Source organism: Marinimicrobium sp. (assembly GCF_002695945.1).
Classification (GTDB): domain Bacteria; phylum Pseudomonadota; class Gammaproteobacteria; order Pseudomonadales; family Cellvibrionaceae; genus Marinimicrobium; species Marinimicrobium koreense.
In genome coordinates this window covers 1-97,648 of record NZ_NZQP01000017.1, presented here as the reverse complement: position 1 = coordinate 97,648, position 97,648 = coordinate 1, and the positions used below count along the sequence as shown (strand labels likewise).

At 59.0% G+C, this 97,648-nt stretch carries 82 protein-coding genes, 1 tRNA gene, 4 pseudogenes and 1 riboswitch; of the genes and pseudogenes, 70 read left to right on the top strand and 17 right to left on the bottom strand.

Going from position 1 to position 97,648, the window contains the following annotated elements:
- Positions 1–83: 83 nt before the first annotated feature.
- Both CMG77_RS03070 and CMG77_RS03065 read left to right on the top strand, forming a co-directional pair.
- A complete protein-coding gene (locus CMG77_RS03070) occupies positions 84–437 on the top strand; it encodes an FHA domain-containing protein (protein WP_286903592.1) in 354 nt (117 codons plus the stop codon).
- Positions 438–717: 280 nt separating this feature from the next.
- Positions 718–2,124, top strand: coding sequence for a family 43 glycosylhydrolase (locus CMG77_RS03065; RefSeq protein ID WP_286903591.1), 1,407 nt, complete (start codon positions 718–720; stop codon positions 2,122–2,124).
- A gap of 323 nt (positions 2,125–2,447) precedes the next feature.
- On the opposite strand, the gene CMG77_RS03060 is transcribed toward CMG77_RS03065, so the two are convergent.
- Positions 2,448–2,909 (bottom strand): EVE domain-containing protein, encoded by a 462-nt coding sequence (locus CMG77_RS03060; protein WP_286903590.1) that lies wholly within the window; start codon positions 2,907–2,909, stop codon positions 2,448–2,450.
- A 112-nt stretch (positions 2,910–3,021) separates the two neighbouring features.
- Here CMG77_RS03060 and thrS point away from each other — a divergent pair, with 112 nt between their 5' ends.
- The 11 genes from thrS to CMG77_RS03005 all read left to right on the top strand — a co-directional run bounded on the left by thrS (position 3,022) and on the right by CMG77_RS03005 (position 11,932).
- Positions 3,022–4,950, top strand: a complete 1,929-nt coding sequence (gene thrS, locus CMG77_RS03055; protein WP_286903589.1) for a threonine--tRNA ligase — start codon at positions 3,022–3,024, stop codon at positions 4,948–4,950.
- A gap of 22 nt (positions 4,951–4,972) precedes the next feature.
- Complete coding sequence (gene infC / locus CMG77_RS03050; RefSeq protein ID WP_425462016.1) at positions 4,973–5,563, top strand: translation initiation factor IF-3; 591 nt, start codon at positions 4,973–4,975, stop codon at positions 5,561–5,563.
- Between the two features lie 61 nt (positions 5,564–5,624).
- Complete coding sequence (rpmI, locus tag CMG77_RS03045; protein WP_024459883.1) at positions 5,625–5,822, top strand: 50S ribosomal protein L35; 198 nt, start codon at positions 5,625–5,627, stop codon at positions 5,820–5,822.
- A 35-nt stretch (positions 5,823–5,857) separates the two neighbouring features.
- Positions 5,858–6,217, top strand: coding sequence for a 50S ribosomal protein L20 (rplT, locus tag CMG77_RS03040; RefSeq protein WP_024459884.1), 360 nt, complete (start codon positions 5,858–5,860; stop codon positions 6,215–6,217).
- Between the two features lie 111 nt (positions 6,218–6,328).
- Complete coding sequence (gene pheS, locus CMG77_RS03035) at positions 6,329–7,342, top strand: phenylalanine--tRNA ligase subunit alpha (protein WP_024459885.1); 1,014 nt, start codon at positions 6,329–6,331, stop codon at positions 7,340–7,342.
- 10 nt (positions 7,343–7,352) lie between these two features.
- Positions 7,353–9,734: a phenylalanine--tRNA ligase subunit beta gene (gene pheT / locus CMG77_RS03030; protein WP_286903588.1), complete on the top strand. Its 2,382-nt coding sequence runs from the start codon at positions 7,353–7,355 to the stop codon at positions 9,732–9,734.
- An 11-nt stretch (positions 9,735–9,745) separates the two neighbouring features.
- The gene (gene ihfA / locus CMG77_RS03025) at positions 9,746–10,054 is read left to right on the top strand and encodes an integration host factor subunit alpha (RefSeq protein WP_024459887.1); all 309 of its coding nucleotides are present in this window, start codon (positions 9,746–9,748) and stop codon (positions 10,052–10,054) included.
- Positions 10,035–10,394, top strand: coding sequence for a MerR family transcriptional regulator (locus CMG77_RS03020; RefSeq protein ID WP_024459888.1), 360 nt, complete (start codon positions 10,035–10,037; stop codon positions 10,392–10,394). Before ihfA ends, CMG77_RS03020 begins: the two co-directional genes overlap by 20 nt.
- A 90-nt stretch (positions 10,395–10,484) precedes the next feature.
- Positions 10,485–10,561, top strand: a tRNA-Pro gene (locus tag CMG77_RS03015).
- A 290-nt stretch (positions 10,562–10,851) separates the two neighbouring features.
- Positions 10,852–11,136 carry a peptidoglycan-binding domain-containing protein gene (locus tag CMG77_RS03010; RefSeq protein ID WP_286807210.1) on the top strand — a complete coding sequence of 95 codons (285 nt, stop codon included), beginning with the start codon at positions 10,852–10,854 and terminating at the stop codon, positions 11,134–11,136.
- A 166-nt stretch (positions 11,137–11,302) separates the two neighbouring features.
- Positions 11,303–11,932 carry a hypothetical protein gene (locus CMG77_RS03005; RefSeq protein WP_286807212.1) on the top strand — a complete coding sequence of 210 codons (630 nt, stop codon included), beginning with the start codon at positions 11,303–11,305 and terminating at the stop codon, positions 11,930–11,932.
- A 51-nt stretch (positions 11,933–11,983) separates the two neighbouring features.
- On the opposite strand, the gene CMG77_RS03000 is transcribed toward CMG77_RS03005, so the two are convergent.
- The gene (locus CMG77_RS03000; RefSeq protein WP_286807213.1) at positions 11,984–12,355 is read right to left on the bottom strand and encodes a thiol-disulfide oxidoreductase DCC family protein; all 372 of its coding nucleotides are present in this window, start codon (positions 12,353–12,355) and stop codon (positions 11,984–11,986) included.
- A gap of 120 nt (positions 12,356–12,475) precedes the next feature.
- On the opposite strand from CMG77_RS03000, the gene CMG77_RS02995 reads away from it, so the two are divergent.
- Positions 12,476–13,777: a serine hydrolase domain-containing protein gene (locus CMG77_RS02995; RefSeq protein ID WP_286807214.1), complete on the top strand. Its 1,302-nt coding sequence runs from the start codon at positions 12,476–12,478 to the stop codon at positions 13,775–13,777.
- Between the two features lie 122 nt (positions 13,778–13,899).
- Here the strand turns inward: CMG77_RS02995 and CMG77_RS15740 are convergent.
- Both CMG77_RS15740 and CMG77_RS15735 read right to left on the bottom strand, forming a co-directional pair.
- Positions 13,900–17,886, bottom strand: a pseudogene (locus CMG77_RS15740) (alpha-2-macroglobulin family protein).
- A gap of 1,237 nt (positions 17,887–19,123) precedes the next feature.
- A pseudogene (locus CMG77_RS15735) lies at positions 19,124–19,705 on the bottom strand (Ig-like domain-containing domain); the annotation flags it as partial.
- A gap of 324 nt (positions 19,706–20,029) precedes the next feature.
- Here CMG77_RS15735 and CMG77_RS02985 point away from each other — a divergent pair.
- The 6 genes from CMG77_RS02985 (at position 20,030) to CMG77_RS02960 (ending at position 27,525) form a co-directional block, all read left to right on the top strand.
- The gene (locus CMG77_RS02985; protein ID WP_286903587.1) at positions 20,030–21,961 is read left to right on the top strand and encodes an MltF family protein; all 1,932 of its coding nucleotides are present in this window, start codon (positions 20,030–20,032) and stop codon (positions 21,959–21,961) included.
- 65 nt (positions 21,962–22,026) lie between these two features.
- Positions 22,027–22,184, top strand: a riboswitch (cobalamin riboswitch).
- Between the two features lie 112 nt (positions 22,185–22,296).
- On the top strand, positions 22,297–24,144 hold the full coding sequence (locus CMG77_RS02980) for a TonB-dependent receptor plug domain-containing protein (protein ID WP_286903586.1): 1,848 nt from the start codon (positions 22,297–22,299) through the stop codon (positions 24,142–24,144).
- Between the two features lie 21 nt (positions 24,145–24,165).
- A complete protein-coding gene (gene cobO, locus CMG77_RS02975; protein ID WP_286807220.1) occupies positions 24,166–24,783 on the top strand; it encodes a cob(I)yrinic acid a,c-diamide adenosyltransferase in 618 nt (205 codons plus the stop codon).
- Positions 24,784–24,791: 8 nt separating this feature from the next.
- Positions 24,792–25,829 carry a FecCD family ABC transporter permease gene (locus tag CMG77_RS02970; protein WP_286807224.1) on the top strand — a complete coding sequence of 346 codons (1,038 nt, stop codon included), beginning with the start codon at positions 24,792–24,794 and terminating at the stop codon, positions 25,827–25,829.
- 3 nt (positions 25,830–25,832) lie between these two features.
- Positions 25,833–26,615: a heme ABC transporter ATP-binding protein gene (locus CMG77_RS02965; RefSeq protein ID WP_286807221.1), complete on the top strand. Its 783-nt coding sequence runs from the start codon at positions 25,833–25,835 to the stop codon at positions 26,613–26,615.
- Complete coding sequence (locus tag CMG77_RS02960) at positions 26,608–27,525, top strand: cobalamin-binding protein (protein ID WP_286807222.1); 918 nt, start codon at positions 26,608–26,610, stop codon at positions 27,523–27,525. Before CMG77_RS02965 ends, CMG77_RS02960 begins: the two co-directional genes overlap by 8 nt.
- 1 nt (position 27,526) lies before the next feature.
- On the opposite strand, the gene CMG77_RS02955 is transcribed toward CMG77_RS02960, so the two are convergent.
- Positions 27,527–30,739 carry a DUF3857 domain-containing protein gene (locus tag CMG77_RS02955; RefSeq protein WP_286903585.1) on the bottom strand — a complete coding sequence of 1,071 codons (3,213 nt, stop codon included), beginning with the start codon at positions 30,737–30,739 and terminating at the stop codon, positions 27,527–27,529.
- A gap of 260 nt (positions 30,740–30,999) precedes the next feature.
- On the opposite strand from CMG77_RS02955, the gene CMG77_RS02950 reads away from it, so the two are divergent.
- Positions 31,000–31,752, top strand: coding sequence for a SapC family protein (locus tag CMG77_RS02950; protein WP_024459901.1), 753 nt, complete (start codon positions 31,000–31,002; stop codon positions 31,750–31,752).
- Positions 31,753–31,837: 85 nt separating this feature from the next.
- On the opposite strand, the gene CMG77_RS02945 is transcribed toward CMG77_RS02950, so the two are convergent.
- The gene (locus CMG77_RS02945; protein WP_286804766.1) at positions 31,838–32,284 is read right to left on the bottom strand and encodes a universal stress protein; all 447 of its coding nucleotides are present in this window, start codon (positions 32,282–32,284) and stop codon (positions 31,838–31,840) included.
- A 179-nt stretch (positions 32,285–32,463) separates the two neighbouring features.
- Between CMG77_RS02945 and CMG77_RS02940 the strand changes: the two genes are divergently transcribed.
- Both CMG77_RS02940 and CMG77_RS02935 read left to right on the top strand, forming a co-directional pair.
- On the top strand, positions 32,464–33,396 hold the full coding sequence (locus CMG77_RS02940) for a TIGR01777 family oxidoreductase (protein ID WP_286875523.1): 933 nt from the start codon (positions 32,464–32,466) through the stop codon (positions 33,394–33,396).
- A 217-nt stretch (positions 33,397–33,613) separates the two neighbouring features.
- Positions 33,614–34,126 (top strand): Hsp20 family protein, encoded by a 513-nt coding sequence (locus CMG77_RS02935; protein ID WP_123637163.1) that lies wholly within the window; start codon positions 33,614–33,616, stop codon positions 34,124–34,126.
- 84 nt (positions 34,127–34,210) lie between these two features.
- Here the strand turns inward: CMG77_RS02935 and CMG77_RS02930 are convergent, their stop codons facing one another.
- On the bottom strand, positions 34,211–35,221 hold the full coding sequence (locus CMG77_RS02930; RefSeq protein WP_036159802.1) for a GlxA family transcriptional regulator: 1,011 nt from the start codon (positions 35,219–35,221) through the stop codon (positions 34,211–34,213).
- Between the two features lie 161 nt (positions 35,222–35,382).
- On the opposite strand from CMG77_RS02930, the gene CMG77_RS02925 reads away from it, so the two are divergent.
- The 11 genes from CMG77_RS02925 to recJ all read left to right on the top strand — a co-directional run bounded on the left by CMG77_RS02925 (position 35,383) and on the right by recJ (position 46,125).
- Entirely contained in the window at positions 35,383–37,287 is a 1,905-nt protein-coding gene (locus tag CMG77_RS02925; RefSeq protein WP_286805888.1) for a beta-ketoacyl synthase, read from the top strand.
- Positions 37,288–37,482: 195 nt separating this feature from the next.
- Positions 37,483–37,734, top strand: a complete 252-nt coding sequence (gene rpsP / locus CMG77_RS02920) for a 30S ribosomal protein S16 (protein ID WP_024459907.1) — start codon at positions 37,483–37,485, stop codon at positions 37,732–37,734.
- Positions 37,735–37,751: 17 nt separating this feature from the next.
- Complete coding sequence (gene rimM, locus CMG77_RS02915) at positions 37,752–38,306, top strand: ribosome maturation factor RimM (protein ID WP_286805890.1); 555 nt, start codon at positions 37,752–37,754, stop codon at positions 38,304–38,306.
- On the top strand, positions 38,303–39,118 hold the full coding sequence (trmD, locus tag CMG77_RS02910) for a tRNA (guanosine(37)-N1)-methyltransferase TrmD (RefSeq protein WP_286805891.1): 816 nt from the start codon (positions 38,303–38,305) through the stop codon (positions 39,116–39,118). Before rimM ends, trmD begins: the two co-directional genes overlap by 4 nt.
- The gene (gene rplS, locus CMG77_RS02905; protein ID WP_024459910.1) at positions 39,111–39,461 is read left to right on the top strand and encodes a 50S ribosomal protein L19; all 351 of its coding nucleotides are present in this window, start codon (positions 39,111–39,113) and stop codon (positions 39,459–39,461) included. Before trmD ends, rplS begins: the two co-directional genes overlap by 8 nt.
- Before the next feature lie 151 nt (positions 39,462–39,612).
- A complete protein-coding gene (gene xerD / locus CMG77_RS02900; protein WP_439510013.1) occupies positions 39,613–40,458 on the top strand; it encodes a site-specific tyrosine recombinase XerD in 846 nt (281 codons plus the stop codon).
- Between the two features lie 47 nt (positions 40,459–40,505).
- Complete coding sequence (locus CMG77_RS02895) at positions 40,506–41,177, top strand: DsbC family protein (RefSeq protein ID WP_286903584.1); 672 nt, start codon at positions 40,506–40,508, stop codon at positions 41,175–41,177.
- Positions 41,174–41,266: a hypothetical protein gene (locus tag CMG77_RS15730; RefSeq protein ID WP_353743443.1), complete on the top strand. Its 93-nt coding sequence runs from the start codon at positions 41,174–41,176 to the stop codon at positions 41,264–41,266. Before CMG77_RS02895 ends, CMG77_RS15730 begins: the two co-directional genes overlap by 4 nt.
- A 173-nt stretch (positions 41,267–41,439) precedes the next feature.
- Positions 41,440–42,747 (top strand): homoserine dehydrogenase, encoded by a 1,308-nt coding sequence (locus CMG77_RS02890; protein WP_286903583.1) that lies wholly within the window; start codon positions 41,440–41,442, stop codon positions 42,745–42,747.
- Positions 42,744–44,141: a threonine synthase gene (gene thrC, locus CMG77_RS02885; RefSeq protein ID WP_286903582.1), complete on the top strand. Its 1,398-nt coding sequence runs from the start codon at positions 42,744–42,746 to the stop codon at positions 44,139–44,141. The genes CMG77_RS02890 and thrC overlap by 4 nt, the downstream gene beginning before the upstream one ends.
- A 244-nt stretch (positions 44,142–44,385) precedes the next feature.
- A complete protein-coding gene (gene recJ, locus CMG77_RS02880) occupies positions 44,386–46,125 on the top strand; it encodes a single-stranded-DNA-specific exonuclease RecJ (protein WP_286804728.1) in 1,740 nt (579 codons plus the stop codon).
- Positions 46,126–46,248: 123 nt separating this feature from the next.
- Here the strand turns inward: recJ and CMG77_RS02875 are convergent, their stop codons facing one another.
- Entirely contained in the window at positions 46,249–46,878 is a 630-nt protein-coding gene (locus CMG77_RS02875; protein WP_286903581.1) for an arylesterase, read from the bottom strand.
- A 180-nt stretch (positions 46,879–47,058) separates the two neighbouring features.
- Here CMG77_RS02875 and CMG77_RS02870 point away from each other — a divergent pair, with 180 nt between their 5' ends.
- The 4 genes from CMG77_RS02870 (at position 47,059) to CMG77_RS02855 (ending at position 52,697) form a co-directional block, all read left to right on the top strand.
- Positions 47,059–47,760: an ABC transporter ATP-binding protein gene (locus tag CMG77_RS02870; RefSeq protein WP_286903580.1), complete on the top strand. Its 702-nt coding sequence runs from the start codon at positions 47,059–47,061 to the stop codon at positions 47,758–47,760.
- A gap of 4 nt (positions 47,761–47,764) precedes the next feature.
- Positions 47,765–50,230 carry an ABC transporter permease gene (locus CMG77_RS02865; protein WP_286903579.1) on the top strand — a complete coding sequence of 822 codons (2,466 nt, stop codon included), beginning with the start codon at positions 47,765–47,767 and terminating at the stop codon, positions 50,228–50,230.
- 525 nt (positions 50,231–50,755) lie between these two features.
- Positions 50,756–52,147 (top strand): MATE family efflux transporter, encoded by a 1,392-nt coding sequence (locus tag CMG77_RS02860; protein ID WP_286804733.1) that lies wholly within the window; start codon positions 50,756–50,758, stop codon positions 52,145–52,147.
- Positions 52,148–52,439: 292 nt separating this feature from the next.
- A complete protein-coding gene (locus tag CMG77_RS02855) occupies positions 52,440–52,697 on the top strand; it encodes a DUF4404 family protein (RefSeq protein WP_024459926.1) in 258 nt (85 codons plus the stop codon).
- A 63-nt stretch (positions 52,698–52,760) separates the two neighbouring features.
- Here CMG77_RS02855 and CMG77_RS02850 read toward each other — a convergent pair whose 3' ends face one another.
- Positions 52,761–52,991 carry a hypothetical protein gene (locus CMG77_RS02850; RefSeq protein ID WP_024459927.1) on the bottom strand — a complete coding sequence of 77 codons (231 nt, stop codon included), beginning with the start codon at positions 52,989–52,991 and terminating at the stop codon, positions 52,761–52,763.
- Between the two features lie 243 nt (positions 52,992–53,234).
- Here CMG77_RS02850 and cueR point away from each other — a divergent pair, with 243 nt between their 5' ends.
- Positions 53,235–53,639, top strand: a complete 405-nt coding sequence (gene cueR / locus CMG77_RS02845; protein ID WP_286804734.1) for a Cu(I)-responsive transcriptional regulator — start codon at positions 53,235–53,237, stop codon at positions 53,637–53,639.
- A 113-nt stretch (positions 53,640–53,752) separates the two neighbouring features.
- Here cueR and CMG77_RS02840 read toward each other — a convergent pair whose 3' ends face one another.
- Complete coding sequence (locus CMG77_RS02840) at positions 53,753–54,157, bottom strand: GtrA family protein (protein ID WP_286804735.1); 405 nt, start codon at positions 54,155–54,157, stop codon at positions 53,753–53,755.
- Positions 54,138–55,091, bottom strand: coding sequence for a glycosyltransferase family 2 protein (locus CMG77_RS02835; RefSeq protein ID WP_024459930.1), 954 nt, complete (start codon positions 55,089–55,091; stop codon positions 54,138–54,140). The genes CMG77_RS02840 and CMG77_RS02835 overlap by 20 nt, the downstream gene beginning before the upstream one ends.
- A 206-nt stretch (positions 55,092–55,297) precedes the next feature.
- Here CMG77_RS02835 and CMG77_RS02830 point away from each other — a divergent pair, with 206 nt between their 5' ends.
- The 5 genes from CMG77_RS02830 (at position 55,298) to CMG77_RS02810 (ending at position 60,343) form a co-directional block, all read left to right on the top strand.
- Entirely contained in the window at positions 55,298–55,471 is a 174-nt protein-coding gene (locus CMG77_RS02830) for a hypothetical protein (RefSeq protein ID WP_286903595.1), read from the top strand.
- Positions 55,397–56,492 (top strand): peptide chain release factor 2 gene (gene prfB / locus CMG77_RS02825; RefSeq protein WP_286903578.1). Its coding sequence is split into 2 segments (ribosomal slippage): positions 55,397–55,468 and positions 55,470–56,492, totalling 1,095 coding nucleotides; the frame shifts between segments, so codons are not numbered across the junction. Before CMG77_RS02830 ends, prfB begins: the two co-directional genes overlap by 75 nt.
- A gap of 39 nt (positions 56,493–56,531) precedes the next feature.
- Positions 56,532–58,016: a lysine--tRNA ligase gene (gene lysS / locus CMG77_RS02820; RefSeq protein ID WP_286903577.1), complete on the top strand. Its 1,485-nt coding sequence runs from the start codon at positions 56,532–56,534 to the stop codon at positions 58,014–58,016.
- Positions 58,017–58,122: 106 nt separating this feature from the next.
- Complete coding sequence (gene trxA / locus CMG77_RS02815) at positions 58,123–58,971, top strand: thioredoxin (protein WP_286903576.1); 849 nt, start codon at positions 58,123–58,125, stop codon at positions 58,969–58,971.
- 346 nt (positions 58,972–59,317) lie between these two features.
- Entirely contained in the window at positions 59,318–60,343 is a 1,026-nt protein-coding gene (locus CMG77_RS02810) for a LacI family DNA-binding transcriptional regulator (protein WP_286903575.1), read from the top strand.
- Positions 60,344–60,373: 30 nt separating this feature from the next.
- On the opposite strand, the gene glk is transcribed toward CMG77_RS02810, so the two are convergent.
- Positions 60,374–61,417, bottom strand: a complete 1,044-nt coding sequence (gene glk, locus CMG77_RS02805) for a glucokinase (protein WP_286903594.1) — start codon at positions 61,415–61,417, stop codon at positions 60,374–60,376.
- Positions 61,418–62,261: 844 nt separating this feature from the next.
- On the opposite strand from glk, the gene CMG77_RS02800 reads away from it, so the two are divergent.
- From CMG77_RS02800 to CMG77_RS02720, 17 genes and pseudogenes are all read left to right on the top strand, one after another.
- Complete coding sequence (locus tag CMG77_RS02800; protein ID WP_286903574.1) at positions 62,262–63,374, top strand: phosphoserine transaminase; 1,113 nt, start codon at positions 62,262–62,264, stop codon at positions 63,372–63,374.
- 54 nt (positions 63,375–63,428) lie between these two features.
- Entirely contained in the window at positions 63,429–64,604 is a 1,176-nt protein-coding gene (locus CMG77_RS02795; RefSeq protein WP_286903573.1) for a 3-phosphoglycerate dehydrogenase family protein, read from the top strand.
- A 259-nt stretch (positions 64,605–64,863) separates the two neighbouring features.
- Positions 64,864–65,262: a flagellar basal body rod protein FlgB gene (gene flgB, locus CMG77_RS02790; protein WP_286903572.1), complete on the top strand. Its 399-nt coding sequence runs from the start codon at positions 64,864–64,866 to the stop codon at positions 65,260–65,262.
- 20 nt (positions 65,263–65,282) lie between these two features.
- Positions 65,283–65,726 carry a flagellar basal body rod protein FlgC gene (flgC, locus tag CMG77_RS02785; RefSeq protein WP_286903571.1) on the top strand — a complete coding sequence of 148 codons (444 nt, stop codon included), beginning with the start codon at positions 65,283–65,285 and terminating at the stop codon, positions 65,724–65,726.
- A gap of 32 nt (positions 65,727–65,758) precedes the next feature.
- On the top strand, positions 65,759–66,475 hold the full coding sequence (locus tag CMG77_RS02780) for a flagellar hook assembly protein FlgD (protein WP_286903570.1): 717 nt from the start codon (positions 65,759–65,761) through the stop codon (positions 66,473–66,475).
- A gap of 32 nt (positions 66,476–66,507) precedes the next feature.
- Positions 66,508–68,532 (top strand): annotated as a pseudogene (locus CMG77_RS02775) (flagellar hook-basal body complex protein).
- Entirely contained in the window at positions 68,429–68,857 is a 429-nt protein-coding gene (locus CMG77_RS02770) for a flagellar hook-basal body complex protein (protein ID WP_286903593.1), read from the top strand. Before CMG77_RS02775 ends, CMG77_RS02770 begins: the two are co-directional and overlap by 104 nt.
- A 151-nt stretch (positions 68,858–69,008) precedes the next feature.
- The gene (locus CMG77_RS02765) at positions 69,009–69,887 is read left to right on the top strand and encodes a flagellar basal body rod protein FlgF (protein WP_502691735.1); all 879 of its coding nucleotides are present in this window, start codon (positions 69,009–69,011) and stop codon (positions 69,885–69,887) included.
- A 98-nt stretch (positions 69,888–69,985) separates the two neighbouring features.
- Complete coding sequence (gene flgG / locus CMG77_RS02760; protein WP_286903568.1) at positions 69,986–70,771, top strand: flagellar basal-body rod protein FlgG; 786 nt, start codon at positions 69,986–69,988, stop codon at positions 70,769–70,771.
- Positions 70,772–70,985: 214 nt separating this feature from the next.
- A pseudogene (locus CMG77_RS02755) lies at positions 70,986–71,324 on the top strand (flagellar basal body L-ring protein FlgH).
- The gene (locus tag CMG77_RS02750; protein WP_286903567.1) at positions 71,281–71,499 is read left to right on the top strand and encodes a flagellar basal body L-ring protein FlgH; all 219 of its coding nucleotides are present in this window, start codon (positions 71,281–71,283) and stop codon (positions 71,497–71,499) included. Before CMG77_RS02755 ends, CMG77_RS02750 begins: the two are co-directional and overlap by 44 nt.
- A gap of 29 nt (positions 71,500–71,528) precedes the next feature.
- Positions 71,529–72,629: a flagellar basal body P-ring protein FlgI gene (locus tag CMG77_RS02745; protein ID WP_286903566.1), complete on the top strand. Its 1,101-nt coding sequence runs from the start codon at positions 71,529–71,531 to the stop codon at positions 72,627–72,629.
- Positions 72,629–73,570, top strand: coding sequence for a flagellar assembly peptidoglycan hydrolase FlgJ (flgJ, locus tag CMG77_RS02740; RefSeq protein ID WP_286807110.1), 942 nt, complete (start codon positions 72,629–72,631; stop codon positions 73,568–73,570). The genes CMG77_RS02745 and flgJ overlap by 1 nt, the downstream gene beginning before the upstream one ends.
- A 13-nt stretch (positions 73,571–73,583) precedes the next feature.
- Positions 73,584–76,334, top strand: a complete 2,751-nt coding sequence (gene flgK / locus CMG77_RS02735) for a flagellar hook-associated protein FlgK (protein ID WP_286807112.1) — start codon at positions 73,584–73,586, stop codon at positions 76,332–76,334.
- A 14-nt stretch (positions 76,335–76,348) separates the two neighbouring features.
- Complete coding sequence (gene flgL / locus CMG77_RS02730; protein WP_286807113.1) at positions 76,349–77,959, top strand: flagellar hook-associated protein FlgL; 1,611 nt, start codon at positions 76,349–76,351, stop codon at positions 77,957–77,959.
- Between the two features lie 10 nt (positions 77,960–77,969).
- Positions 77,970–78,299 (top strand): flagellar protein FliT, encoded by a 330-nt coding sequence (locus CMG77_RS02725; protein WP_286807114.1) that lies wholly within the window; start codon positions 77,970–77,972, stop codon positions 78,297–78,299.
- Positions 78,300–78,588: 289 nt separating this feature from the next.
- On the top strand, positions 78,589–80,547 hold the full coding sequence (locus CMG77_RS02720) for a putative bifunctional diguanylate cyclase/phosphodiesterase (RefSeq protein WP_286807116.1): 1,959 nt from the start codon (positions 78,589–78,591) through the stop codon (positions 80,545–80,547).
- 24 nt (positions 80,548–80,571) lie between these two features.
- Here CMG77_RS02720 and CMG77_RS02715 read toward each other — a convergent pair whose 3' ends face one another.
- On the bottom strand, positions 80,572–81,492 hold the full coding sequence (locus CMG77_RS02715; protein WP_286807117.1) for a LysR family transcriptional regulator: 921 nt from the start codon (positions 81,490–81,492) through the stop codon (positions 80,572–80,574).
- A 147-nt stretch (positions 81,493–81,639) separates the two neighbouring features.
- Here CMG77_RS02715 and CMG77_RS02710 point away from each other — a divergent pair, with 147 nt between their 5' ends.
- From CMG77_RS02710 to CMG77_RS02700, 3 genes are read left to right on the top strand one after another with little or no spacing between them, the layout of a single operon-like run.
- Complete coding sequence (locus CMG77_RS02710; protein WP_286807118.1) at positions 81,640–83,625, top strand: ligand-gated channel protein; 1,986 nt, start codon at positions 81,640–81,642, stop codon at positions 83,623–83,625.
- Complete coding sequence (locus CMG77_RS02705) at positions 83,625–84,689, top strand: PepSY-associated TM helix domain-containing protein (protein WP_286807119.1); 1,065 nt, start codon at positions 83,625–83,627, stop codon at positions 84,687–84,689. The genes CMG77_RS02710 and CMG77_RS02705 overlap by 1 nt, the downstream gene beginning before the upstream one ends.
- Positions 84,686–85,513, top strand: coding sequence for a DUF4198 domain-containing protein (locus CMG77_RS02700; RefSeq protein WP_286807121.1), 828 nt, complete (start codon positions 84,686–84,688; stop codon positions 85,511–85,513). The genes CMG77_RS02705 and CMG77_RS02700 overlap by 4 nt, the downstream gene beginning before the upstream one ends.
- 326 nt (positions 85,514–85,839) lie before the next feature.
- On the opposite strand, the gene CMG77_RS02695 is transcribed toward CMG77_RS02700, so the two are convergent.
- The 3 genes from CMG77_RS02695 to CMG77_RS02685 all read right to left on the bottom strand — a co-directional run bounded on the left by CMG77_RS02695 (position 85,840) and on the right by CMG77_RS02685 (position 88,829).
- On the bottom strand, positions 85,840–87,009 hold the full coding sequence (locus CMG77_RS02695) for a lipase family protein (RefSeq protein ID WP_286807122.1): 1,170 nt from the start codon (positions 87,007–87,009) through the stop codon (positions 85,840–85,842).
- Between the two features lie 33 nt (positions 87,010–87,042).
- Positions 87,043–87,564 (bottom strand): DUF6795 domain-containing protein, encoded by a 522-nt coding sequence (locus tag CMG77_RS02690; protein WP_286807124.1) that lies wholly within the window; start codon positions 87,562–87,564, stop codon positions 87,043–87,045.
- A gap of 299 nt (positions 87,565–87,863) precedes the next feature.
- Positions 87,864–88,829 carry an Rpn family recombination-promoting nuclease/putative transposase gene (locus CMG77_RS02685; RefSeq protein WP_286875086.1) on the bottom strand — a complete coding sequence of 322 codons (966 nt, stop codon included), beginning with the start codon at positions 88,827–88,829 and terminating at the stop codon, positions 87,864–87,866.
- 464 nt (positions 88,830–89,293) lie between these two features.
- On the opposite strand from CMG77_RS02685, the gene CMG77_RS02680 reads away from it, so the two are divergent.
- The 6 genes from CMG77_RS02680 (at position 89,294) to CMG77_RS02655 (ending at position 96,613) form a co-directional block, all read left to right on the top strand.
- Positions 89,294–91,060: a flagellin N-terminal helical domain-containing protein gene (locus tag CMG77_RS02680; RefSeq protein ID WP_286903565.1), complete on the top strand. Its 1,767-nt coding sequence runs from the start codon at positions 89,294–89,296 to the stop codon at positions 91,058–91,060.
- A gap of 83 nt (positions 91,061–91,143) precedes the next feature.
- Entirely contained in the window at positions 91,144–91,548 is a 405-nt protein-coding gene (locus CMG77_RS02675; RefSeq protein ID WP_286807139.1) for a flagellar protein FlaG, read from the top strand.
- Between the two features lie 264 nt (positions 91,549–91,812).
- The gene (gene fliD, locus CMG77_RS02670; protein ID WP_286876304.1) at positions 91,813–93,825 is read left to right on the top strand and encodes a flagellar filament capping protein FliD; all 2,013 of its coding nucleotides are present in this window, start codon (positions 91,813–91,815) and stop codon (positions 93,823–93,825) included.
- A 289-nt stretch (positions 93,826–94,114) separates the two neighbouring features.
- Entirely contained in the window at positions 94,115–94,507 is a 393-nt protein-coding gene (fliS, locus tag CMG77_RS02665) for a flagellar export chaperone FliS (protein WP_286903564.1), read from the top strand.
- Between the two features lie 2 nt (positions 94,508–94,509).
- Positions 94,510–94,785, top strand: a complete 276-nt coding sequence (locus tag CMG77_RS02660) for a hypothetical protein (RefSeq protein WP_286807133.1) — start codon at positions 94,510–94,512, stop codon at positions 94,783–94,785.
- Positions 94,786–95,164: 379 nt separating this feature from the next.
- The gene (locus CMG77_RS02655; protein ID WP_286807134.1) at positions 95,165–96,613 is read left to right on the top strand and encodes a sigma-54 dependent transcriptional regulator; all 1,449 of its coding nucleotides are present in this window, start codon (positions 95,165–95,167) and stop codon (positions 96,611–96,613) included.
- A 24-nt stretch (positions 96,614–96,637) separates the two neighbouring features.
- On the opposite strand, the gene CMG77_RS02650 is transcribed toward CMG77_RS02655, so the two are convergent.
- A complete protein-coding gene (locus CMG77_RS02650) occupies positions 96,638–97,546 on the bottom strand; it encodes a helix-turn-helix domain-containing protein (protein WP_286807135.1) in 909 nt (302 codons plus the stop codon).
- Between the last annotated feature and the right edge of the window lie 102 nt (positions 97,547–97,648).

Here is a 97,648-nt window from a genome sequence, read left to right as displayed (position 1 = left end):
CGGCCCTCGGTACCAAAGGTCATTAACTAAGCGGTAAAACGCACCAACCTCTTCCAAAGTACTCATTAAAAAGGTACCCAATAATGGCTTGGTTGATTCAACTCGTAGACGATGTCGCGGTTCACAAGTTTGAACTTGTGGGTGGTGAATTGACGCTGGGGCGTCACCCCGAGTGTGACGTGCTGATTGACGATAACGCGGTCAGCGGTCGTCACGCCCGCATGAGCGTGAAGCCCAATCCGGATTTCCCGCAGTTTCGGGAGTATTACCTGGAGGATCTGGGGAGTACTAATGGCACTTTCGTGAATGACCAACGAGTGGCGCAGCGATTGCGGCTCCACCATAACGACAAGATCCGACTGGCCTGGAATCAGTTCAAGTTCGTAGACAACGACGAGCAGGACCTGGAGCGCACCCGACATATGGTATCGAGCTAAACGAGATTGTGGCACGGAGGGCTGGGGTGGGGTAGACCTTTAAAGACCGTAGAGCGGGGGACCCGCGATCCGAGCCCCCAGGGGCCGCTCTCTGGCATCCATGCCATCGCGGCATTCGTGTATCCATGCACATCATGGGTTCACGGCGTGTCTTTAAAGGTCTACCCCACCCCAGCCCGGCCTTATGAGTAGCGTCTTGCATCTAGATTCTTTTGCTTAAATTGTATTATGATATTTAGAATACCAATGATTTCATAACAATGGCAAGCAGGAGAACACCATGTCGACATCTTTCAAGCGCACTCTGGGCGCCACCCTGATGGGGCTCGCCGGTGCGGCGGGCGTTCAGGCGGACAACCCCATCATCACCGAACGCTTCAGCGCGGATCCGGCCGCCCTGGTCCACGACGGCAAGGTCTACCTGTATGTGGGTCACGACGAGGCCACAGTGGACGGGGATTTCTTTGTCCTCAAGGAGTGGAACATTTACTCCTCAACCGACCTGGAAAACTGGACCCTCGAGGGCGAGGTGCCGCGCACCATTTTCGAGTGGGCCGATGGCGATTCCGCCTGGGCTGCGCAGGCGGTTGAGCGCGACGGTAAGTTCTATTGGTACACCACGGTGCGTATGCCAGTGCCCGAAGAAGGCGATTGGCAGGGCGGCTATACCCTGGGGGTAGCGGTGTCCGACGATCCGGTCACCGGCTGGAAAGATGCCCTGGGCAAACCGCTGATTGACCCCAACGACACCGAGCCGGCTCCTCACATGATCGAACACAGCCACAGCTGGGACGACATCGACCCGAGCGTGTTCATTGATCACGACGGCCAGGCCTATCTGTACTGGGGTAACTCCCACCTCTACTACGCCAAACTCAAAGACAACATGATCGAGTTCGACGGCGAGGTCCACAAAGTCGAGTTCGACATGCCCGGCACCTTCACCGAAGCGCCTTGGGTGCACGAGAAAGATGGCAAATACTACCTGACCTACGCCATGAACTACCCCGAAGAGCTGGCCTACGCCATGAGCGACAGCCCGGAAGGCCCCTGGGAATACAAAGGCCTGCTGATGGACGTGCTCGAAGACAGCGGCACCAGCCACCAGGCGATTCTGGAATACGAGGGTGAAGACTACTTCATCTACCACACCTCCGCACTGCCCACCGGCGGCAACTTCCGCCGCTCCGTCTCCATGGAATTCCTGGAGTACAACGCCGATGGCACCATCAAGAAACTGACCCCCACCGCCTCCGGCATTACCCACGCCGCTCAGGCGCTGCAGAGTCATGCAAATACCGATGAATACGTGCGCTACGGCGACGGCGATGAAGCCACCCTGGCCGAACTCAATGCCGACGACCATTGGCAGTACAAATGGCATGTCGAACCCCTGGTAGGGCAGGGCGGCAACACCGTCTCCTTTCAGCCGGAAACCCGTATGGGCTACTACCTGGTGGCGCAAGACGGCGATGTCGCCATTGTTGAGCACGACGGTACCGACGGATTCGCTCGCGCGGCGACCTTTGAGCGGGTGAGCGGTCTGGCGGGAGAGGGCGCTTCCTTCCGGTCGCTGGAGAATCAGGCGCATTACCTGATGGTGAGCGGCGGTGAATTGGCCTTGGGTCAGCCGGGCTCGGCCGCCGAGCGTAAAGCGGCGTCGTTTGAGGTTGTGCCCACGGAATAAATTTGTCGTGATGAAGGTGGCGTAGGGCGGATCGGTCCGACGCATCGGAGGCGAAAGCCGCATCCGCGGTAAATACCCGTGATGCTTCCACAATAACTTCCTGGAGTCACCTCAACGCTTTGGTAACGGCGGATGCGCGCTTCGCGCTTATCCGCCCTACGCGACCTGAGGTGAATCTGGCACGGAGGTCCGTTATGAGGTCTGGCCTTAGGAGACTCTCNGAGGCANGGATGCCGANGAGAAGCCNNCANGGATGNNTTNACGGCGGGNCTCNGANNGNNNNACCNCNNGACGNNCCGGACTCNCACAGTAACCACCANNNATCANGAAGCCATNNTCAGAATGTANTNCCANTCNTNCGNNGTNACNGGCTGAATCGACANGCGGCCCTGCTTTAACAGCACCATNTCACCCAACGGCTCCTGCTGCTTGATCNCCTTCAANGGCACCACCTCATCAAACGCCGANTCAAACTGAATATCCACACAAAACCAGCGCGGAGTCTCCCTCGTCGCCTTNGGATCAAAATAATCACTCGCCGAATCAAACTGCGCCGGNTCCGGATANGCCGCCTTCACCACCNTGGCCGTGCCCGCCACACCCGGCACCTTGCACTGACTGTGNTANATCAANACNCCNTCACCGACNGCCACCTCATCNCGCAGAAAATTGCGCGCCTGATAATTGCGAATCCCGTTCCAGCGGCCCACACCGTCCCGCTCCTTGCGCAAATCCTCAATACCGTACTCATCCGGTTCCGANTTAAACAACCAGTAATTTGCCATGCCGCTTACTACCTCTCTATAATGGCGGGTTTACGCCGTTCCGGCCTGCCGCGCCGGAGTCAAAACGCACGTGGCCTTTGGTAGGGGTCACCACTGACATCAAGGATACACCATGCCTGTCATTACACTGCCCGACGGTTCNAAACGCGAATTTTCCCAGCCGGTCACTTTGATGCAAGTGGCTGAAGATATCGGCCCCGGCCTGGCCAAGGCCACCGTGTGCGGCCGTATCAACGGCAAGCTGGTTGACGCCTGCGAGCTGATCGAGGACGACGCCGAGATTACCCTGATCACCGGCCGCGACCCGGAAGGGCTCGAAGTCATTCGNCACTCCTTCGCCCACCTGGTGGGTCACGCCGTCAAACAACTGATCCCGGAGGCCAAAATGGCCATCGGTCCGGTGATTGAAGACGGCTTCTATTACGACATCGACGCGCCGCACCCCATTACCACCNAGGAGATGGAGGCCATCGAGAAGCGCGTTCAGGANCTGATCAAGAAAGATTACGACGTCATCAAAGAGATGACACCGATCGAGCGGGCCCGTGAAGTGTTCGCCGACCGGGGAGAAGATTTCAAAGTCGAGCTGGTCGATGACCTGATCGCCGCCGGTGAAAAGGCGGTCGGTCTGTATCACCACGAAGAATACGTCGACATGTGCCGCGGCCCTCACGTGCCTAACACCCGCGTGATGCGCTACTTCAAGCTGATGCGGGTGTCCGGTGCCTACTGGCGGGGCGACTCCAGCAACAAGCAGCTGCAGCGCATCTACGGTACCGCCTGGAACGACAAAAAGGCGCTCAAGGCCTATATCCAGCGCCTGGAAGAGGCGGAAAAGCGCGACCACCGCAAGCTGGCCAAAAAGCACAACCTGTTCCACACCCAGGAAGAGGCGCCGGGCATGGTGTTCTGGCACCCCAAGGGCTGGACCATCTACAAGACCCTGGAAAACTACATGCGCGACATGCAGCATCGCCATGACTACCAGGAAATCCGCACCCCGCAGGTGGTGGACATGACCCTGTGGCAGAAATCCGGCCACGCGGACAAGTTTGGGGATGGCATGTTCACCCTCAAGTCCGAAGATCGGGATTTCGCCGTCAAGCCCATGAACTGCCCCTGCCATGTGCAGGTGTTCAATCAGGGCCTGAAAAGCTACCGTGATCTGCCCTTGCGCCTGGCGGAATTCGGCTCCTGTCACCGCAATGAGCCCTCCGGCTCCCTGCACGGCATCATGCGGGTGCGCGGTTTTACCCAGGACGATGCCCACATTTTCTGCACCGAGAATCAGATTCAGCCGGAAGTGTCGGATTTTATCGACTTCCTGCACGAGGTTTATCGGGATTTCGGCTTTGACGAGATCATCTACCGCCTGTCCACCCGCCCGGAAGAGCGGGTTGGCAGTGACGAGAGCTGGGACAAGGCCGAGCAGGCTCTGGCCGAGGCCCTGAACGCGAAGGGGCTGGATTGGGAAGAGTTGCCGGGGGAGGGCGCCTTCTACGGACCCAAGATCGAATTCTCCCTGAAAGACTGCATTGGCCGGGTCTGGCAGCTGGGTACCATTCAGGTGGATTTCTCCATGCCGGGCCGTCTGGACGCCCAATATGTGGCCGAAGATGGCTCCCGTCAGGTGCCGGTCATGCTCCACCGGGCCATTTTGGGGTCTTTTGAGCGTTTTATCGGGATTCTGATCGAACATTACGAGGGAATTTTCCCCGCCTGGCTGGCGCCAGAGCAGGCGGTGGTGATGAATATTACCGACAATCAGGCCGAATATGCCCAAAAAGTGGAAAAAACCTTGCGAGATAAAGGGTTTAGGGTCATTTCGGACTTGAGAAACGAGAAGATCGGCTTTAAAATCCGCGAGCACACCCTTCAGCGGATTCCCTATTTGCTCGTGATCGGCGACAAGGAGATGGAATCCGGGGCTCTCGCCGTGCGCACGCGCGGGGGCGAAGACCTGGGGGTAATGAGCGTGGAAGACTTCGCCGAACGCCTGGCGGCCGATGTGGCCCAGCGCGGACGGAGTCAGTCCCAGTAACGGCAGGGCTCAGGCCCGCTCGTTGCAGACGGACGGGCCAGCTCAGATTTTCAACAAACAGGAGATAACAGCTATCAAACGACCAGCGCCTAAAGGCAAGTCCAAAAAAGCTCGGATTAACGATCAAATTGAAGCCAGTGAGGTGCGCCTGATCGGCCCCAATGGCGACCAAATCGGTGTTGTACCCTTGGCCGACGCGCTCGAGGCGGCACAATCCGCGGACCTGGATCTGGTGGAAATATCGCCCGATAGCGACCCCATCGTCTGTAAGGTGATGGATTACGGGAAGCACCTGTTTGAAATCAAGAAGACCAAGGCGGCTGCCAAGAAGAAGCAGAAGCAGCAGCAGATCAAAGAAATGAAATTCCGTCCAGGGACGGAGGAAGGGGACTACGAGGTCAAACTACGCAACCTCGTGCGTTTCCTGGAGAACGGGGACAAGGCCAAGGTAACCTTACGGTTCCGCGGCCGGGAAATGGCTCACCAGGAACTGGGGATGGATGTCATGCATCGCATCGAACAGGACCTGATTGAGCTGGGCACCGTCGAGCAGAAGCCGAAGATGGAAGGCCGGCAGCTCACCATGGTGATCGCCCCGAAAAAGAAGAAGTAGCTGGGCTTTTTAGCTGCCTGAGTTACTGTTTATTTACCTATGAATGCGGAGTTTTTATCCCATGGCAACAAAAGCTAAAGTACACAGTGGCGCCGCCAAGCGCTTCAAGAAGACCGCGGCTGGTTTTAAGCACAAGCACGCTTTCAAAAGCCACATCCTCACCAAAATGACCACCAAGCGCAAGCGTCAGCTGCGTGGCACCAGCATGCTGAATGCAGCTGATGTCCCGGCCGTCAAGCGCATGTTGCGTTCCAACTGATCGGTTGCAACCGGAAATTTTTTGAGGAGTAAATAATGGCTCGAGTAAAACGTGGTGTGGAAGCACGCCGTCGTCACAAGAAAGTTCTTAAGGCTGCAAAAGGTTATTATGGAGCCCGTTCACGGGTATTCCGCGTAGCCAAACAAGCGGTTATCAAGGCCGGTCAGTACGCTTATCGCGACCGTCGCAACAAGAAGCGTAACTTCCGTCAGCTGTGGATCGCGCGTATCAACGCCCAGTCCCGCGCTGAAGGTCTGACTTACAGCAAATTGATCGCCGGCTTGAAGAAAGCCAACATCGTTCTCGACCGTCGCGTACTGGCCGATCTGGCCGTTCACGACAAAGCGGCGTTTGCCGTCGTTGTTGCACAGGCTAAATCAGCTCTGGCTGCTTAATCGTCAACAACGTCTGACACGGTAACGTGTCTGAATGAGCGCGATAAGAGGGGGGACTGGTTTCAGTTCCCCTTTTTTATTGAATAAACCAAAGAATTTGGGTTTTGACTGATGGAAAATCTCAATGCGCTGACCGAAGCGGCGCTCAAGCAGGTACAAGACGCCGATGACCTGGCCAGCCTGGACAAGGTCCGGGTCGAGTATCTGGGCAAGAAAGGCAGTATCAGTGCCCAGATGAAAAGCCTGGGTAAGCTGTCCGCTGAAGAGCGGCCTGCGGCCGGGGCGAAAATCAACGAAGCCAAGAATCAGGTTCAGGACGCGCTGAACGAGCGCAAGGCGGCGTTGGAAAAAGCGGCCATCGATGCTCAGCTCGCCGCCGAGACCCTGGATGTGACCCTGCCGGGCCGCGCCAACCAGACCGGTGGCCTGCACCCGGTCACTCGCACGCTTGAGCGCATCGAAGCCATTTTTGCCGCGGTGGGTTACACCGTGGAAGAGGGCCCGGAAATCGAAGATGACTATCACAACTTCGAAGCCCTGAATATTCCGTCCCATCACCCCGCGCGGGCGATGCACGACACCTTTTACGTGGACGATACCCACGTGCTGCGCACCCATACTTCACCCGTGCAGGTGCGCACCATGGAAAACCAGAAGCCGCCCATTCGCATCATCTGCCCGGGACGGGTATACCGCTGTGACTCGGATCTGACCCATACCCCCATGTTCCATCAGATTGAAGGCCTGGTGGTGGACAAGGGCATCAGCTTTGCCGACCTGAAAGGCACAGTGGACGAATTCCTGAAGTCGTTTTTCGAGGCCGATGTGCCCGTGCGCTTTCGTCCGTCTTATTTCCCGTTTACCGAGCCCTCGGCAGAAGTGGACATCGGTTGTACCCATTGCGGCGGCAAGGGGTGTCGGGTGTGCAAGCAGTCCGGCTGGATTGAAATCATGGGCTGCGGCATGGTGCACCCCAACGTTCTCAGCGCCTCTGGCGTCGATCCCGAAGTCTACAGTGGCTTCGCCTTTGGGCTCGGGGTGGAGCGCATGGCGATGCTCCGCTACGGCGTGAACGATCTGCGCCTGTTCTTCGAAAACGACCTGCGTTTCCTGAAACAGTTTTAAGAGTCCGATTATGAAAGTAAGTGAATCCTGGTTGCGGGAGTGGGTAAACCCGGCCATCACCACCGATGAACTGGCCGCTCAGATCACCATGGCGGGCCTGGAAGTGGATGCTGTTGACCCGGTTGCGGGCGAATTCACCGGCGTGGTGGTTGGCGAAATCGTCTCGGTCGAACAGCACCCGGACGCGGACAAGTTGCGCGTGTGTAAAGTGGCGGGCGAGGGCGATGAACTCCGNCANGTGGTGTGCGGTGCGCCCAACGCCCGTGAAGGCATCAAGGTGCCGTTCGCGACCGTCGGCGCCAAGCTCCCCGGCGACTTCAAAATCAAGAAAGCCAAGCTGCGCGGTGTAGAGTCCTTTGGCATGCTCTGCGCCCAGACCGAGCTGGAAGCCGGCGATGATGACGACGGCCTGTGGGAGCTGCCCGTCGATGCGCCCACCGGCACCGACCTGCGCGAGTATCTGGGCCTGAACGACCAGATCATCGAAGTCGATCTGACTCCGAACCGCAGCGACTGCCTGAGCATCAAGGGCATTGCCCGGGAAGTGGGCGTTCTCAATCGCCTGTCGGTCAATGAGCCCGAGATCGTTCCGGTCAAACCGGTCAACGACGAGACCCGGCCGGTGACCCTCAGCGCGCCGGAAGGCTGCAGCCGCTATGTCGGTCGCGTGGTCCGGAACATTGATATCAGTCGCCCCAGCCCCCTGTGGCTGCAGGAGAAGCTGCGCCGNGCCGGTCTGCGCAGCGTCGATGCGGTGGTGGATGTCACCAACTACGTGCTGCTGGAGCTGGGCCAGCCCATGCATGCGTTCGACCTCGCCAAGCTCAGCGGCGGTATCGACGTACGCCTGGCCGAGGCGGGTGAAAAACTTGTCCTGCTGGACGATCAGGAAGTGACCCTGACCGAGGGCACTCTGGTGATCGCCGACCAGGACAAACCCCTGGCCATGGCGGGCATCATGGGCGGTCGCGATAGCGCGGTCGGCCCCGAAACCCGGGACATTTTCCTGGAAAGCGCCTTTTTCAATCCTGTCGCCATCGCCGGTAAAGCCCGCAGCTATGGTCTGCATACCGATTCTTCCCACCGCTTTGAGCGCGGTGTGGACTACCAGCTGCAAGAACAGGCCATGGAACGTGCCACCGAGCTGCTGCTGAGTGTGGTGGGTGGTGAGCCCGGCCCGCTGGTCAAGGCCTGGGATGAGTACCACCTGCCGGGCGATCGCACCGTCAGTCTGCGTCGCGAGCGCGTGACCAGTGGTCTGGGTTTGGAATTGCCGGATGAAGACGTGGAAGCTATCCTGACCGGTCTGGGGCTGACCCTGACCGAACAGACCGATGCCGGCTGGACCTTTGCGGTGCCCAGCTACCGATTCGATCTGGCCATCGAGGCGGACTTGCTCGAAGAGCTGGCCCGAATTTACGGCTACAACCGCCTGCCGACCCGCAGTCTGGCNGCGGCCATGAGCGTTCCGGCCCGTCCGGAAGGGCGCCTGTCCCTGGAGCGTATTCGCCGGGAACTGGTGGCGCGGGATTATCAGGAGACGATCACCTACAGCTTCATTGAGCCCAAACTGTCCCGGCAGTTTGCGCCGGATATCGAGCCCGTCGCCCTACGCAATCCCATCAGCGCTGATATGGCGGTCATGCGCCCGACCCTGTTGCCCGGGTTGGTGTCCACTCTTCAGCACAACCTGAACCGCCAGCAGGAGCGTGTGCGACTGTTTGAGAGCGGGCAGCGGTTTGTCCCCGGTGCAGACGGTAAGCTGCGTCAGGAGCCCATGCTGGCCGGCCTGATCTATGGCAGTCGTCAGCCCGAGGGCTGGGCCAACGCCNAAGAGCCCGTGGACTTCTACGACCTCAAAGGTGACCTGGAAGCAGTGCTGGCACTCACTGGTGCCGGTGACGAGTTCCGCATGGCGCCCGGTGCCCACCCGGCCCTGCACCCGGGCCAGTCCGCCGCCATTTACCGGGGCGAGACCCAGGTGGGCGTGATCGGTACCCTGCATCCGCAGCTCCAGCGTGGTCTGGACATCCCTGGAGCGGTATTTGTGTTCGAGCTGGCCCTGTCGGCGCTCAAGTCCGCCCGCAAGCCGGCCTTTGAGCCGCTGTCCCGCTTCCCCAGTGTCCGTCGGGACCTGGCGCTGCTGGTCGACCGGGGCGTGGCGGCCCAAAGCCTGTTCGATTGCGTCAAAAGCCACGCCGGTGAGCAACTGCGAGACTTAAAGGTCTTTGACGTGTATGTGGGCAAAGGTATTGATCCGCATAGAAAAAGTGTCGCTCTGGGCTTGACCTTTCAGGACGCTTCGCGCACTCTTAACGAGGAAGAGATCAACGCCTCGGTCGAGCGGGTAGTGGAACGCTTGAAAGAGGAGTTTGGTGCCACCCTCAGATAGGGATAAGAACTATGTCGGGCGGGGCTCTCACAAAAGCCGATCTAGCCGAAAAACTCTACGACGAGCTTGGCCTCAACAAGCGTGAGGCCAAAGAGCTCGTGGAGCTGTTTTTTGAGGAAATCCGGCGGTCACTGGAAAGCAACGAACAGGTAAAACTGTCCGGATTTGGTAACTTTGACCTGCGAGATAAAAGCCAGCGCCCGGGGCGCAACCCGAAAACCGGGGAAGAAATCCCCATCAGCGCCCGCCGGGTGGTCACCTTCAGACCAGGACAAAAACTCAAGGCCAAAGTAGAAGCCTATGCTGGAACCAAGCCATAACGACGAATTGCCGGTCATTCCGGGCAAGCGCTACTTCACCATTGGTGAGGTCAGCGAGCTTTGCGCCGTGAAACCCCATGTACTGCGCTACTGGGAGCAGGAATTCCCCCAGCTCAAGCCGGTCAAGCGTCGGGGTAACCGCCGGTACTATCAGCGCCAGGATGTGCTCACCATCCGCCAGATTCGGGCCCTGCTGTACGATCAGGGCTTCACCATCGGCGGCGCCCGCCAGCAGATGGAAGGGGAGACGGCCCAGCAGGACGCCAGCCAGTTCAGCCAACTCGTCGGCCAGATGATCGCCGAGCTGGAAGAAGTCCTGGAAGTGCTGAAAACCCGCTAAATCAGGCACTTGCAAAATCACGATTTTGCGGTATCATGCCCATCCCTGTGACGGACAGCCCCAACGGCACCGCTCACAGCCAGCCAAAATCGGAGCGTAGCGCAGTTTGGTAGCGCACCACACTGGGGGTGTGGGGGTCGCAGGTTCAAATCCTGCCGTTCCGACCAAATACCATCGTTTAAGCCCTTGATTCCCAAAAGGAATCAGGGGCTTTTTCGTTTCTGGTCTTCTTTGTGCTGTCGCGCTTTTCCCGTAGGGCGGATAAGCGCACAGCGCGCATCCGCCGCAACCAATCGATGTTCCTAAACAGCACTATCTGATTTTGTGACAAAAGTCCGGCTACTCGGCTAAAAACCGGTATTAAACTCGTTATAATTGCGTGACGAGGAAACCGATTATGGGATGATCTGGTTTTCTGTAGTGAATTTTAAGAGACCACGGAAACAGGAGGTGTAAGGTGTCTTACGCGAGTCAGTTTAACAGGGTAAATCTCTCCTCTTTACAGCGTAGCGTCGGAAATGGCGGCGCTAACCTTCCTCTTGATGTGCTTCTTATCCAGCGTTTGCTGAATGGCACAAAGCACTTGTATCAGGGTAAAGAACCATTGCTGCCGGATGGGATCTATGGTCCCGCCACAGGGCGTCAAATATCCCTTTATCAAAAATCTGTGGTGGGTATGGTAAATCCCGATACGCTCATAAATATCAATCGAGCTACCCATCGAAGCCTGGGACGTCGTTGAAATCGGACTACTTACTCAATCAACTGATTCATTCGCAGTTGAATCATCAATGGCAATGATCATGCTGAAGAAATCGCGCGGGATGCCAGGGATTTTGAGGACCTGCTCTTTGCTTCCTCTGCACAGAAACTGTTCCGATTGATGCCCAACAACAGGTTTGCACACTATGCGTAGTCTTGGACTCCTCGGTCTTTTTTGGTTGGCTCTGTCTGTTCCGGCTTGCGCCGACACCAGCGAGGCTTCGGCCGAAGCCGAAAGTGATCCCGATACTGTCGATGCGAAGAAACAGCAGGAGGGTAACAGGAAGGACCTCGTGCAGCCGCTGCCAGAGGGGTGGGAATCTTACACCCATAGCGATTGGCTGAAATCTTTAGACATTACCGATTGCAAGACCGAGAATCAGGGCAGTGAGCCCCGTCGAAAGCATTGGATTACTCTTGAGGAGCGCTTGAGGTTACTAAGCCTGACCTGTGAGTTCGGCGCCTATCAGGATGCGTTTCACCTGTTCGTCGTTGATGTTCAAGCCGCAACGTTTAAGAAACTGATCCTGCAGCCACCTGAAGGTTCGGAGGCCACAGAATCCGGCGATCTTGCCAGAGGCGTCGTGTATATGAGTGAGCAAGGTGACAAAGTCGAGTTTGTCCATTTGTCCGCCGCCACAGGTGCTTGTGGATGGCGAGCCATTTATTCAATAAAGAACATAAAGCGGGGTGGCTTGGTCACTCCCGATACTGCGTTTGGTGACGACGATTGCTACAACGGTGTAACCGTTGAAGGTTGGTCGGAAATTCACTGATAACAAGGGTCGAGGTTGGTCGGTGAGAAATGGGTTGCTTCCAACCGCAAGCTAGCCTCGACCACTTTTCCTCAAGCGACGGTCCACCCAGGCGTGATAGCTGCGGGATAATAACCCGCGAATGCCGGGAAGGCCGATCAGCCACGCTACGGGTCGCAACAGACGGGTTTTTCGCATCAGCAGGATGTAGGCATCCAGCTCCCGGTGTATCTGCCCCTCGCCATCTTGCACATGCAGTTCGCGCAGGGCCCTGTCGGGGTCTATTCCACGCTGTTTCAGTTCGTCATCGCGGCCGGTTATATCGACCCATTGGACGGCTTCGCCGGCGCTACCCGCCAGGCGCTCATAGCGCTGGCGGTCGGCCACGCAGCGGGGGCAGGCGCCGTCGTAGTAAACAATAAGGTGGTCGTCGTGGTTGCTCATGGTAAGAACCTGTCTGTGGCTGAGCGTGGGTGACGATTTGTATGATGTATACCGTATAATGACGGTACCATAAACGACCTATGTCTAACACAGAGAGTGGAGCGACGGATGAAAAAAATAATGACGATTGGATGGGCGATGCTGGTTCCGGTGTTGCTGGCGGCAGGCTGTACCACCACGGAGACCTCAAAGGGCTTCGAGTACCCTTCGGACATTGCTCGGGTGGGCGCTGATCCGGCCAAGGCGGCAGAGATTGATGCGCTGCTGAAATCCTTTGTGGAGGAGAAGAAAACCAACAGTGTGGCGGCGTTCGTCGCCCGGGACGGGAAGGTACTGTATTCCGAGGCCTTTGGCTGGAGGGACATGGAGGCGGGCGTGCCGGCCAGTGTGGATGACTACTACGCGCTTTTCTCCCAGACCAAGGCGGTGACGACCGTCGCGTTTATGACGCTGGTGGAGAAGGGACTGGTGGATATCCATGATCCTGTCTCTAAGTATTTTCCGGGTATTCCGGATCAGGTCATTACCGAGCTTCACGACGACGGTCGCTATGAGACACGCCCGGTTGAGACGCCGATGACTTTTGTGCATCTGATGGCGCATACGGCGGGTTTCGATGCCCATCTGGCGGGGGAGCTCCGTAAGCAGCACAGTGGGGAGCCCATGGGGTTTCTCGGTTTTGGCGGAAAGGAGCCTGATTTCGTACCCATCGGTCAGCATACCTCCGGTGGGGATTTCAGCGCAGAGTATCTGGAAGAGGAAATGCTCGCATTGGCGGAGTACCCGTTGGGCTTTGATCCCGGCGCGGAGTGGCACTATCACCTGAGCACCAACATGCTGGGTTACCTGATTGAGCGGATTTCCGGGCAGCCGCTGCGTGACTACGTGAAGGAAAACGTGCTGGACCCATTGGGTATGGACGATACCGACTGGTTTCATGCACCGGAAGATTTTGATCGCTTCGTCAAACCTTACCGTGCAATCGACGGTGAGTTGGTGCCGGGTACGGAGTTGTATATCAAGGGTGCTGTCACCGAACAGCAGACCTATGCGGAGGGCGCCATTGGCCTGAATGGCCCGATCGAGGATTACGCCAAGTTCTGCCAGATGCTGTTGAACAAGGGCGAGTTTAACGGCCAGCGGATTCTTGAGCCGGAAACCGTGGAGCTGATGACCACGGTAAATCGCCTGCCGCTGGCGAGCCGACCGTTTGAGTTTGGCTTGGGTTTTGAGCTGTATAACGATGAAAAGGAGCCGGTACCGGCGGTATCCGACTCCGCTTACGCCTGGGGCGGACTTTTGGGTACGGCCTATATTATCGACCCGGAAAAGAACATGATCGCGCTCTTTTACCGAAATATGTATGAGCGCGAGGAGCTGTACCCGCAGTTCCTGGAAAAGGCCTATGAGCTAATCGAGTAGGTCGGATTAGCGAAGCGTAATCCGACATCCCGGTAGAACAGGTTCCGTGTGTGTCGGAGGCGGGGCAGCGATTGTCGGATTACGCGCTGGGCGCTAATCCGACCTACGGGCTCTGCGGGCCATCANGGNGTTTCGACNACCCGGACGNTTTCNGTNGCNGAGCGGCCGAAAGTTTCCGGTTGGTACATCTCTTCGGCTTTGGCCGGTGGTACCACGAACTCACCGGGCGTGGTGGCCAGCGCGGTGTATTCGTAGTGATACACGCCGGGTTCCAGTTGGGTGCTGAAGGCTTCGGCGCGGTCGTCGCGCAGTTGCTGGTGGTTGTACCAGTGCCCGGGTNGGATTCGGCTGCCCATGATTCCTCGTTCGTTCTCCCGGATCGGCGCACTGGTTTCCAGGGCGGGATTGAGTGCTTCGAAGCCCGCCGGCAGGCGGTCGGTAAGGGCGACGTGGTGGCGCCGGGCGGGAACTGTGAGGGTGAGCGTCACACGCACGGCGGCGCCGGCTTTGATGTGCCAGGTGCCGTCGTCGGCCTGTGTGACATCGTCAGGATCATTGACGGCTTCATAATGGCGCGCCACCTGAAACCCGTGTCGGGCGGCATCCAGTTGTAAATCCGCCGGGGNGTATTCCATTCCGANTCGGTAGTAGAGACGACCTTGTCCCTCGTGTTGTAGTGCCAGAGTGGTTGTGGGTTCNCCGCTTTGCAGTTCACTCATTGAAACCCCGGTGCGGGTGGGCTTGCCGCCCCGGCCCTGAAAGGATTGCTCACCGAGGTAGCGGTCACCCAGCCAGGCCNGAGCGGTCAGGTCGGGCACTTCGGCTTCCCGGGCCNGGAAGTAGTGTTTCAGGGCGAGCAGGACGAAGACGTTTTCCTGAGTGTTGCCCCAGTGGCCATTGCGGCGGTGGTTGACCAACCCGCGCGCGAGTTTTTCGATCAGGTCACTGTCNGGGCGGGCGCTTAGCAGTGCGTCCAGAACCACCGCGTCGGTGCGTCGACTGCCGTGCAGCACCCAGTGCCCGCCACCGGCATAGTCTTCCACAAAAGAGGCGGTGGCCGCAGTTTCTCGCAATTGATTGGTCAGGCGGCGCAGGATGTTTTCGTGCAGCGGCTCCGCACTCGGCTCGTTGGCCGTGGCGCTCAATAACCAGCCCATGGCTTCAAGGCTCAGCTCGCTCTCCGTCTGCCGGAAATGATCGATGGCAGCGGAGGCNACTGNGTCACCCGCCAGGGCCTGCACATAGATGCTGTAGGCAAGCACGCTATTNCCGGGTTTTTCCGCCATGNATTTGGGGAGTTGCTGGGCGACGGAGCGGGTATAGCTCAGCGCCGACTCCAGAACCCTGGCNGGAACCTCGTAGCCCGCCTCACGGGCTCGCAACAGGGCGTGNGTGACGTGGACTGAGAGATACGCCTGAGACGTCTCATTGCGCANCCAGAANCCCCAGCCGCCATCGNGATTCTGCAGCTCTTCCAATCGGCCCAGAAGGTCGCCAACACTTTGTTGTATGGCNNCCTCANCCGGTAAGCCTTCCGCATTGAATGTGCCCAGTAATTCATTCAGGCTGGCAATGGCCATCAGGCGNGAGGCCAGTTGTTCGGCACAGCCGTAGGGGTAGTCGTACAGGTACAGGAAGGCGTCCTGCAGGGATTGGAACTGGGTGCTGCTGGTAGTCAGGCTCAGGCCGCCAAAATCCGGATAGACGNTNTCGGGGANGNNGANNTGTAGNAANTTNTTGCCCNCGGTCAGGCTGCCGTATTGNGCAAAGGCTTCGTCGGTNGCNGGGCGTTGAACNGGAACGGCGACNTCGGCCGCNTCCNGTCGCTCGCCGGANCGGACGATCACCTGCACGCGGGCTTCACCCACCTGAATCGGTTCAGCANTGAAGCGGACCTCGCGCCGGTCGTTGGCGGGAATGGTCAGCCGTCGTCCGGGGGCGCCGCTCAGTGTCAGGTTGCTGGCCCGCAGCGCGAGCTCAACGGTCATGGCCTGGTCGGTGGTGTTCTGTACCACGACGGGCAATTCGGCCCGGTCGCCCAGGTTCAGAAAGCGCGGCAGGGAAGGGCGGACCATCAGGGGCAAGCCAACGTCNATCNGGGCANCCCCNGCACCGAACTGCTGCTCGGTGTGGNCCACCGCCATTATGCGATAGCGGGTGAGGTTGTCCGGTAGCGTGAAGGAGACNTTTGCCTCGCCTTTTGAATCCAGGGTAACCGTGGATTCAAAGGTGGCCAGGGCACTGAAGTTNTGGCGCAGTGTGACNGNNGGNTTNGNGCTTTCGNNGGGGCCGCGNNCNANNGCCATCGACATNNNTATNNCGNGNACTNCCGANACCATGACTTCTTCGACNANACCGTCGTTNGCGTCTTNTGGNACNAGNGGNATCTCNGCNCGCGANCGGTATTCNANNACNCCNTNNATGNCNGCGCNATACATTTCAGNNAGNGGNTCGGGCAGGGTGTAGCCCGCCATATCCANTACCGCCTGATCAACNGCATANANCGTNACTTCNGCGTCCGCCGCGGGCGCGCCCTGCGGGCCGGTTACCCGGGTGGACACCTCAANCGGGTCGCCGGGTTTAAAGGCTTCCGCACTCGGGGTGACCTCGACGCTCAGTTGNCGGTGAGTGTTNCTGACCGGCAGNGTCAATTCTCCGACCGCNATCTGGGGCAATGATTGGCCCTCGGCAGGTGTTCCGCCAATCGCTTCGGCGGTGACCACCAACTGGGGCAGGTAGTTGTCNTTGATGGGTACTTCCAGCGTATGGGTACCGTCCTCCAGNTAGTGATAGTCCACNTCGACCAGCCCCTGNCGCTGCACGGTCACCAGNGTGTGCGCCTNGGTNAAGGGNGTCTGTATNTGAACNNNGGCGGTATCNCCCGNGGCGTANTCATCCTGNTCNGGNATCANTTGGACGCGNGGTTGCTCNTCATAGGTGGGCCCNATGTCGTTNATNGGGCCGGCNACCCAAAGGTGAATCTGTGAGCGGCTTTGACGGCCTTCGGTGTCCGTCACCGTGGCGGAAATCCGATACTGCCCGCTGTCGGCGGGGCTGAATTCACAGGTCTGTTTTTTATCTGACGGCGTGCAGTTGANGGTGTCCTGTGTCTGCCAGTTGCCGTCTTCCCAGGCCAGGCGTTCCACCTCGATGTCGGGCGCATCCGTGGTCACGGCGTTGCCGTCGATATCGACCGTCACCCACTGAACGNTGATGGTGTCTTCGNTATGCGCGAAGCGNTNNTCGGTNCGCANCCCNACGTAGNGNTNGCNCGGGTGCANNANNAAAGTGTNGTTGGTGCTCCACTGTTGNCGATTGACGTCGGTAACGGTCGTGGTCACATCCAGTGTATGGGGAAACAACAGATCGGAAAAATCCAATGCCTTGTTGGGGGCAATGCTCAACCGNTGTTCNCCTTNGGTATTGGTTTGCCCCGANGCCTGNTGCTGCCANCGGGCTTCCTCGGGTTGGGGCCAAAAGCCGTGCCCCCACATTGGGGGGACGCGACCAAAATGGTAATCGGACCANCCCNGCGGNGCATAGCGAGCCGTATTCAGGGTCAGTTGCCANTCCACCGGAGCGTTGGGCAGTGGGCCACCGGCATAGTAGCTCGCCCGGGCCGTGGCCTGTAAGGGCGCTTGTGCGATAGGGCGTTCGGCGCTGAAATTCAGGTCGACCTTGTATTCGGGGCGGCGGAAGGTNTCNATGNGNAANCTGTGNCCNCCNNAANANTNNTNNANNNCNTTNTNNCCNCGGAANAGGCGNAGTTCAATNNCNGCCGAACCGGACGCGGCNCTGCTGGGCAGCGGTAGAGAGAGGTCAAAAGCGCCGGACTCGNTCAAGGNTAGCCGCCCCTGGTCGAGTTCATTGCGTTGACCATCGTAGGCCGTCCACTCCAGNTGGGTCAGATCCTNGGGGTAGTGNAGGTCGCCCTCGACGCCGAANCCGCGCTCGCGGATAAGGCCTTTCAGGTGGACGGTTTCGCCGGGTTGATAGAGTTGGCGGTCGGTGAAGGTGAANGTCGGGTAGCGATAATAGTTNTNTTCGNCCCGGNAANGCGAGCNNNAGNCTGTNTNCNNNAAACAGAGCCTGATCGGACTGGCTCTCAACCATCAACGACGAATGNTCTTCTCTGTCCGATAACGGCAANGAAGCCAGTCCATTGTCATCGGTTGATGCGCTGATCGCTCCGACGTGTACCCGCGCATCCGCANTGGGCGTGCCCGTGGTCAGGTCGGTNACCCANGCGGTGACCCGATCGCGTTCCGCGTAGGTGCTTACTNCAAGATTGGTGACTTGCAGCCATTGNCCANATTGGGCCTGGTTATAGCGGTATCGGCNATTGTCTTTGTTGTCCATTTCAGGNGACGACGCAAANACCAACAGGTGGCCAAAGCCCTCCTCGTTCAACCACGNATCCAGCGAAAGGCGTGTGACCGTCATTGTGTTCGCTTCGGCATNNANNGTCAGGGTGTGGTTTTCCAGTAANGTGCCGGGCTTCTCCGGCTTTTCCTTATCAACTGCTCGACGGTAGTTCAGGCGGTAGCGCTGGAANTCGGACCAGTCGTCNGGTGTGACCNGGCGGACTTCAATGTNCAGTGTCTGGATATTCCGGCTGACGATGGGCAGCGTGGCAAAGGCCCCGGGCAGGGTAATCAAATCTTGACCGGGCAGGGTGAACATCGGAGGGTAGGAGGCGATAGTGACCTTCGTGACCAGGTCTTCTTCCAGCGCCCGACCAAACTCGTCTGTCGTGCCAGNGGGTAGTGTCAGTGTGTANTCGGTCTCCGGCTGAAAAGAGCCGCGCAATTGGATATANGTGCCGTAGTGAGAAATCTCCAGCCCGTCCACGTCGGGGGATACCTCAAGCCGGGATTTGTCCCAGTCNTCGGAAAGACGATGGCTGAATTGTAACGAAACCCCTTCATCGGGTGTGCACTNGCGCTCGGCACAGTCNTTACGCTCGATCCGCAATGGGCCGGCGGTGCGAAAGGAAAANGCTTGGTCGGCTTTGGTCAGCCGGTTGCCGGCCNTGGCCGGAGTGCCTTGCGCCAAGGTCAGTGAAAACGTCTGATTCCAGGGGAGTGGTTCGGAGGGTGTCAGGGCCAGCCACTGTTCGGCCGGCANGTCGTCAATCAATGCCTTGTATTCGTCCTGCGCCAGGGTATCCGGGTCGNCCCGTTTCAGTGCGTGNGTGTGTTGCTTATCTTTCAGGCTCACATGCTCAAGCAATTGGTTTTTGTCGATGGCCTGNTTGAAGATCAGGACCAGAACGGGTTGCTTGCNAGTGACGGCGTTGTCGCCGGGGTAAAAGTNGGTGACCGCCAGCGGNGCNGTGGNAAATTGCCACTGNGCGGTGGTGGCCAGGGGGACNCCNGCGGCNGAGGTAAAACCCTCCTCAAGGGTCACGGTGTAGTCCGTGGCCATGGGCAAGGCATCACCGGTGGGCTCGAAGACCAGGCTTTGGGTATCCAGCCAGCGCCACTGCCCCTCAACCTCGGGGGTCAGGGTAANGGGAATGNCTTTTTCCAGCGTCTGCTCCAGGCGGGTGAGCGGCACCATGGGTTCGGAAAACGTGAGGCTGACCAATGCGGCCCGCTCGANNTCACCCTCCGGCGCATAGCGNACCANNNGCGGAGNTGAAGGGTTCTCGTCCGGTGTCAGGTCGTNCGGCCTGGGGAANGCGGGCTCGGCGGTCGGTCCGGTCGGTGGGGNGGGNGTATCGGCCGTGGTATCGGTTTTTGCGGGCCCGGAAGCGGCCGGCAGTGGCGGTAGCGATTGCAGCAGCGCGGCGGTNTCCTGTTCGCTCAGGGTTTGGTCTTCGCNCAGCCCGCCGGGCTGGCAGCCGGTGAGCGCCAACAGGCCAAGGCCANAAATAAGAGGGGAGATGAGTCTGGCCGCCCGCCGGCGTTGCCCTTGAGTATCCATGCTTGATCCTTTCACTCCGATGTTATCCGCTGTGCCCCTGACAGGGCGTTCCCGATGGTGCTGCCCGANGGTGCTGATTGTGCAATCTGAAAGCTCAGACAGTAGACTGTAGCAAATAATCCCNCTACCGGATTGAGAGGATCACTATGCGCGCATTTCTGTGGNGNTTGTCACTGATGTGNCTGTCCATCGCNGGNTGCAGTCAGGACGGNTCCGAGAGTGNCANTTCCCCGGCGGGCGAAAAGGTGCCCGATACCCCAGNTCGGNTATGTCGAGACNGGNGATCTCGACGCGCTGAAATCCCGGGGGCAATTCCGGATTCTGGTGCATCGGGCCGCGGATGAGTATTTGCCGCGGGCCGGCTATCCGCTGGATGTGGAGCGGGAGATGGCCAAGCGGTTCGCCCGGGAACAGGGGCTGGAGCCTGTGGTGATTTCGGTTCCCGAGTACGGAGACCTGTTGGCGCAGCTGTTGGCCGGTCGGGGCGATATGGTGGCGGCCAACCTCACGGTGACCCCCGAGCGGGCCGAGCAGGTGGGTTTTACCCTGGGGGTTGATCAGACTCGGGAAGTTCTGGTGGGACGCAGCGGAGAGCCCGCCCCCGAGGGGGTCGCGGACCTGAGTGGCCGGCGGGTCGGGGTCATGCGCGATACCAGTTTCTGGGAGTTGGCCGATACCTATTTTGCCGAGGTGCCGGATATCGACCCGGACATCGAAATAGTGCCGCTGCCCTCGACCATGACCAGTGACGAGGTGCTCGATGGCCTGGTGGCGGGCGAGTACGATTTTGCGCTGCAGGACAGTAATGTCATGGACGTGGTCCGTACTTACCGGGACGATGTACAGGTGCAGCTCACCCTGGGGGAGCGACGCCCGCTGGCCTGGGCGATTCGCCCCTCCAATACCGCGTTGCTTGAAGAACTCAATCGCTTTCTGACCCGCGAACGCCTGACACGCACCGATATCCGGGCGCATACGGACGATCTGGCGGGCATCAAGGAACGCAAGGTGTTGCGGGTGATTACCCGGAACAACGGCGCTACTTACTATCTGTACCGGGGAGAGTTGGTCGGTTTTGAGTACGAACTGGCCAAGCGCTTTGCTGACAGCCTGGGCGTGCGTCTGCAGATGGTCGTGGCCGACAGTGACGAGGCGATGATCCCGATGCTCAACGAGGGGCGTGGGGATATGATTGCCGCCTTCATGACGCGCACGGACGAGCGCGCGGATCGGGTGGCCTTTTCCCGTCCCTACCACTACGCCACCGAGACGCTCGTCGGACGCGCGGACGAGCCGGCCATTGACTCGCTCAAACAACTGGCGGGCCGTACCCTGCACCTGCGCCGATCCAGCAGCTATTGGTCAACAGCCGAGTCAATCCGGGAGCGGGGGGTGGATGTGACCCTCGCGCCGGTCTCTTCCACCATGGAAACGGAGGATATTCTGGCGCGCGTGGCCGATGGCACCTATGACCTGACCATCGCCGACAGCCATATTCTGCAGTCGGAGCTGACCTGGCGGGATGATATTCAGGGTCTGTTGCCCCTGGGTGACCCCACCAACCAGGGCTGGGCGGTGCGCCCGGAGAATCCGGAGTTGCTGGCGGCGGTGAATGCGTTCTGGAAAAAGGAATACCGTGGGCTGCATTACAACATTCTGTACAAACGTTACTTCGAGGACGACGCCCGCATCCGTGAGCAGCGGGCCGGACGGGTGGATGTGTCGGAAACGGGGGCGCTTTCACCCTGGGATGAACTGGCCCGGTCCTACGCGGAGCAGTATGGCTTTGACTGGCGCCTGATCCTGGCGCAGATGTATCAGGAGAGTCGGTTTGATCCGGCGGCCGTGTCCTGGGTGGGCGCCAAGGGCCTGATGCAGGTCATGCCCCGTACCGGCAATGAGTTGGGGCTGTCTCCCCTGGATGATCCGGAAGTCAGTGTGCATGCCGGCGTCAAATACATGGACTGGCTGCGCTACCGGTTCCCGGAGCGGCTACCGGTGGACGAGCAGATGTGGTTTTCCCTGGCGGCTTACAATGCCGGCGTGGGACATGTGCGCGACGCCCGCCGCTTGGCGGACCAGCAGGGGTGGGATCCGGACCAGTGGTTTGGCCATGTGGAAAAAGCCATGCTGTTGCTCACCCAACCGCGCTATTACCAGAAGGCCCGATTTGGTTTTGTGCGCGGCCATGAGCCGGTGAGTTATGTGCGCCACATTCGGGATCGTTACCGCGCCTATGCCCGACTGACGGAGTAGTGGCAAGCCTGCCTCCTTGGGGGTACCGCCTGTGCGTCGTTGACTTTCCCGCGGCGCTCCCCTACATTGCCGCCTCGACACAGGGTGCCTGCTGCCCCCGACTCCTATCGAGGCTGAGCAGGTTAAACGGGAAGTCTGGACAATCCAGCGCTGCCCCCGCAACGGTGATCAGGGTGAATCATGGCCCTGTAAGCCCGATACCGGCCCTCTGTCGCGTTCTATGATGGAGCGGAGGGCTACCATCCGGCAATCCTTCACGTGCTGCCCCGCGCAGCCGCGTCGCTTTGCGTTTCCTCCCTCCCCATGTTGTCTTTGATCAAACATAGGGGATTACTGTGTTTAAAACATCTGTACTCAGTGCAGCGGTCTTCGCTGCCTCGGTCCCGGCGCTCGCCGTGGCCCAATCATCCCAAGCCTCTTTTGACCCGGCGTCGGCCAACTCACCGTTGGAAACCCTGGTGGTGGTCGCCTCCCGGACCGAAACACCGCTGCGCCAATTGGGTAGCTCGGTCGCCGTGTTGGACAAGCAGGACCTGAAAAACCTGGGCGTACAGTCTCTGGCCGACGCGCTGCGGACCATGCCGTCGGTGTCCATTACCAATGCCGGTGGACCGGGCAAGGCCAGCTCGGTGCGGGTGCGCGGTGAGTCCGGTTTCCGGACGTTGGTGCGCGTGGATGGGGTGGATATCACCGACCCCACGGGGCCTCAGTCGAGCAGCCAGGTCCATCACCTGTTGACGGCCAACGTTGCCCGGGTCGAGCTGCTTCGTGGCCCACAGGGCATGATGTACGGCGCGGATGCGGGCGGTGTACTCAACGTCACCACCGATCATATCAACGACGGAATGCAGTCGGGCCTGAGTGGTGAAGGCGGCCGCTACGATACCCGGAATTATTCCGGTTATGTGGGCGGTGGTAATGAGCAGGGCGACTTTTATCTCTCGGCCGCGCGCGCCGATACCGAGGGTTTCAGCGCTCGATCCGACGATCCCACCGGGGAGGCCGATGGCTACGAAAACACCACGCTGCACGCGCGCGGTGGTTGGAATCTGGATCGGGATTTGCGGGCGCAGATCGTCGTGCGTGATACCGAAGGCACATCGGAATTTGATAACTGCGGCTTCCCGGTAGCGACGCAAGACTGCGTTGATCAGTTTGAGCAAACCAACGCGCGGGCCAGCATTACCCACCGTAATCAGAGCGGCGCCAATACCTTTGCTTACTCTCAGACCGATGTGGACCGGATCAACTACGCCGATGGCGCTGTGTCCTATCAAACCGAAGGGAAAATCGCCAAGTGGGAACTGAACGGTAAAGTGGATCTTGCCGACTCTCACACCCTGGTGTACGGCGCCGAGCATCGCCGCGATGAGGTGATGGACCTGGAGCGCGAGCAACGCGGGGCCTACCTCGAGTATCAGGGTGCTTATCAGCAACAGTGGTTTGTGACCGCCGGTGTGCGTCAGGATGATAATGACGATTTTGGCAATCACACCAGCTATCGTCTGAGCACTGCTTACCGGGTGCCGCTGTCCAGTGGTGAGCTGAAGTTCAAATCGGCTTTGGGTACCGGGTTCCGCGCACCCAGCCTGTCGGAAATCGACTATAACCGATCACAGGAACTTCCACCGCCGTCGTTGGACGCCGAAGAGAGTCGAGGTCTGGATCTGGGTGTCGAATATTTCGGACGCAATGGCCTGCACCTGGAAGCGGTCTGGTTTGATCAGAAAATCGAAGACGAAATCTTTTTCGATATGATCGCCTACAGCGGTTATCTGCAAGATGGCGTCACCAGTGAGTCCCGAGGGGTAGAGCTGAATTCCGAGGTGCCTTTGGCCGACCAGTGGCAACTGGTGGGTAACTACACTTACGTCGACACCGAAGCCGGCGATGGCAACCCTCGCTCACTGCAGCCGCGTCATCTGGCCAATGTCGGTCTGCGCTACTCGCCGGTGGAGGCACTCACGGTGGCGCTGGACTGGCGCACATCCCGGGATCGGCAAGAGGGCACCACCGAGTTGGACGATTATCAGGTGGTCAACGCCAATGTGCGCTATCAGGTCATTGACGGTATGGTGGTGTTTGTGCGCGCGGAAAACCTGCTGGATGAGGACTATGTCGAAACCCTCAACTACAACACCAGCGGCGCGGCCGGCTATGCCGGTGTAGAGTTCACCTTTTAGGCACTAATGACAGGACACTCCATGAGTGACACGAACGAAGAGCGCAAGGCGGCCCGTCACAAGGCCGCCATGGTAAAACAGAAATCCCGGGTGGATGCCCGCATCGCTGAGGCGGATACCGATCGCGGTGTGGCCATTCTGTTGACCGGTAACGGCAAGGGGAAATCCAGCTCGGCCTTCGGCATGGTGCTGCGTGCCCTGGGCTATGGCCAGACGGTGGGCGTGGTCCAGTTCATCAAGGGCGAGCAGCTCTCCGGGGAGGAAATCTACCTCAAAGAGCAGCTCCCCCAGGTGCGCTTTTACCAGATGGGCACCGGATTTACCTGGGATACCCAGGACCGCAGTGGGGACATTGCCGCCGCCGAACGGACCTGGGCCCAGGCGGCGGAGATGCTCAATGACCCCGCGCTGGATCTGGTGGTGCTGGATGAGCTGACCTACATGCTGGCCTTTGACTATCTGGATGAGGCCACCGTGCTCTCGGCCCTGGCGAACCGGCCGGCTCATCAGAGTGTGGTGGTCACCGGGCGGGGTGGCGGTGCTGAACTGCAGGCACTGATGGATACCGTCTCGGAAGTGAAGGATATCAAGCACGCCTTCAACGCCGGGATCAAAGCCCGTCGGGGCGTGGACTACTGACCGTGGTGGTGCTCGCCCGCACCCGCCAGAGCCGGCGCCGTCAGGGTACGATTGTCCTGGGGGGCGCGCTGGTGGTCAGCGCACTGCTCTCGCTGTGGCTGGGCTCGGTGAACCTGGGGGCGGTCAATGTCCTCAAGGCCCTGGTGGGGCTGGAGGCGCCCGGGCACACCGCGCAGATTGTGCAGGCAATCCGACTGCCTCGTGCTTTGCTGGCGGCGTCGGTGGGAGCTCTGCTGGCGCTGTGCGGCGCTATCCTGCAGGGGTTGTTCCGCAACCCACTGGCGGACCCCTCCCTGATCGGTGTGACTGCCGGCGCCTCCGTGGGTGCTAGCCTGATGATTGTGCTCGGCACGGGGATGAGTGGGGTGCTAACCGGTGTGGCCGGTATGTCCTTGGTATCCCTAGGCGCGTTTCTGGGTGGGCTGCTTACCGTGTGGTTGGTCTATCGGGTGGCGACCGGCATCAATGGCACCTCCGTGGCCACCATGCTGCTGATGGGCATCGCGGTGTCCGCTCTATCTGCCAGCGCCACAGGGCTGCTGGAGTACTTTGCGGACAACGAAATGCTCCGGCGGATCAGCCTCTGGCGGATGGGCGGCCTGGAAGGGGCCAACCTGACCCGAGTGCTACTGGCCGGCGGTATTCTGACCGTGGCACTGCTGGCTCTGCCGTCCTTCGGGCGGGCGCTCAATACGCTGCTTCTGGGTGAGTCTCAGGCCCGCCACCTCGGGGTGGATGTCGAGCGGCTGAAAACCCGGTTGATCATTCTGGTGGCGGCGGGGGTCGGGCTCTCAGTGGCGGTGGCCGGCAGCATCGCCTTTGTCGGGCTGGTGGTGCCGCACATGATCCGGCTGTGGGTGGGGCCGGATCATCGCTACCTGTTGCCCCTGTCGGCGCTGGGGGGCGCGGTGTTGCTGTTGCTGGCGGATGTGGCGGCTCGCACCGTGATGGCTCCGGCCGAATTGCCCGTGGGCCTGGTGACGGCCCTGTTGGGGGCGCCATTCTTCATTTCCCTGCTGCGCCAGCGCCGCTTTGAAGGGGCTTAGTCCATGTCATTACTGCACATCGATCAACTGAGTGTCTGTATTGACGAGCGCGAACTGGTCTCCTCGGTGTCACTGGCGGTACAGCCGGGTGAAATTCTGGCTTTGATCGGGCCCAACGGGGCGGGTAAGACCACACTGCTGCGTGCCATCAGTGGCGACCTGAGTCCGGGCGCGGGGGAAATCCGGTTCAACGATCGGGTGCTGGCGCACTGGCCCGCGGGCGAGAAGGCCCTGGCGTTGGCGGTGCTGACCCAGTCCAATCCGCTGGCCTTCCCGTTTACCGTGTCTGAGGTGGTGGCGCTGGGGCGCACGCCCCACAGTACCGGCGTGCTTATCGATGAACAGGTGTGTGCGGAGGCCATGGCGGCGCTGGATGTGACGCACCTGGCCGAGCGGCTCTATCCGTCCTTGTCGGGCGGTGAAAAGCAGCGGGTGCAACTGGCCCGGGTGATGGCCCAGATCTGGCGCCCGGATACCGCCGCCGGTAGGCTTCTGCTGCTTGATGAGCCGGTGGCGGCACTGGATCTGGGCCATCAGCGCCAGTTGATGCAGGCGGTGCGGGCCTTTGCCGATCGGGGGGTCGGGGTGGTGATGGTGGTGCACGATATCAGCCTGGCCGCCGCATACAGCGATCATCTTCTGGCACTCAAAGATGGTGGTCGGGTGGCCTATGGTTCGCCGGATGAGGTTGTGAATACGGCGCTGATTGCGGATCTGTTCGATACGGAGGTGGAGGTGATTCCCCATCCGAAAACGGGAAAACCGGTGGTATTGGCCAATGGGTAAACGTAAGGGTTTGTTTCGTCGGTTTTTGACGGCGTTTATTTTGCTGCTTGGTTTATCCCTCGGACTCCATGCACTGGCCCAGATTCAGGTAACGGATGATCTGGGCCGGGAGATCACTCTGGAGCAGCCGGCCACGCGGTTGATTGCGCTGGCACCGCATATCGTGGAGAACGTCTACAGCGCCGGCGCGGGTGACCGATTATTGGCGGCGGTGGATTACAGTGACTATCCACCGGAAGCCCAAAAGTTGCCGCCCCTGGGGAGCGCCCAGTCGGTCAGTGTTGAGGCCGTTTTGGCACTGGAGCCCGATCTGGTGTTGATGTGGGCCACCGGTAACAGTCGGACCTTGCGTCAGCAGTTGGAGCGGCTTGGAATCAACGTGTATGTGGATGAGCCACGTACCCTTGAGGATGTGGCTCGCTCGGTCCGCTCCATCGGCGCACTCACGGGAACCGGGGATAGCGCTGAACAGGTCGCCCAGAGACACCTGAATCGATTGGCCGAGCTGCGGGCTCGATACAGCGAGCGAACACCGGTCAGCGTGCTGTATCAGGTCTGGCATCAACCCCTGCAGACCCTTAACGGCGAACACCTGGTGAGTGATGTAATTCGCCTGTGCGGTGGACGCAATGTCTACGCCGATGCCAAACCTCTGGCACCGACCATCAATATGGAGTCGGTGTTGGAGCGCGATCCCCAGGTCATTGTGGCCAGCGGTATGGGAGAGGAGCGCCCGGACTGGCTGGATGAGTGGACGTCGTGGTCCGAGTTGACGGCGGTACAGCAGGACAACCTGTTTTTTGTGCCGCCGGATCTGATTCAGCGGCACACGCTGCGCATCCTGGATGGCGCCGAACTGTTCTGCCGGCACATTGACCGGGCCCGCCAGCGCCTGTCAGACGACCCCTGAGTTAGCGGGTCGCCTGATCCGAGTGTCGACTGCGGGTCACCGGGCGGGAGAGGGCGTCGATGGCGTTCAGGGTAAACGCCTGGAAGTCGCGGTAGTCGTTGGCCGAGAAGCGGCCGGCTTCGAGTCGGTAGTCAAACTGATGGGTCAGCGCATCAGCGCCGGCGAGGGACCTTGAGCGAAAGTGACCAAAGCGGGACTGGTCGTGCTGGTCGACCACCGGTTCCGGGGTCCGTTCGTCCTCCACCGGGTAGGTGATGCGGGAGGTCAGCCGCAGGGGGTAGGCGATCTCAAAGTCCGTCTGTCGATCGTGCACGTAATGACTGCTGAGATAGTAGCGCTCCCAGTAGGCCGGATCGATGACCGCCGCCTGACCCCGCTGGCGCGCGCTCCGGCCGACCCGGTAGTCGAGCGTCAGGATCAGTTCCTTCTCGGTGTCGTCCAGGTTGTCCACGGACAGTGATTCCACAATCACCGGCCGGCCATTTTCCCCGAGGAACCGCTGCACCCAATTGAGCCGCTCGCGGGGCTCGATATCTTTGAAATAGCCGCGCAGGCTGGAGGCAAAGTAGGCGCTCATGGTCAGGCTTTCCCGCACCCGGGTTTCGCCGTTGGGCAGGGCGCTCAATGACCGACGGATGTCGACTCGGCTGGGGTCGAGGGCGGGCACCTGAACCAGCGCAGGGCGCTCTCCCAGGGTCAGCGTCCAGGTGCTTCCCAGCCCGTCCGGTGCGACCCCGAGCAGATCGATGTTTTTGTTGGTGGCATCGATAAAGGTGCCGCCATTCCACTCCGGCAGATACACGACCATATGATCAAACTGATCGATGCTGGGCATGTCGGGGTCCACCGGGCCGGACAGATTGGCCAGGGCCAGCTCGGCGGGAATCCCGGCTTCGCGCAGCAGGCGCCAGAGCAGTACCGAGTGGTCCTTGCAGTCGCCAAAGCGGTCCTGAAGAATCTGCTGCGGTGGGTTGGGGGTGTAGCCGCGCACCCCGAACTCGAGCGCTTTGTAGGTCAGGGTGCGTTGCACATAGCCGGCAAGGGCGGCTATGCGTGCCCCGGTATCGTCCGGGGCGAGGCCGTCGGTGAGTGTGGCCACCAATGCATCCAGCTCCGGAGTGTCCGCGAGAATGACCTCGTTCACCCGCGTCCGGTAGTCTGATCCGGCTTCCCGCCACTGATTTTTACTGACCACAACCACACTGGCCATATAGTCTTCATCGTCCACTTGCATCGGCTCCCACAGCGCCGGGGTCGGGTTTTCCACGGTCCAGAGCAGAGAGTTCCGGCGCTTTTTGGGCTGGGGCGCGTTGGTCTGGTTGTACAGCAGGTAATCCAGTTCGCCCTCGATATAGAGCGCCGATAGCCCGATCGGACGCTGGCCGGACAAATATAGGCGCTCGAACGGGAATCGCTCGGCCGGGGAGCGCTGTTCCAGAGTGTATTCAAACTCGATCCGGTAACCCGGCGCCAATCCGGCCACCGGGGCGCGAACAACCTTGCCGAAGGTGGCCTGGTCGTAGTCCTCGGCATCGCCAATGTACAGGCTGCTCCGGTCCAGTGAAGACACCCGCTCGCCGTCTTCGTCAAACACCTCGAGGCGGTTTATATACAGGCGTTCAGAAAGCGGGTTGTAGCGGGCCATCAGCGTGCTGTGACGATTGACGCCGGCGGTGTCGTGCACCTGGATATGACGCACCTCGGTGGTTTTGAGCGGTCTGGCCGGGTCGTAGTGATAGGCCGTGACCGTCAGGGGGTAATGAGAGTCATAGCCGTCTATATCACTCACCTCGTCCGGAGGCGTCAGGGCGGGCCAGGCCACCGGCTCAATGGGGGTGTTGATGGAGGCGGAATCGCCCTTGCCCAACTGGGCGTTGGTGAAGCGCAGGTATTCAGCGGTGGCCCGGTCACCGGGCTGCAGGACCAGTGCCTGCTCGAATGACGCCTTGGCCTCCCGGTAGCGCTCAAGATGGTATTGGGCATCGCCCCGATAGTTGTACACGGTATTGGAACCCAACCCCCGTTCAATCAGCCGATCGCTGTAGGCGATGACCGCTTCGTAATCCCGCATGTCCCCGAGCACATCCATCCGGGTGAGGTGCAGGTTGGGGGAGTGAACCCCCCGGCGATCCGCCTCATCCAGAACCGTCAGGGCCTGCTGGTAGGCGGATCGGGCCCGGGCGACTTCTGCCTGCGCCTGGATGGCGACTGCGCCGGGCTGGCGGGGGCTGTGCTGGTCTAACACGGCCTGGGCCTGGTCGGCCCGATCCTGTTGCAGCAGGCTCTGCACATACGCGTAGAGGTCGTCTTCTGACAGGGAACCCAGTGCAAAGCCGCGCTGATAGTGGTCGATGGCGGCTGGATAGTTCTGCAGGTGGTACTCAAACCAGCCCAGCCAACCCTGGATCATGGCGTCGCTCTGGGCCTGAATGTCCGGGTGCTGCATGAACGCCAGCCCGTCCCGGTAGCGGTTCAGCAAGTTGTAGGTGGAGGCGGTGTTATTGATATAGACCTTGTCCTGTGGATCGAGTCGGGCGGCAAGGGCAAACCCTTTTACCGCGTCCAGATGGTTCTCTGCATTGTGGAAGTAGAGCCCGGCGGCGTTGTAGAACCAGGCTTGCGCCACGGGGTCGGCCGCAGCGTTGGGCTTTGACCAACTCACAGCGTCGATGACCTCTTCGGACAGAGTATCCAGGGCCGCGTCGTCCAGGGTGGTCCAGACGGCAAACAGGTGGGTGCAATCACCCCGGTTGACCAGGTGATAGCGAAAGCGCAGCGGCAGCTCATTCTCCCTGGGCAGAAGCCGCTCCCAGGACGCCGCCTCCTGTTCGCCAATACGTCGGGATTGGGGGTTGCGGACTCCCGGTGTGGGGTATTCGTGCCCGATGGCCCGTAACAGAGCATAGCGCACCGCCTCTTTACCGGGCCGCCAGTCGGTGAAGCAGGCGGGGACCGAGACGAAGGCTCCCTGCCAGCGCTCCCCGCCAATGTCCGGATGGCTGACATGCTCACTGACCTGTGGCCAGTGGGTCCAGTCGCTCCCGGTCAGGTCCAGTTGGTAGCCAAACGGCGATTCATAGGTCCCGAACGGCTGGCCGCTGGTGACGGGTTGAGCCTCGGAGGATCGGTTTTTCGCGGCGATAGCCCCGGGCGTCAGGACGGTCAACGCCAGAACAAGACTGGCAATACGATACAGGGGAATGCGAGGGGGCATGACGGAGGGTCCTTTATCCGGGTCCTTTTTCCGAGCCGTGATGGCTTATTATGGACCACAGCGCTCATGGGGAGTATGGCACGGGGGTCGCGTTTGTTCTGGGAGTCTAGCCGGAAAGTCCAGGGTGGGCAAATGGCGCGCCAAGTGGCCACCGAGGGGGATTTCGGGTGGTGACAGAGCTTCGGATAATGCTAGTATTTGTCCTTTCTTGCATCACGGCGCCCGGTGCGGCGCTTGAGAATAACAACTGAGGTAATATCGTGTCGAAACAATTGCTGATCTACAACAACATCTCCCCCGTCTCCAGCGAAGCGCACCGCGACTGGTCGATCCAGATTGACAACCACGCCTTTGCCGAGGAGCTGAATTCCGTGCCGCTGCTGGCGACCGAGATCACCTCTGTGGCCCGTGAACTGCCGGTGATTTTTGCCAAGACCCAGGACGATGGCGGTTTTGTTCCCCTGGCGGTGATGGGCCTGAAGAAAGGCCAGAACCTGTTTCTGGACGAGAAAAAGCGCCTGACTATGCGCTATATCCCGGGCTTCCTGCGCCGCTACCCCTTCGCCTTCGCCAATGACGGCAAGACGGACAACTTCACCCTGTGCATCGACGACCAGTTCGAAGGCTGGAGCAAAGATGGCAGCGAGGGCAAGCGCCTGTTCACCGAAACGGGCGAGCAGACCGAAGAACTCAAGGGCGTCATGGAGTTCCTGAAGGACTACCAGTATCGCGCCGAGCTGACCAATGTGTTCTGCAAACGCCTGTCCGAGCTCGAGCTGCTGGAGCCGATGGAAGCCAATATCAAGCTGAAAGACGGCCAGGAAGGCGGCGGTTTCAACCTGACCGGTTTCTACGTGGTCAACCGCGAAAAGCTCAAGAAAATCAGCGACGAAGACGTGTTGGACCTGTTCAAGAAAGACGGTCTGGAGCTGATCTTCAGCCACTTGCAGTCCATGCAGAACCTGAATGCACTGGTCAACAAGTACTCAGAGCAGTCCAAAGAAGCCGCCTGATTGTTTCGGTGGTTCAAAAAACCCGCACTGGCTGCGGGTTTTTTTGTGCCCGGCGTTCGGGCATCGGGGGCGCGAGCGGGGCAGATCAGGTGCCCTGGGCGGGTTCGTGGATGCGCACGATTAAAACGTCACAGGCAGCCTGGTGCAGAATATCGGTCGCGGTGGTGCCCAGCAGTCGCTTCAGTCCCTTTTCCCCGTGACTGCCGGTCACGATGACATCGGCGCCGAGCTTGCCGGCAAGATAAGTGATCTCCTGGGGCGCGTCGCCAAACAGTATGTGAAGGTGGTCGGGAGGTAGCGCCATGCCATCTGCATACGCCTGCAGGCGGGGAAACAGCTCCTGACGTACCTGCAGTTCCCCGTGGCGATGGTTGCGCCCGGTGCCGCTACCCAACGCTGTGACCGGGTGTTCGGCCACGTGGACCAGATGGAGGTGCGAGCCTGCTGTCGCGAGCTTTTTCGCGCCGCTCAGGACCTGGGCAGAGTCCTGGGTCAGATCCAGTGCCACCAGGAGGGTGTTATAGCGGGACATGGCAATCTCCCTTAACCGGTTCTAAGCTGTTGTCTCCATAAGTGTAGCCCAAGGCGTGGGTTGATCCGAACGAACCTGATGTAAGTAGTAGACTGTAATAACGGGATCAGGCTGCGTGGCCTCCGCAGGTGGGGCCGAAGACTGATCCGCCACACCTGTTAAAACCCGGAGAGCGGACTATGACCAGCACCGAGACCTCGCGCACCATCCTGTTGACCGGCGGCACCGGCTTTATTGGTGTACCTCTGTGTCATGCATTGCAGCAGCGGGGCTATCACCCGGTGGTGCTCACGCGGGACACCCTGCGGGCCGCGCGGGTTCTGGGTACCGGCGTCAGCCTGGTATCGGAGCTGAACCAGTTGCCGGATCGACCGGTCGACGCGGTGGTCAATCTGGCCGGCGAGCCCCTGGCCAGTGGCCGCTGGAATGACCGGCGCAAAGAGGAATTTCGGCGAAGCCGTATCGGGACCACCGAGGCGCTGCTGGCCCACTTTCAACAGCGGGGCCACTTTCCGGAACGGATGGTCAGCGGCAGCGCCATCGGCTTCTACGGCGATGGGGGTGACCGACCGCTGACCGAAGCGGATGGTAGCGGTACGGGCTTCGCGGCCCAGTTATGCAGGGATTGGGAGGCGGTGGCGGAGCGCTTTGCCGACTCCGGCACCCGGGTCTGTCGGTTGCGGACCGGTATTGTGCTGGGGCCCGGTGGGGGTGCGCTGCAGTCCATGTTGTTGCCCTTCAAACTGGGGTTGGGCGGGCGTCTGGGGTCGGGGCGCCAGTGGATGTCCTGGGTTCACCGGACGGATCTGGTGCGCCTGATTCTGCACTGCCTGGAACAGGACAACCTGTCCGGACCGGTGAACGGAACGGCGCCGAATCCGGTCACCAATCGCTACTTCACCCGCTCGCTGGCGAAGACGCTCCATCGCCCGGCCATATTTCCCGCGCCGGCATTCATGTTGCGGGCCATGATGGCCGATATGGCGGATGAGTTGTTGCTGGTCAGTCAGCGGGTATTACCGGAGGCGGCGCTGGAGTCCGGTTTTCAGTTTCAGTATCCCGAACTGTTGCCGGCGCTGGAGCAGATTCTTCGTAACCCCGGGAACGAGTAGGAATAAATATTTTTCTTCAGAGCCTTGAAAACGGTCTGGTCGGCCTTATTTTTTCAGTGAGCCCGCTCGAATTGAGGGGCCTGGTTGCCGGCACTACCTGATGGCTAGTGTGTCCAGATGAGCAACACGCTGTTGCTCCCGGCCGGTAGCATTTACTGAACCCGACTCGATCATTGTGATGAGTCCCATTGAATATTGCTCTGAAGAGGATATTGTTATGCGTAGCTTCGATTTTTCTCCCCTGTACCGTTCTGCCATCGGCTTTGATCGTATGGCCAGTCTGCTGGATACACTGAGCCGCAGCGAGCAGAACCAACCCAGCTATCCTCCATACAACATCGAGTTGACCGGTGAGGACCAGTACCGAATTACCATGGCCGTCGCCGGGTTTGACCGCTCGGAATTGAACATCGAGGTCAATCAGAACAATCTGACGATTTCGGCCAATAAAGAGCCCGAACAGGAAGAGCGGCAGTACCTGCATCAGGGCATCGCCGCGCGTAATTTTGAGCGCCGGTTCCAACTGGCCGATCACGTGGAAGTCAAAGCCGCGACCTTCGAAAATGGTCTGCTGCACATCGATCTGAAGCGGGAGATTCCCGAGGCGATGAAGCCGCGTACCATTGAGATTGATGATGGGCAAAGCCCGTCATTGAAAGACGGTCGAGACGTCAAGTCTGTGACCCACGAAGCGGAATCGAAAAACCGCGACGATTCCAAAGCCGCCTAAACGGCATTCTGTTCTCAGAAAAAACCGGCGAGTGATCTCGCCGGTTTTTTTATGGGTTTGAACTTGACGATTTTTCGGATGGGTTCACTCCGCGCTGAACAGTTTTGCTCGGACGGTAGCCCGGTATTCACGCGGGGTGATCGCCAACTGTTTTTTGAACAGGGTGGTGAAATAACCCGTATCCTGATAGCCCACCTTATCGGCAATTTCAGCGATGGTCAGGTTGCTGGTTTTCAGTAAGTCCCGGGCATTGTTGATGCGAATTTCCTGTAGGTAATCCAGGGGCGTCTGCCCGGTAGCGGCCTTGAATCGACGGTTCAGGGTTCGCGTGCTGAGCCCAAAGCGCTCTGCCACCTGAGAGAGCACCACTTCCCGTGGGTAATTATCCTGCAGCCAGAGCTGGACCTGAATGATGTCTTCATCCGGGTGGCGACTGTGCGCTTCCTCAAAGTAACCGCTGCTTTCGTAGGAGCGGCGGATTTCGTGAGAGAAATGACGTTCGACGTGGCTGGCAATGCGCTTGTTATACAGGCGCTGAATAAAGTGGACCGTCAGATCCGCCAGCGAGTTCACACTGGCGGCACAGTAGAGATTGCCCGCTTGGGTGATGAAGTACTGCCGCTTGAGGTCGACCTCAGGATAGTCGCGTTGGAATTGGTCGAAGTAGTGCCAGTGAGTCGTGGCGGGTTTGCCGTTGAGCAGCCCCGCCTCGGCCAGAAAACAGCAGCCGGTGCCCACCGCGCTGATCAGGGCGCCGTTCTGATATTGCTCCCGGAGCCAGTCCAGCACCTGCGGTTGGCGCCGGATGATGGGACGCGGGTTGCGCCAGAAGCCGGGTACATAAACCAGATCGGGGGAGGGGGCATTCTCCAGGGCGTGGTCTGGCGTCCAGCGCAGGCCGGATCGGGTCGCGGCCGGCTCACCCTGGGCCGAGACCGTGCTCAATATCAGTCGGGTTCGCTGGCTGCCGCGGTCGCGCTGGTTGGCGCTCTCCGCCGTGAGCAGCATCTCCATGGGCAGGGTGGCGCTGGTAGCCAGCATGTTGTCGCTGAGCAGAAACGCTATCTGAATGGCTTCTCCGGCATTCTGGGGCATAAAACGGGCTCTCTGGTGTGATTTGGCCAAAATACCACAAGTTTTGGCGAAAACAACCATGACAATTGCCAGTCAGGGCAATACACTTTCCAGCTGTCCAGACCTCGTGTGCCCGCCGTCTGTGGACCCGTCGAGGTTGTTGAATTCAATGGGAGTCAACTATGTCATCACTGCCGGTTATTGTGGGATTTGGTGGTTTTAATGCCGCCGGTCGAAGCTCGGGTCATCATGCCTATCGGCGAATGATCATCGAAAGCTTGCCCACACAAGAGCGGCAGGAGACCCTGGCCGGCCTGGCGGTGCTGATGGGGCTGGTGACTTTCGAAGACAATGCTTATCGGGACGCGGATGACCGCCCCTATGAGCTGGCCGAGATTGAGCGCCAGTTCGGCCCGGCGATTCTGGAGGGCACGCTGATTCGCCGCATCGACCCGGCGCTTTTTGATGTGGATGCCGCGCACTGGCAGAAAAGTGCCAGCCTCAGTGGTAGCGAGGCGCCCATGAGTTTTGAATTGTCCGAGCGCGACCTGCCCGAACCGCTGCCTTCCGACTGGCAGGTTCAAACGCTGGATGATCGGCGCGTCAAAGTCACGCTGACTGGAACACTGGATGTAAAATGGGACAGCTTCCGGGCCCTGCCGGTCAAGTCCGCCGGGCAACTGCCCAAGGGGTTCGATCCCGGCACTCTGTATAACTCCCGCTTTCATCCCCGAGCGTTGCAGTTGACCGTCATTGGTGCCTCTGATGCGATCCAGTCGGTGGGTGTGCCCTGGGCTGACATTGCCAATGCGGTGCGTCCGGACCAGGTGAGTGTATATGCCAGCAATGTCATGAGTCAGATGGACGAGGCGGGCTTTGGCGGTTTGCTGCAGGCGCGCCTGAAGGGCGGTCGGGTCAGTACCAAGCAGTGCCCACTGGGTCTGAACAGCATGCCGGCGGATTTCGTCAACGCCTACATTATCGGCAGCGTCGGTCAGACCGGGGCCATTGCCGGCGCTTGTGCCTCATTTTTGTATAACCTGCGCGCGGCGGTGGAAGACATTACCGCCGGGCGCTGCCGGGTCGCGGTGGTGGGTAACGCCGAGGCGCCGATCACCCCGGAAATCATCGATGGTTATGCCACCATGGGTGCTTTGGCCGCCGAAGACAAACTGAAGAAAATCGACGGTGCCGACGAGACCGACCCTCGTCGGACCAGTCGGCCGTTCGGGGAAAACTGCGGTTTCACCATTGCCGAGTCCAGCCAGTATGTGGTGCTCATGGATGATGCGCTGGCGCTTGAGCTTGGAGCCGATATTCACGGTGCGGTCAATGACGTGTTCATCAATGCGGACGGTTTCAAAAAGTCGATTTCCGCACCGGGGCCGGGTAACTACATCACCATGGCCAAAGCGGTCGCCTCCGCGCGCGCCATTCTGGGTGATGAGTCGATCCAGAAGCGCTCCATGATTCAGGCCCACGGCTCCAGCACCCCCCAGAATCGGGTGACCGAATCCGAGATCTTTCATCGGGTGGCCGAGGTGTTCGGTATTACCGACTGGCCGGTCACCGCGGTCAAGGCCTATGTGGGCCACACCCTGTCCGCCGCCAGCGGCGAGCAGTTGATCAACAGCCTCGGTGTGTTCCGTTATGGCTTTGTGCCGGGCATCAAGACCATCGACAAGGTGGCGGATGACGTGTTTTCCGAACGCCTGACCATTCCGCTGGAGGACCTGGATCGCCGGGAAAATCCGCTGGATGTGGCGTTCCTGAACTCCAAAGGGTTTGGTGGCAACAATGCCACCGCCAGCGTGCTGGCCCCCCGGGTGGTGGAGCCGATGCTGCGCCGGCGCTACGGTGACTCGGCGTTTGAGGCTTACGCGGCGCGTCGGGAGTCGGTCCGGGAGCGGGCCGGGGTCTATGATAGCCAGGCGCTCAAGGGGCAGTTCGATACCCTGTACCACTTTGGCCAGAACATGATCGATGAGAGCGAAATCGAGCTGGGCAGCCGGGAGTTGCGCCTGCCGGGCATGGCGCAGAGTATCGATCTGGACCTCCCCAATCGCTACACCGATATGACCGACTGACCGCCCGGGCGTCTGCCGGTCGGCCACAAGCGGCTGGCCGGCACGCAAATTGGCCGATCTTTGTCCATATCGGCCTATACAAAGCCGATTCTTTCCCTTAAAATACCGCGCCTTTCGCACCCTGTGTGTGATTGGGTCTTTTCACCGGGTGTCGGTAAGTGCCGGCCCCAATTGGAAAATATAGGAAAATCCTCAATGGTAACTATTCGTCTGTCACGTGGCGGCTCCAAAAAGCGTCCTTTTTACCACCTGTCCGTAACCGACAGCCGCAGCGCCCGTAACGGCCGTTACATCGAACGCGTTGGTTTCTTCAACCCGATCGCCCGCGGTCAGGAAGAGCGCCTGCGTATCGACAATGAGCGTGTCGAGTACTGGGTAGGCCAAGGCGCACAGCTGAGCGAGCGCGTAGCCAGCCTGCTGAAAGAGCAGAAGAAGCAAGCCGCCTAAGCGAGGCGCGCTTGACTATGGCTGACGCCCGAACCCGCAACAAGGGGTCAAACCTGATTGACGTCGGGCGTATTACCGCCGTATTTGGTATTCAGGGGTGGGTGAAAATTCACTCCTACACCGAGCCGCAGGAGAACCTGTTTGGCTACGGCCCCTGGTGGTTGAAAACCGCCCGGGGAGTAAAACCGGTAGAAATCGATGACAGTCGACCTCACGGCAAAGGGTTTGTTGCGCACATCAAGGGTGTCGACGACCGCGATGAGGCCGCCCTCTACACCGGGGTGACCATTGCCGTGGAAAAACAGCTGCTCCCGGAGCTGGAAGGGGACGACTATTACTGGCATCAGTTGCAGGGCCTTCGGGTCGTCAGCCACTGGGGCGGTCAGGAGTACGATCTGGGTACCGTGACACGCTTGCTGGAGACTGGCGCCAACGATGTGTTGGTGGTGCAGGGTGATGCCCAGAGTATCGACCAGAGCGAGCGATTGATTCCCTATGTGCCCGAACAGTATGTGCGCCGGGTTGACCTGGCGGCAGAGTGTATCGAGGTGGACTGGGACCCGGAGTTTTGAGCGAAGCGCCCGAAACACAGCCGGTACGACTGGCGGTGGTCAGTCTGTTTCCGGACATGATGCAGGCGGTGACCGGCTACGGTGTGACCGGTCGGGCCGTCAAGCAGGGGCTGATCGACGTGCAGTGCTGGAACCCCCGGGAGTTTACTCGGGATAAGCACCGCACGGTAGACGATCGACCCTACGGTGGCGGTCCCGGCATGGTGATGATGGTGGAGCCTCTGCGCGACGCTATCGCGGCCGCCCAGGCCTGGGCCGGGGAGGACGCACCGGTGATTTATCTGTCGCCTCAGGGGCGGCCGCTGGATCAGTCTGGCGTAGAAACCCTGGCCAGTTATGGCCCGATGGTGCTGGTGGCGGGACGCTATGAAGGGATTGATGAGCGTTTGCTGAAGACGGTGGTCGATCAGGAGTGGTCCATCGGGGATTACGTTCTGAGTGGCGGTGAGTTGCCCGCCATGGTGGTAATTGATGCCGTGACCCGGCTGATTCCAGGCGCTTTGGGGCACGCTCAGTCGGCAGAGCAGGATTCCTTCACGGAGGGGTTGCTGGACTGCCCACACTACACCCGCCCGGAAAATTTTGAAGGGCATGAGGTCCCGGAAGTGCTACTGTCCGGTGACCACGAAAGAATTCGGCGCTGGCGCCTGAAACAGGCGCTGGGGCGGACCTGGCAGAAACGGCCAGACTTGCTTGAAGCAATTAACCTAACCGAGGAACAGCATGCGCTGTTGACGGACTTTCGTCGGGACCTTGAAGCACTTAACTCTAGCTGTGAAGCTACAGACTCTCAGGAGACTAGGCATGACTAACAAGATCATTCAGGCGCTCGACGCCGAACAGATGAAACAGGATGTACCGGAATTCGCCCCGGGCGATACCGTTGTGGTACAGGTAAAGGTAACCGAAGGTAACCGCGAGCGTCTGCAGGCGTTTGAGGGTGTGGTTATCGGTAAGCGTAACCGCGGCCTGAACTCTGCATTCACCGTGCGCAAGGTATCCCACGGTGTGGGCGTTGAGCGTACTTTCCAGGTGCACAGCCGTCAGGTTGACAGCATCCAGGTGAAGCGTAAGGGTGATGTTCGCCAGGCGAAGCTTTACTACCTGCGCGACCTGACCGGCAAGGCAGCACGCATCAAGGAAAAGCTGTCCTAAGCGATACGCTGATCCGTTCAAAAAAACCGGGGCCTTAGCTCCGGTTTTTTTATGGTATTCTCGCTCCAACGCCAACCAATGACCGATGAGCGCTGTGACCTTACCCGCCCAAGAGAGCCAGGCCCTGGAGCAATACCTCGACGCCATCTGGATGGAAAAAGGCCTCAGTGAGAATACCCTGAACTCCTATCGGCGCGACCTGGAGGCGTTTGCGCGCTGGCTGGTCGAGCAGGGCAGGGGGCTGATGTCGTTGGATGCGGTCTCCGCCTATGACTACCTCGCCTACCGTCACCGAAAGGGCTATTCCAGTCGCTCCACGGCGCGCTTTCTCTCCTGTGTTCGCGGCTTTTACCGCCACCAGATCCGCGAAGGGCGGCTGGCGGAAAATCCCCTGGCCCTCGTGGACAACCCGAAACTGCCCAAATCGTTACCCAAGTCCCTCACCGAGGCCGATGTTGAGCGGCTGCTGATGGCACCGGATCTGGAAGATCCAGTGGGCTTTCGCGACCGTACCATGCTGGAGGTTCTGTACGCCTGTGGTCTTCGGGTCAGCGAGTTGGTGGGGCTCACGCTGGCGCAGGTCAATCTTCGCCAGGGGGTGGTCCGGGTCATGGGAAAGGGCAGTAAGGAGCGACTGGTGCCGCTCGGTGAGGAAGCAATCGACTGGATTTCCCGTTATCTACAGGAAGCGAGACCTGTGCTCTTGCATAATGCGCCCAGTGAAGTACTCTTTCCCAGCACTCGCGCCCGAGAGATGACCCGTCAGACGTTTTGGCACAGAATTAAACATTGGGCGCTGGTGGCGGGTATCGACAAACCCCTGTCGCCTCATACGCTGCGACACGCCTTTGCGACCCACCTGTTGAACCACGGGGCGGATTTGCGGGTCGTACAGTTATTGTTGGGCCACAGTGATCTGTCGACTACCCAGATATACACCCATGTCGCCCGGGCGCGGATGCAGGAGCAGCATCGCCAGCATCACCCCCGGGGATGACGCGTCAGTGTCGTTGAATACTTTGAAATTGTGACAGGAAAACGTTTATGTTGAAGCAAGTGGCGGTTGGTCTGATGGTCCTGATGGGGAGTGTGTTGGCCCAGGCTCAGGAAATGTCCACCGAGGACCGTATTCTCAAGGCCCTCTCCGAGGCACGTCCCGATTTTGAGTTTACCGATGTGCGCCCGGCGCCCATTGAGGGGCTTTACCAGGCTCGGGTGGTCGGCGGACCGGTGCTCTATGTCTCTCCGGACGCGCAACTGATGATTGCCGGTGACATGTTCACCATTGAGCCCGGTGGCTTTGGGCGCTACGAAGACCCGGCGGTCGTGGAAAAGCGCAAGCAGCTTGCCGCTCAATTGGATGAAGAAGACACCATTGCCTTCGCTCCGGAGGGTGAGAGCAAAGCGGTGGTGTATGTGTTCACGGATGTGGACTGCGGGTACTGCCGTCGCCTGCACAGTCAGATGAGCGCCTATCAGGACGGTGGTGAAACCAAGCCCGGCTACAATGACTTGGGCATCGAAATTCGTTACCTGGCCTATCCTCGGGCCGGTGTGGGCAGTCCCTCCGCCCAAAAGCTGGAAACCGCCTGGTGTGCGGACGACCAGCAGGCCGTACTGGATCGTCTGAAAAACCTCCAATCGGTGGACAACAAATCCTGTGATAACAACNCGGTNGCNNNNGCNNTNCTCGCCTCGGTGGCGAGTTCGGCGTGAACGGCACNCCGGCGCTGGTGCTGCCCAACGGGACGGTGCAGCCCGGCTATGTGCCGCCGGCGCAGCTCGCCCAGATTCTGGGGCTCTGATGGCCCCATCCCTGTCGCCAATTGACACCTCGCGAGCGGCCCAGTAAGGTTGCTCGCCCGCGCCTCGCTCCGGGGCGCGCATTCCAGTAGAATAGCCGGTCTCGCCCGCCCGCACCCAGCGTTGGCGGGCGTTACCTTTTACCAGCAGGGCTCATTTTTTGGGGGAGAGAAGTTTGAAACCGGTCAAAATAGGTATCTGTGGCCTCGGCACTGTCGGCAGCGGCACGGTCAACGTTCTTCATCGCAACAGCCGGGTGATCAACGCCCGTGCCGGTTGTGACATTGTGATTGGCCAGGTCGCCTGTCGTCGCGACGATGTGGACTGCGACATCTCCGGGCTGAACGTCACCCGCGATATCTTTGAGGTTGCCACCAACCCGGACATCGACATTCTGATCGAGCTGATCGGCGGAATTGATGTGGCCCGCGAGCTGATTCTCAAGGCGATTGAGCACGGCAAGCACGTGGTTACCGCCAACAAGGCCCTGATTGCCGAGCACGGTAACGAGATTTTTGCCGCCGCCAATGAAAAGGGTGTGACCGTCGCCTTTGAAGCCGCCGTGGCCGGTGGTATCCCCATCATCAAGGCGATCCGTGAGGGCCTGTCTGCCAACAAGATCGAGTGGCTGGCGGGTATCATCAACGGCACTGGTAACTTCATTCTCACCGAAATGCGCGACAAGGGTCGCGGTTTCTCCGAGGTGCTGGAAGAGGCTCAGGAGCTGGGTTACGCCGAAGCCGACCCGACGTTTGACGTCGAGGGCATCGACGCGGCCCACAAGCTGGTAATCCTGGCCTCCATCGCTTTCGGTATCCCCCTGCAGTTCGACAAAGTATTCACCGAAGGCATCAGTCGTATCGCCCCGCAGGACGTTCAGTACGCCCAGGAGTTGGGTTACCGGATCAAGCATCTGGGGATTGCCCAGAAAGGGCCCAAGGGCATTGAGCTGCGCGTGCATCCGACCCTGATTCCCCAGAAGCGCCTGATCGCCAATGTGGATGGCGTGATGAACGCCGTGTTGGTCAAGGGCGATGCCGTCGGCCCGACCCTGTATTATGGTGCCGGTGCTGGGGCCGAACCCACTGCCTCGGCCGTACTGGCGGATATCGTCGATGTCGCGCGCACCCTGACCGCTGACCCCGAGCACCGGGTTCCCTACCTCGGCTTCCAGCAGGAACAGCTGCGCAGCGAACTGGAAATCGTGCCCATTGAAGAGGTCGAGACTGCTTACTATCTGCGTATGTCGGCTNTGGACAAACCCGGGGTGCTGTCGCAGGTTGCACAAATTCTGAGTGACTCCGGCATCAGTATCGAAGCCCTGATCCAGAAAGAGGCCGCGGACGAAGAAGAAATCGTTCCGTTGATTCTGTTGACCAACCGGGCCGTGGAAAAGCAACTGGTCGAGGCGATCATCAAGATCGAATCCCTGAGCTCCATCACCGGCCCGATTACCCGCATCCGTGTGGAGCCATTGAAGTGAAATACATCAGCACTCGGGGCCAGGCCCCGGCCCTCGATTTTGAAGACGTTGTCCTGACCGGGTTGGCGCCAGATGGCGGCCTGTATGTACCGGAAACGCTGCCGGAATTCAGCCAGGAAGAAATCGCNTCCTGGGCGGGCCTCTCCTACGAAGAGCTCGCGTTCAANATTATGGCCCCGTTNGTTTCNGGNGCCGTATCCGATGCGGAACTCAAGCAGATNATCAGNGAGGCCTACAGCAGCTTCCGCCACGACGCCATTGCNCCNCTGGTGCAGACGGCGCACAACGAATGGATTCTGGAACTGTTCCAGGGNCCGACCCTGGCGTTCAAGGANTTCGCNCTNCAGTTCCTCGGCCACCTGCTCGATCACCTGCTGAAAAAGCGTCAGCAGAAAGTGGTGGTCATGGGGGCAACCTCCGGGGATACCGGATCGGCGGCGATTGAAGGCTGCCGCCGGTGCGACAATATCGATATTTACATTCTGCACCCCTACAAGCGGGTGTCGGATGTACAGCGCCGACAGATGACCACGGTGCTGGAAGATAACGTGCATAACATCGCGTTGGAAGGCAACTTTGACGATTGCCAGAATATGGTGAAAGCCAGTTTCGGCGATCAGTCATTTCTGCCCGAAGATCGTCAACTGGTGGCGGTCAATTCGATCAACTGGGCGCGCATCATGGCCCAGATCGTTTACTACTTTTACGCGGGNCTGGCGTTGGGCGCACCGGCACGTCCTATCTCTTTCTCGGTGCCTACGGGTAACTTCGGCGATATTTTTGCCGGTTATCTGGCCAAGCGCATGGGGCTGCCCATCGATCAGTTGGTGATCGCCACCAACAGCAACGATATTCTGCATCGCTGCCTGAGTGGCAATGATCACAGCAAGCAGCCGCTCCAGCATACCTTGTCGCCGAGCATGGATATCATGGTATCCAGTAACTTCGAGCGCATGTTGTTCGATCTGTACGATCGCGACGGTGACAAAATCCGNGGCCTGATGGAGGACTTCAAGTCCGGCGCCATGCATCTGGATGAGTCGGCGTTGTCGAAGGCGCGTGAGCTGTTCAGCAGTTACAAGGTGGATGATGATGTGATGCTGGAGGTGATTCGAGATGTGTTTGAGCGCACTGAATACCTGCTGGATCCGCATACGGCGATNGGTTTGAAGGCGGCCCGCGAAACGCGCCGTCGTCAGGATATTCCGATGGTCTGCCTGGCCACGGCCCATCCGGCGAAATTCCCGGAGGCGGTGCGCAAGGCCGGTCAGGATACCGATCCGGCGCTTCCACACCACATGGCGGACCTCTTCCAGCGCGAGGAGCGCTACGAAGTATTGGCCAACGACATCGGCACCGTACAGTCCTACATCGCCAAAAATTTGAAAGCGTAGGGCGCTCAAGCGGCCCGGATTGGGTGAAGTGAGCTCTTCACGCCCGGGCCGGAAAGGGGAAGCCCTTTCAAGACACGCCGTAAACCCATCCCTGGGGGCTCGACGCGCGGAGTCCCTCCGCTTACGGTCTTGAAAGGGCTTCCCCTTCCCGTCCCTCTGTGCCAAGGATCGCGTAGGGCGGATAAGCCGAAGGCGCATCCGCCGTAACCAAAGCCGAATCCCTCTAATTTCACCGACGGACCTCATGCAAAAAACCATCCTCCGACGCACACCTCCTGAACACTCTCTGGAAACCCCTCTGGCTGGTGACCTTCCTCCGTTGCTGGATCGCCTTTATCGGCTGAGAGGCGTCTCTCGCTCGGAAGAACTCTCCCACAAGCTGCAACACCTGCACAAACCCACCTTCAAAGGCCTGCCCGAAGCGGTGGCTCTATTGGCCGATGCGGTCGAGGCACAGGCCAATGTGTTGGTGGTGGGTGACTTCGACGCTGACGGCGCCACCAGTTCGGCGTTGGCGGTGATGGCGTTGCAGGCCATGGGCCTGGCGAGTGTGGATTTTCTGGTGCCCAACCGGTTTGAGTACGGCTATGGGCTGACGCCGGAGATCGTAGAAGTGGCGGCGGCGATGGCGCCGGATGTGATTGTGACGGTGGATAACGGTATTTCCAGTGTCGAGGGGGTGCGTGCGGCGCAGGAGCATGGGATTGCGGTGGTGGTGACGGATCATCACCTGCCCGGTGATGAGCTGCCCTCCGCCGAAGCCATTGTGAACCCCAACCAGCCGGGCTGCCCGTTTCCCAGTAAAAACCTGGCAGGTGTTGGTGTTATTTTTTACGTGATGAACGCCCTGCGGGCGGAGTTGCGTCAGCGGGGCTGGTTTGCCCAGGGCCAGCCCGAGCCCAATATGGCGAATTTTCTCGATCTGGTGGCCCTCGGTACGGTGGCGGACGTGGTGCCGCTGGATCACAATAACCGCATTCTGGTGTCTCAGGGCTTACAGCGCATTCGCGCCGGTGTGGCTCGCCCGGGCATTATTGCCCTGCTGGATGTGGCCGGGCGACAGATGCACCGGCTGGTGGCCAGTGACCTGGGGTTTGCCATTGGCCCACGGCTGAACGCGGCGGGACGCCTGGACGATATTTCCGTGGGCATTCAGTGTCTGATGTGCGACAGCGATGAGCTGGCCCGGGAGATGGCGTTGACGCTGGACGAGCTCAACCGCGATCGCAAGGCGATTGAGAGTGGCATGCAGAAGGAAGCGGTGGCCATGCTCAATCGGCTGCAGCTGGATGAAGAAAATCAGGCGCTGCCCTGGGGGCTCTGCCTGTATGACGGTAATTGGCACCAGGGTGTGATCGGTATTCTGGCGTCGCGCATCAAGGATCGTCTGCACCGTCCGGTGATCGTGTTTGCCGATGCCGGGGAAGGGGAGATCAAAGGTTCGGCTCGCTCAATTGCCGGTTTGCACATCCGCGATGCGCTGGATGCGGTGGCGGCCCGTCATCCGCATCTGTTGAACAAGTTCGGCGGCCATGCCATGGCGGCGGGGATGACGCTCTCTCGGGAGAATTTCGACGCGTTTCAGCAGGCCTTTGACGAAGAAGTAAAACGTCAATTGCAGCCGGAGGACCTGCAGCCGGTGTTGGTCAGCGACGGTAATTTGACGCCCACGGAAGTGAACCTGGAACTGGCCAGTTTGCTGCGCAACGCAGGCCCCTGGGGACAGCATTTTCCGGAGCCGCTGTTCGATGGGGATTTTGCGCTGGTTCAGCAGAGGCTGGTGGGGGAGAAACACCTGAAAATGACGTTGGCGCTGGATTCGCAGGGACAACATCTGGTGGACGCCATTGCGTTCAATATTGATCCGGAGTTGTGGCCCAATCCGTCCGTGCAGCGTGTGCACCTGGCGTATCGGTTGGATGTGAACGAGTTTCGCGGGCGTCAGTCCGTGCAGTTGATGGTGGAGTATTTGGAGCCGGCGTAAATGAAGTCCGAGGTGTTCGTCGGCTTACGCGCGTTGCGCTAAGCCGACCTACACAACTCTCCAGTAGGTCGGCTTAGCGCATCGCGCGTAAGCCGACATCAAACGTACCCCGAGATCACGCTCTTAGTGCGCCTGAAGTACCTCACGCAACATCGGCCAAACATTCTCCAGAATTTTTGGCTGCGCTTCGGCGTTGGGGTGAATGCCGTCTCGCTGCATCANNTCATCCNTCGTGGCNATGCCTTNTAGCATAAACGCCACCAGNGGNACATCTTCNTCNTGGGCCAGCTGCGGATACACGGCGGTAAACTGATCGGTNTAGCGCGGGCCATAATTGGGGGGAATCTGCATGCCCAAGAGCACTACCTCNGCCCCTTGTTCCCGGCTCAATTGAATCATTGCGGCGAGGTTGTCGGCGAGATCGCTGACCGGGTAACCGCGTAAACCATCATTGCCGCCCAGCTCCAGAATCACCCATTCCGGGTTGTGCTCGCTCAGCAGCCGGGGAAGGCGCTTTAGGCCGCCTTCAGTGGTTTCACCGCTGACGCTGGCATTCACCACCGTATGGGGGTAGCCTTCGCGCTCCAGTCGCTCATTGAGCAGGTTGACCCAGCCATCCTCCTCGTCAATGCCGTAGGCCGCACTCAGGCTGTCACCCAGTACCAGGACGCGTGGGGACTCTGCCCAGGCCACTGAGGCGAGCGAGAGCAGCAGGNCAAGGGAAATACAGTGCAGTGTGCGGTGTAACGTCATGGGCGGTTCCGGCTCAGTGGGTGNACACAGGTGCAATAATAACCTCTGAGAGGCTCATACTGCATGGGTACGCTGATCGGGCGACTAAGGGTCACCGTAAAGAATTGTGAACCGTTTTGACACCCTCTCGTAACCAAGGTGCAATAGGTCACTCTGTTTTTTGACGAACCAGGACATTTCATGACTTCCACGGCACTGGTACAGGCCAACGGCGTTGGCAAAGTGGTTTCGACCGCAGAAGGGCAATTGACCATTCTGCACCGCATTTCCCTNTCNGTGGCGGCGGGAGAAAGTGTGGCAATCACCGGCCCTTCGGGCTCCGGCAANTCAACGCTGCTGGGNATCCTGGCGGGGCTGGACCTGCCCAGTTTCGGTGAAGTGNAGCTGTGCGGCCAGAACCTGACCGCACTGGACGAAGAGGGACGGGCACAAGTTCGGGCCGAATCCGTCGGTTTCGTATTCCAGTCGTTTCAACTGCTGCCGGGCCTGACCGCGCTGGAAAACGTCATGCTCCCCATGGAGCTGCATGGCATGAAGAATGCCCGTAGTCGGGCCGAGGAGTACCTGGCTCGGGTGGGACTTGCCGAGCGTCTGACCCACTACCCGCAACAGCTCTCCGGTGGTGAGCAGCAGCGAGTGGCGGTGGCGCGGGCCTTTGCCAGCCAGCCCAAGGTGCTGTTTGCCGACGAGCCCACGGGCAACCTNGATATTCACACCGGTGCCAAAATCATCGATCTGCTGTTTGAACTGAATCGCGAGCAGGGCACCACCCTGATTCTGATTACCCACGAGGAGCGCTTGGCCCAACGCTGCGGTCGTCGCGTTCATCTGGTGGCCGGTTCCCTTGAACCGGAAACTGACCCCGTGCCAGAGGAGGCCTGAGCCAATGCTGGCCGCAAGACTACTCTGGCGCAATTGGCGCAGCGGGGAAGTGCGATTGCTGAGCATCGCCCTGGTGATGGCCGTGATGGTGGTCAGTGCCATCGCCATTTTTACCGATCGGCTCGAAGCCACTCTGGTACAGCAAAGCAACAATCTGCTGGGGGCGGACCGGGTGGTTCGGGCGTCCCAGCCTCATGATCCAGCCTGGGCTGAAGAAGCCGGCGAACGCGATCTTCAGCAGTCCCGATTGGTGGAGTTTTCCTCCATGGTGTATCGGGGTGATGAGATGCACCTGGCCTCCATCAAGGCGGTGGACGAGGGCTACCCACTGCGTGGTGTGGTGGAAACCACCGATCAACCCTGGACNACCAAACCTCCGGAAGAAGCCACTGGCATCCCGGCGCCGGGNGAAGCCTGGGTGGATGCNCGCATGCTGCCCCTGCTGGGCATTGAGCTGGGTGATACCTTTGGTGTCGGCGAGGCGGANCTGGTGGCCAGCCGTGTNCTGGTGCGNCAACCCGANGGNGCCAGTTCCATTTTCATGACCGGTGGNCGGGTCCTGATGAACCTTCAGGACCTGCCGGCAACCCGCGTGGTGCANCCGGGCAGCCGGGTGAGCTACCAATGGCTGCTGGCCGCCGACCGGCNCGCCGANCTGGAAGGNTTTTTAACCTGGCTGGANCCGCANCTGACNGACCACTATCGGGTGGTGGACATNGANTCCTCCCANCGNAANCTNGCNNNGACCCTGGATCGCGGCAAACAGTTTCTGCTGTTGGCCGCCGTGGTGGGCGTGCTGTTGGCCGGTGTTGCCATCGGGCTTGCGGCCCGCCAGTTTGCCGATCGCCATGTGGATCAGGTCGCCCTNATGAAAAGCCTCGGAGCGGGCAGNCAGCGTATTCGGAANCTCTACTTCGGTCAGNTGATTCTCCTGTCANTGGTGGCCTCCGTCATNGGNGTCGGCCTGGGGNAGGGCTTCCAGCAGTTGGTGGCTTACGGCCTGTCGAACTTCTTCGCCCTGAACCTGGCCCAACCGGGCTGGCTGGCCTATGTGCTGAGNGTNCTGAGNGGNCTGGTGTGCCTGATGTTCTTNGCCTTGCCCGCCNTGTGGTTCCTNCCNAAAGTGCCGCCCCTGAAAATNCTGCGTCGGGAGCTGAGCGTCGATAANGTTCAGGTCTGGACTCAGGTNNTGCTGGCGTTGCTNGCNGTAGTGTTGCTGGTGGTATTGTTCAGCCGGGATTGGGCGCTGGCGGCGAGCGTCGTGGCGGCCCTGCTGGTGGTGGTTGTGGTNACCGCCATNCTCGGCCTCGGACTGCTGCACCTGAGCCGCAAACTCACCACCGGGGCCAGCAGCGTCTGGCGCCTGGCAGTGGCCAACCTGCAGCGCCGGCGCGGCCACAGCCTGGTGCAGATGGTGATCTTCTCGGTGGCGATCATGCTGCTGATCACNCTGACNGTNGTGCGCACCTCGCTGATACAGGATTGGCAAGCCCAGTTACCGGAGGATGCNCCCAACCACTTCCTGGTCAATGTGGCACCCGAAGACGTCGAGCCGGTACAGACCATGCTCGACCGCGAATCCNTGGACCGACAACCNCTGTACCCCATGGTGAGGGGTCGCCTNACACACATCAACGAGCAGGAAAAGTCCCGGGAACGCCTGAACCGCGAGGCNAACCTGACCTGGACAGACACCCTGGCGGAAGACAACGAGGTAGTGGCCGGGCAGTGGTGGGATCAGTGGTCCGGTGGCGAGCTGCCCGGCGTNTCGGTGGAGCAGGAGCTGGCGGGCGAGCTGGGCATTGANCTGGGAGATACCTTACGGTTTTCGATCGGCGGACTGACANTGGANGCNGAGGTGNCCAGTTTGCGGACGCTGGACTGGCGCTCCATGAATCCAAACTTCTTTTTCATCTTTGAGCCTGGAGCCCTGGANGGCTTTTCCGCCACCTACATCACCAGTGCCTATGTTCCGGCCAGCCAGAAAACACTGATCAACGACCTGATGCGTGAGTACCCCACCATTCTGCTGATCGAACTGGATCGGGTATTCGAGCAGATCCGATCGATTGTCACCCAGGTGACCAAGGGCATTCAGTTGGTTCTGGTGCTCACGGTAATTGGCGGCATCCTGGTACTTCTGGCGGCGGTCACGACCAGCCTGGATGCNCGNAANCAGGAGGCTGGTCTGCTGCGTGCCCTGGGCAGTCCGCGCCGGTTGGTAGTGGGCAGTGTCTGGGCGGAGTTTTCGATTCTCGGTGGCCTGTCGGGGTTGATTGCCGTGCTCGGCTCGGAGGCGCTGTTGATGAGNCTGCAGCACTTCGTNCTGGAAATCCCGATCCGACCGCACTACCTTTTCTGGGTATTGGGCCCGATCCTGGGCGCCGCCTTCGTCGGCCTCTTGGGCGCCCTGAGNTGCCGCAGCGTAGTCACCACCCCACCAGCCGTAGTATTGCGCGAAGCTGCATAGGTGTTTTTGGTTCTATGAGGTACTTCGAATTGGGTGCTGCGGTTGGGTAACCCCTTGGGAGACACGCCGTGAACCCATCCCTGGGGGCTCATCACCTGCCGTCCAGGCAGGTGACGGTCTCCCAAGGGGTTACCCAACCTCCGCGGTGCCAGCGTCCAGTTTCGGGAAATAGCACCAAAAAGACAATCAGGCACTCAGGTCGCGTAGGGCGGATAAGGCCACAGGCCGCATCCGCCGTTACCCAACTATACGTTGCATGACACCATCGCACCTAACTAGTCGCACTAAGGACCAAGAAGGGGGAATACCCTTTCAAGACCGTGGAGCGGGGGACCCGCGATGCGAGCCTACATGGGCCGCTCTATGGCATCCATGCCATCGCGGCATTCGTGCGTCCATGCACATCACGTATTCACGGCGTGTCTTGAAAGGGTATTCCCCCTTCTTGGTCCGGTCGTGACGAACCTACGCCGCTTAAAATAAACGTTAAACTCTTAACCATCTACACCGCAACGAGGCCCATTCTTGAGTCATCAACCAAAAAGTCGCGTCCTGGACAAAGGCCTGTGGGGCATGAGTGCGCCCATGTTGGTGGATCAGGCGGTGACCTTTACCATTCCGCTCACCGACATGTTCTTCCTGAGCCGGATCTCCGACAGCGCGGCGGCCGCCGTGGGCGCCGTATCGCCCTTGGTATTCGCCGGCAACACCCTGCTCATGGTGACCGCCTTTGCCGGCTCCAGCATCGCCAGCCAGCGCATCGGGGCCAACAAATACGACACCGCCAACGCCACCATCATGGCCTACGTGTTTCTGATCATGGGCCTGGCCGTGCTCACCGCAATGGCCATCAACATCGGCGGCGCCTACGTCGCCGGTTGGATGCCGCTGTCGGAGACGGTGGAAACCCACGCGGTGACCTACCTGGGCATCATCGGCTGGATGGTGGCCATCTGGGGCCTGCGGGCGTCTTACCAGACGATCCTCAATGTCTACGGCGAACCAAAGTGGAACACCATCAGTAACTTTGTCTTCTTCGGGGCAAATATCCTCGGCAACAGCATCGTCGTATTCGGGTTGTTTGGCGTTCCCAGGATGGGCGTTGACGGCGTGGCCATGGCCAGCGTCGCGGCAATTTTCTGCAGCTTCGTGTTCACCTTCAGTATCGTGCATTTCAAACTCGGTCTGCGCCTGCCATTGAGGCAGGGGGTTCGGGAGTTTCGTTCTCTGATCAAGCCGGTACTGCGGATTGCCGCCCCAGCGAGCCTGGAGCCGGTGTCGTTCAATATGTACATGATTGTGTTGAACTGGATTGTCGCCGGGGTGGGAGACCTGGCGTTGAAGGTAAAGGTCTACGCTTTCAATACGTTTCTGTTCTGCCTGATGATTTCCGTCGCGCTGGGCATGGCGACGGAGGTGATCATCGCCCAGCGGGTCGGGCGCAATGAGTTTGCCGAGGCGGATCGGCAGATGCGTCACAGTGTGAAGGTGGCCATCTGGGGTACGGGGTTGCTGGCGCTGCTATGGGTGGCGTTAAACCAGCAGATGCTGGGGATTTATACCGATGATCCGGCAATTCTGGCATTCGGGTTTTGGGTGTTTGTATTGGCGTTTGTGGCGGAGCCCGCGCGTACGGTGAACATTGTGATGGGCTCGGCGCTGCGCTCGACGGGGGACGCGGCGTTTATCTCTTATTCGACGATTGCGGTGATCTGGTTGTTCTCGGTACCCTTGGCTTATGTGCTGACTATTACGTTGGGTTGGGGTATTTACGGGGTGATGTCGGCGGCGTTGGCGGATGAGTCGGTGCGGGCGGCGATCAAGTGGTGGCGTTGGCGTAAGGGGCATTGGAAGGAGTATGGCGTTGCAGCCCGTGAAGCCCGCGAGGCCAAACGCCGAAACTTAATGAATCAGTAGGGTCTATAATCTGGTGGTGGGTGTTTGCGTAACGTCCGGGTCACTGTGCGGTAAACCCTTGTGAGACACGCCGTACATACGTCCCTGTAGGCTCGGATCGCCGGTCCCCGGCTCCACGGTCTCACAAGGGTTTACCGCACAGCGCCCCTCAGTGCCAAGGGTTGCGCATTAGCCGTAGGGTGGAGCAGAGCGCAGCGTTATGGTTCGTCATCCACCAATAAGCACGCAAGGTACAGTCGAATACAACACTGCAAAGTCAGCGAAGCAAGTTAACCCAAAAAACGAGGTCTTTATGCCCCAGGAAAAAGCCAGAAGTCTGATTACCCAGTTGCATGAGATGTACGGCAACGAGGAGCCCAGTGAGCAGCAGAAGCATTTGATGGAGCAGTTGGAGTTGCACACCCATCCGAAGGGGGCGAAGGATCAGTACGGTGAGCCGGTGCCGTTGGATACTCTGGAGTTGTTGGTGGAGGAGATGGCGGCGGAGCATCCGCGTACGGCGGCGGTGATGCGGGAGATTCTGGAGACGCTGAAGAATATTGGTGTTTGAGCCCGATTCGGCAGGTTGCGTGCAAGGCGCAATCTGCCGGTTATTGAGCGTATGCCCCGCGGATCACACGGCCCAGGCGAGGGCGACGCCAGCGCGTTCGAGGTAGATGTACTCGGTTTTCTCTGTGGCCGGGTGGCAGGGGTGGCGGAAGTGGTGGTGGTCTTTGGTTGACCCCATGTACTCCCAGGCCTGGCCGGCGAATTCACAGATCGGATCGCCCTGATTCAGGCGGTCTTCCGCAAGTTGATCCCACATGGTTTCCCACTCGGGACTGGTCATACTCAGGTATTCCATGGCGGCCACTCCGGCTCGGTGTTTAATGTCTAATCTAGACTTTTCATTCTATTTGTCAAATATAATTTGTAAGTCTTTGATGTGGATAGCAAAAATGCCGTTTAAGTGTGCGCCTTGTCACACTGTTCTCGAGGAGGTTTCTGGCCAGTATTGATCAATAAGTAGTCAGGCGCCATTTTAAAGGTTATAGTTAGTGTAATCTTTGCCGGGCCAATTGACCGGCAGTGTTTAAGAGGAGGTTGGATGAATATTGGTCAGGCGGCGGAGCGCAGCGGGTTGAACCCGAAGACGATCCGTTATTACGAGAGCATCGGGTTGGTGTGTCCGCACCGGGCGGCCAATGGTTACCGGGATTACCGGCAGGCGGATGTGGAGCAGCTTCAGTTTTTGCAGCGTGCCCGGGCGGTGGGATTTACGTTGGATGAGTGCCGGGAGTTGCTGGATCTTTACCGGGACCCGCACCGGCGCAGTGCAGAGGTCAAGGCGCTGGTGTTGGAGCGGGTGGCGCAGGTGGATGAACAGCTGGCTCGCCTGGAGGCGATGCGGGATACCCTGGTGACCATGGCGGAGCACTGCGCCGGGGATGATAACGCGGAGTGTGCGATCATTGATTCTCTGACCCAACCAATGCCCTTTAAGCTTGTTTAGCGTCAGGACCGACTGAGTGGCAGCTGGTTCGGGACGATATATGCGTAGGTCGGATTAGCGCAGCGTAATCCGACAAATTCGCTGAGTCGTGGTTGGTGTCGGATTACGCTTCGCTAATCCGACCTACTGGCAGCTGATCCGGGGCGATAGACCCAGAACTTATTGAGGATAAAAGAGACGACGGGCACGGATATCACCACAATGCTCAGGGTGATTCGATGGGGGAGCGACGTGCCGGTCTCTAGCGCCCAGAGAAGTATTTCGCTGGAGAGGAAAGTGGAAACCGAGGCGACCACAAAGCGTTGCAGGGTGGCGCGGGTGAGCGCTACCCTAAAGGTCAGCCAGCCATGGCCGTAGAAGGACACGGTCATGGCGGTCACATAGCCCAACAGATTGGCGGCGTACAGGTTTAGGCCCAGTCCCTCATGGCTGCTCAGTGCCATCAGGTAGTGGGTCAGGGTCGCAGCGACGCCGACGATGCCAAAGCAGACCAGTTGCCTAAGCAGTCTGATCGTCATCGAAGCCCCACTTGGCCGCCACCAGATAGATCGGTCGGTTTTTCACTTCCTTGTAAATTCGACCCACGTACTCCCCGAGCAGCCCCAGAAAGAACAGCTGGATCCCGCCCAGGAACAGAATGACCACCATGGTCGAGGCATAACCGGGTACATCCACCCCGGTGGTCAGGGTTTTGATGATGACCACCACCGCAAACACAAAGGCGCAGAACGAAACGATCAGGCCCAGGTAGGTGCCCACCCGGATGGGAAAGGTGCTGAAGGAGGTGATGCCGCTCAGGGCAAAATTCCACAGGCGCCAGTAGTTGAATTTGCTTTCTCCCTGGGCGCGCTCCTGTCGGTCGAACTCGATGACCGTATGCCGGAAGCCGGGCCAGCAGAACAGGCCCTTCATGAAGCGGTCTTTCTCCGGCAGTAGTTTGATGGCATCCACCGCCTTGCGATCCATCAGGCGGAAATCCCCGACGTTTTCGGGGATATGGATTTCGCTCATTTTGTTGAACAGACGGTAGAACCACTGGGCGGTCTTGCGCTTCATCAGGCTGTCGGCCTTGCGGGAGGCGCGTTTGGCGTAGACCACCTCGTATTCGCCGGTGAGCCATTGATCCACCATCTGGCCGATCAGCTCCGGCGGGTCCTGCAGGTCGGCGTCGATCGGCAGGACGGCGTCGCCGCGGGCAAAGTCCAGTGCAGCGGTCATGGCCGCTTCCTTGCCGAAATTCCGGGTCAGCGCGAGCACTTTGATTCGAGGGTTACGGTCGGCGTGATTACGTAACTGCTGGAGGGTATCGTCGGCGGAGCCGTCGTCCACACAGATGATCTCATAATCGACCGGAACGTCTTCCAGTGCCTGCTCGAGCGTCTGAAAAAAGTGATCAATCCCGCCCGACTCGTTGTACATGGGCGTGAGTATCGACAGTAGTGGATGGTTCATGCCGGTTGCTCCGGGTTGAGTCAGAGCCATGGGGCTCTGTTGTTATTNGTGTCTCTGTCCATGGTGCCAGACNTCGGCAGAGGCATTGTCCACGGTTTTAGCGGTTTTTTACAGGGGCAGGGCGTCAGTTTGTGGCCTCTATCGCGATTTCCGCCAACCGGGGAGCCCGCCGGAGCACTGGCGGTGGTGCGGCCTTGTGCGTTAGAATGCGCGCCCTGATTGGGGCGATCCCCCAACCTGAATTCACTCTGTTTCCGGCCGCTTTATCCCGCTCGGCCGGTGACGCGACAACCGGTTTGGAACTTATGGAAATCAATCCGCTGCTGAATCAATTGAAAGACCTGACTGAGCGAACTGATGTGCTCAGGAGGTATCTTTGACTACGCTCACAAGAAAGAGCGTCTGACNGAAGTTGAACTGGAGCTGGGTCAGCCCGATGTNTGGGAAGATCCGGACCGCGCCCAGGCNCTGGGTAAAGAGCGCTCCTCACTGGAGCTGGTGGTAAANACCATTGAGGATCTGGACACCGGTGTGGCGGACTGCCGNGAGCTGCTGGATATGGCGGTNGAGGAAGATGACGCCGACAGCATCAANGANGTGGCGGCCGAAATTGAGCGCCTGGATGGNCAGTTGGAGTCCCTGGAATTCCGCCGGATGTTTTCCGGCGAGGTGGATGAAAACAACGCCTACCTCGATATTCAGTCCGGCTCTGGCGGCACCGAGGCCCAGGACTGGGCCGAAATGGTCCTGCGCATGTACCTGCGCTGGGGCGAGCGCAAAGGGTTCAAAACCACCCTGGAAGAAGCGTCCGCCGGTGAAGTGGCGGGCATCAAAAGCGCCACCATCCGCTTTGAAGGCGAATACGCCTTCGGCTGGCTGCGCACNGAAACGGGCGTACANCGGCTGGTNCGCAAGTCNCCCTTTGATTCGGGCAATCGNCGTCACACCTCGTTCTGCTCGGTGTTNGTCTCCCCGGAGATCGACGAAAATATCGAAATCGATATCAACCCGGGTGANCTGCGTACCGACACCTACCGNGCCAGCGGCGCCGGTGGTCAGCACGTGAACAAAACCGANTCGGCGGTGCGGATTACCCATGAGCCCACCGGTATCGTGGTGAGCTGTCAGAGTGAACGCTCCCAGCACCAGAACCGNGANCGGGCCATGAAAATGCTGCGCGCGAAGATGTACGAGCAGGAAATGCTCAAGCGCAATGCCGAAAAGCAGGCCATGGAAGACAANAAGGCTGACATCGGCTGGGGCAGTCAGATCCGCTCCTACGTGCTGGACGACCAGCGCATCAAGGATCTGCGCACCAGCGTTCAGACCAGTAACTGCCAGGCGGTGCTGGACGGCGCCCTGGACCAGTTTATTGTCGCCAGTCTGAAAGCGGGCCTGTAATCAGGCCCTGTTNATTCACTCCCCAACATCAGAGATGCCATGAGCAAGCCCAACGCCCCCCAGGATGAGAACAACCTTATTGCCGAGCGTCGCTCCAAGCTGGCGGCCATTCGAGAGAAGGGCAACCCTTTCCCGAATGACTTCCGTCGCGACAATACCTGCGCCGAACTGCAGGCGGCACACCAGGACAAATCCAAAGAGGACCTGGAAGGCGCCGGCCTCACCGCCAGCGTGGCGGGGCGGATCATGGCCAAGCGGGGCCCCTTCATGGTGCTGCAGGATGCCTCCGGNACGGTNCAGCTNTANGCNGACAAGGACACCCAGAAGGCCATCAANGANCAGTGGGGCCAGTGGGATATCGGNGATATCGTNGGNGCCAGCGGCACCCTGCACCGCTCGGGCCGNGGNGACCTGTACGTCAACATGGAGCAGTATCAACTGCTNACCAAGTCCCTGCGNCCGCTGCCGGAAAAATACCACGGNCTGCACGATCAGGAGCAGCGCTACCGNCAGCGCTATGTGGACNTGATCGTCAANCCGGAAGTGCGCGATACCTTCCGCCTGCGCTCCCGGTGCATCAGCTATATCCGTAATTACCTTGACGGCAACGGCTTCATGGAGGTGGAAACCCCCATGCTGCAGGTCATTCCCGGNGGCGCNACCGCCCGGCCGTTTATCACNCANCACAATGCGNTGGACATNGACATGTACCTGCGTATNGCGCCGGAGCTGTATCTGAAGCGTNTGGTNGTNGGNGGNTTTGAGCGGGTGTATGANATCAANCGCAANTTCCGTAACGANGGNTTGTCNACNCGNCACAANCCCGAGTTCACCATGTTGGAGTTCTATCAGGCCTACGCCGACTTCAACGACCTGATGGACCTGACCGAAGATATGCTGCGCGGGCTGTGCGAAACCGTGATGGGNTCTACAGTGGTCCAGTANCAGGACAGCGAATACGACTTCGGCAAACCCTTCCGCCGGATCAGCGTGTTCGACAGTATTCTGGANTACAACCCGGANATNACCGCCGANCNGATCAGNACCCTCGAAGGCGCNCGNGCCGTNGCNGAAGGCNTGAAAATNCCNNTGAAGNACTCCTGGGGGNTGGGCAANGTGCAGATCGANATTTTCGAGGCCACCGTCGAAGANAANCTNGANCAGCCGACNTTNATCACCGANTACCCCACGGAAGTGTCACCCCTGGCGCGGCGAATGGATGCCAAGCCCGAGGTGACCGAGCGGTTTGAGTTCTTCGTGGGTGGCCGCGAGCTGGCCAACGGTTTCTCGGAGCTTAACGACGCCGAAGATCAGGCCGAACGCTTCAAGGAGCAGGTGCGGGAAAAAGACGCCGGTGACGANGAGGCNATGCACTACGANGCGGACTATGTACGCGCCCTGGAATACGGCCTGCCGCCGACCGCGGGGCAGGGCATCGGCATTGACCGTCTGGTCATGCTGTTCGCCAACGCCGCCTCCATCCGCGANGTNCTGTTGTTCCCCCATATGCGCCCAGAACACTGATAGGGCTACCGAACTTCGCGTAGGGCGGATAAGCGCGCAGCGCGCATCCGCCGTTCCCAACGGCTGCCGCGCCCAACCGCATTTGAAACNTCACGAGACTCCAGCCATGAACGTCATCGATATCACTCTCGACAACGCCCAACAGTACGTCATCGACGAATCTTTCAAGCGTCCCGTGCTGGTGGACTTCTGGGCCGACTGGTGCGGCCCCTGCAAAACCCTGATGCCCCTGCTGGAAAAGCTCGCCGACGAATACAACGGCGACTTCCTGCTGGCCCGGATCAANGCNGACGAGCAGCAGATGCTGGCGTCGCAGTTTCAGGTTCGCAGCCTGCCCACGGTGATGNTGATCAAAGACGGCCAGCCNCTGGATGGGTTNACNGGNGCCCAGTCGGAGGTGCAGGTGCGGCAAATGCTGGAGCAGCACCTGCCCAAGGCGTGGGAGCGGGACCTTCAGCANGCTCAGGCGATGCTNGANGCNGGGCAGTNNGGTGAGGCGTTGCCGGTGCTACAGCGGGTNTATGAAGAGTCNGGCCGAAACCCACAGATCGCCTGCATGGTGGCTCACGCCCAAGTGGAGCTGAATCGGCTCGAAGAGGCGGAAACGACCCTGTCCAACGTAAAACTGGCGGATCAGGATACCCTCTACGAGCAGGTGAAAGCCAAAATCGAATTGAAAAAGCAGGCCGCCAAAACNCCGGAAATCGAGTCNCTGGAGCAGGCCCTCGAGGCCGATCCGGACAATCTGGAAATGCGCTACAAGCTGGCGGTCCAGTACAATCAGGAAGGTTATCAGAAGCCGGCGCTGGAGCTGTTGATCGAGGTGCTGCGTAAGGACCTGGGCTACGCCGACGGCGCGGCGCGGAAAACCCTGACGGATATTATCGCGGCGTTGGGGAAGGGCGATCCGTTGGCGATCGAGTACCAAAGGAAGTTGTTTACGTTGCTGTATTAATAAAAACCCCCAGTCCTCACCGGACTGGGGGTTTTTATTAGCGCCTGACGTGCCGATCGTCGTTACTACTCACTGGCGCTCNTTTCAAANATCCCTTTTCAGTTCTTTTTTTGACCGAAAAATTGCCGATTTTTCAGGCNCCCGGGGCGATGTCGCTCGCCCTCAAGGTGAATCCACTATAGAATAAATTGACAGCGCTGTCACCCCGTTTGGACAANTTTCTTGCTTGGCGTCGGCGGTGNCCCGGANGACCGGGAAAAATGCGACNCNNGCGGGGCGGGGCACTTGTCAACGGGGCGTCTTTTCAGGATAGTGCGCCTTCCAGCTACTTTCGACGGAGCTCTCTGTGGCCAAAGCGACCATCGACAATGTTGCCGCCCTGGCGGGCGTCTCTATAAAAACCGTATCCCGGGTGGTGAACAAAGAGCCGAACGTTCGGCAGGCAACGCGGGACAAGGTGTTGAAAGCCATTGATGAGCTCGATTATCGNCCCAATCTCTCGGCGCGCAGTCTGGCGGGAAANCGCTCNTATGTGATTGGTNTGCTCTACGACAACCCCAGTGCCAACTACGTCATCGACGTACAGGACGGNGTGNTGTCGACCTGCCGCTCCCAGGGGTACGACGTGCTGATTCACCCCTGCAATCANCAGGACCCCGACATCGGCCGGGAAATCCGGGATCTGATGCGNCAGACCCGTATCGACGGCGTTATCCTCACGCCGCCATTGTCGGACGTGATGCCAATTCTGGAGGTGTTGAAAGAGCGGCAGTTGCCCTTCGTGCGTATTGCCCCGACCATCGATAAGCCGATCAGTCCTTACGTTGAAACCAATGACGCTGAAGCGGCCTATGATATGACCTGCGAGCTGATTGCGCTCGGGCATGAGCGTATCGGCTTTGTGGCGGGGCACCCGGATCACCGGGCGGTCAGCCACCGGTTTGAAGGCTACCGGGCGGCTCTGGTGGAGAATGACATTCCTCTGGATGAGGCGCTGGTAGTGCAGGGGTTTAACTCGTTCGAGTCCGGCGAAGAGGCGGCTGATGTGTTGCTCGCCCTCGAGCAGGCTCCCACGGCGATCTTTGCCGCCAACGATGACATGGCGGCCGGGGTCATGATGGTGGCGCATCAGAAGGGGTTGCGCATCCCGGGAGATCTGTCGGTGGCCGGCTTCGATGATACGCCGGTGGCTCATCAGATCTGGCCCTCCCTGACGACGGTTCGTCAGCCGATTCAGGCCATGGCCCAGAAGGCGACCGACTTACTGTTGAAGCAGCTTAAAGGCAAGGATGTTCAACTGCCCGCCAGTATGTTGAGTTCCAGTCTGATTCGTCGGGACTCCACCGGCAAACCAATAACGCACAAGCGTTAGGAGCAGTGAGCGGTACCCAGGGGGTGCCGCTCAGGCGTTCAGTTCCGCGGTATTGTCCACCAGCCAGGCGGCGGTGCCGATCAGTGCAGACTTGTCGTGCATGATGATATTGAGCGGGATTCGGCCCACGTAATCGCTCATGGGTCCCTTGTGCTGATAGCGCTTGACCAGGTCAGAACCGTCGATGAAATCCGCCAGTTTGGGGGCAATCCCGCCGCCGATGTAAACGCCACCCTGGGCGCCCAGGCACAGCGCCCGATCGCCAATCGCGCTGCCCAGCATGGCGCAGAACAGCTCCAGGGCTTCGTGGCACAGGGGGTCTTCACCGCTTTGACCTTTGCCGGCCACGTCGGCCGGTTCGTAGTTCTGTACGGTTACGCTGTCGATCTCCGCCAGCGCCTGATAGATCCGGACCAGGCCTTTGCCGCAAATCAGGGTTTCCACCGACACGTGATCCTGTTTCTTCAGGAGATTCTGGAGAATGGCAATTTCCCGCTCATTGCCCGGAGCGAAATTGGTGTGTCCGCCCTCGGTCGGGACAATTTTCCAGCGGTCGCCGCAGGGCACCAGCGCCGCCATACCAAANCCGGTGCCCGGCCCCAGAATCAGCATGGGNGCCTCNGCGTCGGTCTCACCCGTCACCAACGGCTTGAGCATGTCACCTTTGAGGTGGGGGGTGGCATANGCNAGGGCGGCAAANTCGTTGATGACGTCCAGGGCGCGCATGCCCAACTGATCGCGCAGCTCGTCGATGCCGAACTCCCAGTCCAGGTTGGTCATGCGCACCCGGCCGTTATGAATGGGGCCGGCAATGGCAAAACAGGCAAAGTCGGGTAGGGCGANCCCGGCCACTTCGGCGTAAGCGTGGACCATCTGATCCAGNCTGGGGTAGTCGGCACANCGCAGGCTGTGCTGATGCTTGGCGGTAAAGTCGGGCGGNGTNGCGCAGGCGCCGGCAATCTCAACCAGACCGAAGCGGGCGTTGGTGCCGCCAATATCCGCAACCAGAATAAAGCTCATAGTGGTCCCCGTTGTGTGCCGTTCCTGCGAGCCTGTNGCTGTTGGGGCAGGCAGTCGCTGTTCTTGGATNATCGGTTGCCCGATCGAAAAGTGGAGTGAGTCTACGAGCGGTTGACAGCGCTGTCAATAATTCTGGCGTATCACCCCACAAATGTGGCGTTAAAATATNCATNNTGATGGANTTCTGACCAGTTTGTGCTCGCGAATTGATNGCCGAGCGAGCCGNCCCGTNATCCGAGTATAGCGGGTATTTGCNCTGTAACCGGTAACATTTTGTTTTTTTTTAAAAATGTGGTATTGTCACTTNAAAACGCGNNCAGGANGGTTAGCGNTGATCGCNGTAAGGCAGGNATAATCAGCCTTACAANATNAGCAGGGTAGGAGAAACAGGNTGTAAACGGTTACATGCCAAAATTTATCCTACTNNTTCAGCGATTACTGGCAAAAGGATTGTGANTTTAAGGTTTTGTTGAAGTAGGGTGTTGACAGCGCTGTCAGCCCTCAGTAAAGTNAANACAGAATTTGTGGTCGNGGCAGGGTGGTCTCGACCGGTGANGCGCCGAAGAGGGCAAACATGCCGCTCTTGGTCAATCNCCACGATCTCTCACCCTCGATGTCTGGTTGATGCATCGAGGTCTCCCTCTTGCCCTTTACATCTGTAAAGGGCTTTTTTTTGTCTGCAATTTCTTCCTCNCCCTTNCTTCCCACCGCTTCATCTAGTGGTTTGACTCATTAACTGGCATAATCGGCGGCTTTCTGATCCAGGACACTCCCGCCAGGTTCTCNCCTGTCCGGGCAATTCCGCGTTTTGCGCCTGAGTTTGGGTGATCGGNCTANCGNTCACCNGCTACTGACATCGGGCCTATAGAGTAGAACCGTCAACTGTTCGAGGAATCCCATGCAACCACAGGTCAAGCCCCGCAATCCCAACTTTTCTTCCGGTCCCTGCAGCAAGCGCCCGGGATACGACGTNAGNCAGTTGGATGTTTCCACCCTGGGCCGTTCCCATCGTTCCGGGCTGGGCAAGGCGGCGCTCAAGCGCGCCTGCGAAGATACCGCCCGCCTGCTGGGCNTGCCGGAAGGGTACCGGGTGGGCGTNGTACCGGCCTCNGACACCGGTGCGGTGGAAATGGCCATGTGGTCGCTGCTCGGTCAGCGCCCGGTGGANGTCATGCANTGGGAGTCCTTTGGTAAGGGCTGGCTGACCGACATNACCAAGCAATTGAAGCTGAAGGATGTCACCCCGCTGGAAGCCGACTANGGCTACCTGCCGGATCTGACCAAGGTCAATTTTGATCACGACGTCATCTTTACCTGGAATGGCACCACCTCNGGGGTGAAAGTGCCCAACGGCGACTGGATCGCCGATGATCGCCAGGGCCTGACCATTTGCGATGCCACNTCGGCGGTGTTCGCCATGGAGCTGCCCTGGGAGAAGCTGGACGTNGTCACCTTCAGTTGGCAGAAAGTGCTCGGGGGCGAGGGCGCCCACGGCATGCTGATTCTGAGTCCGCGTGCCGTAGAGCGTCTGGAAAGCTACACGCCGGCCTGGCCGCTGCCGAAGATTTTCCGCATGACCAAAGATGGCAAGCTGATCGAGGGTATTTTCCGCGGCGAAACCATCAATACNCCCTCCATGCTCTGCGTGGCCGATTACCTGGATGCGCTCGACTGGATTGACCGCATCGGTGGCCTGAGCGAAGCGATTCGCCGCTCGGANGCCAACCTTGATGTGCTGTCCACCTTCGTTGAACAGAACGACTGGATTGAATTCCTGGCCAAGGAGCCGGGCACCGTCTCCAACACCAGCGTGTGCTTTACCCTGGATGCCGAGCCAGATCGCGTCAAGGCCATGGTCAAGCTGTTGGATCAGGAAGGGGTGGCTTACGACATCGGCGCCTACCGCGACGCACCTCCGGGCCTGCGTATCTGGTGCGGTGCCACGGTGGAAACCGCCGATATTGAAGCGCTGCTGCCCTGGTTGACCTGGGCCTACGAACAAACCGCCTGATCGGGCAGACGCAACGACGGNTAACCCGTCGACACGACAAAGACAGGAAGACTTATGTTCAAGATCAAGACNTACAACAAAATCTCCGTCAACGGCCTGAATCGCTTTGGCCGTGACCATTACGAAGTCGCCAGCGACATCAATGAGCCGGATGCTTACATNCTGCGCAGCCACAANCTGCACGATGAGTCTCTGCCNGCCAGCGTACGGGCCGTGGCCCGCGCCGGNGCCGGCGTCAACAATGTGCCGGTGGCGGATTACACCAAGAAGGGTGTGGTGGTGTTCAACACCCCCGGNGCCAATGCCAACGCGGTAAAAGAGCTGGTGCTGGCNGGCATGCTGCTGGCCTCGCGCGGCATCATTCCGGGCATGAANTACGTTCAGACGCTCACCGACATGACCGATGCCGANGAAATGAGCAAGTTGCTGGANAAGCAGAAGTCCAACTTCGCCGGCTCCGAGCTGATGGGCAAAACCCTGGGCGTTGTGGGNCTGGGCGCGATCGGNTCNCTGGTGGCCGAAACCGCCCTGGCGCTGGGNATGAACGTGGTCGGTTANGATCCGGCGCTGTCGGTGGAAGCGGCCTGGCGCCTGCCCAGCCAGGTGAGCCGGGCGGACAACCTGCAGTCGCTACTGAGCCGGTCNGANTTCATCAGCCTGCATGTGCCGGCCATTGANGCNACCAAACACCTGATCAANGACGAATCCCTCAAGTCCGTNAAAGAAGGNGCGGTGCTGCTGAACTTNGCCCGGGATGCCATTGTCGAGCCGGAAGCGATTGTCCGTAGCCTGGAGGCGAAGCGCCTGCGTCAGTACGTGTGCGANTTCCCGGANCCCTGCCTGCTGTCCCGGGATGACGTTTACGCCATGCCGCACATTGGCGCCAGNACCCTNGAGGCNGAAGACAANTGCGCGGTNATGGCCGCCGAGCAGCTCAAGGGNTACCTGGAGCACGGCAACATCCGCAACGCCGTGAACTTCCCGGAAGTNAGCATGGAGCGCACCGGCGAGCTGGGTTCACGCCTGACCTTCTGTAACGAGAACGTCTCGGGCGTTCTGGGCCATGTGCTGTCGGTACTGGCGGACCACGATATCAACGTGATTGANATGGTCAATAAGAGCCGGGGCGAGATTGCCTATAACATTATCGACCTGGAGCAGGCGCCCACTGAAGCGGTGGTGCAGGCCGTCTCCTCNGTCGAGCACGTGGTCTCCGTACGCGTGGTGTAAGAGCGGTGCCCGGGCCGCCTTGGCCCGGGCCTTTCCTCAAGCGGAAAACCCTTGCCGCTTTGCCTCTCCGGCCTTACCGCTTTTTTCTCTCCCCCGGATCCCCCTGGTCCAACGCAAGTAGTTCAAGCCATATTAACTTCCAGTAATTCCTTTTATTTCAANNAGTTANAAAACTTCNTGGTTGGCCTTNTGGCGTTGGCACAGGCATTGCTNTACTCCTTGTAAGTGTTAATGACTTTGCCGCTTTGGAGTAAAACCAATGGCCATATCCTTCGAATCTGCCNTGGGCGTTCACGAATCCGCGTTCAAGCTGCGTGCGCAGCGGGCGGAGCTGCTGGCCGACAACATGGCCAATGTGGATACCCCCAATTACAAAGCCAAAGATCTGGATTTCCGGCAGGCGCTGGAAGCCCAGACCNNTGGGCGCTCGGGCGTGAATCTCGCGGCCACNCACGGCNGGCACCTGAGNGGCTTTGAAGAANCCGGCCACCCGGATGCCAAATACCGGGTACCCCAGCAGCCCTCCATTGATGGCAACACGGTNGAAGAGCACATCGAACACGCGGAATACATGAAAAATGCCCTGGATTTTCAGGCCAGCTTTCAGTTCCTGAACGGNAAATTCAAAGGNCTCACCAGCGCGCTGCGCGGCGAGTAAACGGGTAGGGGAGTTAAGGTATGTCTCTGGTCAATATTTTTGATGTCGCCGGTTCCGGCATGAACGCGCAGACCGTGCGCATGAACACCACCGCCAGCAACCTGGCCAACGCCCAGACCGCCAGCTCCAGCGTGGATCAGGTGTATCGCAGCCGTCAGCCGGTGTTTGCCCAGATGCAGCGNGATGCANAGCTGCAAATGCAGGGCGGGAACCAGTGGGCGGAAGAGCCGGCTGGCCGCGGTGTTCAGGTGATGGGCATTGTGGAAAGTGATGCGCCGCTGCAGCGTCGCTACGAGCCCGATCATCCCCAGGCCGANGAAGAGGGTTATGTGTTTTACCCGAACGTCAATCCGGTGGAAGAGATGACCAACATGATTTCCGCCTCCCGTTCGTTTCAGATGAACGTGGAAGTGATGAACTCCGCCAAGCAGATGGTTCAGCGTGCGCTGACCCTGGGTCAATAAGGACTGACTGGACTTACTGAAGGTATCGAGCCATGAATCAGGTCAACAACGACAACGCCGCCAACAGCATCCTGAGCAATCTGAACATTGCCAACAAAAACAAGGATGAGGAAAAAACCAATGAGTTGGGGCAGTCGGCTTTTCTGGAGCTGATGATCACCCAGATGAACAATCAGGACCCGCTGTCGCCGCAGGATAACGGCGAGTTTATCGCGCAACTGGCGCAGTTCAGCTCCGTTGAAGGGCTGGAGCGTCTGAATAGCAAATTCGAAGATTTCAGCGGTTCCTTCATGTCCAATCAGGCGTTGCAAGCGTCCTCNTTGGTAGGTCGTCAGGTTACGGTGCCCTCGGAAACCACGCAGCTGTTTGAAGGCGGCATTATCAGCGGTTCGGTGAATCTGGAAAGTTCCGCCAGTGATATGCAACTGAACGTTTACAACCCCTCCGGTGAGCTGGTTTCCAAAGTGCCTNTGGGTGCTCAGCCGGAAGGTGAGNTGGCGTTCCGCTGGGACGGTCAGAATATGGAGATTAATGGCGANCTGCTCGATTGGGTGGGCAGTGAAGAGCCCTTGCCNGCCGGAGATTACCGCTTTGAAGTGCTCGCCATGCAAAACGGCGATCGCGAACAGCTCGAGACTGCACTCAGTGCCAATGTNAANAGTGTCACTCTGGGAGATGATGGTCAGTTGACGCTGAATCTCGCTGGAATCGGTGCCGTCAATCTCGGCGACGTCAAACAATTCAACTAAACGCTCCACGGTGTTAAGACGAGGATAAAACCATGCCTTTCAATACTGCGCTCAGTGGCATTCGCGCCGCCAGTTCCGACCTGGACGTCACCGGTAATAATATTGCCAACGCCAGTACCACCGGTTTCAAGTCGTCCCGAGTGGAGTTCGGTGATATCTACGCCGGTAGTATTCTCGGCACTACGGCCAACACCCCCGGCAGTGGTGTAAACCTACAAAACATTCGCCAGCAGTTCAGTCAGGGTAATCGGGTGTTTACCGACAACTCTCTGGACCTGGCCATTAACGGCACGGGTTTCTTTGTCACCAGCAATGGTGGGGACCGACAGTACACTCGNGCCGGCGCCTTCGGTCTGGACGATGAGGGGTTTATGGTGGCCAACAATGGCGCTCGCCTGCAGGGCTTTGCCGCTGATGACGCAGGCAACCTGAATGGCACCTTGAGCGATCTGCAAGTGGATGTCAGCGTACAGGCTCCACGGCAAACCACCGTGTCGGAAGGGCGTTTCAACCTGGATGCGAATGCGGCTGTGCTGGAAAGCAGCGGTCTGGAGTTCAGTACCGATGGCGCCGCGATGGGCATTGCACAGACTGGCCTCAAAGAAGCGACTTCCACCACCACGGATGTGGGTGCCATAGCAGTGCCCATTGACTTTGGAGCGCAGAACACGACATTTGATATTCAACTGAGCGGGTCCCAGCCGGCCTCTGGTAACGGCACTGTTTCCATAACGTTGGANTCCTCCACCGCCAACTCCGTGCAAGACATTGCCAATCTGATCAACAGNCAGATTTTTGGTGCCGCNGCACCGATCAANGTCCAGGCAGTGGCCGACGGCGGTAACCTGTTGTTTCAGGATCTNACCGAAGGGGTCAACTCCACGCTGGATATCAACAATGTGACCGGCGCCAATCCGCTGTCCACCGCGCTAACGGGNGCACCGGCATCCGACCCCGGCTTACCNGANGTCAGCAACGGATACCAGGCACAGATTTTCGAGTTCCTCCGTGAAAATGGTGATATCGTCAACTTCACCAGCGAAGAGGGNGCCTCTGCNGCNAANACCGCNTCNGAGNTGAANGCNCTNCCNGGNATTACCGCCTCAGCGCGNACCGAGGCGACTATNGTGGGNGGCTCGTTTNACAACAGNAACAACAANTTCNCNCTTAACGGNGTGCAGTTGAACTCCACCACANTNGATGGNCTGGCNAACGAAATCAACAATNTGGGNACCTCCCAGTTGGCCGGCATCAGTGCCCAGGTGAACAGCACCGGTGATCTGGAGATCGTATCCCGTGTGGGCACTGATCTGCGCTTTGGTTTTACTGGCATTCAGCCTCCCGGCACGCTGGATGTGATTGGTCGTACCGGNACGGGTACTCAGACGGTGAACACCAACAGCACCGACGTAGTGATCGGGGGTAGTTTGAACGTNCTGATGGACGAGGGNATNAGCTTGAACAGNACNACACCCAGTGTCGGTAACCTGTTNGCCCCNCTGACCGAAGACAGCTTTAACGANGTGGCCATCAACGCGTTTGANCCGAACGATCAGCGCACCTACAACCACTCCACNACCTCAACCATCTACGACAGCCTGGGTAATCCGCATACCCTGGAGCAATACTTNGTNCGNCAGCCCTACGACCCGGCGGATCCGAANACCTCNCCCAACCAGTGGATGATGTACGTGCAGGTGGATGGCCAGAACGTTGGCGANCCGGACCCGTCNCTGCCGGCNCCGGAGAACTCTCAGCCGACCATGGCGTCGTTCAATGTNCACTTCAACAGNGATGGNTCGCTNAATGANGACNTGACNGANGACATGNTGATTTCCAACTGGANNCCNAACAANGANGANGGNNCNGCCGCCGGNGCNCTNGGGCCCTCTNAACGTGNTNCANGGNGGNCAGNTNCCGGTNACNGAGCCGCCCAGCAGNTCNAACTTCCAGATTTCTCTGGATGGCACCACCCAGTTCGGCACCGACTTTGGTGTGGAAGAGCAGGATCANAACGGNTACACCACTGGGCGCNTGTCNGGGGTGGATATCAGTGAAGACGGTACCATCTTNGCGCGCTTTACCAATGGCGAAGCGGACGTTCTCGGACAGGTGGCNCTGGCCAACTTCAANAACGTGGAAGGCTTGANNCCGGTGGGNGACACCTCNTGGGTGCAAACNNCNGACTCCGGTGAGCCGGTGATCGGNNCNCCGGGCACNGCCCAGTTGGGNACGGTCAATGCCGGCGCGTTGGAGGAGTCCAACGTGGATCTGTCCACTCAGCTGGTGAACCTGATCATTGCCCAGCGTAACTTCCAGGCGAGCTCAAAAACCATCGAGACCGCCAANCAGGTGACCCAGACCATCATTAACCTGCGNTAANCGGGNTTAACGAAAGTGGGGTAACGGCGGATCGCACGNCAGTTTGCGTAGGGCGGATCGGTCCGACGCCTCGGAGCGCAAAGCGCGCATCCGCCGTNACCCCACCATCCACCAAACACCACCANACGCCCTCCGGACAACACGGCACCANATGGGTGCCCNACGCNCTTCACCACCACACAACCCCTTGACCACGATTTTCCGNCANTCTGGCACCCATCTTGCAAAACATCCCCCAACGGCCCAAAAAGCGACAATTTTTCCGCACCCATCGGGGGAATACACCATGGATAAAGCGCTCTACATCGCCATGACCGGCGCCAAGCACAATATGCTGGCGCAGACTAACCACTCCAACAACATGGCCAACCTGAACACCACCGGTTTTCGGGCGGACTTCGCTCAGGCCCGCAGCATGCCGGTGTACTACGGTGATGGTCATCCCACCCGCGCCTATGCCCTGACCGAGCGGCCGGCCACGAATTTTGAGCCCGGGCCCATGAANGCNACNGGGCGGGATCACGACATTGCTGTCCAGGGCGATGGCTTTATCGCCGTTCAGGCACCGGACGGCACCGAGGCTTACACCCGCGCCGGCGGCCTGCACATTGATCCCCTGGGTATTCTTCGCAACGGCAGTGGCCTGGCGGTCATCGGCAACGATGGTCCGATCGCTTTGCCGCCGCTGGAAAAGCTGGAAATCGGCACCGATGGCACCTTGTCAATTGTGGCTCAAGGTCTGGGNCCCGAGGCCATGGTGGAGATTGACCGGATCAAGCTGGTCAATCCGGACCTGGCCGAGGTGTCCAAAGGTGAGGACGGCCTGTTCCGTCTGGACGGTGGCGTACCCGCGCCAGCCGATGCCCAGGTGAGTGTGGCCACCGGCTTTCTGGAAGGCAGCAACGTCAACGCGGTGAACGAGTTCACCCAGATTCTCAGCCTGTCTCGTCAGTACGAAATGCAACTGAAGCTGATGCAGACCGTTAAGCAGAATTCGGAAACCTCGGCACGGCTATTGCAAAACGGTTAGTAACGTAATGCCAAGGGTCGGATTTAGGGCCCAAGGCGGAAAAACTTTGCCGCAAGGCGGCAAGCACTGAAGCAGATACCCGACAGAGAGAACACACCATGCACGCAGCACTGTATGTCAGCAAAACCGGTTTGAGTGCTCAGGACAAACAACTGACCACCATCTCCAACAACCTGTCCAACGTGGGCACGGTGGGTTTCAAGCGCGACCGTGCGGTGTTTGAGGACCTGCTGTATCAAACCCAGCGCCAGCCCGGCGGCCTTGCCAACCAGAACAANGAGTTGCCCTCCGGTTTGCAGTTGGGCACCGGNGTNNGAGTTGTCGCGACGCAGAAAGAATTTACNCCNGGCAGNCTCGAAGTGACCGANCAGGCATTGGATGTGGCCATCAATGGTCGCGGCTTTATCCAGGTACTTCAGCCCGACGGAAATCTGGCNTANACCCGCAACGGTCAGCTGCAGATCAACGGCGAAGGGGAGCTGGTCACCAANAGTGGCCTGTTGATTGAACCGGGTATCGTGATTCCGGAGAACACCAGCCAGATCAATATCAGTGAAGACGGCATCGTCTCCGCGCACTTCACCGACGATCCGCAGCCTCAGGAAATCGGTCAGATTCAGTTGGCGGACTTTATCAATCCGTCCGGTCTGGAAGCGATCGGTGGCAACCTCTATGTCGAAACCGTGGCCAGTGGCAANCCGGTGATTGGGGCGCCGTCGGAAGAGGGCATGGGGTCNCTCAAGCAGGGCATGCTGGAGAGCTCCAATGTGGACATCGTGCAGGAAATGGTGGATATGATTTCCACNCANCGCGCNTANGAGNTGAACTCCAANGTNGTNTCCAGCGCGGACCAGATGCTNCAGTACATTAACCAGACNNTGTAACGAGGCCTTCTGCCATGACTCACCGNNGCNCTGATNCGCTGCTGCCANCAAACTGNTCGCCCGNGNTGCNNTGCTNCTGCTGGNNGNGAGCGTGTCGGCGTGNNTNACNTACGANCGGCCGGTGCCNGGCGANCCGTANTACGCGGCNACCATNCCNACNGCGTCNAGNGTGCCNCAGCGNACCGAAGGNTCNCTGTANCANGGNAACTATGGNATGGCGNTGTANACCGACCGCAAGGCGTTGAACGTCGGCGACATCATCACNGTGACNCTNNCCGANCGNACNGTNTCNAGNAANAGNTCCGGNGTTTCNGTGGACAANGAAAGNGANCTGGATTTCAACGCNGGNCCGCTGCTGGGTACNAACCCNAGTTTTCGCGGNAACACGNTNGANACCAANCTGAGNCAGAACCGTNCCTTCAGNGGNGANGCNGGNGCCGATCANAGCAANAGNCTGNAAGGCAATATNACCGTGACCGTAGCGGANGTNNTNCCCAACGGGGCGCTTGGTGGTNCGCGGNGANAAGTGGATNACCATCAACCGCGGCGATGAATTTATTCGCATCAGCGGCATNGTTCGGCCNGACGACGTATCGCCNGATAACACGGTNCCNTCCACNCGGCTGGCCAATGCCCAGATTTCCTANAGCGGCACCGGCACCCTGGCGGACTCNCAGTCCATGGGCTGGTTGTCCCGGTTTTTTAACAGCGGTTACTGGCCATTCTGAGCGAGGCTGAACCTGTGAGAGGATTTTCCATGATCCATCGTATTCTGATCGCGNCCCTGCTGGCAGTGGCCAGTACCCTGGCTCAGGCCGAGCGTATCAAAGACATCGCCACGGTCGCCGGCGTGCGCTCCAACCAANTGGTGGGNTATGGCCTNGTNGTCGGTCTGGATGGCACGGGGGATCAGACCAACCAGTCGCCGTTTACCATTCAATCCTTCAACAACATGTTGCAGCAGTTTGGCATCACCGTTCCGCCGGGTACNCGGGTGCAGACCAAAAACGTCGCCGCGGTGATGATTCAGGCGGAANTGCCGGCCTTTGCCAAACCCGGCCAGACCATNGATGTNACGGTGTCCTCCATCAGTAATGCCACNAGCNTGCGCGGCGGCAGNCTGTTGATGACNTCCCTGAAAGGCCCNGANGGCCANGTNTACGCTCTGGCTCAGGGCAACCTGGTGGTGGGTGGCTTTGGCGCTGAAGGTCGGGACGGTTCCCGGATTACCGTCAACGTCCCCAGCGTGGGTCGCATCCCCGGTGGTGCCACGGTAGAAAAAGAGGTCAAAAACAATTTCAGTTCCGGACAGCCGGTGGTGCTCAACCTGAACCGTGCGGATTTCACCACCGCCAACCGGGTCGTCCAGAGCATCAACGAAATGCTGGGGCCGGATGTCGCCCGCGCCCAGGATGCGGTGTCGGTCTCGGTCAGTGCGCCTCAGGATCCATCACATCGGGTAGATTTTATTTCCCTGCTGGAAAACATTGAGGTCGAGCCCGGTGAGGAAGCGGCCAAGGTGGTTATCAATTCACGCACCGGTACCATCGTGGTGGGCCAGCATGTGCGCGTCTCCCCGGTGGCGGTCACCCACGGCAATCTGACCGTTTCCATTTCGGAAGACTATACCGCCGTGCAACCCAACCCACTGGGCGAAGGCGATACCGTTGTTCTGCCGGGCAGTGATGTGGAAATCACCGAAGAAACCAACCCGATGTTCAAGTTCGCACCGGGCAATACGCTGGAAGATATTGTTCGCTCGGTGAATAACGTCGGTGCCTCTCCCGGTGACCTGATGGCCATTCTGGAAGCGCTCAAACAGTCCGGTGCACTTAAAGCCCAGTTGATGGTGATCTGATGATTCCGCTCGATACAACACACGTTCGTCAGCAAGTGCAGGACAGTCTGCTGAACAACGACGGCATGGAAGCCCTGCGCGCCAAAGGTCGCAACGGCGACCCGGAGGCGTTGCGGGAAGTGGCTCGCCAGTTTGAGTCCATGTTTGTACATCAGATGTTCAAACAGATGCGCGCTACCAACGAAGTGTTTGGCAAAGACAGTCTGTTCAGCAGCGAGGAGAGCAAGTTCCACAAGGAAATGCTCGACCAGCAGATGTCCCTGGAACTGACCAAAGGCCGGGGTCTCGGTCTGGCGGAAATGTTGTATCAACAGATGGAAAGGGCCTACGGCGACAAGCTTAAACCGCAGAAAGCGGAATCCATGGATACCAGCCGGCTGGAACGTCAGTCTAACCTCTCGGTTCCGACCGCCCCGGTCACTGGCGGCAAAGCCCCTCTGGCGAACAGCCCGGCCGAGTTTGTGGAGCGCATCCGGCCCCATGCGGTTAAAGCGGCGGAGCAGCTTGGTGTGGCCCCACAGGCACTGATTGCCCAAGCAGCACTGGAAACCGGTTGGGGTCAGCATGTGATTCATACCGGCAGCGGTTCCAACAGCCACAATCTGTTCAATATCAAAGCCGACGGACGCTGGGAAGGGGATCGCATCAACGTCTCCACCATTGAATACCGCCACGGCTTGCCGCAAGTGGAGCGGGCGGATTTCCGTCGCTATGACAGTTATGAGCAGAGCTTTACCGACTATGTCCAGTTCCTGCAGGACAATCCGCGCTATCAGGAGGCTCTGAAAGCCGGTGACGATGCGGAGCGCTACGTGGAAGGATTGCAGGACGCGGGCTATGCGACCGACCCCGCCTACGCGGAAAAACTGAAGACCCTGATGCGCACCGAACCGCTGATGACCGTGGTTCGCAATGACGCCCCTAACCCGAACGATGCCTGATAGGTAAGCCACCATGTCCGGAATACTGAATACCGCCATCTCCGGTTTGCGCGTCAGCCAGGCGGCTTTGCGCACGGCGGGTCACAATATCAGTAACGCCAATACCGAGGGCTACACTCGCCAGCGCACCGAAGACGTGGCGCGGCCGGAACAGCGTTTGGGTAGTGCGGGCTATGTGGGCAGCGGTGCGAGCACTCAGTCCATTGCGCGCATTACCGACCAGTTTGTGTTGCAGCAACTGCGTACGGACACGACGAACTTTAACTCTCTGGACAAGTACAGCGGTAATCTGCAGAAAATCGACCGTCTGTTCGCCGACGAAACCACCGGTCTGGCGGGCGGATTGAAGAGCTTTTTTGCGTCGGTGCAGAATGCGGCGGACGATCCGTCGTCCTCCCCGGCGCGGCAGTTGGTGGTCACCGAGGCGGAAAGTCTGTCCAACCGGTTCAATACCCTGTATGACCGCCTGGCGGACATTGAACGCAATGTCATTCGGGAAATGGACTCTCTGACCGTCCAGATTAACGACTACGCGCAGAACATTGCCGATCTCAACCAGGCCATTGCGGAAAAAGCCCTGCCGGGTACCGGGAACGACCCCAATGACCTGCTTGACCAACGGGACGAAGCGCTACGCAAACTGTCCGAGCTGGTGGGCATTACGGCTGTGCAGCAAGGCCCCAACACGGTCAATGTGTTTTTGGGGCAGGGGCAAGCTCTGGTGGTGGGCACCTCGGCGAATCAGTTTGAAGTTAGCAACGCCGGCGAAGTGACCGTGGGCAAAGGCCAGCGGCGCTTTGATGTGACGGATCAATTGTCTGGCGGTCAGCTCGGTGGCTTGGTGGACTTCCAGCACGGCGTATTGCAAACCGCCAAAAATGAGCTCGGCCGGGTGTCCATGGCCGTGGCAGAGAGTTTTAACCAGCAACAACTGCAAGGGTTGGACTTGGACGGCGACTACGGCCAACGGCTGTTTCGCGACATTAACGATCCGGAGCTGATCGGTGACCGCTTTGTGTCCGGCAATAACGCCGCCCCGGACGACCGGCGGATGTCGATTGAGATTACCGACATCAGTCAGCTCAGCGCCAGCGATTATGACTTCAAGATTCTGGATAACACCAACAACTACGTTATCACCCGCCAAAGCGACAACGAGATTGTCAGTCAGGGCTCCCTGACCGGAAGCTATCCGCAAAGCTTCGAATTTGACGGGTTGAAAGTGACCCTTGAGGGCGGATCCTTCCAGGGCAACGATACCTTCACTCTACAGCCGACCAAGAATGCGGCGCGCTTTATGGAGACCCGGCTGAGCCGCCCGGAGGATTTGGCGTTTGCCTCTCCGGTGCGCACCAATGCCGATACGGCCAATGCGGGTACCGGGACCATCAGTCAGGGTGAAGTGCTGAGCAAGGTGGACGCCAACGGCGAGATTCTGCCGGCCTTCGCCACCGACGGCCAACTGTCACCGCCGCTGTTAGTTCGTTTCACCTCGGAAACCACCTACGACATTCTGGACAACTCGGATCCGGCCAACCCCAAGCACCTGGAGCCTCCGGTGCGAGAGCAGCGCTTTGTGCCGGGGCAGGATAACGCCCTGTTTGGGGAAGACCTGGGGCAGACCCGCGTCACCGGTGACGGTGCCCGGCTTGGCCTACCCGACGGCCGCACCGCTCAGACCGGCATTCCCGCCGGCGACCCGGCGCAGCCCAATGGCTATCCGGTCGAGCAACTGCGCTTCCGGATCACCGATCCGCAAACCGGTAACACAAGCACTCGCATCGTGGTCACGCAGCCGAACATGTCTGCCGGCCTGCTGGCGGATGAGCTCAGCCGTATGCCGGGGGTATCCGCCAATGCATTTACCAGCGCGACCCTGACGGACTTCCGTTTTGACGACACCAGCGCACCGTTCCAGATAACCCTGAACGGTGAAGCGCTGTTGGAGTACAACGGCGGCGTACTCTCCGGCGCTGTGCCCGATCCGCAGACCGATCCGGTGGCGTTTCAGGACTACCTGGCCCAGCGCATTGAAGAGAACGACAACCTCAAGGCCTTGGGCTTCCGCGCCGAGGCCGCCGCCAATCCGGTCACCGGCGAGCTGGAATTGCGAGTGGTGAACTCCTCCGGGGTGGATATAGATGTTCGGCTGGAGGCAAGCGCCGCAGGCCAGAACCAGCTGAGCGTCAACGACGGCACCGGCAACCCTGACGTGCGTTTGACCGGCACCGGTGCGGGTCAGCAATCCCAGGTCACCGTCGGTGGCCGGGTGGATCTGGTGATGGGCGAGGGCATTGAGCTGCAGACCGCCCCTTCGGGCAGCCAGCTGTTTGGCGACAGCGATGCGGAGGATTTTGCACCGTCGGCGTTTCTGGGCTATCAGGCCGTGATTAAAGGTCAGCCGAAGGCGGGCGATAGTTTTACCCTGGACTTCAATGACGACGCCACCAACGACAACCGCAACGCCTTGGCCATGGCCTCTCTAGAAACCGCCAAAATTCTCGGCGACGGGAAGCTGGGCCTGAGCGATGCCTACGGCCAGTTGGTGGAAAAAGTCGGCACAGAAAGCGCCTCGGCCAAAAGCAATCGCCAGGCGGCGGAGAGCCTGATGCAGCAGACCCAGAGCCTGCGTGACAGCATCAGCGGCGTCAATCTTGATGAGGAGGCCGCCAACCTGATCAAGTACGAGCAAGTGTACAACGCCAACTCCCGGGTGATCAGCGTCGCGCGGGACCTGTTTGACACCCTGTTGAATTCCATCTGACTGAGGTTTTACCCATGCGCGTTTCCACCTCACAGATTTACAATATCGCCGACATCGGCATGCGCGATGCCCAGTCCGCGGTTAATAAAACCAGCGAACAGATCAGCACGGGCAAGCGGGTGCTGAGTCCGGCGGACGACCCGGTGGCGGCGGTAACCATTCTGCGCCTGACCCAGAATCTCGGGCGTCTGGAGCAGTATGAAAAAAACATCAATGCCGCCGAGAACAGCCTGGATCAGGAAGAGGTGGCGCTGGAAGCGGTCGTCAACGTCATCCAGCGTATCAAAGAGCTGACCGTCCAGGCCGGTAATACCGGTACCCTAAATGCCAGTAACTACAAAGCCCTGGCAGCGGAAGTGGATACCCGCATTGAAGAGCTGCTCAACTTGCAAAACAGCCGCAACGCCTCCGGACAGTACATGTTTGGCGGCCACCAGGGCGGCGAAGCGCCATTTGTGGACGAAGGACAGGGCAACTTTACCTATCAGGGCGATGAGGGGCAGCTGAATATTCAGCTCTCGGAGTCGGTCACCATTCCGGTGTCGGATTCCGGCAAGCGGTTGTTCGTGGATGTGCCCAGCGGCCACAATACCTTTAACACCCGAGCGAACAGCGACAACCTGGCGGTGCCCCCGGCGAAAATCAGCGTCGGCCGCATTGTCGATCAGGAAGCGTTCGACAAGTTTTCTCCGCGCGGTATGGAGATCACTTTCAACGCGCCGGAAAATGTTACGCCGGCCGCTGCCAACTACACCATTACCGATGATAAAGGGCGGGTGCTGGTAGAGAACGCCCCTTACCGGTCCGGCGAACCCATCGAGCTGAACGGCATTCAGTTTACCGTCAGTGGCCAGCCTTACAGCGGCGAAGCGGCGGTGCCCAGCACTCTGGACTTTGGCGCCGTGACCCCGACGGACTTCAGTGCCGGGCCGGAAACCATCACCCTCTCCGTGGGCGGAAAAACCGAAACTCTGGTGCTGGACCAAGCGGTGAATAACGCTGCGGATCTGGCGGCGGCCCTGTCCAGCTCTGTGGAGACCGTCGGCGGCAGCGGTGCGGCCGACAATGCCGACAAACTGGCGAATCTGGGCATTACGGTGGACGCCACCGGCCTGCAGGTGCCCAACGGCCAGAACCTAACAGTGCGCAGCGGCACCGCTAACACTGACGCGGCCTTTGGCTTCGCCACCCAGAACGCCGGCACCACCGCCACCAACGGCGAGCTGGCGGTTCCGGGGGACGGTTTCCAGGTGCGCAGCACCGACAAGCAGGGCCTGCTCACCACCTTGTCGCGTTTTAGCGAGGCCCTGCACGCCTACGATGGTACCGATGAAGGAAAGGAGAACATGCGTGAGCTGGTGGCGAAAACCCTCACCAACCTGGACACCGGACTCGACCGGGTATCCGAAGTGCAGGGCGAAATCGGCGCGCGCTTGAATACCCTGGAAAGTGTCCGTAACCTCAATAGCGACACCAAGCTGCAAAGCGAAGAGCTGCTCAGCCAGGTGCGCGATGTTGACGTTGCGGAGGCCTCCACCCGCCTGCAGATGCAGAGCTTTATCCTGAGCGCCGCCCAACAGACCTTCGTCAAAGTCAGCAACCTGAACTTATTCAACTTCCTGTAAAGGCCCATCAATGACCCGAGACGATGACCTCCTGGCGCCCCTGAACCAGCTTCAGGCTCACATTGAAACCCTGCAGGCTCTGGCCGAAACCGGACGTTGGGACGAGTTCTCGGCCTTGAGCGAAGAGCGTGAAGCGCTGTTAGAGAAGGTCAATGACGGGGAGTTTCTGATCGAAGTGGCCAAGGCCGGCCAGGAGCAGGCTTTCCGCGACCAGGTGGCTGACATCCAGCGCCTCAACGATCACATTACCGAACTGGCCGAAGCCACCAAATCCGACATCGCCGCCGAACTCAAAAAGCAGAACCATCAGGACAAGGCCATCAAGGCCTACAAACCTTGACCGAAAAGTGTGGTTACGGCAGATAGCACGGCAGGCCGCGTAGGGCGGATAAGCCGAAGGCGCATCCGCCGTAACGCAACCCCAAAACCCAACTGAACTCCACACCCGCCGTAAACCAACGGTTCACCCCGACACCTCACCACACCGGCAGAAAACCGGCACTTCTGCACCGGGGTGGCGCATTATTCATCTTTATGTTACTATGTTGACCATCCAATCGTTTGTAAGACTCCCCCAATAACCCATATCACCCCAACACTCACCAAATACTGGAGAGGTTAATACCCCTATGCCGGGCAAAAAACTGACCGCCGTGATCGTCGCGCTCGTAGCCCTCATCACCCTGTCGTTGGTGGTGCTGGGAGGCAATGCCTTGATAGGGCTGCATGACACCATGGAATCGGCAGCGGACAACGAGCACATTGAGGGGATTACCTGGGCGGGGGCACTGATCAGCGCTATCCTGGTCGGCTGCGTTCTGGCCCTGATCTTCAGCCTGGACAAGGCCGGACGGTTGTCCCAGTTGATCCGTCGGCTGCGGGAGGAGTCCTTCCAAAACGCCTATCAGAAGGCGCAGTTGGAGCAGTTCTTTGCTATCTCACCGGATATCCTCTGCACCCTGGACCAGCAGGGAGGCTTTTTGCAGGTTAACCCAGCAGCCAGTCGTATTCTGGGCCGAACTCCCGAAGACATGGGGGGCAGCCGATTTCTCAGCGTTATTTGTGACGGTGACCGCCCTGAAGTGGTCAAGCAGATCAACAGTCTACTGTCTCACGGAGAAAACCACGTCAGCTTTGATGCCCGCACCAAAACCGCCAACGGCAGTCACCGTTGGGTCGAGTGGAGTTTTGTCAAAGTGGACTGGGAGACCCTTTACTTCGGTTACGGACGGGATATCCACGACCGCAAAGTCATGGAAAAAGAGCTTCAGCACAGTGCGTTCCATGACAAGCTCACCGGCGTCGCCAACCGCGAGCTGTTTCTGGATCGTCTGTCTCAGACCATTCACCGCACTCGCCGGCACCCAGCCCCTTTTGCTGTGTTGCTTATGGATATCGACAACTTCAAAACCATTAATGACAGCTATGGCCACCAGGTGGGCGATAGCTTATTGAGGCTTTTCTCTCAGCGCATTCAGGATCAGCTGCGCCCTGAAGATACCTTGGCCCGGTTCGGCGGCGATGAGTTTATCTTGCTTGCCGAGCACGTGGCTGACCACAACGCAGCCGCCAGCCTGGCCGAGCGCATTCTGGAAAGCCTACGACGGCCGTTTACTGTGAGTGGCACTGAGTTTGATGTGGGCTCCAGCGTCGGTATTACCCTGGAATCCGGCCAGGAGCAAAGTGCGGATACGCTGATTCGTAAGGCCGACCTGTCTCTGTATAAAGCCAAAGAGGCAGGGAAGGGCACCTACTTTATTTATGATCAGGCACTCAGCAATGAGCAGCGTTCCAGAGCCAGACTGGAAACCGAGCTGCGCAAAGCGCTTCAGAATCAGGACTTGAAAGCCCACTTTCAGGCCATCACCGATGTGCCGACGGGTAATCCGAGCGGCTGTGAAGTGCTGTGTCGCTGGCACCACCCCGAGCTGGGCGTCATGAGCCCGGAAGACTTTGTCCCCGTAGCCGAGGCGGCCGGGCTGATTGGCGACATTGGTCGCCAGATGCTCACCCAGGCCTGCGCCGCGCTTCAGCAGTGGCGGGCCAATGGTGTTGTACCCTGCGAGTTCGCCATCAGTGTCAACCTGTCACCCAAAGAGTTCTTTCAGGTTGACCTGGTGCCGTTTATTCAGCAAACCCTGCAAGCCTATGGGCTGAGCGGCCGAAACCTCAGTCTGGAGGTCACGGAGGGCGTGTTGATCGAACGCGACGAAGAGGCGAGCAAAATTCTGAATCGGTTGCGCGATTTGGGAATCCGCATTTACGTGGATGACTTCGGCACTGGCTACTCGTCGTTGAGCTACCTGCGCACCCTCCCTGTGGACGGCATTAAGCTGGACAAGAGCTTTATTGAGAAAATCCACTCCGCCAAAAAGAGCCAGGAGATTGCCCGCACCGTACTGGAGCTGGCCAAGGTGCTCAAGCTGCGCTCCATCGTAGAAGGCATCGAAACCCGCGAGCAGCTGGATTTCGTTACCGATCTTGGCTTCGGCTACGCTCAAGGCTTTGGTCTCCATCGTCCCTGTGACAAAGATGCCTTTGCACTCTGGATGGCGACCCAGGAATCCAGGCAAGCCGGTGCCGCTTGACTCGTTCGGCTCCAGGCTTCTCTCTCACCCCACCTCCGGCATGGCCTCTGATATGTCGTCAAACCACTGCTGCAGACTGTCGATGACGGCGCGGGTTTTCGCGGGCATGGTGTCGCGGCTGGGGGCCAGGGCATGAACACTGAAGCTGGGTGCCCGCCACTGCGGTAACAGTTGTATTAATCGGCCGCTGCGCAGCGCCTCCCGCACCTCCGGCTCGGGCAGCAGCCCGTAGCCCACGCCATCCTGAACAAGCTGTATCGCCACTTGCATATTATTCACCCGAATTCGCGGTCGGGGTAGCGGTAGCGCCTCGCCGGTAAGGTGGTGGGTCAGCCTGTCGTTGAATCGCCGTTCGCGCACGGTATGTGCAATGTAACCCTCCCCGCTCAGGCCCTCGGGGCGTTCAATCGGCTTTGCCAGTTGAGCATGCCCCGGCGCGGCACACAGCACAAAATGCCAGTCCACCAGATGTCGGGCTACCAGGGAAGAATCGGCCAATGGGCCGATGCACAGCGCCAGGTCCGCGCCCGCGGCAATCAGGTCCGGGTTTTCGTCACCGAAGCTCAGGTCCAGGCGTAACCGGGGAAACTCCCGCGTGAGCTGCTTGAGCGGCTCGCTGAGTAGGCCCGCACCAAAGCCCACCGGTGCTATGACTTTCAAGGTGCCGCAGGGGGTGCCCTGCAGCTGCTCTATGTCCTCCCGCGCCTTCTCGGCCACTTCCAGCATGGTGCGGCAGCACTGGTATTGAATTTTGCCGGCCTCCGTGAGCACCAGATTTCGGGTGTTGCGGTTGAACAGGCTGAGGCCCAGATCACTTTCCAGCTTCTGCAGTTGCTGACTGACCGCCGAGGTGGTCATGTGCAGGTCCTCAGCGGCCGCACCCATTCGACCCAGCTCCACGGTACGGGTAAACACCCGGATTGCCCTCATCATTTTTGCGTTCATTACCAATACCCCTGTTCGCGATTATCCAGCGCTGCTTAAGAGTGATTCCAAATACCCTTGATTGAGCGAGCAGCAGCAAGAGTTTACATTACGAATGCAAACAATTCTCATTAAGTTTATCAAAAAGTTGCAATGGAGGAAATATTCTTGGGACTGATTCGACACGTCTTGCCCGTCGCTTTACTTGCTGTCGGCGCCACCACCGCGTGGGCTCAGGGCAGCGCACCACGGCAACTGGCGCTCGCTCCGCTGGAAACCATCGTCATTACCGCCAGTGGCCATGAGCAGGAACTGAAAGACGCTCCGGCGTCCATCAGCGTGATCGACGGTGAGCGGCTGTCCCAGCGTTTCTACCGGGATGTGACGGACGCCATTGCCGATGTGCCCGGAGCCATCGTCACCGGTGGTGGAGACCGGGAAGACATCAGTCTGCGCGGCATGGGCAGCAGCTACACCCTGATTCTGGTGGACGGCCAGCGCCAGAGCTCGCGGGAAACCCGGCCCAATAGCGACGGCCCGGGGGTGGAAGGGGAGTGGACTCCACCGCTGGTGGCCATTGAGCGGATCGAAGTGGTGCGCGGCCCCATGTCGTCTCTGTACGGTTCTGACGCCATTGGTGGGGTGATCAACATCATCACCAAGAAAACGCCGGAACACTGGCGCTCGGAAATCCGGCTGGACACCACCGTTCAGGAGCGCAGCGAGTCCGGCAACATTCACCAGGTCAACCTGTTTACCGCCGGCTCCATCATTCCCGATGTACTGGGCTTACAGGTCAACGGTCGGTTTACCCAGCGCGGAGAAGACGACATCGTCGGCGGCTTTCGCGGTAAGGACTCTGACACGCTGAACGTCAAGCTGGCGCTTACCCCCGGGGATGACCATGAAGTCATTCTGGAGGCGGGCAAAGCGTCCCAGGTCATCGATGCGACCCTGGGAAAAACGGTGGAGCCTCTGGCGCCCGGTGAAGCCTGTGATAGACGCGGTTGCCCGGAATCCTCGACCACCGAATACGACAGTGAAACCCTGGCGCTGACCCACAATGGCCGTTGGGATCGCCTGACGCTGCGTAGCTACGTCAAACGTGACGAGTATGAAAACCGGGCGAGGGCGATGGCCATTTCCAACACGGACTTCCAGACGCTCGGGACCTTGCCGTTGGGCGATCATCACGTGAGCTTCGGCGGTTCCTATCTTCAAGAGAAACTCGACGACCGCACCAGTAACCAGGTCAGCGACCGCACCACGATTGAGGGTTCCCAGTGGTCCCTGTTCGCCGAAAACGAATGGCAGGTGGCCACGCCTTTTTCCTTGACCACCGGCCTGCGCTATGACGACAACGACCAGTTTGGCGGCCACTGGAGCCCGCGCCTGTACGGCAACTGGGCCATCACCCGGGACACTACCCTCAAGGGCGGGGTGTCTACCGGCTACAGTGCGCCCGACCTGCGCGCCACAGTACCGGATTGGGGGCAGGTCAGCCGCGGCGGCAACGTCTATGGCAACCCGGACCTGGAGCCGGAAACGTCTGTCAGTCAGGAGCTCGGTATCTACACCACCTTTGCCGACACCCTGGACACCTCACTGACGGTTTTCCACAACGCTTTCGAGGACAAGATTACCCGCGTGGCCTGCCCGGATACGATTTGCGATGCCGGCCCCAACCAGTTCGGTTCATTGCCTACGACGCGAATCAATATTGACGAAGCGGTTACCCAGGGTATTGAAATCACCGCTTCCGCCGACCTGAACGACGCCTGGTCCCTGAGTGGCAACTACACCTATACCGACTCGGAACAGAAAACCGGGGAGTACGCCGGAAGCCCGCTGAATCAGCTACCGAAGCACATGGTACAGACCTCGGTTACCTGGCGCCCGACCGACACGTTCAACGGTTGGCTGCGCGTCATTTACCGAGGCGAAGAAAGCCAGCCCACTACCGGGCCATCCCAGGACAGTTTGATTGCGCCGTCCTACACCACCATTGACCTTGGCGGCAACTACCAGTTGGCCGAACGCCTCAAACTGGGTGTTGGGATTTATAACCTGGGCGATGAAGAGATCAACCTGGACGACTACGGCTATGTGGAAGACGGCCGACGCCTCTGGCTGTCCCTGGCCTGGAGCCTGTAATGGCCCAGTCGCTTACCCGCAAAATTTGGAACGTGCGGAATTGGCACTGGGTCAGCTCCGCCATTTGCCTGGCAGGGATGATGTTGTTTGCCATCACCGGCATCACCCTCAACCACGCCGGGCAAATCGACGGTGAAGCCAAGGTCCATACCGAGTCTGCCCAGGTGCCGGAGGCGTTGCTCGTCCGGCTGGAAGAGGGCCAGCCGCTGCCGGGTGCATTCGTGCACTGGTACGCCGATACCACCGGCGACCGGATTCGCCCGGAGGCCGAGGTGACCTGGAGCGACTACGAATTCTATGCCAGTTTTCCCCGCGCCGGAGGCGATCGTTGGTTCACCGTGGACCGGGAAACCGGGGCCTTCTACCAGGAGGTGACCGACCGGGGCTGGATTGCCTACTTCAATGACCTGCATAAAGGCCGGAACACCGGCTGGGTATGGCGGCTGTTCATCGATGTGTTTTCCGTCGCCTGTATCGTGTTTTCCATAACGGGGCTCATTCTTTTGAAAAAGCACAGCAAAAAACGCACAACCACCTGGCCATTGGTCATGGCCGGCATTCTGATTCCCATTCTGTTACTGGTCATTCCAGCGCACGCCAGCGCCGAAGATCAACTACAGGTGGAGATTCCGCGCCTGCCCGTGGCCGAATATCACGCACCCTACGTTGCCATCTGGTTGGCGGACGAGCGGGGCAAGCCAGTGTTCGACATCGCCCTCTGGTACGACCTGCGAATGGCGAATCGGGAAGGCGAAAAATGGCTGAAGGACCTGCGCCTATGGTGGCGCCGCAGCGGCCGGTTTGCGGACCTTCCCATCGACGGTGTTACCGGAGCCACCCGCCGACCGGGGCAGACCACCGTGGACCTGACGCCTTTCAGAACGCGATTGAATCAACTACCGGCGGGGCGCTACTCGATTGTCGTCGAAGCAGCCCGTGAACTGGGCGGCCGGGAAACCGTCGAGCTGCCTCTGACTCTGCCGGCCGATACATCTTTTTCCACCACCGAAGCGGGCGAGCACGAGCTCGGCGCTATAACCCTGACATTGGAGTCCAACGAATGAAACTGATCAGAACGCTTACTGCTACCCTGCTTGCGCTGGCATTGTTCGCCTCCCAGGCCCAAGCCCATCGCCTGTGGATCAAACCGAACACCACGGTCGTCTCGGGCGAGAATGAATGGATCACCTTTGATGCCGCGATTGCCAACGGCATTTTCAATCCCGACCATCACGCCTACCCACTGGAACGGCTGACCGCCTGGAACCCGGAAGCCAGCAAGATCGAGCTGCAAAACGGCCAGCGCCTGAAGTACCGCAGCGTCTTCGACCTCAACCTGACAGAGGAGGGCACCTACAAGGTGTTCAGCGCGAGCCGCACCCTGGTCGCCCGCTGGACCGACGAAAACGGCGAGCGCCACTTCTGGCCCGGCCGTGGGCGCACCGGCACAGAGGCGGAGTTTCGCAACCAGGTTCCGCAAGAGGCTGCGGACTTGCAGGTCACCGACGCGGCAAACCGCATCGAGGTGTTCGTCACCGCCGGGGCTCCCACCGACGCGGTATTGAAACCCACCGGCCAAGGGCTAGAATGGGCACCCGGACTGCATCCGAACGACTTGTACACTGGCGAGACGGTGACGTTCGGCTTTCTGTTCGACGGCCAACCGGCAAAAAACGCCAGCCTGACCCTGGTGAGGGAAGGGGAAAAATATCGCGATCAGTCCCGGCCCACCACCGGCACCACAAATGCCAAGGGTGAAGTCACCGTAACCTTTGAAGCGCCCGGCATGTACTTTCTGGAAGTGGAATACGAGGATGACGACGCCGCGCCGCCCGCAAGCCAGCGGCGTGGTAGCTATTCCGCGGTGGTTGAGGTCTTGCCGTTATAATAACGGCACCACATGGGTGCCCTACGTGGTTGGCATCCTTTGCGGGGAATCACAGTCCACGATGCTGGTCAGCTGTGTAGGGCACCCATGCGGTGCCGTCTAACGTCATTCAATTACCAGCGAGTGCAAACACCTCATCACGCGGCCCCGCATCCAACACCCGATCACCCCAGGCCTGCCAAGTCCAGCGTAGGGTGGCATAAGGCCGAAGGCCGTCATCCACCATTCTCAGCTTCGTTTCAGACTCCAATCGGTGGATGACGGGGCTTGCGCCCCTTATGCCACCCTACGGCCAAGGACCCGTGCGGAGGACGTCCGCGTGTTTGCTAATCCGCTTGTCCATTTACTAACGACTGGTTTAGCACCCTCTGCACCAACGCGTTCACTTTGTGTTGCAGCTCCATCAGAATATGCCGCAAATACGTCCGGCTAATATCCGCACTTTCCACCACTTCAGGCCGACCAATCAGCATCAGGATTTTACGTACCAGGTATAGAACCCAACGAGAAACGGTGTCAGCGAGTTTGATGCCCTTGTTCAGAATAACTGCTATGGAATCCAGCAACGTCAACTGCGTCGATCCCGCGCCAGACAGCAAGCGGGCCGCCCCAGCCATGCAGCGCTCTAGAACATAAATCAGTGCTCGCCCAAGCCACTCGAGGCTATCAATGCTGAAACTGACCAGGTGGTTGCTTAATAACCAATGTTCAATTTCGCGGTCCGAACCTGACCCTTTCGGCTCAGCCAGAACCGGCCAGTTTTTTGAGCCAATGCTGGTGGCGTACTCGCCAATACTGTGGTCGCGAAGGGTTGGGATCGTCCCGATCGCTGGGAGTCGGTAGGTCTGGCCCTGCAAAGGTGCGTGAAGAAATGGCCAGATTGGGACGTAGGGCACCACGTCTGAACGGCGATACACCCGGTAAATATTGGGCGAGCTTAATGTTTTGGACAGGGTGCTGGCGAAGCCGTGTAACCCCACGCGTGGCGCTCCGAAGGTGTAAAGGCACGGTTTTCTATGGTACGCCAACTCGATCCATTCAGCGCACAAGCTGGCGATCGCGCCGCCCAGACTGTGGCCAATGCAATGGATCTGGGTACCGGAAATGCTCGGCATTAGCGACAATAGCTGTGGTCGAATGGATTTAAACGCATCGCTAAAGCCGGCGTGTACCGGCTGATTATTGCTGGAGCGAGCGAGAGTGAAATTAGCGTTGGTCAGCCAATCGGCCAAGTAGTGGGTGCCTCGGAACACCAGAAACGAATGACCTGCGAAACGGTCCCGACCTGTCAGGCAAAGCCCAAACGCTGTCCGGCACTTTATAAAACTGGGCCCTCCCGTTTGGGCGGTCAGCATAGTGTTATCGTTAAACTGGAAAATGTTTTTATAGCGTCGCTGAAATTCTTCGAGCCCGGCGCGGTAGGATGATTCTTTTGAAAGCAAGTAAACGTCTCGAGCGAGAACAGCGGCTTGGGCTGGGCTTAGCGGGTTTTGCATACTCATCTCCTTGTATTAAATGCATACCTTTTGTCAGTCTTTCTCTGAACCTACACCGTTCTCCCATATCCAGTCTTCAGAGGGGTCCGGTTTGACATCCCAGTTACATCGACTGAAAATTGGTCCGCCGTTCACGGTGATGCTCTTTTCCTCATCAAAAAGCTCACAAGTTACATTGAGAGGTGTTCCGCGAGACTCGGCATTACGCTCCGATGTTCGTTTAATACCGCGCCATATCTGGATTTCGGAGCTATCGTAAAATGCTGTCAGGCTTTGCGAAGCCACAAACTCCATCGGTAGAAACTTGGCGACGGTTCGCTCGGTCATTTCCGGGAAGTGAAAATGGCCGTCGGCATCGGTCGTGGTTTCATCCTGGTGCTCTGATTGCCACTTGGCCGTTCGGACCAGGCGGACGTTTGCCGCCGGCATCCCATTGGCCATCAGCACCCCTGACATTTCTGAAAACAGGCAAACTTTGCCGATATCGGTAAGACTCATCGCACAAACTCCCACAGAGGTAAGGGCCAGAAGGACCAACAATAAGGACTTCAGCATGCTGAAGGTTCCTGGAGGAATGGGGTTTCGGGTGGGATAGGGGGTTGGTGGTCCATAATCGCTCCTTGTGGTGTGGATTCCTGATGGTGAAAACTATCACCGGGCATGTGCGGGGGCAAGAGGTCAGGCGGGGTTTTGTGAACCAGGTCAAAACGCCATCTGCGCGCCTCGAAAGGTCGGACCGATTGCGCCCTGCGCAAATTGCCTTTCTATCCGTAGGGCGGATAAGCGCCGCAAGGCGCGCATCCGCCGTTGCCCAGCATTCACGAATGGCCTCTATGTGGTGCCGTCTACATCCCTCAGCCACCAGACGACAAAAATACGTCGTCAAGCGAGTTCGCATCCAACACCCGGTCACCCCAGGCTTCGAGCTGCTCCAGAGGGGCAGTTTCCACCTTTTCCCTGGTCGCCTCGTCAACCGCTCCAAACCGCTTGCTTAAAAAGCGTAGCAACATCGCCGCCGCTTCTTGCTGTCGGCCTTCACGTTTCCACTGTTCAGTCCAATCGTCCAGCTTTTCCGCCAACATGGCATCTACCTCGTTCAGGTTCTGAAGCTCCGGGATGGCTTCGTCTCTAAATCTTACTCTCAACAGCCGGTTTAGCCAAATAGCGACCGAGCGCTGCAAAGGGCGGCTGTTCGGGCCGCTGAGCAGGGCGGTAAGCTGCTTTACTCGGTGGTGCAGCTCCTGGGTACTCTGGCTGAAGCCCAGGCCGATCACATGGCCCAGCACGTTGTCGGGGTACGCATCACTGAAACGGTCGGGAATATCCTGCTCCTCTACCAGGCAGTAGCTCAACTCCGGCACAAAGCGGGCCAGGCCCGGATGGGGCCGGTGTACCAAATCCGCCATATTGATCGGCCCGGTCCAGTCGCGTGTGCCGCTATAGAGGACGATAGGCAGCACCGGCGGTAGCTTCTGGCCCTTGCGCAGGGGCTCATGGCGAATGATGTCCTGATAAAGCAGACCCACATAGGTCATGATCCGACAGGCCATAAAATAGTCATCTGACGACTGAAACTCGATCAACAGGTAAAGATACAGCCAATCCGGCCCCATTTTCACCCGCCAAATGCTGTCATCGTGGCGCTCGCGCAGGTCATCGGTGGCGAAGCTGGCCTTTAGCGGCTCTAAGGTGTCAAAGTCCAGCTCGTTGATCCATTCGGGTTTGATGAACCCTTCGAGCAGGTCCTTAACCATCCTGGGGTTGCTGAACAGCAGTTTGTACCCCGTGTCAAATGGGGTGGAATCCTTGGATTTTGGCATATTGCCTCCCAAAAACTGTTTGGATATACAGTATCTGGGCGGGGTTACAGTGTCAACGCTTCATGGGGCGACAAGTACAGGAAGGCTATCCGGTGGATGACGGGGCTTGCGCCCCTTATGCCACCCTACGGTAAGCGTAGAGCGAGGCCCGTAGGTCGGATTAGCGCGAAGCGCGTAATCCGACAACCAGGGCCAGAATATCCGGATTTTGGGGGTTATTTGTTGGATTACGCTTCGCTAATCCAACCTACTTGAGGGTTGTAACACTCTTAACTCACTGAAATTAAAAGGAAAATCAAAAATCAAGCGGCTTTGGCGCAAAAAATCCAAAAATACCCTAAAGCTCCCCGGGGATGGGTCGATAACCTTTACAGAAGACCTGGTGACCGACTGTTCCGGGCTTCACTGTCCGAATGATCCACGGCTGGTAAAGCCTGTGAACTAAACAACTTAGGAGATCCATCATGGCTCTAGTTATCAATACCAACGTTGCTTCACTGAACTCACAGCGTCAGCTGATGCAGTCAGGAAATGCTCTGGACCAGGCCACCGAGCGCCTGTCTTCCGGCCAGCGCATCAACTCCGCCAAAGACGACGCCGCCGGCCTCGCCATTTCCAACCGCATGACCTCCCAGGTCCGTGGTCTGGACCAGGCCATCCGTAACGCCAACGACGGCATTTCCATGATCCAGACCGCCGAAGGCGCTCTGCAGGAAACCACCAACATTCTTCAGCGGATGCGTGAGCTTTCGGTTCAGTCTGCTAACGGTATCTACACCGACGGCGACCGCGAAACCCTGAACTCCGAAGTGGAGCAGCTGCGTGAAGAGATGAACCGTATTGCGGCTGAAACTTCGTTTAATGGCCAGAAACTGCTGGACGGCTCGCTGGGTGAGGTAGATCTCCAGGTCGGTGATCAGTCCCGTCAGATTATCAGCCTTGAAGTGCCTACTATGGACGCCAAAAATCTTGGTGGTACTGCAGGTGGAGATATTGTTGGTGTCGCTATGAACATTACCGCTGCCAACTATGGAAGCGATACGGCTCCTTTTAGTGACAACATTGAAATCAACGGTCAGACGGTTCGCTCAAGCGAATTGAATGCTGCTGGAAACTTGAGTGAGCTTCTGGGTGTTATTAACGATAGTGTTTCAAACGTGCGTGCGACAGCGGTGACTGAAACTGTAGGGAGTAGTGGATCCTCCGTGACGGGTGTACTGAGCGGCGCTGATGAGATTATGAAATTTGATCTCGTTAACGCGGACGGAGTAACTTCAAGCTTTGAGGTCTCAAACACGGGCAGTATGGAAGCTTTAGTAAACAAGATTAATCAGTCCGCAGACGGTAAAATTGACGCTAGCCTTTCTGACGACGGTGGCTTAGTTTTGTCAAGCGAGGATGGAACAAGTATTGCGGTTTCGTACGTCGATTCTCTTGGTGCTGCCATTAGTGATCCAGGCACAACAGGAATTGCTGCAACAACCTACGGTCCGCGTTTAGCCCTCACATCAACGGATAACAGTGGGATTACTATTAATTACGCAGCGGCAGCAGATGCTAATGTGCTGGGCATCGACTCTCGTTTTGCCGCCGGTACTATCCAGGGCGCAGAAATTGTGGATGGAAGTGAAGACGATCTCGATGAAGGAGCGTTGATAATTAATGGTATTGAGATTGGTGCGGTTACAGCTGATACGAGCGCAACTGGTGCCGGCGCCGCTACCGCTGACCTGATTCGTGACGCGATCAATGCAAAATCAGCTGAGACAGGCGTTACGGCTTCTTCTTCTGCTGGTGTTCTTGAGCTCGAGTCAGTTTCAGGGGACGAGATCTCGGTTAAATATGGAGACGTAACGAACGCCGCGAGTTTAGCTAATACGGGCTTGCGTGAGACCAATACTGTAGAGAGTTTTGGTGACAACATCGCTAACATAGATATTTCCACCCAGGAAGGTGCCCAAAACGCCATCGACACCATCGACCGCGCTCTGGTAGAAATTAACGATGTCCGCGCCGAGCTGGGTGCTGCCAACAACCGCTTGGACTTCACCATCTCCAACCTGTCCAACGTCAGCGAAAAGACCTCCGCGGCCCGTTCGAGGATTATGGACGCCGACTTTGCGGCGGAAACCGCCAAGTTGAGTCAGGCGCAGGTGCTGCAGCAGGCCTCCCAGGCCATGCTGGCTCAGGCCAACGCCCGTCCGCAGCAGGTGCTGCAGCTGCTCCAGTAAGCTGAGAGTCTCCGCCGGGTAACCGGCGGAGCACTTCAGGTGCTGATGAGTAGCCTTGAGTGACCCTTACCGAGGGTAATACCATGAGTGACGTAACCAATATCCACAGCTACGGTCGGTCCGATGCCTTAAGCGGCACGGCTCGGTCCGTTTCACCCGGTACCAGCCGGGACGCGGTTGAGGGGGGCAAGAATTTGCCGCCCTCTTCGTCGTCTCAGCCGGTGGTGGAGTTGCAGAGCCCGGCACAGGATCAAACCGCTTTGGCGGAGGATCTGAGCGAGGCGGTAAGCCAGATGAACGATTATCTGCAAGCCAGCCAGCGGGACCTGCGGTTCTCCATTGACGAGGAGTTGGGTGAAACCATTGTGAAGGTGCTGGATCGCGAGACCCAGGAGGTGATTCGGCAGATTCCCAATGAGGTTTTTTTGGATATCGCCCGTAGCCTTCAGCCGGATGAGCCGGTGCACTTTTTCAGTGAACAAGCGTAGTGGACACCAATATTGGTGATCAAGAGGGGCCTTACGGCCCCTTTTTTGCATCTGTAGTTTAAGGGTTTATTATCGGTTAAAGTTTGTGCAAAAGCGGCCGATAGCGTTGTAGGGCACCCGTGTGGTGCCGGTATGTCCCGGTTGTCGGGGCTTTGACGGCGGCTTTGGGTTACGGCGGATGCGCGCTCCGCGCTTATCCGCCCTACGCGAGCTCTGGGTTATACGCCGTGACCTGGTCCCGCAAATCAATATCAGAGGTTCGCAATGGCAAGCATAGGCAGCGATATTATCAACCGGATCGGTGGTGGCAGCGGTGTCAACACCTCCAAGCTGGTGGATGACCTGGTGGGCCTGCAGCAGGCGCCAGAAGAGCAGCGGCTGGAAACCCGCGAGCAGCGGATTGACGCTCAGATATCCGGTTACGGCCTGCTGCGCAGCGCCGTGAGCGATCTGGACTCGGCCGTTCAGGGCCTGGCCAATGAGGACACCTTTAACGCCAAGCAGGCCTCCATTTCCGACAACTCCCTGATGGCCGTCAACGAGCTGAACCCCGACGCGGTGCCGGGTAACTACCGTGTGCGGGTCAGCCAAGTGGCGCAGTCCCAGTCGTTAGCGTCAGGCACCTTTGCCAGTCTGAATGACGAAGTGGGCACTGGTACGTTGAATTTGCGTTTTGGGGACTGGGATGGAAGCGGAAATTTTACCCTTGCCCCGGTTGCCGAAGGCGCCAGCATTGAAATCGACGACAGTAACAACAGCCTGACGGGCCTGCGAGATGCCATCAACAAAGCGGATATCGGGGTCCAGGCCAGTATTGTGGGGCAGGAGGGCAACTATCAATTGCTGCTGACAAGCCCTACCGGTGCTCAGCGGGAGCTGGAAATCACCGCCACCGAGGATGCCGGTGCGCTGGGCCTGGCGCAGTTCAATTACAACGAAGTGGAACAGGGCTTTACTCAACAGCAGGAGGGTAAAGACGCGATTCTGAGTGTGAACGGCCTGGAGGTTACCCGCACCACCAATACCATTGATGATGTGATCGATGGTATGACCTTCGATATTTTGAACGCCGACCCGGCCCAGGAAATCAGTATCAACGTCAGTGAGGATCGGGCTCTGGCGGAAACCGCCATTCGGGATTTTGTCGAGGCCTACAATACCTTCGTCAACGAAATGCAGCGCCTGCGGGATACCGACACCGATGAAGACGGGCAGGGCAGCCTGAATAATGACTCCCTGGCGGGTAATCTGATGCGCTCCGTTCGTGGGCAGATCAGCGCGGCGGTGCCCGGGTTGGATCAGGGTATAGACAGTCTGGCCAGCATTGGTATTCGTACCCGCCTGGACGGCACTCTGGAGTTTGCCGATGACGGTGAAGACACGGACTTCAGTGCGGTATTCAGCAGTCAATTTGAAGCGATACGGGACCTGTTTGTGCCGAGCATGGAGTCGTCCAACGCCCGGATCACTCCCAGCAACTTCGGTAACCGCACTCAGTCCGGGACTTACGAGGTAGAAATTACCCAGGATGCTACCCGTGGTTTCCTGACGGCCGACCCCGCCACCATGCCTCTCGATGTCACGAGTGACGATTACAGTTTTACCATTGAAGTGAATGGCCGCGAGTCAGCGATGATCAGTTTGCCTCAAGGAAGTTACGCCTCTCTGGAGGACGTGGCCACCGAGTTGCAGACGTTGATCAACGCCGATTCAAACCTGCGGGAGGGCGGCGCACGGGTGAACGTTACGGTGGAAGGTGGTGCCTTAAAATTTGAGTCCAACACCTATGGACGTGACAGTTCCGTGGCGATCACCAGCGTGGGCGCCAATGCGGGTGCTTTGGGCTTGAGTGAAGCCGCTGGCACCACCGGTTTGGATGTGGCCGGCACCATCAATGGCGAAGAAGGTTTTGGTTATGGCCGTATTTTGCGTGGTGCCTTGCGCTCGCCGGCGGAAGGTTTGGCTTTGGAAATTGCCGACGGCGCGAGCACGGCGACGGTGAATTTCTCGCGTGGTTTTGGTTCCGGGTTGTTGTCGACCCTGGATACTTATGTGCGTAATTCCGGATTGATTTCCGAGCGGGAAAGCACCTTGAAGGACGACCGAGTTGAGGTATCCGAAGCCCGCGAAGCCATGGAGCGGCGCAGTGAGGCGTATCGGGCGCGGTTGGAGGCGCAGTTTTTGAATATGGAACGGATTGTCCGGAGTTTGAATAGTACCGGGAGCTTTTTGGAAGGTATTAATGACCGGTTGCCGTTTACGGCGCCGCCGCGGTAAGTGGTTGAGTTTGGTTTTGGTTTGGGTGTTGCGTTGGGGTAGGGCAGATTGCGCGGAGTTTACGGTGAGGGTATTACGTTGGTTTGCCGGCGGATGCGCTTCGCTTATCCGCCCTACGGATAGCACGGGGTCGCGTAGGGCGGATAAGCGCGCAGCGCGCATCCGCCGTTGCTGAACTCGAAAACACCCACCAAAATCAGCTAAAGTTTCCCCCTCCACAGCCGCAATAAAGGTTAGTCCGATGGTAAAAACCACCGATGATGACGACAACCAAGAACGGGGAACCGGTATGAACGCCTACGCTCGTGCGGCACAGAATTACTCTTCCATGAAAGTACAGTCCAGCGCCATGGACGCCTCTCCCCACCGCCTGATCCAGATGTTGTTCGAAGGGGCCCTGGAGCGTATCGCTCAGGCCAAGGGTGCGATGCAGCAGAATCAGGTGGCCCGCAAAGGCGAGCTGATCGGCAAGGCCATCAACATTGTGGCGGGCCTGCAGGGCAGCCTGAGTGATAAGGAAGGCGGCCAGCTCTCGGAAAATCTGGATGACCTCTACGATTACATCATCCGCGCTCTGACCGAAGCCAACTACAAGAACAGTCTGGAGCGGCTGGACGAGTGCGGCCGCCTGCTGGGCGAGCTCAAGTCCGCCTGGGATGGTATTGCCGATCAGGCCCGATAATCATGGCGCTGTCAGCGGTTCCCAACCCCGATTACCATGGGGAAGCCGGGGTAGAGCAGGTGCGCCAGTTGCGTAATGAGCTGGTGCAGGCCCTTCGGGCTGAGGATTGGTGGACGGTCCGTGAGCTGGATCGGGCCTGTGCCGGGTTGGTTGAGCGGGTGATCGCGGCCAACGGTGGCGATGGGACGGCCCTGGTCCGGGCATTGAGTGAGTTGAAGGGTGTTTATGCGAATTTGATTGAGCAGTGCCAGGAGGAGGTTTTGAAGCTGGCGTTGTGAGTGGGGCGGGCCCATTGGGTTGCGAGGGTGCGTTACATTGGGTTACGGCGGATGCGGCCTCCGGCCTTATCCGCCCTACGCGGAGCGCGTGGAGTACGTGAAGCGCGCGGAGTACGCGGAGGTTGGTGCTGTTCTTCTTCTTGACGTTTTCTGCGTCATTTTTTTGTCAATTTGGCCGTTTTGGGATTGCTCCCGGCGGCTATCCCTGCCAGAATCCCCAATAATGTGACACATTTCACATTCTTCGGGCGCTTGTCTTGGGGGCGCCCGGTTTTCCGACGTCTGTCCTGAATCGACAATTATTTGACTCCGGTCGAGGCGTCGGCTATTGGTTTAACAAGGCTAGCGGTTTAGAAAAATGGATAAAGGGCCAACTCGCATGTGGCGTAACACCAATGTTCTGATTGTCGATGATAATGAACAACGGCGCAGGGAGCTCGGAGTCATTCTGGAGTTCCTGGGGAAAACGGTCAGCACCACCGGGTGGGCCGGCTGGCAAGCCGCCCACGAGGACGCTGACGATGCCGATGAGCGGGGTGTCATGGCGGTGTTTCTGGGCGAAACTCCCAAGCCCCGGGAGCTTGAGTCCCAGCTGAAAGACATCCGCGACTGGCAGGACGACGTGCCGGTCATCATGCTGGAGGAGCGCACGCTGCCCGAGTCCGCCGCGCCCGAGCTGGCCCGGATGATCATCGCCAGCATGACAGTCCCCCCCGCCTACAACCAGTTACTGGACACGCTGCATCGCGCCCAGCTCTATCGCCAGGCTCAGCAGGCCAGCCGGCGCCAGCCTACGCGCCGTCCGGTCCACCTGTTTCGCAGCCTGGTGGGCACCAGCCGCCAGATCCAACAGGTGCGCGACATGATGGCCCAGGTGGCGGATAAGGACGTGTCGGTGCTGATCACCGGCGAGTCGGGCACCGGTAAAGAAGTGGTGGCCCGCAATCTGCACTACAACTCCCCCCGGCGTGACAAACCCTTTGTTCCCGTAAACTGCGGCGCCATTCCCGCCGAACTGTTGGAAAGCGAGCTGTTTGGCCATGAAAAAGGAGCGTTCACCGGTGCCATCAGTGCCAGGGCCGGTCGGTTTGAGCTGGCGGAGGGGGGCACTCTGTTTCTGGATGAAATTGGGGATATGCCCCTGAATATGCAGGTGAAGATTCTGCGGGTTCTGCAGGAGCGCTGTTTCGAGCGGGTGGGCAGTAATAAGACTACCAGTATCGACGTGCGGGTGATTGCCGCGACCCACCGGGACCTCGAAACCATGATCAGCGAAGACCGGTTCCGCGAGGATCTGTTCTATCGACTGAACGTTTTCCCCATTGAATTACCCGCTCTGAAAGATCGCTCAGAAGATATCCCGCTGCTGATCAATGAACTGATCTCCCGTCTGGAAAGCGAGGAGCGCGGCTCCATCCGCTTCAATTCCGCTGCCATTCTCTCGCTGTGTCGTCATCCCTGGAGTGGCAACGTGCGCGAGCTGGCAAACCTGGTGGAGCGCATGGCAATCATGCACCCTTACGGCGTGGTGGGCGTTCAGGATCTTCCCGTCAAATACCGCCACGTGGACGTGGTGGAGGAAGATTTTGGTGTGGCCACCGAGCAGGAGGCGCTGAACGGCCAGGCGGGCTATGTCAGCATGAACGATACGCCGCTGTTGCCGGAGCAGGGCATCGACCTGCGCGAGTACATCAACAACATGGAGCGGGAATTGATTCAGCAGGCCCTGAATGATTGCGGTGGCGTGGTGGCCCGGGCTGCGGATCGGTTGAGTGTTCGGCGCACGACCCTGGTTGAGAAGATGCGGAAGTATGATTTGCAGCGTTGATTGAAGTCAGCGGGGGTTGTCGGATTACGCTTCGCTCCGAAACGTCGGACCGATCCGACCTACGGGGCTGCGGCGAATGTTTTCCCGGTACTCGCTGGGGGTCATGCCGGTGGCGCGTTTGAAGCAGCGGTTGAAGGTGGATTTGCTGTTGAACCCCGACTGTTCCATCACCTGCATCATGGAGTCGGGCCCATCCTCGGAAGCAATGATGGATTTCGCCCGTTCGGTGCGAAAATCGTTTACATACTCAAAAAAGTTCTTGTTCAGCCGACGATTGATGATGCTGGACACCAGCTTGCTGGATAATCCCATGGTACTGGCCAGCCGCTCCAGGCTCAGCTCCGGGTCCAGATACAACTGCTGCTCTCGCATTACCTGGTGGATCGATTGAGCCAGGGACGCCTGTTCATCTTCATTCCCGATTGCAACGCTATTGAGCCCCGGCGCTTCGGAGACCCCGCGAAACGTCTGCGACTGGGTCAGGCTGTACACCACCAGTGATGTGATGAAAAAAACGTTGAGGTAGTTGCCCAGCACGCCGGTCAGGTTGGCCATTCCCCGATGTTCAAACAACAGATGGCTCAGATAACTCGTCAGGTACAGACTCCAGATAACCAGAAAGCCGATCACCAGCAGCCGGAGCCACCAGGGGTCCACGCTTTTCAGGTTGGAGTAGCCCTGCTCCAGGTGCCGATGGTAGGTCGCCAATAGCCGATAACTGATCAAGCCGTAAGTAAAGTAGAGGCCGTATTTGACGAACAGGTACAGCTGAAACGGGAGATCGTGGAACAGCACCTCATAGTCATACCTCGCCCGGGCGAAAAACCCCTCGTCGCGCACCAGAAGGTAAAAGGGCAGAAGCAGGGTGATCAGCAATGCGGGCGCGAAGTGCAGGAGTCGGCGTCGACACCAGTTGAAGTCCGAAAACAGCATCGACTTTAGTTTGACGTGAAAACCCACGTCCTTAGGACGTGGTCATGAGTGACAGGCTTGGCCTGTTACGAAAGGTAGGCCCATGTTATATCCGGGTTGAGT

Coding starts and splice junctions, on each gene's coding strand:
- CMG77_RS02705 (WP_286807119.1), top strand. CDS start 83,625: ATGGCCCAGTCGCTTACCCGCAAAATTTGGAACGTGCGGAATTGGCAC.
- flgJ (WP_286807110.1), top strand. CDS start 72,629: ATGATTCCGCTCGATACAACACACGTTCGTCAGCAAGTGCAGGACAGT.
- recJ (WP_286804728.1), top strand. CDS start 44,386: ATGCAAAAAACCATCCTCCGACGCACACCTCCTGAACACTCTCTGGAA.
- pheS (WP_024459885.1), top strand. CDS start 6,329: ATGGAAAATCTCAATGCGCTGACCGAAGCGGCGCTCAAGCAGGTACAA.
- CMG77_RS02725 (WP_286807114.1), top strand. CDS start 77,970: ATGACCCGAGACGATGACCTCCTGGCGCCCCTGAACCAGCTTCAGGCT.
- CMG77_RS02660 (WP_286807133.1), top strand. CDS start 94,510: ATGGCGCTGTCAGCGGTTCCCAACCCCGATTACCATGGGGAAGCCGGG.
- CMG77_RS02965 (WP_286807221.1), top strand. CDS start 25,833: ATGTCATTACTGCACATCGATCAACTGAGTGTCTGTATTGACGAGCGC.
- rpsP (WP_024459907.1), top strand. CDS start 37,483: ATGGTAACTATTCGTCTGTCACGTGGCGGCTCCAAAAAGCGTCCTTTT.
- rpmI (WP_024459883.1), top strand. CDS start 5,625: ATGGCAACAAAAGCTAAAGTACACAGTGGCGCCGCCAAGCGCTTCAAG.
- CMG77_RS02655 (WP_286807134.1), top strand. CDS start 95,165: ATGTGGCGTAACACCAATGTTCTGATTGTCGATGATAATGAACAACGG.
- CMG77_RS02695 (WP_286807122.1), bottom strand. CDS start 87,009: ATGCAAAACCCGCTAAGCCCAGCCCAAGCCGCTGTTCTCGCTCGAGAC.
- flgL (WP_286807113.1), top strand. CDS start 76,349: ATGCGCGTTTCCACCTCACAGATTTACAATATCGCCGACATCGGCATG.
- flgK (WP_286807112.1), top strand. CDS start 73,584: ATGTCCGGAATACTGAATACCGCCATCTCCGGTTTGCGCGTCAGCCAG.
- rimM (WP_286805890.1), top strand. CDS start 37,752: ATGGCTGACGCCCGAACCCGCAACAAGGGGTCAAACCTGATTGACGTC.
- CMG77_RS02650 (WP_286807135.1), bottom strand. CDS start 97,546: ATGCTGTTTTCGGACTTCAACTGGTGTCGACGCCGACTCCTGCACTTC.
- ihfA (WP_024459887.1), top strand. CDS start 9,746: ATGTCGGGCGGGGCTCTCACAAAAGCCGATCTAGCCGAAAAACTCTAC.
- CMG77_RS02960 (WP_286807222.1), top strand. CDS start 26,608: ATGGGTAAACGTAAGGGTTTGTTTCGTCGGTTTTTGACGGCGTTTATT.
- CMG77_RS02675 (WP_286807139.1), top strand. CDS start 91,144: ATGAGTGACGTAACCAATATCCACAGCTACGGTCGGTCCGATGCCTTA.
- xerD (WP_439510013.1), top strand. CDS start 39,613: ATGGAAAAAGGCCTCAGTGAGAATACCCTGAACTCCTATCGGCGCGAC.
- CMG77_RS02940 (WP_286875523.1), top strand. CDS start 32,464: ATGACCAGCACCGAGACCTCGCGCACCATCCTGTTGACCGGCGGCACC.
- CMG77_RS02995 (WP_286807214.1), top strand. CDS start 12,476: ATGACGATTGGATGGGCGATGCTGGTTCCGGTGTTGCTGGCGGCAGGC.
- CMG77_RS03005 (WP_286807212.1), top strand. CDS start 11,303: ATGCGTAGTCTTGGACTCCTCGGTCTTTTTTGGTTGGCTCTGTCTGTT.
- CMG77_RS02930 (WP_036159802.1), bottom strand. CDS start 35,221: ATGCCCCAGAATGCCGGAGAAGCCATTCAGATAGCGTTTCTGCTCAGC.
- CMG77_RS03065 (WP_286903591.1), top strand. CDS start 718: ATGTCGACATCTTTCAAGCGCACTCTGGGCGCCACCCTGATGGGGCTC.
- cueR (WP_286804734.1), top strand. CDS start 53,235: ATGAATATTGGTCAGGCGGCGGAGCGCAGCGGGTTGAACCCGAAGACG.
- CMG77_RS02840 (WP_286804735.1), bottom strand. CDS start 54,157: ATGACGATCAGACTGCTTAGGCAACTGGTCTGCTTTGGCATCGTCGGC.
- cobO (WP_286807220.1), top strand. CDS start 24,166: ATGAGTGACACGAACGAAGAGCGCAAGGCGGCCCGTCACAAGGCCGCC.
- CMG77_RS03020 (WP_024459888.1), top strand. CDS start 10,035: ATGCTGGAACCAAGCCATAACGACGAATTGCCGGTCATTCCGGGCAAG.
- CMG77_RS02830 (WP_286903595.1), top strand. CDS start 55,298: ATGCGCGCCCTGATTGGGGCGATCCCCCAACCTGAATTCACTCTGTTT.
- CMG77_RS02690 (WP_286807124.1), bottom strand. CDS start 87,564: ATGCTGAAGTCCTTATTGTTGGTCCTTCTGGCCCTTACCTCTGTGGGA.
- CMG77_RS02680 (WP_286903565.1), top strand. CDS start 89,294: ATGGCTCTAGTTATCAATACCAACGTTGCTTCACTGAACTCACAGCGT.
- rplT (WP_024459884.1), top strand. CDS start 5,858: ATGGCTCGAGTAAAACGTGGTGTGGAAGCACGCCGTCGTCACAAGAAA.
- CMG77_RS02945 (WP_286804766.1), bottom strand. CDS start 32,284: ATGTCCCGCTATAACACCCTCCTGGTGGCACTGGATCTGACCCAGGAC.
- CMG77_RS02700 (WP_286807121.1), top strand. CDS start 84,686: ATGAAACTGATCAGAACGCTTACTGCTACCCTGCTTGCGCTGGCATTG.
- CMG77_RS03070 (WP_286903592.1), top strand. CDS start 84: ATGGCTTGGTTGATTCAACTCGTAGACGATGTCGCGGTTCACAAGTTT.
- CMG77_RS02855 (WP_024459926.1), top strand. CDS start 52,440: ATGCCCCAGGAAAAAGCCAGAAGTCTGATTACCCAGTTGCATGAGATG.
- CMG77_RS02935 (WP_123637163.1), top strand. CDS start 33,614: ATGCGTAGCTTCGATTTTTCTCCCCTGTACCGTTCTGCCATCGGCTTT.
- CMG77_RS03000 (WP_286807213.1), bottom strand. CDS start 12,355: ATGAGCAACCACGACGACCACCTTATTGTTTACTACGACGGCGCCTGC.
- CMG77_RS02720 (WP_286807116.1), top strand. CDS start 78,589: ATGCCGGGCAAAAAACTGACCGCCGTGATCGTCGCGCTCGTAGCCCTC.
- fliS (WP_286903564.1), top strand. CDS start 94,115: ATGAACGCCTACGCTCGTGCGGCACAGAATTACTCTTCCATGAAAGTA.
- CMG77_RS02850 (WP_024459927.1), bottom strand. CDS start 52,991: ATGGAATACCTGAGTATGACCAGTCCCGAGTGGGAAACCATGTGGGAT.
- fliD (WP_286876304.1), top strand. CDS start 91,813: ATGGCAAGCATAGGCAGCGATATTATCAACCGGATCGGTGGTGGCAGC.
- CMG77_RS02715 (WP_286807117.1), bottom strand. CDS start 81,492: ATGAACGCAAAAATGATGAGGGCAATCCGGGTGTTTACCCGTACCGTG.
- CMG77_RS02925 (WP_286805888.1), top strand. CDS start 35,383: ATGTCATCACTGCCGGTTATTGTGGGATTTGGTGGTTTTAATGCCGCC.
- rplS (WP_024459910.1), top strand. CDS start 39,111: ATGACTAACAAGATCATTCAGGCGCTCGACGCCGAACAGATGAAACAG.
- CMG77_RS02835 (WP_024459930.1), bottom strand. CDS start 55,091: ATGAACCATCCACTACTGTCGATACTCACGCCCATGTACAACGAGTCG.
- CMG77_RS02955 (WP_286903585.1), bottom strand. CDS start 30,739: ATGCCCCCTCGCATTCCCCTGTATCGTATTGCCAGTCTTGTTCTGGCG.
- CMG77_RS02685 (WP_286875086.1), bottom strand. CDS start 88,829: ATGCCAAAATCCAAGGATTCCACCCCATTTGACACGGGGTACAAACTG.